The sequence below is a fragment of the Streptomyces viridifaciens genome, from assembly GCF_001888885.2.
Classification (GTDB): Bacteria; Actinomycetota; Actinomycetes; order Streptomycetales; family Streptomycetaceae; genus Kitasatospora; species Kitasatospora aureofaciens.
The window spans coordinates 1,339,914-1,450,750 of the sequence record NZ_CP090841.1; the positions used below are offsets into that span (position 1 = coordinate 1,339,914).

104 protein-coding genes, 1 pseudogene and 1 riboswitch (1 of these 106 only partly in view) are annotated in these 110,837 nt (G+C 73.4%); of the genes and pseudogenes, 56 read left to right on the plus strand and 49 right to left on the minus strand.

The features are described from left to right. The 5 genes from BOQ63_RS13460 to BOQ63_RS13480 all read left to right on the plus strand — a co-directional run. Positions 1 to 374, plus strand: partial view of an ABC transporter permease gene (locus tag BOQ63_RS13460; protein WP_030280299.1) — the 3' portion only. It extends 304 nt beyond the left edge of the window; the window shows 374 of its 678 coding nt (coding positions 305-678); its start codon lies beyond the left edge, outside the window; its stop codon occupies positions 372 to 374. A gap of 51 nt (positions 375 to 425) precedes the next feature. After that, positions 426 to 1,370 carry an ABC transporter substrate-binding protein gene (locus BOQ63_RS13465; protein ID WP_030280297.1) on the plus strand — a complete coding sequence of 315 codons (945 nt, stop codon included), beginning with the start codon at positions 426 to 428 and terminating at the stop codon, positions 1,368 to 1,370. 192 nt (positions 1,371 to 1,562) lie between these two features. Continuing rightward, positions 1,563 to 2,129 (plus strand): hypothetical protein, encoded by a 567-nt coding sequence (locus BOQ63_RS13470; protein ID WP_150475867.1) that lies wholly within the window; start codon positions 1,563 to 1,565, stop codon positions 2,127 to 2,129. Between the two features lie 209 nt (positions 2,130 to 2,338). Continuing rightward, complete coding sequence (locus BOQ63_RS13475; protein WP_072654310.1) at positions 2,339 to 2,893, plus strand: hypothetical protein; 555 nt, start codon at positions 2,339 to 2,341, stop codon at positions 2,891 to 2,893. Positions 2,894 to 3,304: 411 nt separating this feature from the next. Beyond that, positions 3,305 to 5,047 carry a glycosyl hydrolase family 18 protein gene (locus BOQ63_RS13480; protein ID WP_037828536.1) on the plus strand — a complete coding sequence of 581 codons (1,743 nt, stop codon included), beginning with the start codon at positions 3,305 to 3,307 and terminating at the stop codon, positions 5,045 to 5,047. A gap of 116 nt (positions 5,048 to 5,163) precedes the next feature. Here BOQ63_RS13480 and BOQ63_RS13485 read toward each other — a convergent pair whose 3' ends face one another. The 6 genes from BOQ63_RS13485 to BOQ63_RS13510 all read right to left on the minus strand — a co-directional run bounded on the left by BOQ63_RS13485 (position 5,164) and on the right by BOQ63_RS13510 (position 11,188). Next, the gene (locus BOQ63_RS13485; RefSeq protein ID WP_051746657.1) at positions 5,164 to 6,531 is read right to left on the minus strand and encodes a multidrug effflux MFS transporter; all 1,368 of its coding nucleotides are present in this window, start codon (positions 6,529 to 6,531) and stop codon (positions 5,164 to 5,166) included. 222 nt (positions 6,532 to 6,753) lie between these two features. Continuing rightward, positions 6,754 to 7,236, minus strand: a complete 483-nt coding sequence (locus tag BOQ63_RS13490; RefSeq protein WP_046385746.1) for a hypothetical protein — start codon at positions 7,234 to 7,236, stop codon at positions 6,754 to 6,756. A 424-nt stretch (positions 7,237 to 7,660) separates the two neighbouring features. Continuing rightward, positions 7,661 to 8,539, minus strand: a complete 879-nt coding sequence (locus BOQ63_RS13495; RefSeq protein ID WP_037828535.1) for an alkaline phosphatase family protein — start codon at positions 8,537 to 8,539, stop codon at positions 7,661 to 7,663. Positions 8,540 to 8,702: 163 nt separating this feature from the next. Continuing rightward, complete coding sequence (locus BOQ63_RS13500) at positions 8,703 to 9,497, minus strand: ATP-grasp domain-containing protein (RefSeq protein ID WP_223885923.1); 795 nt, start codon at positions 9,495 to 9,497, stop codon at positions 8,703 to 8,705. A 5-nt stretch (positions 9,498 to 9,502) separates the two neighbouring features. After that, positions 9,503 to 9,880, minus strand: coding sequence for a hypothetical protein (locus BOQ63_RS13505; RefSeq protein WP_030280280.1), 378 nt, complete (start codon positions 9,878 to 9,880; stop codon positions 9,503 to 9,505). A 120-nt stretch (positions 9,881 to 10,000) separates the two neighbouring features. Further along, complete coding sequence (locus tag BOQ63_RS13510) at positions 10,001 to 11,188, minus strand: acyl-CoA dehydrogenase family protein (RefSeq protein WP_030280278.1); 1,188 nt, start codon at positions 11,186 to 11,188, stop codon at positions 10,001 to 10,003. Between the two features lie 89 nt (positions 11,189 to 11,277). On the opposite strand from BOQ63_RS13510, the gene BOQ63_RS13515 reads away from it, so the two are divergent. Both BOQ63_RS13515 and BOQ63_RS13520 read left to right on the plus strand, forming a co-directional pair. Then, positions 11,278 to 11,817 carry a GNAT family N-acetyltransferase gene (locus BOQ63_RS13515; RefSeq protein ID WP_030280276.1) on the plus strand — a complete coding sequence of 180 codons (540 nt, stop codon included), beginning with the start codon at positions 11,278 to 11,280 and terminating at the stop codon, positions 11,815 to 11,817. A 73-nt stretch (positions 11,818 to 11,890) separates the two neighbouring features. Further along, positions 11,891 to 12,205, plus strand: coding sequence for a hypothetical protein (locus BOQ63_RS13520; protein WP_051746656.1), 315 nt, complete (start codon positions 11,891 to 11,893; stop codon positions 12,203 to 12,205). A gap of 108 nt (positions 12,206 to 12,313) precedes the next feature. Here the strand turns inward: BOQ63_RS13520 and BOQ63_RS13525 are convergent, their stop codons facing one another. Both BOQ63_RS13525 and BOQ63_RS13530 read right to left on the minus strand, forming a co-directional pair. Then, positions 12,314 to 12,622: an AzlD domain-containing protein gene (locus BOQ63_RS13525; protein WP_435820372.1), complete on the minus strand. Its 309-nt coding sequence runs from the start codon at positions 12,620 to 12,622 to the stop codon at positions 12,314 to 12,316. Continuing rightward, positions 12,622 to 13,383, minus strand: a complete 762-nt coding sequence (locus BOQ63_RS13530; RefSeq protein ID WP_072656243.1) for an AzlC family ABC transporter permease — start codon at positions 13,381 to 13,383, stop codon at positions 12,622 to 12,624. The genes BOQ63_RS13525 and BOQ63_RS13530 overlap by 1 nt, the downstream gene beginning before the upstream one ends. A gap of 173 nt (positions 13,384 to 13,556) precedes the next feature. Here BOQ63_RS13530 and BOQ63_RS13535 point away from each other — a divergent pair, with 173 nt between their 5' ends. Continuing rightward, positions 13,557 to 14,147 carry a helix-turn-helix domain-containing protein gene (locus BOQ63_RS13535; protein ID WP_078656555.1) on the plus strand — a complete coding sequence of 197 codons (591 nt, stop codon included), beginning with the start codon at positions 13,557 to 13,559 and terminating at the stop codon, positions 14,145 to 14,147. A gap of 181 nt (positions 14,148 to 14,328) precedes the next feature. Here the strand turns inward: BOQ63_RS13535 and BOQ63_RS13540 are convergent, their stop codons facing one another. Next, positions 14,329 to 16,242, minus strand: a complete 1,914-nt coding sequence (locus tag BOQ63_RS13540; RefSeq protein WP_150475868.1) for a cholesterol oxidase substrate-binding domain-containing protein — start codon at positions 16,240 to 16,242, stop codon at positions 14,329 to 14,331. 417 nt (positions 16,243 to 16,659) lie between these two features. On the opposite strand from BOQ63_RS13540, the gene BOQ63_RS13545 reads away from it, so the two are divergent. After that, positions 16,660 to 17,394, plus strand: a complete 735-nt coding sequence (locus tag BOQ63_RS13545; RefSeq protein ID WP_030551716.1) for a carbon-nitrogen hydrolase family protein — start codon at positions 16,660 to 16,662, stop codon at positions 17,392 to 17,394. A 142-nt stretch (positions 17,395 to 17,536) separates the two neighbouring features. After that, positions 17,537 to 18,943, plus strand: coding sequence for a class II fumarate hydratase (locus tag BOQ63_RS13550; protein ID WP_030280262.1), 1,407 nt, complete (start codon positions 17,537 to 17,539; stop codon positions 18,941 to 18,943). A 114-nt stretch (positions 18,944 to 19,057) separates the two neighbouring features. Here BOQ63_RS13550 and BOQ63_RS13555 read toward each other — a convergent pair whose 3' ends face one another. Continuing rightward, positions 19,058 to 19,555 (minus strand): SPW repeat protein, encoded by a 498-nt coding sequence (locus BOQ63_RS13555; RefSeq protein ID WP_223885924.1) that lies wholly within the window; start codon positions 19,553 to 19,555, stop codon positions 19,058 to 19,060. 186 nt (positions 19,556 to 19,741) lie between these two features. On the opposite strand from BOQ63_RS13555, the gene BOQ63_RS13560 reads away from it, so the two are divergent. From BOQ63_RS13560 to BOQ63_RS13605, 10 genes are all read left to right on the plus strand, one after another. After that, entirely contained in the window at positions 19,742 to 20,344 is a 603-nt protein-coding gene (locus BOQ63_RS13560) for a PadR family transcriptional regulator (protein WP_046386652.1), read from the plus strand. Positions 20,345 to 20,531: 187 nt separating this feature from the next. Continuing rightward, on the plus strand, positions 20,532 to 22,232 hold the full coding sequence (locus BOQ63_RS13565; protein WP_030280256.1) for an acyl-CoA dehydrogenase family protein: 1,701 nt from the start codon (positions 20,532 to 20,534) through the stop codon (positions 22,230 to 22,232). A 248-nt stretch (positions 22,233 to 22,480) separates the two neighbouring features. After that, positions 22,481 to 23,866 carry a phosphoribosyltransferase gene (locus tag BOQ63_RS13570; protein ID WP_150475870.1) on the plus strand — a complete coding sequence of 462 codons (1,386 nt, stop codon included), beginning with the start codon at positions 22,481 to 22,483 and terminating at the stop codon, positions 23,864 to 23,866. 286 nt (positions 23,867 to 24,152) lie between these two features. Further along, the gene (gene hppD, locus BOQ63_RS13575) at positions 24,153 to 25,367 is read left to right on the plus strand and encodes a 4-hydroxyphenylpyruvate dioxygenase (protein ID WP_030280251.1); all 1,215 of its coding nucleotides are present in this window, start codon (positions 24,153 to 24,155) and stop codon (positions 25,365 to 25,367) included. Positions 25,368 to 25,485: 118 nt separating this feature from the next. Further along, positions 25,486 to 26,688, plus strand: a complete 1,203-nt coding sequence (locus BOQ63_RS13580; RefSeq protein WP_030280248.1) for a homogentisate 1,2-dioxygenase — start codon at positions 25,486 to 25,488, stop codon at positions 26,686 to 26,688. Continuing rightward, a complete protein-coding gene (locus BOQ63_RS13585; RefSeq protein ID WP_223885925.1) occupies positions 26,685 to 27,587 on the plus strand; it encodes a hypothetical protein in 903 nt (300 codons plus the stop codon). Before BOQ63_RS13580 ends, BOQ63_RS13585 begins: the two co-directional genes overlap by 4 nt. Continuing rightward, a complete protein-coding gene (fahA, locus tag BOQ63_RS13590) occupies positions 27,584 to 28,804 on the plus strand; it encodes a fumarylacetoacetase (protein WP_072654314.1) in 1,221 nt (406 codons plus the stop codon). The genes BOQ63_RS13585 and fahA overlap by 4 nt, the downstream gene beginning before the upstream one ends. Before the next feature lie 356 nt (positions 28,805 to 29,160). Then, positions 29,161 to 30,213 (plus strand): enoyl-CoA hydratase/isomerase family protein, encoded by a 1,053-nt coding sequence (locus BOQ63_RS13595; protein WP_030280242.1) that lies wholly within the window; start codon positions 29,161 to 29,163, stop codon positions 30,211 to 30,213. Then, a complete protein-coding gene (locus BOQ63_RS13600) occupies positions 30,185 to 30,409 on the plus strand; it encodes a hypothetical protein (RefSeq protein ID WP_030280240.1) in 225 nt (74 codons plus the stop codon). Before BOQ63_RS13595 ends, BOQ63_RS13600 begins: the two co-directional genes overlap by 29 nt. A 166-nt stretch (positions 30,410 to 30,575) precedes the next feature. Continuing rightward, a complete protein-coding gene (locus BOQ63_RS13605; protein WP_072654315.1) occupies positions 30,576 to 31,361 on the plus strand; it encodes an enoyl-CoA hydratase in 786 nt (261 codons plus the stop codon). Between the two features lie 155 nt (positions 31,362 to 31,516). Here BOQ63_RS13605 and BOQ63_RS13610 read toward each other — a convergent pair whose 3' ends face one another. Further along, positions 31,517 to 33,451 carry an NAD-binding protein gene (locus BOQ63_RS13610; protein WP_072654316.1) on the minus strand — a complete coding sequence of 645 codons (1,935 nt, stop codon included), beginning with the start codon at positions 33,449 to 33,451 and terminating at the stop codon, positions 31,517 to 31,519. A gap of 148 nt (positions 33,452 to 33,599) precedes the next feature. Between BOQ63_RS13610 and BOQ63_RS13615 the strand changes: the two genes are divergently transcribed. Then, positions 33,600 to 34,199 carry an HdeD family acid-resistance protein gene (locus tag BOQ63_RS13615; protein WP_072656246.1) on the plus strand — a complete coding sequence of 200 codons (600 nt, stop codon included), beginning with the start codon at positions 33,600 to 33,602 and terminating at the stop codon, positions 34,197 to 34,199. 51 nt (positions 34,200 to 34,250) lie between these two features. Here BOQ63_RS13615 and BOQ63_RS13620 read toward each other — a convergent pair whose 3' ends face one another. Together BOQ63_RS13620 and BOQ63_RS13625 are read right to left on the minus strand one after the other, a co-directional pair. Beyond that, a complete protein-coding gene (locus tag BOQ63_RS13620) occupies positions 34,251 to 34,889 on the minus strand; it encodes a DUF6461 domain-containing protein (protein ID WP_030280232.1) in 639 nt (212 codons plus the stop codon). A 52-nt stretch (positions 34,890 to 34,941) separates the two neighbouring features. After that, positions 34,942 to 36,396, minus strand: coding sequence for a CoA transferase (locus tag BOQ63_RS13625; RefSeq protein ID WP_150475872.1), 1,455 nt, complete (start codon positions 36,394 to 36,396; stop codon positions 34,942 to 34,944). Positions 36,397 to 36,642: 246 nt separating this feature from the next. On the opposite strand from BOQ63_RS13625, the gene BOQ63_RS13630 reads away from it, so the two are divergent. Next, positions 36,643 to 37,335, plus strand: coding sequence for an N-acyl homoserine lactonase family protein (locus BOQ63_RS13630; RefSeq protein ID WP_072654317.1), 693 nt, complete (start codon positions 36,643 to 36,645; stop codon positions 37,333 to 37,335). 64 nt (positions 37,336 to 37,399) lie between these two features. Here BOQ63_RS13630 and BOQ63_RS13635 read toward each other — a convergent pair whose 3' ends face one another. Beyond that, the gene (locus BOQ63_RS13635) at positions 37,400 to 38,659 is read right to left on the minus strand and encodes a cytochrome P450 (protein WP_030280227.1); all 1,260 of its coding nucleotides are present in this window, start codon (positions 38,657 to 38,659) and stop codon (positions 37,400 to 37,402) included. Positions 38,660 to 38,885: 226 nt separating this feature from the next. On the opposite strand from BOQ63_RS13635, the gene BOQ63_RS13640 reads away from it, so the two are divergent. Next, a complete protein-coding gene (locus tag BOQ63_RS13640; protein ID WP_150475873.1) occupies positions 38,886 to 39,785 on the plus strand; it encodes an oligoendopeptidase F family protein in 900 nt (299 codons plus the stop codon). Positions 39,786 to 40,109: 324 nt separating this feature from the next. On the opposite strand, the gene BOQ63_RS13645 is transcribed toward BOQ63_RS13640, so the two are convergent. Beyond that, on the minus strand, positions 40,110 to 40,376 hold the full coding sequence (locus tag BOQ63_RS13645; RefSeq protein WP_037828532.1) for a zf-HC2 domain-containing protein: 267 nt from the start codon (positions 40,374 to 40,376) through the stop codon (positions 40,110 to 40,112). A 133-nt stretch (positions 40,377 to 40,509) separates the two neighbouring features. Between BOQ63_RS13645 and BOQ63_RS13650 the strand changes: the two genes are divergently transcribed. The 4 genes from BOQ63_RS13650 to BOQ63_RS13665 all read left to right on the plus strand — a co-directional run bounded on the left by BOQ63_RS13650 (position 40,510) and on the right by BOQ63_RS13665 (position 45,206). Beyond that, entirely contained in the window at positions 40,510 to 41,073 is a 564-nt protein-coding gene (locus BOQ63_RS13650; protein ID WP_033349202.1) for a sigma-70 family RNA polymerase sigma factor, read from the plus strand. A 265-nt stretch (positions 41,074 to 41,338) separates the two neighbouring features. Beyond that, positions 41,339 to 42,664, plus strand: coding sequence for an MFS transporter (locus BOQ63_RS13655; RefSeq protein ID WP_223885926.1), 1,326 nt, complete (start codon positions 41,339 to 41,341; stop codon positions 42,662 to 42,664). A 46-nt stretch (positions 42,665 to 42,710) separates the two neighbouring features. Beyond that, the gene (locus BOQ63_RS13660; protein WP_191093558.1) at positions 42,711 to 44,123 is read left to right on the plus strand and encodes a cytochrome P450 family protein; all 1,413 of its coding nucleotides are present in this window, start codon (positions 42,711 to 42,713) and stop codon (positions 44,121 to 44,123) included. A 96-nt stretch (positions 44,124 to 44,219) separates the two neighbouring features. Beyond that, positions 44,220 to 45,206: an L-tyrosine/L-tryptophan isonitrile synthase family protein gene (locus BOQ63_RS13665; protein ID WP_072654320.1), complete on the plus strand. Its 987-nt coding sequence runs from the start codon at positions 44,220 to 44,222 to the stop codon at positions 45,204 to 45,206. Positions 45,207 to 45,293: 87 nt separating this feature from the next. On the opposite strand, the gene BOQ63_RS13670 is transcribed toward BOQ63_RS13665, so the two are convergent. The 3 genes and pseudogenes from BOQ63_RS13670 to BOQ63_RS13680 all read right to left on the minus strand — a co-directional run bounded on the left by BOQ63_RS13670 (position 45,294) and on the right by BOQ63_RS13680 (position 47,659). Next, positions 45,294 to 46,088 (minus strand): ABC transporter ATP-binding protein, encoded by a 795-nt coding sequence (locus BOQ63_RS13670; protein ID WP_072654321.1) that lies wholly within the window; start codon positions 46,086 to 46,088, stop codon positions 45,294 to 45,296. Continuing rightward, positions 46,085 to 46,717 (minus strand): annotated as a pseudogene (locus BOQ63_RS13675) (FecCD family ABC transporter permease); the annotation flags it as partial. The gene BOQ63_RS13670 and the pseudogene BOQ63_RS13675, both read right to left, overlap by 4 nt. 78 nt (positions 46,718 to 46,795) lie before the next feature. After that, complete coding sequence (locus tag BOQ63_RS13680) at positions 46,796 to 47,659, minus strand: ABC transporter substrate-binding protein (protein ID WP_072654322.1); 864 nt, start codon at positions 47,657 to 47,659, stop codon at positions 46,796 to 46,798. Positions 47,660 to 47,930: 271 nt separating this feature from the next. Here BOQ63_RS13680 and BOQ63_RS13685 point away from each other — a divergent pair, with 271 nt between their 5' ends. Then, positions 47,931 to 48,737 carry a helical backbone metal receptor gene (locus BOQ63_RS13685; RefSeq protein WP_167395732.1) on the plus strand — a complete coding sequence of 269 codons (807 nt, stop codon included), beginning with the start codon at positions 47,931 to 47,933 and terminating at the stop codon, positions 48,735 to 48,737. 57 nt (positions 48,738 to 48,794) lie between these two features. After that, positions 48,795 to 49,817, plus strand: coding sequence for a transglycosylase SLT domain-containing protein (locus tag BOQ63_RS13690; protein ID WP_050366470.1), 1,023 nt, complete (start codon positions 48,795 to 48,797; stop codon positions 49,815 to 49,817). Positions 49,818 to 49,912: 95 nt separating this feature from the next. On the opposite strand, the gene BOQ63_RS13695 is transcribed toward BOQ63_RS13690, so the two are convergent. From BOQ63_RS13695 to BOQ63_RS13705, 3 genes are all read right to left on the minus strand, one after another. After that, positions 49,913 to 52,378, minus strand: coding sequence for a hypothetical protein (locus BOQ63_RS13695; protein WP_150475877.1), 2,466 nt, complete (start codon positions 52,376 to 52,378; stop codon positions 49,913 to 49,915). A 206-nt stretch (positions 52,379 to 52,584) separates the two neighbouring features. Continuing rightward, complete coding sequence (locus tag BOQ63_RS13700; RefSeq protein ID WP_078867129.1) at positions 52,585 to 54,198, minus strand: lipase maturation factor family protein; 1,614 nt, start codon at positions 54,196 to 54,198, stop codon at positions 52,585 to 52,587. Positions 54,199 to 54,502: 304 nt separating this feature from the next. Next, a complete protein-coding gene (locus BOQ63_RS13705; RefSeq protein WP_046386579.1) occupies positions 54,503 to 55,579 on the minus strand; it encodes a GAF domain-containing protein in 1,077 nt (358 codons plus the stop codon). 427 nt (positions 55,580 to 56,006) lie between these two features. Between BOQ63_RS13705 and BOQ63_RS13710 the strand changes: the two genes are divergently transcribed. The 5 genes from BOQ63_RS13710 to BOQ63_RS13730 all read left to right on the plus strand — a co-directional run bounded on the left by BOQ63_RS13710 (position 56,007) and on the right by BOQ63_RS13730 (position 61,459). After that, positions 56,007 to 57,389 carry an acyl-CoA dehydrogenase family protein gene (locus BOQ63_RS13710; RefSeq protein ID WP_072654325.1) on the plus strand — a complete coding sequence of 461 codons (1,383 nt, stop codon included), beginning with the start codon at positions 56,007 to 56,009 and terminating at the stop codon, positions 57,387 to 57,389. 425 nt (positions 57,390 to 57,814) lie between these two features. Further along, on the plus strand, positions 57,815 to 59,998 hold the full coding sequence (locus BOQ63_RS13715; RefSeq protein ID WP_150475879.1) for a sensor histidine kinase: 2,184 nt from the start codon (positions 57,815 to 57,817) through the stop codon (positions 59,996 to 59,998). After that, positions 59,998 to 60,432, plus strand: coding sequence for a roadblock/LC7 domain-containing protein (locus BOQ63_RS13720; protein ID WP_030280208.1), 435 nt, complete (start codon positions 59,998 to 60,000; stop codon positions 60,430 to 60,432). Before BOQ63_RS13715 ends, BOQ63_RS13720 begins: the two co-directional genes overlap by 1 nt. Next, the gene (locus tag BOQ63_RS13725; RefSeq protein WP_030280206.1) at positions 60,429 to 60,812 is read left to right on the plus strand and encodes a DUF742 domain-containing protein; all 384 of its coding nucleotides are present in this window, start codon (positions 60,429 to 60,431) and stop codon (positions 60,810 to 60,812) included. The genes BOQ63_RS13720 and BOQ63_RS13725 overlap by 4 nt, the downstream gene beginning before the upstream one ends. A 71-nt stretch (positions 60,813 to 60,883) precedes the next feature. After that, complete coding sequence (locus BOQ63_RS13730) at positions 60,884 to 61,459, plus strand: GTP-binding protein (RefSeq protein ID WP_030280204.1); 576 nt, start codon at positions 60,884 to 60,886, stop codon at positions 61,457 to 61,459. A gap of 70 nt (positions 61,460 to 61,529) precedes the next feature. Here the strand turns inward: BOQ63_RS13730 and BOQ63_RS13735 are convergent, their stop codons facing one another. From BOQ63_RS13735 to BOQ63_RS13760, 6 genes are all read right to left on the minus strand, one after another. Beyond that, positions 61,530 to 62,000, minus strand: coding sequence for a MarR family winged helix-turn-helix transcriptional regulator (locus BOQ63_RS13735; protein ID WP_030551750.1), 471 nt, complete (start codon positions 61,998 to 62,000; stop codon positions 61,530 to 61,532). A 100-nt stretch (positions 62,001 to 62,100) separates the two neighbouring features. Then, on the minus strand, positions 62,101 to 64,074 hold the full coding sequence (locus BOQ63_RS13740; RefSeq protein WP_191093559.1) for a hypothetical protein: 1,974 nt from the start codon (positions 64,072 to 64,074) through the stop codon (positions 62,101 to 62,103). After that, the gene (locus tag BOQ63_RS13745; RefSeq protein ID WP_072654328.1) at positions 64,071 to 67,997 is read right to left on the minus strand and encodes a vWA domain-containing protein; all 3,927 of its coding nucleotides are present in this window, start codon (positions 67,995 to 67,997) and stop codon (positions 64,071 to 64,073) included. Before BOQ63_RS13745 ends, BOQ63_RS13740 begins: the two co-directional genes overlap by 4 nt. 2 nt (positions 67,998 to 67,999) lie before the next feature. Further along, positions 68,000 to 69,199 (minus strand): ATP-binding protein, encoded by a 1,200-nt coding sequence (locus BOQ63_RS13750; protein WP_030551754.1) that lies wholly within the window; start codon positions 69,197 to 69,199, stop codon positions 68,000 to 68,002. Then, positions 69,196 to 74,268, minus strand: a complete 5,073-nt coding sequence (locus BOQ63_RS13755; RefSeq protein ID WP_150475881.1) for a hypothetical protein — start codon at positions 74,266 to 74,268, stop codon at positions 69,196 to 69,198. The genes BOQ63_RS13750 and BOQ63_RS13755 overlap by 4 nt, the downstream gene beginning before the upstream one ends. Then, on the minus strand, positions 74,265 to 75,122 hold the full coding sequence (locus BOQ63_RS13760) for a DUF4132 domain-containing protein (RefSeq protein ID WP_030280191.1): 858 nt from the start codon (positions 75,120 to 75,122) through the stop codon (positions 74,265 to 74,267). The genes BOQ63_RS13755 and BOQ63_RS13760 overlap by 4 nt, the downstream gene beginning before the upstream one ends. 473 nt (positions 75,123 to 75,595) lie before the next feature. Here BOQ63_RS13760 and BOQ63_RS13765 point away from each other — a divergent pair, with 473 nt between their 5' ends. The 3 genes from BOQ63_RS13765 (at position 75,596) to BOQ63_RS13775 (ending at position 77,568) form a co-directional block, all read left to right on the plus strand. Further along, positions 75,596 to 76,378 (plus strand): helix-turn-helix domain-containing protein, encoded by a 783-nt coding sequence (locus BOQ63_RS13765; RefSeq protein ID WP_030280189.1) that lies wholly within the window; start codon positions 75,596 to 75,598, stop codon positions 76,376 to 76,378. Next, positions 76,375 to 76,572 (plus strand): DUF397 domain-containing protein, encoded by a 198-nt coding sequence (locus BOQ63_RS13770; protein WP_030280187.1) that lies wholly within the window; start codon positions 76,375 to 76,377, stop codon positions 76,570 to 76,572. The genes BOQ63_RS13765 and BOQ63_RS13770 overlap by 4 nt, the downstream gene beginning before the upstream one ends. Before the next feature lie 68 nt (positions 76,573 to 76,640). Then, a riboswitch (guanidine-III (ykkC-III) riboswitch) is annotated at positions 76,641 to 76,702 on the plus strand. 11 nt (positions 76,703 to 76,713) lie between these two features. Further along, positions 76,714 to 77,568 (plus strand): MBL fold metallo-hydrolase, encoded by an 855-nt coding sequence (locus BOQ63_RS13775; protein WP_072654330.1) that lies wholly within the window; start codon positions 76,714 to 76,716, stop codon positions 77,566 to 77,568. Between the two features lie 6 nt (positions 77,569 to 77,574). Here BOQ63_RS13775 and BOQ63_RS13780 read toward each other — a convergent pair whose 3' ends face one another. Beyond that, positions 77,575 to 78,126, minus strand: coding sequence for a Uma2 family endonuclease (locus tag BOQ63_RS13780; protein WP_030280183.1), 552 nt, complete (start codon positions 78,124 to 78,126; stop codon positions 77,575 to 77,577). Between the two features lie 101 nt (positions 78,127 to 78,227). Here BOQ63_RS13780 and BOQ63_RS13785 point away from each other — a divergent pair, with 101 nt between their 5' ends. Continuing rightward, entirely contained in the window at positions 78,228 to 78,770 is a 543-nt protein-coding gene (locus BOQ63_RS13785) for a hypothetical protein (protein ID WP_157846544.1), read from the plus strand. Between the two features lie 106 nt (positions 78,771 to 78,876). Here BOQ63_RS13785 and BOQ63_RS13790 read toward each other — a convergent pair whose 3' ends face one another. Beyond that, the gene (locus BOQ63_RS13790) at positions 78,877 to 79,419 is read right to left on the minus strand and encodes a GNAT family N-acetyltransferase (RefSeq protein WP_072654331.1); all 543 of its coding nucleotides are present in this window, start codon (positions 79,417 to 79,419) and stop codon (positions 78,877 to 78,879) included. A 21-nt stretch (positions 79,420 to 79,440) separates the two neighbouring features. Next, entirely contained in the window at positions 79,441 to 80,574 is a 1,134-nt protein-coding gene (locus BOQ63_RS13795; RefSeq protein WP_030280177.1) for a CapA family protein, read from the minus strand. Positions 80,575 to 80,909: 335 nt separating this feature from the next. Here BOQ63_RS13795 and BOQ63_RS13800 point away from each other — a divergent pair, with 335 nt between their 5' ends. From BOQ63_RS13800 to BOQ63_RS13810, 3 genes are all read left to right on the plus strand, one after another. Further along, positions 80,910 to 81,737, plus strand: a complete 828-nt coding sequence (locus BOQ63_RS13800) for a universal stress protein (RefSeq protein WP_063756503.1) — start codon at positions 80,910 to 80,912, stop codon at positions 81,735 to 81,737. A 106-nt stretch (positions 81,738 to 81,843) separates the two neighbouring features. Beyond that, positions 81,844 to 83,091 (plus strand): M48 family metalloprotease, encoded by a 1,248-nt coding sequence (locus tag BOQ63_RS13805; protein ID WP_078867119.1) that lies wholly within the window; start codon positions 81,844 to 81,846, stop codon positions 83,089 to 83,091. Positions 83,092 to 83,198: 107 nt separating this feature from the next. After that, positions 83,199 to 83,621, plus strand: coding sequence for a MarR family winged helix-turn-helix transcriptional regulator (locus BOQ63_RS13810; RefSeq protein ID WP_030280170.1), 423 nt, complete (start codon positions 83,199 to 83,201; stop codon positions 83,619 to 83,621). Positions 83,622 to 84,019: 398 nt separating this feature from the next. On the opposite strand, the gene BOQ63_RS13815 is transcribed toward BOQ63_RS13810, so the two are convergent. The 3 genes from BOQ63_RS13815 to BOQ63_RS13825 all read right to left on the minus strand — a co-directional run bounded on the left by BOQ63_RS13815 (position 84,020) and on the right by BOQ63_RS13825 (position 85,761). Beyond that, positions 84,020 to 84,457: an SMI1/KNR4 family protein gene (locus BOQ63_RS13815; RefSeq protein WP_072654332.1), complete on the minus strand. Its 438-nt coding sequence runs from the start codon at positions 84,455 to 84,457 to the stop codon at positions 84,020 to 84,022. A gap of 88 nt (positions 84,458 to 84,545) precedes the next feature. Then, positions 84,546 to 85,322 (minus strand): GNAT family N-acetyltransferase, encoded by a 777-nt coding sequence (locus tag BOQ63_RS13820; RefSeq protein WP_030280166.1) that lies wholly within the window; start codon positions 85,320 to 85,322, stop codon positions 84,546 to 84,548. 55 nt (positions 85,323 to 85,377) lie between these two features. Beyond that, positions 85,378 to 85,761 (minus strand): MerR family transcriptional regulator, encoded by a 384-nt coding sequence (locus BOQ63_RS13825; RefSeq protein ID WP_030280164.1) that lies wholly within the window; start codon positions 85,759 to 85,761, stop codon positions 85,378 to 85,380. A 79-nt stretch (positions 85,762 to 85,840) separates the two neighbouring features. On the opposite strand from BOQ63_RS13825, the gene BOQ63_RS13830 reads away from it, so the two are divergent. Continuing rightward, a complete protein-coding gene (locus tag BOQ63_RS13830; protein ID WP_223885927.1) occupies positions 85,841 to 86,875 on the plus strand; it encodes an NAD(P)-dependent oxidoreductase in 1,035 nt (344 codons plus the stop codon). On the opposite strand, the gene BOQ63_RS13835 is transcribed toward BOQ63_RS13830, so the two are convergent. Continuing rightward, positions 86,817 to 86,948, minus strand: coding sequence for an SDR family oxidoreductase (locus tag BOQ63_RS13835; RefSeq protein ID WP_318277526.1), 132 nt, complete (start codon positions 86,946 to 86,948; stop codon positions 86,817 to 86,819). The genes BOQ63_RS13830 and BOQ63_RS13835 overlap by 59 nt on opposite strands. A gap of 182 nt (positions 86,949 to 87,130) precedes the next feature. Continuing rightward, positions 87,131 to 88,060, minus strand: coding sequence for an NADP-dependent oxidoreductase (locus tag BOQ63_RS13840; RefSeq protein WP_030280156.1), 930 nt, complete (start codon positions 88,058 to 88,060; stop codon positions 87,131 to 87,133). Positions 88,061 to 88,223: 163 nt separating this feature from the next. Here BOQ63_RS13840 and BOQ63_RS13845 point away from each other — a divergent pair, with 163 nt between their 5' ends. Genes BOQ63_RS13845 through BOQ63_RS13855 form a run of 3 tightly spaced genes read left to right on the plus strand, consistent with a single transcriptional unit; the run spans position 88,224 to position 90,893 of the window. Beyond that, entirely contained in the window at positions 88,224 to 89,555 is a 1,332-nt protein-coding gene (locus BOQ63_RS13845; protein WP_046386036.1) for a helix-turn-helix transcriptional regulator, read from the plus strand. Positions 89,556 to 89,594: 39 nt separating this feature from the next. Next, positions 89,595 to 90,434: an SDR family NAD(P)-dependent oxidoreductase gene (locus tag BOQ63_RS13850; protein WP_072654334.1), complete on the plus strand. Its 840-nt coding sequence runs from the start codon at positions 89,595 to 89,597 to the stop codon at positions 90,432 to 90,434. Between the two features lie 3 nt (positions 90,435 to 90,437). After that, on the plus strand, positions 90,438 to 90,893 hold the full coding sequence (locus tag BOQ63_RS13855; RefSeq protein WP_435796336.1) for a protein-tyrosine phosphatase family protein: 456 nt from the start codon (positions 90,438 to 90,440) through the stop codon (positions 90,891 to 90,893). Here the strand turns inward: BOQ63_RS13855 and BOQ63_RS13860 are convergent. After that, complete coding sequence (locus BOQ63_RS13860; protein ID WP_223885928.1) at positions 90,890 to 91,048, minus strand: NmrA family NAD(P)-binding protein; 159 nt, start codon at positions 91,046 to 91,048, stop codon at positions 90,890 to 90,892. The genes BOQ63_RS13855 and BOQ63_RS13860 overlap by 4 nt on opposite strands. Here BOQ63_RS13860 and BOQ63_RS13865 point away from each other — a divergent pair. Further along, positions 91,023 to 91,190 carry a hypothetical protein gene (locus BOQ63_RS13865; protein ID WP_223885929.1) on the plus strand — a complete coding sequence of 56 codons (168 nt, stop codon included), beginning with the start codon at positions 91,023 to 91,025 and terminating at the stop codon, positions 91,188 to 91,190. The genes BOQ63_RS13860 and BOQ63_RS13865 overlap by 26 nt on opposite strands. Here BOQ63_RS13865 and BOQ63_RS13870 read toward each other — a convergent pair. The 10 genes from BOQ63_RS13870 to BOQ63_RS13915 all read right to left on the minus strand — a co-directional run bounded on the left by BOQ63_RS13870 (position 91,187) and on the right by BOQ63_RS13915 (position 99,803). Beyond that, positions 91,187 to 92,113 carry an urease accessory protein UreD gene (locus BOQ63_RS13870; protein ID WP_072656251.1) on the minus strand — a complete coding sequence of 309 codons (927 nt, stop codon included), beginning with the start codon at positions 92,111 to 92,113 and terminating at the stop codon, positions 91,187 to 91,189. The genes BOQ63_RS13865 and BOQ63_RS13870 overlap by 4 nt on opposite strands. A 62-nt stretch (positions 92,114 to 92,175) precedes the next feature. Further along, positions 92,176 to 92,796, minus strand: a complete 621-nt coding sequence (gene ureG, locus BOQ63_RS13875; protein ID WP_030551775.1) for an urease accessory protein UreG — start codon at positions 92,794 to 92,796, stop codon at positions 92,176 to 92,178. Between the two features lie 26 nt (positions 92,797 to 92,822). Further along, positions 92,823 to 93,527 carry an urease accessory protein UreF gene (locus BOQ63_RS13880; protein WP_030280146.1) on the minus strand — a complete coding sequence of 235 codons (705 nt, stop codon included), beginning with the start codon at positions 93,525 to 93,527 and terminating at the stop codon, positions 92,823 to 92,825. Next, a complete protein-coding gene (ureC, locus tag BOQ63_RS13885; protein WP_030280145.1) occupies positions 93,524 to 95,248 on the minus strand; it encodes an urease subunit alpha in 1,725 nt (574 codons plus the stop codon). Before ureC ends, BOQ63_RS13880 begins: the two co-directional genes overlap by 4 nt. Further along, positions 95,248 to 95,676 (minus strand): urease subunit beta, encoded by a 429-nt coding sequence (locus BOQ63_RS13890; RefSeq protein ID WP_078867118.1) that lies wholly within the window; start codon positions 95,674 to 95,676, stop codon positions 95,248 to 95,250. Before BOQ63_RS13890 ends, ureC begins: the two co-directional genes overlap by 1 nt. 23 nt (positions 95,677 to 95,699) lie before the next feature. Further along, complete coding sequence (locus BOQ63_RS13895; protein ID WP_150475883.1) at positions 95,700 to 96,554, minus strand: sirohydrochlorin chelatase; 855 nt, start codon at positions 96,552 to 96,554, stop codon at positions 95,700 to 95,702. Positions 96,555 to 96,557: 3 nt separating this feature from the next. Next, positions 96,558 to 96,863, minus strand: a complete 306-nt coding sequence (locus BOQ63_RS13900; protein WP_030280142.1) for an urease subunit gamma — start codon at positions 96,861 to 96,863, stop codon at positions 96,558 to 96,560. 106 nt (positions 96,864 to 96,969) lie between these two features. After that, positions 96,970 to 97,371 carry an urea transporter gene (locus BOQ63_RS13905; RefSeq protein ID WP_072654336.1) on the minus strand — a complete coding sequence of 134 codons (402 nt, stop codon included), beginning with the start codon at positions 97,369 to 97,371 and terminating at the stop codon, positions 96,970 to 96,972. Positions 97,372 to 97,916: 545 nt separating this feature from the next. Next, positions 97,917 to 98,732, minus strand: a complete 816-nt coding sequence (locus BOQ63_RS13910; protein ID WP_051746651.1) for a dienelactone hydrolase family protein — start codon at positions 98,730 to 98,732, stop codon at positions 97,917 to 97,919. 312 nt (positions 98,733 to 99,044) lie between these two features. Then, positions 99,045 to 99,803 (minus strand): alpha/beta fold hydrolase, encoded by a 759-nt coding sequence (locus tag BOQ63_RS13915; protein WP_030280139.1) that lies wholly within the window; start codon positions 99,801 to 99,803, stop codon positions 99,045 to 99,047. A gap of 94 nt (positions 99,804 to 99,897) precedes the next feature. Here BOQ63_RS13915 and BOQ63_RS13920 point away from each other — a divergent pair, with 94 nt between their 5' ends. The 3 genes from BOQ63_RS13920 to BOQ63_RS13930 are packed head-to-tail and all read left to right on the plus strand — an operon-like array spanning position 99,898 to position 101,948. Next, a complete protein-coding gene (locus tag BOQ63_RS13920) occupies positions 99,898 to 100,449 on the plus strand; it encodes a GNAT family N-acetyltransferase (RefSeq protein ID WP_072654338.1) in 552 nt (183 codons plus the stop codon). A gap of 45 nt (positions 100,450 to 100,494) precedes the next feature. Further along, entirely contained in the window at positions 100,495 to 101,028 is a 534-nt protein-coding gene (locus BOQ63_RS13925) for a SigE family RNA polymerase sigma factor (RefSeq protein ID WP_030280135.1), read from the plus strand. Continuing rightward, complete coding sequence (locus tag BOQ63_RS13930; RefSeq protein WP_150475885.1) at positions 101,025 to 101,948, plus strand: hypothetical protein; 924 nt, start codon at positions 101,025 to 101,027, stop codon at positions 101,946 to 101,948. The genes BOQ63_RS13925 and BOQ63_RS13930 overlap by 4 nt, the downstream gene beginning before the upstream one ends. Positions 101,949 to 102,228: 280 nt before the next feature. Here BOQ63_RS13930 and BOQ63_RS13935 read toward each other — a convergent pair whose 3' ends face one another. The 3 genes from BOQ63_RS13935 to BOQ63_RS13945 all read right to left on the minus strand — a co-directional run bounded on the left by BOQ63_RS13935 (position 102,229) and on the right by BOQ63_RS13945 (position 105,390). Further along, entirely contained in the window at positions 102,229 to 103,041 is an 813-nt protein-coding gene (locus BOQ63_RS13935) for a DUF4037 domain-containing protein (protein ID WP_043388017.1), read from the minus strand. A gap of 113 nt (positions 103,042 to 103,154) precedes the next feature. Further along, positions 103,155 to 104,360, minus strand: coding sequence for an SEL1-like repeat protein (locus tag BOQ63_RS13940; protein WP_072654340.1), 1,206 nt, complete (start codon positions 104,358 to 104,360; stop codon positions 103,155 to 103,157). 64 nt (positions 104,361 to 104,424) lie between these two features. Next, positions 104,425 to 105,390, minus strand: coding sequence for a LysR family transcriptional regulator (locus tag BOQ63_RS13945; protein WP_030551794.1), 966 nt, complete (start codon positions 105,388 to 105,390; stop codon positions 104,425 to 104,427). Positions 105,391 to 105,490: 100 nt separating this feature from the next. Here BOQ63_RS13945 and BOQ63_RS13950 point away from each other — a divergent pair, with 100 nt between their 5' ends. The 7 genes from BOQ63_RS13950 to BOQ63_RS13980 all read left to right on the plus strand — a co-directional run bounded on the left by BOQ63_RS13950 (position 105,491) and on the right by BOQ63_RS13980 (position 110,823). After that, complete coding sequence (locus BOQ63_RS13950) at positions 105,491 to 106,381, plus strand: NAD-dependent epimerase/dehydratase family protein (protein ID WP_072654341.1); 891 nt, start codon at positions 105,491 to 105,493, stop codon at positions 106,379 to 106,381. Beyond that, positions 106,378 to 107,274, plus strand: coding sequence for an aldo/keto reductase (locus tag BOQ63_RS13955; protein ID WP_072654342.1), 897 nt, complete (start codon positions 106,378 to 106,380; stop codon positions 107,272 to 107,274). Before BOQ63_RS13950 ends, BOQ63_RS13955 begins: the two co-directional genes overlap by 4 nt. Positions 107,275 to 107,471: 197 nt before the next feature. Then, a complete protein-coding gene (locus BOQ63_RS13960) occupies positions 107,472 to 108,026 on the plus strand; it encodes a hypothetical protein (RefSeq protein ID WP_072654343.1) in 555 nt (184 codons plus the stop codon). 150 nt (positions 108,027 to 108,176) lie between these two features. Then, positions 108,177 to 109,127, plus strand: coding sequence for an SDR family NAD(P)-dependent oxidoreductase (locus BOQ63_RS13965; RefSeq protein ID WP_072654344.1), 951 nt, complete (start codon positions 108,177 to 108,179; stop codon positions 109,125 to 109,127). Positions 109,128 to 109,225: 98 nt separating this feature from the next. After that, a complete protein-coding gene (locus BOQ63_RS13970; RefSeq protein ID WP_030280116.1) occupies positions 109,226 to 109,708 on the plus strand; it encodes a hypothetical protein in 483 nt (160 codons plus the stop codon). A 376-nt stretch (positions 109,709 to 110,084) separates the two neighbouring features. Continuing rightward, entirely contained in the window at positions 110,085 to 110,321 is a 237-nt protein-coding gene (locus tag BOQ63_RS13975; protein WP_030280115.1) for a hypothetical protein, read from the plus strand. Position 110,322: 1 nt separating this feature from the next. Continuing rightward, on the plus strand, positions 110,323 to 110,823 hold the full coding sequence (locus tag BOQ63_RS13980) for a hypothetical protein (RefSeq protein WP_072654345.1): 501 nt from the start codon (positions 110,323 to 110,325) through the stop codon (positions 110,821 to 110,823). Positions 110,824 to 110,837: the final 14 nt, after the last annotated feature.

Below are 110,837 nucleotides of genomic sequence, written 5' to 3' on the forward strand. Positions count from 1 at the left end.
CGCCGCTGCTGGTGGCGGCCGTCGAGGGGGTGCGCGGAACCGACCCGGACGTCCGGGACGCGGCGCGCGGGATCGGGCTGACCCATTCCCAGGTGCTCCTCCAGGTCTGCCTGCCCTCCGCCGCGCCGACCCTGCTGGCCGGCTTCCGCACCGCGACCGTCCAGGTGATCGCCACCGCCACGGTGGCCGCCTACGTCGGGCTGGGCGGCCTGGGCCGCTACGTCATCGACGGGCTGGCCACCCGGCAGTACGCGGTGACCGTGGGCGGTGCGCTGCTGGTGGTGCTGCTCGCGGTCGGTGCCCAGCTGTTCTTCGCCCTGCTCGCCCGGTTCGCGCTCCCGCCCGGGGTGCGCGCCCAGCGCCGGGCCCGCTGAGGCCGTTCCTCTCCCATCCGTTCCGGAAGGACAACTGTCACCATGTCGACAATGAACAGAAGCAGGCGCGCCGTACTCCTCGGCACCCTCGCCGCGCTCGCCCTGGGCGCCACCGCCTGCGGCTCCTCCGCGAGCAGCAGCAACCCGCTCGGCGGCGGGTCGAGCGCCGCGGCCTCCGGGGCCGGTTCCACCGCCGGAGGCGGCTCCGGCGGGACGGTGGTCGTCGGCTCGGCGAACTTCCCGGAGAACGTCCTGCTGGGCTCGATCTACTCGCAGGCGCTCAAGGCCAAGGGCGTCAACGTCGAGGAGAAGTTCAACATCGGCAGCCGTGAGGTGATCTACGGGCAGCTGCAGAGCGGCAACCTGACCGTCCTGCCCGAGTACAACGGCTCGCTGCTCGCCTACCTGGACGCCAAGAACACCGCCGTCACCACTCAGGACGTGAACGCGGCGCTGGCCAAGGCGCTGCCCTCCTCGCTGGCGGTCCTCGACTCCTCCCCCGCCGAGGACAAGGACTCGCTCAGCGTCGCCCAGGAGACCGCCGACAAGTACAACCTCAAGAGCATCTCCGACCTGGCCGCCAAGGCGGGCGAGTTCACCATCGGCGGGCCTCCGGAGTTCAAGTCCCGCCGGGAGCAGCAGTTCAAGGACGTCTACGGGCTGACCTTCAAGGAGTGGAAGCCCACCGCCGACACCACCGCGAACGCGCTCAAGGACGGCAGCATCCAGGTGGGCAACGTGTTCACCACCGATCCGAAGATCGTCCAGTACAAGCTCGTCGCGCTGAGCGACCCGAAGAACGTCTTCGGCGCGCAGAACATCACCCCGCTGGTCAACAAGGCGGGCCTGGACGCCACCGCGACGGCGGCACTCAACGCGGTGTCGGCCAAGCTCGACACGGCGGGGCTGACAGGGCTGATGAAGCGCGTCTCGGTCGACAAGGAGGACCCGTCGACGGTGGCCAGGGACTGGCTGAAGGCCAACGGGCTCGCCTGACGGCCGGAGCGCCCACGGCGGACACCGGGCAGCCGGGCAGCGGGCACCGACTCGCCGGCAGCCGGGCGGGCAGCAGACGGCGGTGCGCGGAGAGGAGTCCTCCGCGCACCGCCGTTCGCCGCGTTCGGGGCCGCGTCACGCCCGCCGCAGGGGACCTTCCCTTCCACGCCGCGAACATGACAGTGTGGCGCCATGCGCACTCGTCTCCTCGCCGCCTCCCTCACGGCACTCGCCGCGGTGAGCCTCGCTGCCTGCTCCAGTTCCGGTTCCGGCTCTGCTTCGAGCTCCGCTTCGAACTCGAACAAGGTCACCGCCGCGGCCGGCTCCCCCACCGACGCCGCCGCCACCGCGTCCAGCGGCGCCACACCCGGCTCGACCGCTCCGGCGACCACCGCGCCCGGCACGTCCGCGCCGGCCGACCCCTCGACGCCCGGCACGGACGGGTCGGCCCCGGCCAAGCCCGCCCCGCCCGCCGACGCCGGACTGCCCGCCAAGCCGGACGCCGGCCTGACCGGCAAGGTCGTCGCCGCCCTGAACGCGGTCGACCCGGCGATCGTCGGCGGCAAGCCCGACCAGGTGGTGGAACAGGCTCGCAAGCAGTGCCAGGCGATGTACCAGTTCCCCAAGGACTCGGCGAAACTGGTCCAACTCGCCGAGCAGCACTTCACCTCGCCCGACCACCCCCAGGGCTTCGGTCCGGACACCGCCGCGAAGATCAACGACGCTCTGCGCGCCACCCTCTGCCCACCGCAGCGCTGACGCCCTCCGCCGCATCCCCGAACCGCCCGGTGTCCTGAGCACCGGGCAGCCGTGGCCGCGCCCCGCCCGCCGGGTGCGCGGCCATCGGCGTCCGCGGGCGACGATTCACCGAACTCCCGTACGAGAGGGACGGGAGTCGGGTAACGTCAGCGGAGGTGAGCCGGGAAGACTGGTCGGCAGTGCGCCGAACCCTGCCCCGAGGAGCCACCGTGAGCGTCGACCGGACCGCCCCGACCACCGTCGACGCCGCCCGTCCGTTGCAGCTCGGCCCGCTGGTGCGCACCGACGACCACTGGGTGATCGGCGACCACACCCGCAAGGCCCATCTCGCCCTCCTCCCCGAGGGCATGGAGCACCGCGTCGTCGGCGAGGAACCTGAGCTGGTCGCCTGGAGCCGCTTCCGGGGCATCCACCTCCAGGTCGCCTGCGACCCCGTCTCCGCCACGAGGACCTTCGCCCTCCTCACCCTGCGCCCCAGCAACCCCTGGGCGGGCGCCGAGCTGGGATCCAGACTGCGCGACCCGGAGGAGGACTGGCGCGCGAACTACACCCACCACCGCGCCCTGTACTCCTTCCGCCACATCCTGCTGCTCCGCTTCATGCTCATGCACGTCTCCTGCAAGCACCACCCCGAACTCCTCGGCGACGACACCTGGTTGACCTGGGCCGTCGGCAAGCTCGCACCGCTGCGCTGCTACCAGGAGACCACCGCCCTGCGGATGGTCGAGGAGACGCTCGGCGACCTGCGCCGCCGCCCCGCCTGAGGACCCCCGGCCGACCGCCCGCAGCACACCGCTTCGCCGCGCCCCGGCCTCCGATCACTTCCCTTCGGCGACCGGGGCCGTATGCTGACGAACAGTTAGGACCCTTGACAGACAAGTGGTCTAGTCCAAACATAAGCATGTCGATCCGACCGGGATGCACTGTGGGGGTGTGACCACCGGCGGCTGAGGCACCGCCCTGCCCTGCTCCGCACCACCCCCGCTCCGTACGGCGTGCGCACGCTCGCACCGTCGCCCGCCTCCACGCGAGTCGGTGGGTTCCGCACGCCCCTCTATCCGCACCGAACGTGCTCCGGACCGGGGTCCGAGCGGCCGACCCCACACGGCCGCCGACACCCCGGACCGCCCAGCACCTCCCCAACGTCTCGCCTCACCACGTCTGTTGGAGAATCCATGCGTCTTCGCAGAACCGTCCAGGCCGCGTTGACGGCCTGCGCCACGCTGGTCGCCTCGGCCGGTCTGATCGCCGCCGGGACGGCCTCCGCCCAGGCCGCCACCCCGCTCCCCACCCGGGTCTTCGCACCCTACTTCGAGTCCTGGACCGGCCAGAGCCCCGCCACCCTGGCCGCACAGTCCGGCGCCAAGTACCTCACGATGGCCTTCCTCCAGGCCGCCACCAAGGGCTCCTGCACCCCGTACTGGAACGGCGACACCTCCAAGCCGGTCTCCTCCTCGACCTTCGGCGCCGACATCGCCACCATCCGCGCCAACGGCGGGGACGTGATCCCCTCCTTCGGCGGCTACACCGCGGACAACACCGGCACCGAACTGGCCGACAGCTGCACCGACGTCAGCCAGATCGCGGCCGCCTACGAGAACCTGATCACCACCTACGACATCAGCCGCATCGACCTCGACATCGAGGACAACTCGCTGACCAACACGGCCGGCATCGACCGCCGCAACAAGGCGATCAAGACCGTCCAGGACTGGGCCGCCGCCAGCGGGCGCACCGTCCAGTTCTCCTACACGCTGCCGACCACCACCAGTGGGCTGGCCGACAGCGGCCTCGCGGTGCTGCGCAACGCGGTCAGCAACAACGCGCGGATCGACGTCGTCAACATGATGACCTTCGACTACTACGACAACGCCACCCACGACATGGCGGCCGACACCCAGACCTCGGCGCAGGGCCTGTACAACCAGCTGGCCAGGCTCTACCCGTCGAAGACCCCCGCGCAGCTGTGGGGTTCGATCGGCATCACCGAGATGGTCGGCATCGACGACTTCGGCGCGGCCGAGACCTTCACGGTGGCCAACGCCACCACCGTGTACAACTGGGCGGTTTCGAAGGGCATCAACACGCTGTCCTTCTGGGCGCTCCAGCGTGACAACGGCAACTGTGCGGGCAAGGGCGGGGACGACTCCTGCTCCGGCATCAACCAGAACACCTGGGACTTCACCCACAGCTTCGCGCCGTTCACCAGCGGCTCGACGGTGACCAACGACTTCTCGGTCGCGGTGAACCCGAACTCGGCAACGGTGAAGGCCGGTTCGTCGACCTCGGCCGCCATCGCGACGGCGGTCACGGCGGGCTCGGCGCAGAGCGTCAGCCTCTCGGTCGGCGGCGCTCCGGCCGGGGTCACCGCCACCGTCACCCCGGGCAGCGTCACCGCGGGCAACGGCGCGACCCTGAACATCGCCACCACCTCGGCCGCCGCGGCGGGCACCTACCCGCTGACGGTGACCGCCACCGCACCCTCCGGCACCCACACCGCGACCTACTCGCTGACCGTCACCGGCACCACCCCGTCGACCGGCCTGGTCAACGGCGGCCTGGAGACCGGCAGCCTGGCCCCGTGGACCTGCCAGAGCGGCGGCAACGTGGTGACCACCCCGGTCCACTCCGGCTCGTACGCGCTGCAGGCCGCGGCCTCCGCGAGCCAGACCGGCGAGTGCACCCAGACGGTGACACTGAAGCCCAACACCAGCTACACCCTGAGCGGTTGGGTTCAGGGCAACTACGCCTATCTGGGCGTCGGCGGCGGCGCCACCGCCAGCACCTGGACCAACTCCTCGAACTGGACCCAGCTGTCCGTCCCCTTCACCACCGGCTCCTCCGGCACCGTCACCGTGTACCTGCACGGCTGGTACGGGCAGGGCAGCGTCTACGGGGACGACTTCTCGATCGCCTGAGGACGGTGACGGCCGAGGGCCGACGAATCACAGCTGACAGCTGACAGCTGACAGGTAACAGATGACGGATAACAGCTGACAGATTTCATCATCTGTCAGCTGTTATCCGTTCGTCGTCAGGCGTCCGTCACCCTCACCCCGCCGCCTCCCGCCGTCTCCCGAAGCCGCCCCGGCCGGCACAGAGTCACGTACGCCGTCAGTGCCAGCATCCCGCAGCCAAGGACCACCACCGCCAGCAGCACCGCTGACGGCCGACCGCCGAGGCTGCTCAGCGGCGCCACCACCGCGCCGCACAGGAAGTTGCCCGTCCCCAGCAGCGCCGAGGCCGTCCCGGCCGTCTGCGGCTCGACCAGGCTCAGCGCCTGCGCCGCCGTGTTCGGCAGCACCACCCCGAGACTGCCCATCAGCACGAACAGCGGCGGGCAGAACCCGGCCAGCCCGAAGTCCCACACCGCCGTCAGCAGCACCAGCGCCACCCCGGCCGCAACCGCTGCCCCGAGCCCGGCGAGCATCAGCGACCGTGCCGCGAAGCGCGGTGCCAGCACCCTCCCGTTCAGCTGGGTCATCACCACGATGGACACCGAGTTCAGCCCGAACAGCAGGCTGTAGGTCTGCGGCGAGACCTGGTACACGTGCTGCAACACCGTCGACGACCCGCTGATGTAGCCGAACAGCGCGCCGAAGGCCAGCGAGCTGGTCAACGCCAGCCCGAGGAAAGGCAGGTGCCGCAGCAGCCGCCCGATCGTACGCAGCGCCGCGCCCACCCCGCCACCGTTCCGGGCCCGCGGTGGCAGCGTCTCGCGCAGGGCTCCGAACGCGGCCAGGGTGAGTAGCAGTCCGAGCGCGGTGAGCGCCCCGAAGGTGCCGCGCCAGGAGGTGAACCGCAGCAACTGCGCCCCGATGATCGGGGCGAGGATCGGAGCCAGCCCGGATATCAGCGCGATCGAGGCGAGGAAGCGCAGCATCGCGACGCCCTGGAAGCGGTCCCGGGCGACGGCTCGTCCGATGACCAGTCCCGCCGACCCGGCCGCGCCCTGGACGAACCGGGCGGCGGTCAGCACGGGAAGGTTCGGCGCGACCACGCACACCACGCTGGACAGGGTGTAGACGGCCAGTCCGACGAGCAGCGGCGGTCGGCGTCCGAAGCGGTCGCTGAGCGGTCCGAAGAGCAGTTGGCCGGCGGCGACACCGAACATCGAGAACGTCAGGGTGAGCTGAACGGCGGCCGGTTCGGCGACCAGGTCGTCGGCGATCGCGGGCAGGCCGGGGAGGTAGAGGTCGGTGGTGAGCGGGCCGAGCGCGGCGAGGCCGCCGAGGACGGCGATCGTGGCCCGGCCGGAACCGGCCAGGGGGGCGGCGCCGGCCGAGGCGGCGGTCGAGGAGGTCTCGGCGGCAGCGGTCTGAGCCGAAGCTGTCTGGGGGGAAGCGTTTTGGGGTGAAGCGGTCGACGTGTCGTCGGTAGGGCCGACGGTCGGGCCGGGCATGGGTCTCCTCACGGACGCGGTGACGTGGTGTTCGTTCGTGATCCGTCCTATCGCAGCGCGGTGGGCGCCGACTACGGCGGGGGCACAGCGGGACGGATCCGCCCACCGGCCGATCCACAGCACGCGTACGACGACGGCCCGCCCGCACCTTCCGGTGCCCGGCGGGCCGTTCGTTCCCTGGTCAGGACGGCTGATCCGCGGTCAGCGCCCGAATCAGCACCCTCAGTGCTTGGCGACGTGCTCGGCCCGCAGGGCCGCCTGCAGCGTCGCGCCGTCCTGCCACGCGTAGAGCTGGTTGCCGGTGAGCGTCACATTGTAGTGCCCGCAGGTGCCGACGGCCTTGGCCGCGACGCCCTCCGGGAACCAGCCCGCCTTGAGCGAGACCGGCAGCGGGTGCGGGCCCCGGCCCGACACCCCGGTGCTGCAGCCGGCGGGCAGCCGGCCCTCGGGGAGCGTCGCCCGCAGCAGCCGGTCGTCGCCCGTGGTGGACATCAGGTACTTCACCGAGGAGGCGTTGTCGGGCAGCCAGGCCGGCACCGAGCGGCGCTCGGCCTTGGCCTGCGAGCCGCTGTCGTACGAGGCCTGTTCCTGGTGGCGCCCGTCGTACCACTCGGACACCCGCGGGCCGATTGCCACGGCTGCCACGGCGACGGCCATGCCGGTGCCCGCGACTCCCAGCGCGACCTTGCTCACGATGCCCTTCATGCCTGACTGCCCTCTCCGTGTACGTTGCCGATGCGACCGTTACCGGTGCGTCCGCTACCGGTGCGTCCGCGGGCCTCCCGCGACCCGCCCGGGCGGAGCGCTCCGCCGGCCGGGTGTAACCATCGTGGCCCGGTCCGCCCTGCCGGAGCGTCACCACGAGGTCGCGATCTTGCATCCAACCCACGGGGTACGGTCTCCACCTTCAGGCGTATGTCCGCGGGCCCGGTCCCCGGGGTAGGTGCCGTCACGGCGCCCGCGGCGACACGCCCCGTCCCGAGTCCGCTCCGGGCCCCGATCGAGCCTGACTCAACCGGCGCTCCGCCGCAGCCCGGCCTGCTGCACCCGGAGCAGCGGCGGGACGGGAGGGGTGGTACGGGAGGGTGGTACGGGAGGAACGACACGGAGAGCGGAAACAGAGCGCGTGTCAGACGGCCGCGGGCACCGGACGGGCGACCGGGAAGGGGCGGCCGTCGAGGGTCCAGTGCGGGTCGATCGGGCGCAGCAGCGAGGCGTACACCTGGGCGGCGACGTCGGGGTGGCGGATGTCGCCGGTGGGCGGGCCGGCCGGGATGTCGTGTCCGGCGCAGGCGACCCAGGCGGTCCGCTCCTCGACCGTACGGCCGCCGTGGCCGCCGGCGTCGACGTGGCCGTGGTCGGTGACCACGATGACGGTCCACTGCTCCTCGGCGTGGGTCGCCCGGCCGCGGACGGCGTCGAGCAGGCGGCCGAGGCGCTCGTCGGCGGTGCGCATCGCGGCGCGGTACTCCTCGCCGCAGCCGAGGAAGTGGGCGGTCTCGTCCACGGCGCCGAGGTAGACGAAGGAGGCCTCGGGGTCGGCGGTGCCGAGGACGTGGACGGCCTCCCGGGTGACCTCCTCGTCGACGGTCTCCCAGGCCTCGGGGGTGTCCTCGGCCGGGGCTATGTACGAGAGCCGTCCGGGGGCACGGAAGAGCGGGCCGCCGGACTCGTTGATCATCAGCGGGTCCCAGCCGGCCGCGACGAAGGTGCGGCGGCGGTCGCCGCGGTTGAGGCGGGTGGCGAAGTCGGGGAAGACGTCCAGCCGGTTGCCGCCCAGGTGGTTGCCCCAGACGCCGTGCTTGGCGGGCTCGACGCCGGTCACGATGGTGGCCCAGCAGGGCCCGGACATGGTGGGCGTGGTTTCCGCGACGGTGACCGGCACCAGGAACCCGGCCTCGGCGACCTCCCGGAGGCGCGGCATCGGCACCTGCGCCAGGAAGTCGTGGCGGACTCCGTCGATCCCGACGACGAGCACGCGGGGGCGGGGCCACTGGGCTGCGGACATGGTGGGGCTTCCTTTCGGTCGTGCACACCCGGCCGCGCCCGCCGAGGGCGCTGCCGACCGCGCCATGCTTCACGGCCCGCCGTACCGTTCGGCGTCCGGCCGTCGAACGGCGGGTGTCCGTGAGGTGTCGGGCGGCCGACCGGTCGCGGGCACCCGCCCGTCGTCAGCCGATCGTACGGAGCGTACGGACGAAACGGCGGTCCGGCCCGGCGAGTTGGGCGCTCGGCCCGGCTGCGCGCAGCACGATGTCCAGGACCCGGTCCGGGTCGGCGGCGTAGCAGTGGGCGAACCAGGGCAGGTTGGCCTCGACCACGGCCCAGTGCTCGGCCGGGTCGTACGGGTCGGCGATCGGGCCGACGTCCAGGGCGACGGCGCTGGGCAGGGTGTCCCCGACGGCGTCGAGCAGGCGGCGGGCGAAGGCGGTGGCGGCTGCCGTCAGCGGCGCCGGGTCGAGCCGGCCGAAGCGCGCGTAGCGGCTGCCGGTGAGCACTTCGCCGTCGAGCAGGAACAGCCGGTACTCGGCGGCGAAGGTCACCGGCTCGCTGACCAGGACGGGGGTGTCCGGGCCGATCCGCTCGCCGGTGCGGGGCAGCCGGGAGCCGTCCGGGTAGACCGCGGGCGGGACCGACTTGTCGGCGGGCGGTTTGACGAAGGCCGGGTGGCGCAGCGTCCAGGCCTCGGCGAGGGTGGTGAGTTCGATCCGGCGGCGGGTGAACTCCTCCGGCAGCCGGGCGAGCCAGTCGTCCTCGGGTTCGAGCAGGGCGAGGCCGAGCGGCGCGGCGATCCGGGCGGCGGCGAGCGGCCCGCCGTACCAGTGGACGGGCCGCCCGGTGAGTTCCTCGACCGTGCCCGGGCCGGTCAGCACGGCGGTGGCCAGCCCGCGCCGGGTGGCGGCCGCGGTGAGCAGGCCGGTGGTGCTGGTCGCCTGGGCGGAGGTGAGCAGGACGGGCTCGTGCACCGCGTTCACCGCTCCGGCCGGAACGCGTGGACGACCTCGATGCGGCCCACGATGTGTCGGTTGAACTCGGCCAACTCGTCGGCGGGCACGCAGAGTTCGAGGATCGTCCGGCCACCCGACCGCTGCACGGGGTAGCGGGCGACGAACTCCGTCTCCACTTCGAAACGGGTGACGTAGCCGACGCCGGAGGCGGGCACGTTCCAGTCGCGGGCGATCCGGATCGCGTAGTCCTCGTTGAGGACGGGGTAGAAGATCGGCTGCTCGGGCAGCCGGGGCGGCCAGGCGCGCCAGCCGGCCGCCTCGACCAGGGCCAGCTCCTCCGGGCCGGTGGGGCGCCAGAGGGTGGTGGTCGGGGGCGGCGGCTGGACGGACTGGCTGGTCATGGCAGGGACGGTAGCCGGGCCGCGACGGGCCCGGCCAGCGGATTTCGCCGATCCGGTCCCGGCCGGCTCTCGGCCCGCTCTCGGCTCGGTGTCACCGTGCCGAGGGGGCCGGGCGGGCCGTCAGCGGTAGGCCGCCTCGCCGGTGATGGCCTCGCCGAGGACGAGGGTGTGGATCTCGCTGGTGCCCTCGTAGGTGAGCACCGACTCCAGGTTGTTGGCGTGCCGCAGCACCGGGTACTCGGTGGTGATGCCGTTGGCCCCGAGGACGGTCCGGGCGCTGCGGGCGATCTCCAGCGCGGCGCGGACGTTGTTGAGCTTGCCGAAGCTGATGTGCGGTGCGCGGGCCTCGCCCTGCTCCTTGAGCCGGCCGATCCGCAGCGCCACCAGGTAGGCCTTCTCGACCTCCAGCATCATCTCGACCAGCTTCTGCTGGGTGAGCTGGAAGCCGGCGATCGGGCGGTCGAACTGGATCCGGGTCCTGGCGTAGTCGAGAGCGGCGGTGTAGCAGTCGCGGGCCGCACCGACGGTGCCCCAGAGGATGCCGTAGCGCGCCTCGTTGAGCGAGGAGAGCGGGCCCCGCAGGCCGGTGACGCCGGGCAGTACGGCGTCGGCGGGGAGCACCACCTCGTCGAAGGCCAGCTCGCTGGTGACGGAGGCGCGCAGGGAGAGCTTGCCGTGCACGTCGGTCGCGGTCAGGCCGCGGGTGCCGCGCTCGACCAGGAAGCCGCGCACGCCGTCCTCGGTCTGCGCCCAGACCACGGCGACGTCGGAGATGCTGCCGTTGGTGATCCACATCTTGCTGCCGGACAGCACCCAGTCACCGCCCTTGCCGCCCTTGCGGACCGCCCGGGTGCGCATGTTCGCCGGGTCCGAGCCGAAGTCGGGCTCGGTGAGGCCGAAGCAGCCGATCAGCCGGCCGGCCGCCATGCCGGGCAGCCAACGCTGCTTCTGCTCCTCCGAGCCGAAGGCGTGGATCGAGCGCATCGCGAGCGAGCCCTGGACCGAGACGAAGCTGCGCAGCCCGGAGTCGGCCGCCTCCAGCTCCATGCAGGCCGCCCCGTACGCCACGGCGCCGGCGCCCGCGCAGCCGTAACCGTCGAGGTGCATGCCGAGCACGCCGAGGGCGCCGAGTTCGGGGGCGAGTTCGCGGGCCGGGAAGACGCCGCGCTCGAACCAGTCGCCGATGTGCGGGCGGATCCGCTCCTCGGTGAACCGGCGGACGGTGTCGCGGATCAGCCGCTCCTCGTCGGAGAGGAGGTCGCCGACCGCGAGCAGGTCGGACGGGTCGATCCGGGTCGGCTTCGACATTGAAGCTCCTTGTAGTCTCGGCGGGACACCGGCGAGTATTCCGCAACCCGCCCGGCCTGGGACCGACGGGAGCGAGTGAGGAAGGCGACATGTCCAGCACGGCCTATGTGGTCGAGGAGCTGACCGCCGAGGAGTTGGACGGTTCGGTGGCGGAGTTCGCCGGACTGCTGGCGGATACCGTCAACTGCGGCGCCTCGGTCGGGTTCCTGGCCCCGCTGGAGCCGGAGGAGTCCTCGGCGTGGTGGCGGGCCCTCGTCCCGGAGCTCGCGGCCGGACGGCTGCTGGTGTGGACGGCCCGGGCAGCGGACGACGGGCGGCTCGCCGGGACGGTGCAGCTGCGACCGGCGGCGACGGCGAACGGCCGGCACCGGGGAGAGGTGGCCAAGCTGATGGTGCACCCGGCGGACCGCGGGCACCAGCTGGCCGGGCGGCTGCTGGCGGCACTGGAGGAACGGGCGGTGGCGTCGGGGATCCGGCTGCTGGTGCTGGACACCGAGACGGGCAGCCCGGCCGAGCGGATGTACGAGGCGGCGGGCTGGAGCCGGGTCGGTACGGTGCCGGACTACGCGGCCGACCCGATGGGCACGTTGCGGCCGACCACCATCTTCTTCAAGTCGCTGGTCGGGTAGGGGTATGCGGTGGTGCCACGCGGGAGCGTGGCGCGGTGGCGGAACAACCGGAACGGAAACGGGGAGGCGAAGCATGGCGCGTTGGGCCTTGGTCGTCGAGGAGACGGTGGGCGTCGGCAGGGACCGGACCTGGGGCAGCAAGGTGCTCGGCGAGGTCGAGGGCACCCGCGAGGAGGCCGTCGCGGAGCTGCGGAGGATCGTCCCCACCTACACGCCGGAGCACCCGATGAACAGTCGGCGGCAGACCCTCCTCCGGGACGGGGACACCTACCTGCTGATCTCGCAGGGCAGCATGCGGGACTACCACTGCGTGTTCAAGGTGTGGGAGATGCTGTGGGACAGCAAGCGGCCCGAGGTGCAGGCGGAGCGGCTGACCGAGGACGGGTGACAGGTCACGGCTGACGGGTCACGAGTCACGGACGGGGGGCGGCGCGTGGCGGGCGGCCGTAACGGCTGAAGGGTGCCGGGTGACGGCAGCTGGCCGCCCGCCGTCGTCTCAACCCACTCCGCACAGTCGCAGCACCGCCGTGGCCGCCGCACCGGCGACCACCACCGCCGGGAACGGCGCCCGGCGCCAGGCGAGCACCCCGGCAACGAGTACGCCCGCCGGTCGGGCCCACCCGGCGAAGCCGTGCCCCTGGGCCAGTGCGCCGGTGGCCACCAGAGCGACCAGCAGCACCGCCGCCGCGACGGCCAGCAGGTGCCGCAGCCGGTCCGAGAGTGCGAGCCGGTGGCCCAGCAGCGGTCCGGCCGCGCGGTAGGCGTACGTCCCGGCGGCCAGCAGCAGTACGGCGTACAGCGGCATCATCGGGCCTCCTGCTTCACGGCCGAGACGGCGGCCTCCGGCCCGGCCGGATCCGTCCCGGCCGCCTTCCCCGCCTTCCCTGCGTGCGGCGTCGCCCCCGGCCGTCCGGCGAACAGCAGCCCGACCAGGGCGAACAGCACCGGCAGCCCGGCCGGGACGAACGGGGTGACCGCGACGGCCGCCGCCGCACCCGTCAGCGCCGCCGTACGCGTACCGCGGTCCCCGAGCGAGGGCAGCACCAGCGCGAGCAGCACCGCCGGGAAGGCGGCGTCCAGGCCGAGCACGTCGGTGTCGCCGATCAGCCCGCCCGCGACGCCTCCGAGCAGGACCGCGAGGTTCCAGATCACGAACAGGGCGACCCCGCAGATCCAGAACGCTGCCCGGCGCCGCCGCGGGTCGTGCTGCTGCAGGGCGAAGGCCGCGCTCTCGTCGGTGAGCAGCTGCGCTCCCAACAGCCGCCGCCACCAGGGCCCTTGGAGCACGTCGGAGACGGCGAACCCGAAGGGCAGCAGCCGGGCGTTGAGCACCAGTCCGGTGGCGACGGCCGCGAGCGCACTCCCGCCGGACAGCACCACGCCGACGGCCGCGAACTGCGAGCCGCCCGCGAACACCAGGAGGGACAGCGCCATCGGCACCCACAGCGGCAGGCCGCCGGACACGCTGATCGCGCCGAAGGAGGCGCCGACCAGCGCGTCGGCGACGCACACCAGGGCGATGTCGCGGAGGGTGGCATGTTCCAGTGTTCGAAGCAGCGAACGCATGTCCATCAGAGTGAACCCGCAGGGCAGGGTTCGTCAAGGCGAACGGAACGACCGGTAGGCCGAACGGTGAGCGGCGATCGCGACGACACCCGGATGGCCGGGCGTGGCAGCATGAACGGCACCAGCAGCGGGAAGCCGACCGAGGGAGCCTGGGGAAAGAGTGAGTGGCGAGCATGAGTGACCGGACCGCCAGGCCCGAGGGAGCCAACGGCTCCGGCGCGGAGCTGATCGGCCAGATCGCCGCGTCCATCCGGCGCGAACGCGAACGCAGCGGAGTGTCGATGACCGAGCTGGCCCGACGCGCCGGCATCGCCAAGTCGACGCTCTCGCAGCTGGAGTCGGGCGCGGGCAACCCCAGCGTCGAGACGCTCTGGGCGCTCGGGGTGGCGCTGAACGTGCCGTTCAGTCGACTGGTCGACCCGCCGCGCCCGACCGTCAAGGTGCTGCGGGCCGGGGAGGGCCCGGTGACCCACTCCGAGCAGGCCAACTACGCGGCCACCGTGCTCTCCTCCTGCCCGCCGAACGCCCGGCGCGACATCTACCGGATCGAGGCCCAGCCCGGCGAGACCCGGGCCTCCGACCCGCACATGCCCGGCACCGTCGAGCACGTGATGATCGGCTCGGGTCGGGCCCTGGTCGGTCCGACCGAGGCGCCGGTCGAACTGGGCCCGGGCGACTACATCAGCTACCCCGGCGACGCCCCGCACGTGTTCCGTGCGCTGGCGGCGGACACCCTGGCGGTGATCGTGATGGAGCACATCTGACACTGCGCCGCCGGATGGCGGGCGGCGGGGGCCGGGCGGGGGCCGGGGGCCGGGGCCCGGGGGGGCGAAGCGTTAGACGTCAGGTGACAGATAACAGCGGACAGAAAACAGATGTCAGCGAACAGATGATGAAACCTGTTCGCTGACATCTGTTCGCCGCCCTCCTCCACTCCGGAGCGCGCTACTTCAACAGCCCGTCCAGGAACGGATTCCCGAACACCCGGTGCGGGTCGTAGCGGTCCAGTACGGCGACCGCCTCGTCCCAGCCCGGACCGCCCCCGGCGCGCAGACTGTCGGGAATGACCCGGCCGATAAGGTCCTGGTCGGACCAGGCCGCGTCGGCGGTGTAGGCCCACCCCTTGGACCACTCGACCCGCATACCCGCCCGGGTGCCGTCGAAGGTGCGCAGCAGCCACTGCTCCAGATCCCGGGCGAAGCGCTCCAGCCCGGGCGTGCCGGGGAAGGCCAGGACGTCGAGCCAGACCGCGGTGTCCCACTCCGGCCGGTCCGCCCGCGGTCGCAGCGCGGACAGCAGCGGGGGCCGGGCGCCGGGGACCCCGGAGTAGGAGGGGTCGTCGAGGCCGGTGACCCGGATCTCCACCGCACCGTTCACCGGGAACTCGCCCCGCGCCTGGCACTCGGCGAGCAACTGCCGGTAGTAGGCGGCGAATTCGCTGACCACCCACTGCAGGTCGGCACGCTTGGTCAGGATCGCGTAGCCGTTGGCGGTGACCCGCAGCGTGGTGGGCCGCACGTACTGCAGCAGGGTGCGCGAGGGTCCCCAGAGGTCGGAGCGCAGTCCGCCGGCGAGCAGGTGGGTGATCAGGTCGCCGGAGAGCAGGTCGCGCAGCAGCCCGCCGGAGAGCAGCACGTCGGTGAGGTCACCGGTGAGCGCCACCTTGGCGACGAGGTACTGGAGTTGGCCGAACAGCGGAGCCGATCCCCAGGCGCCGGAGACGATTTGACCGGCCAGCCGGGCGACCGGCTCCGGAACGCTGTCCGAGAACGGGTAGTTGTAGGGCTGGTCGACGGCTCGGGCGGCGAGCGGCTTGGTCGGACTGACGGTCCAGGTCTTGAGCCACGGGTAGTCGGTGTAGGCGAACCAGATCGCCTCGACCCGGCCGTCGCGCTCGACGAAGTCGGCGAGGGTGCGCGGGCCGTCACCGCCGCCCAGCAGTCCCCCGAGCAGCCCGCCACCGCCCGTGGCGGTCCCGGGGCGGGCGAACAGGTCGCTCGCCGGGATGTCCAGTCGGCTGACGCAGCGCAGCGGTCGGTCGGCCCCGGCGCGCAGCACGACCTCGGTGACGAAGGCCCGGCCCAGGTGCACCAGGAAGGCGGCACTGTCGGCCTCGGCGCGGTCGAAGGTGCGCAGCGCGTAGCGGCCGGTGGCCGGGTCGAGGACGACCGCGGTGAGCCGCACCACCTGGTTGCTGACCGAGCCGTAGCCGTGCCCGTCCGGCCGCAGTTCGCCGTGCGCCGGGGCGGCGGTGCCGTGGCCGCCGATGGCGAGCACGCCGCCGACGGTGAGGTCGCCGGGCGCCGGGCAGGCCGTCAGGCCGAGACCGCGGTCGGCCAGGTGGGCGAGCAGCGCCTCCATGCCGGCGCCGGCCTGCGCCCGGACGGTGGTGGGCGAGTCGGCGGTGATCGCGGTGAGGTAGCGGCTGGTGTCGACGATCAGGACGCGGGCGCTGTCCGGGGTCCCGTTGGCGACGGTGAGCGGCGCCCAGGTGTGCCGGTGCAGCCGCCAGCCGTTGGCGTGCGCCCAGTCGGCGAGGGCCGGCACCTCTTCGGGGGTGCGCGGCGCGCAGGTCCACAGCTGGTCGGTGCGGATCTCACCGGACCAGTTCTCGAAGACCCGCTGGTAGAGCTCGGTGCCGGCGGGCAGGCCGGGCGGCACCGGCGTGGCGGCCTCCGCGCTGTCCGGGCCGATGGTGCCGCGCAGCAGCCAGGCCGCGCCGCCGAGCGCCGCGGAGGCGCCGAGCAGTTGTCGCCTGGTCAGCGCCCGTCCGGCCTCGCGGCCGCTCGCCCGGCGGTCCGGCGCGCCGGTCGGGCTGGTCGGGCCGTTCGTACGGCTGTCGTCGCGTTCTGTGGTCATCCGGTCCGCCCCCTGCGTCGGTTCCCCGGGCCGGGCCGGGCCGCGGCGCTCCGGGGCGGTCGGTGTCCACCCGACCCGGTGAGGAGCGTACGAAGTGCCGCACGACCGTTTGAAGCGATCCGGCCGGGATCTCACTCGTTCGGGTGATCATCACTCGAACGACTGAGAGCCGTCCACTCTCTACCTCTCTCCGCTTTCCCGCTGAAGCGCGGCCGGGCCGGATTCGGCGGGGTGCGGCGAGGGCGGCCTCCGCGTAGCGGGCGGTGGCGGCATCGTCGCTGGTCATGCCGCCGTGGTGGCGCCTGGTGGGGCGGTCGGCCAGTGCACCCGGGACCGGGTCACCGACGCTTGCCCGGCTCCTCGGCGGCCACATAGGTTGATCTTGACCACCGCCCCCCACCGACCGGAGGCCCCGCCATGCCCTCGTCCACGCCGCTGACCGTCACGGTCGCCCAGCCCCTCTGCGCCGACCGCGGCCGACCGGACACCCTGGCCGTGAACGTGGAGCGGCACGCCGAGGCCGTCCGGGCGGCGGGGACCCGCCTGGTGGTGTTCCCCGAACTGTCGCTGACCGGCTACGACCTGGCCGCCCCCGCCGTCGACCCGGCCGACCCGCGGCTCGCGCCGCTGGTCGAGGCCTGCGCCGCCACCGGCGCCCTGGCGCTGGTCGGCGCACCGGTCGCGGAGGCCGACGGCAGCGAGTCCATCGCCACCGTCGCGGTCACCGGCGAGGGCGCCGCCGTCGTCTACCGGAAGATGCGCCTGCACGGTGAAGGCGAGCCCGACCGCTTCACCGCGGGCGAGAAGCCCGTCGTGCTGGAGCTGGACGGCCTGCGGCTCGGCCTCGCGGTCTGCGCCGACGTCGCCGACCCGACGCACGCCGAGGAGACCGCCCCGCTCGGCATCGACGCCTACGTCGCCTCCACCCTGTACGGCCCGGGCACCACGCAGGCCGAGCGCCGGGACGGCCACTGCCGGGACCGCGCCACCGCGCACGGGGTCTGGGTCGTGCTGTCCACCTCAGCCGGGCCCACCGGCGTGTTCCCGGACAGCTCGGGCGGCTCGGGGATCTGGGCGCCCGACGGGTCGACGGTCGCCCAGGCCGGTACCGAGCCGGGCGAGCTGGTCCGCGCCGAGCTGCCCCGGCCGTAACCGCGCCGCACCGGGGGTCCGCGCGTCCTCCGGATCGGGGATCGCCGGCCTCGGTGGAAATACCCGGGGCCCGTGCGCGGCTGTCGTGATCGGAAGACCCGTGACCGGGCCGAGCGGGCCCGTACAGGAGGTGCAGCGCACGATGGGTGACGAGCGGGAGAAGCCGCAGGAGTACCGGATCGAGCACGACTCGATGGGTGAGGTACGGGTGCCGGCCGCCGCGAAGTGGCAGGCGCAGACGCAGCGGGCGGTGGAGAACTTCCCGGTGTCCGGTCAGCGGCTGGAGCGCGCGCACATCGCCGCGCTGGCGCGGATCAAGGCTGCCGCGGCGCGGGTGAACGCCCGCCTCGGGGTCCTGGACGAGGAGACGGCCGGGGCGATCGCGGCGGCGGCCGAGGAGGTGGCGGAGGGCCGTTGGGACGACCAGTTCCCGGTGGACGTGTTCCAGACCGGCTCGGGCACCTCGTCCAACATGAACGCCAACGAGGTGATCGCGACCCTGGCCGGCGAGCGGCTGGGGCGGCCGGTCCATCCGAACGACCAGGTGAACGCGAGCCAGTCGTCCAACGACGTGTTCCCGTCCTCGATCCACATCGCCGCCACCGGCGCCGTCACCGACGACCTGATCCCGGCGCTGGAGCACCTGGCGGAGGCGCTGGAGCGCAAGTCCGTCGAGTTCGCGCAGGTGGTCAAGTCGGGCCGCACCCACCTGATGGACGCCACGCCCGTCACCCTCGGTCAGGAGTTCGGCGGCTACGCGGCGCAGGTGCGGCACGGGCGGGAAAGGCTGCTGGCCACGCTCCCGCGGGTCGCCGAACTGCCGCTCGGCGGAACGGCGGTGGGCACCGGCATCAACACCCCGCCCGGCTTCCCGGCGGCGGTCATCGAGGAGGTGGCCCGCACCACCGGACTGCCGCTGACCGAGGCCCGCGACCACTTCGAGGCGCAGGGCGCGCGGGACGCGCTGGTCGAGCTGAGCGGCCAACTGCGTACGGTGGCAGTCGGGTTCACGAAGATCGCGAACGACCTGCGGTGGATGGGCTCCGGCCCGCGCACCGGCCTGGGCGAGATCAACCTGCCGGACCTGCAGCCGGGTTCGTCCATCATGCCGGGCAAGGTGAACCCGGTGCTGCCCGAGGTGGTGCTGATGGTCGCCGCCCAGGTGGTGGGCAACGACGCGACGGTGACCCTGGCCGGCGCGAGCGGCAACTTCGAGCTGAACGTGATGCTCCCGGTGATCGCCCGCAACGTGCTGGAGTCGGTGCGGCTGCTGGCCAACAGTGCCCGGCTGCTGGCGGACCGTACGGTGGACGGGATCACCGCGAACGTCGAGCGGGCCCGCGAGTACGCGGAGTCCTCGCCGTCGGTGGTGACGCCGCTGAACCGGTACATCGGGTACGAGGAGGCGGCGAAGGTCGCCAAGCAGGCGCTGGCCGAGCGGAAGACGATCCGTCAGGTGGTCCTGGAGCGCGGGTACGTCGAGCGGGGCGAGCTCACCGAGGAGCAGTTGGACCGGGCACTGGACGTGCTGCGGATGACGCATCCGTAACCCGGTACCTATCGGGCCCGGTACCTATCGGGACTTCCCTGGACGTGTCGACGCGTGCCGGGGCGCGGCGGGCACACGTGCCCTCCGCGCCCCGGACGCGGGCTACCGGAAAGATCAGCCCTTGACGTGGCCTGCGCGGCCGGTTCGGTCAGCCCGGCCGGCCCGGCCGAGCCGCATCGCTGCCCCGTTCGCCGTGATCGTGGCCATCGAGATCGCCGCGAGGCCGAGCAGGAACATCACCGCACCGACGATGACGCAGGTGACGATGTTCTTGCCGTGCGCGACGGAACCGGACACGACCCAGGGAGAGATGATCGTCCAGACACCGAGCGCGGCGGCGGCCCAAGCCCGCGCGTGGGTGCGCTCGTAGGCCGGCCCGTAGCCGGCCATCAGTGCCGTGTATGCCAGACCGACGATCAGGCAGGTCACGGTCAGGGTGCTGAACGCGGTGAAGCCGACGATCCAAGGCGATGCCGCCAGGAAGAGTCCGGCCAGTACGGCCAGGGCTTCGATGCCCTGGGCGCGGGGGGTCGAGGTGACCCGCTCGTAGTGTTCCCGGAGTTCGACGATGTCCGGGTGGTGCTCCATGCCTGTCGGCAGATGGGTTGCCACCGATACCACCTCCTGTGGTTCCGGACCATGGAATGGGGCGCGTCCCGTACCTATTCTGCCCTTCCCAAAGGTTTTACACCCGATTGTCCGTATTGGCCGATAACCATCCGATCACGCCGGTGACCTGCGTCTCAACACTCCGGGAGAACGTTGCCTATGCAACTCGTTGCATAGGAGGATGCGGGCATGGCACTGGAGCACGCGATCCTCGTCTCGCTGCTGGAGCAGCCCGGCTCCGGGTACGAATTGGCCCGGCGCTTCGACCGCTCCATCGGACGCTTCTGGACTGCCACCCACCAGCAGATCTACCGGGTGCTGCGGCGGATGGAGGCGGACGGCTGGGTCGCCGCAGAGGAGGTCGCCCAGGACGGCCGCCCGGACAAGAAGGTGTACTCGGCGGCCGGGCCCGGGCGGGCCGCGCTGGCCGAATGGCTGCGCGAACCGGTCGAGCCGGAGACCGTGCGGCACGAACTCGCGGTCAAGATCCGGGCCGCCGCCTTCGACGACCCGGCCGCGCTGACGGTGCTGATCGCCGAGGTCGAACGGCACCGCGAGAGTCATTCCGCCCTGCTCGCCCGCTACCTGCACGGCGAGCAGCGGGACTTCCCCGACCTCGGCGCGCTGGACGTCCAGCAGGAGCTGCAGCACGTGGTGCTGCGCGGCGGCATCGAGTTCGAGCGGATGAACCTCGCCTGGCTGGACGACGTGCTCACCACTCTGCGCCGACTCGCGGACGGGCGGGGGCGGGGGACGGGAGACCGCGAACAGACGTCAGGTGACAGAGTTTGAAATCTGTTGGCTGAACGCTGAATTCTGTCATCTGTTCGCTGAACTCCGTCATCCGAAGCCCCGCTCGCCCGAAACCCGTCGGCCGACCCGCTTCGCCGTGCCCTGGCAGCCCTGACGCCTCCGACGCCCGGCGCCCGGCGCCCGGCGCCCCAACACCCTCGACACCCTCGACCCCAGGGAGCCCCTGATGCTCTTCAACCCGCGCACCTACGACCCCGCGCAGTTCGACGAGCCGACCCGCCGACTGCTGCGCGCGACCGTCGACTGGTTCGAGTCCCGCGGCAAGAAGGCGCTCATCGACACCTACATCGACCGCGCCTGGTACGCCGACTTCCTCGAATTCGCCGCCCGGGAAGGACTCTTCGCGGAGTTCCTGACGCCCTCCGCGGCCGACCCGGACAAGCGCTGGGACACCGCGCGGATCGCCGAGCTGAACGAGATCCTCGGCTTCTACGGCCTCGGCTACTGGTACACCTGGCAGGTCACCATCCTGGGCCTCGGCCCGGTCTGGCAGAGCGAGAACGAGGCCGTCCGCGCCCGCGCCGCCAAGCTGCTCGCCGAGGGCCACGTGATGGCCTTCGGCCTGTCCGAGCGCACCCACGGCGCCGACATCTACTCCACCGACATGATCCTCACCCCGGACGGCGAGGGCGGCTTCACCGCGACCGGCTCCAAGTACTACATCGGCAACGGCAACGTGGCCGGCCTGGTCTCGGTCTTCGGCCGCCGCTCGGACGTCGAGGGCCCCGAGGGCTACGTCTTCTTCGCCGCCGACAGCCGCCACGAGGCGTACCACCTGGTCAAGAACGTGGTGAACGCCCAGATGTACGTCAGCGAGTTCCGCCTGGAGGACTACCCGGTCCGGGCCGAGGACGTGCTGCACACCGGCCAGGCCGCCTTCGACGCCGCACTGAACACCGTCAACGTCGGCAAGTTCAACCTCTGCACCGCCTCGGTCGGCATCTGCGAGCACGCGATGTACGAGGCCGTCACGCACGCCCACAACCGGGTGCTGTACGGCCGCAAGGTCACCGACTTCCCGCACGTGCGGCGCGAGTTGACCGACGCGTACGCCCGCCTGGTCGCGATGAAGCTGTTCAGCGCGCGGGCCGTGGACTACTTCCGCACCGCCTCCCCCGAGGACCGCCGCTACCTGCTCTTCAACCCGATGACCAAGATGAAGGTCACCACCGAGGGCGAGAAGGTCATCGACCTGATGTGGGACGTCATCGCGGCCAAGGGCTTCGAGGCGGACACCTACTTCGACAAGGCCGCCAAGGACATCCGCGGCCTGCCGAAGCTGGAGGGCACCGTCCACGTCAACCTGGCGCTGATCCTCAAGTTCATGGGCAACTACCTGTTCGCACCTGCCGACTACGCGCCGGTGCCGACCAGGCTGGACGCCGCCGATGACGCCTTCCTGTTCCGTCAGGGCCCGGCCCGCGGCCTCGGCGCGATCCGCTTCCACGACTGGCGCGCCCCGTACGACCGGCACGCGCAGCTGGCGAACGTCGCCCGCTTCCGCGAACAGGCGGACGGCTTCTGCGAGTTGCTGCTCAAGCACGCGCCGAGCAAGGAGCAGCAGGCGGACCTGGACTTCCTGCTGGAGATCGGCCAGCTGTTCGCGCTGATCGTCTACGGCCAGCTGGTGCTGGAGCAGGCGGAGCTGACCGGCCTGGACGCGGACGTCCTGGACCAGATCTTCGACGCGCTGGTCCGCGACTTCTCCGCCCACGCGACCGAGCTGCACGGCAAGGCCTCCACCACCGAGGAGCAGGCGGCCTGGGCGCTGGCGAACGTGCGCCGCCCGGTGGCCGACGCCGAGCGCGCCGCGAAGGTGTGGGCCCGGGTCGAGGCGCTCTCGGGCTCGTACGAGATGCAGCCGTAGGTCCGGTAGATCCGGCAAGACCCCGGGAGTGCCGGTCGGCGGACCGGCACTCCCGGACCACGTCTCCGTGTCCGCGGCCGTCCCGGCCCTTGACGAGAAGGCCCGGGACCACGTCCGGGAGGCGTCCCGACGTGCGTCCCGACGTGCGTCCGGGCCGTGGCCCGGCAGGCGCCCAGGCACGCCGGCCCGCCGGGCCCGCCGGGACCGACCCGCCCGACCGGCGTACGGTGGAACTCGGAGGCCGTGTCATGCACGTCACCGGAACCCATTTCACCGACCGCACCGAGGCGGGCCACCGGCTGGCCGCCCGCCTCGCCCATCTCGCCGGCCCCGACACCGTGGTGGTCGCCCTGCCCCGCGGCGGGGTGCCGGTGGCCGCCGAGGTGGCGACCGCGCTCGACGCGCCGCTGGACATCTGCGTGATCCGCAAGCTCGGTGTGCCGTACCAGCCCGAGCTGGCCATGGGGGCGATCGGCGAGGACGGCGTCCGGGTGCTGAACGAGCAGGTCCTGCGGCTCGCCGGGGTCAGCGACGAGCAGTTGGCGCGGGTGGAGGGGCGCGAGCGCACCGAGCTGGCGCGCCGGGCCCGCCGCTACCGCGGCGACCGTCCGGCCTCCGACCTGCGCGGGCGCACGGTGGTCGTGGTCGACGACGGCATCGCCACCGGCTCCACCGCCAAGGCGGCCTGCCGGATCGTCCGGGCACGCGGCGCGGCCCGGGTGGTGCTCGCCGTACCGGTGGCTCCCCTGGACTGGACGGACCGGCTCAGCGAGGTCGCCGACGAGCTGGTCTGCGTCGACACGCCGTCGCCGTTCTTCGCGATCGGCGAGTTCTACGCCGACTTCTCGCAGACCGGCGACGAGGAGGTGCTGCGGCTGCTGGCCGAGGCCCGGGGCCGGGTCGGGCACGGGAACGGACGGCAGGAGGAGCCACCGGACGGCGTCGACCGCGAGCTGCTGCTGTCCGTCGCCGGGGTCCGTCTGGCGGGCCGGCTGACGGTGCCGGCCGGGGCACGCGGGATCGTGGTGTTCGCGCACGGCAGCGGCAGCGGTCGGCACAGCCCGCGCAACCGGCACGTCGCCCGGTACCTGAACCGGGCCGGGCTCGGCACGCTGCTGTTCGACCTGCTCACCGAGGCCGAGGAGCCGGACCGGCGCAAGGTGTTCGACGTCGGCCTGCTCGGCTCCCGGCTGACCGCCGTCGCGCGGGAGCTGGAGCGCACCGACGGCGCGCGCGGGCTGCCGCTCGGCCTGTTCGGTGCCAGCACCGGCGCGGCCGCCGCGCTGTACACCGCCGCCGAGCTGGGCCCGGCGGTGCGCGCCGTGGTCTCTCGGGGCGGACGCCCGGACCTCGCCGGGCCGGACGTCCTCGGCCGGGTCGACGCCCCGACGCTGCTCGTGGTCGGCGCCCTGGACACCACCGTGCTCGACCTCAACCGGCAGGCGCGGGCCCGGCTGCGGGGCGCGAACGAGCTCGCGGTAGTGCCGCACGCGAGCCACCTGTTCGAGGAGCCGGGCACCCTCGACCAGGCCGCTGAGCTGGCCGGAGACTGGTTCCTGCGCCACCTCCCGGTCACCGACGGCTCGCCCACCGCCGGCCCGGCCACCGACCGTCGGGACGCCGACGGCCGGTAGCGGCGCTTGCGCCGGTTGCGCCGGTTGCGCAGATTTCGTGCGACGACCGCCCGGAGGCAGCACATTCTGTGCAGCCAAGACCCGGAATTCCTGATCAGCTTGTACACATTGAGCAGTGAAAAAACGACCTGTTGCCCAACCCTCACGACAGGAGCAAGCTCTGCGCAACCGCACCGCCCACCCGTTCGCCGTGCGGCAGCGATCCACGCGATCCGACCGGAAGCCCCAAAGCCCCCGGCAACCCCCGGAAGCCTCAACGCCGAGGCCCTGAGTGGAGGAACGAGCGATGACCACGCAGTCCCACGCCCTTGAGCTGACCCCCGAGGAGCGCGAGGCCGGCCTCGACGCCGACCAGCTGCGCCGCCTGGTCGGTCTCGTCGAGCACGACCAGGCCTCCGACCCGTTCCCGGTCACCGCCCAGGACGCGGTCGTGTTCGTGGTCGGCAACGCCACCCAGACGGCCCAGTTCTACCAGGTCGTGTTCGGCATGGAGCTGGTCGCCTACTCCGGCCCGGAGACCGGCCGCCGCGACCGCAAGTCCTACGTGCTGCGCTCCGGCTCCTGCCGCTTCGTGATCAAGGGCGGCGTCCAGCCGGACAGCCCGCTGCTGGACCACCACCGCCGCCACGGCGACGGCGTGGTCGACCTCGCCCTGGAGGTCCCGGACGTCGACAAGTGCATCGAGCACGCCCGCGCCAGCGGCGCCACCGTCCTGGAGGAGCCGAACGACGTCTCGGACGAGAACGGCACCGTGCGCCGCGCGGCCATCGCCACCTACGGCGAGACCCGCCACACCCTGATCGACCGCTCGCGCTACAACGGCCCGTACCTGCCGGGCTACGTCGCCGCGAAGAGCGGCGTCACCCACCCGGAGGGCTCCCCCAAGCGCCTGTTCCAGGCCCTGGACCACGCCGTGGGCAACGTCGAGCTGGGCCGGATGGACGAGTGGGTCCAGTTCTACAACCGGGTCATGGGCTTCGTGAACATGGCCGAGTTCGTCGGCGACGACATCGCCACCGAGTACTCCGCCCTGATGTCCAAGGTCGTCGCCAGCGGCAACCACCGGGTGAAGTTCCCGCTCAACGAGCCGGCCATCGCCAAGAAGAAGTCCCAGATCGACGAGTACCTGGAGTTCTACACCGGCCCCGGCTGCCAGCACATGGCGCTCGCCACCAATGACATCCTCACCACCGTGGACGTGCTGCGCGCCCGTGGCGTGGAGTTCCTCAACACCCCGGACGCCTACTACGACGACCCGGAGCTGCGCGAGCGCATCGGCAAGGTGCGGGTGCCGATCGAGGAGCTGAAGAAGCGCGGCATCCTGGTCGACCGCGACGAGGACGGCTACCTGCTGCAGATCTTCACCAAGCCGATCGGCGACCGTCCGACCGTCTTCTACGAGTTCATCGAGCGGCACGGGTCGCTGGGCTTCGGCAAGGGCAACTTCAAGGCGCTGTTCGAGTCCATCGAGCGTGAGCAGGACCGTCGCGGCAACCTGTAGCGTCGGAACACCCTGACGGGCGGTCGGCCCACAGTCGGGTCGGCTCACAGTCGGGTCGGCTCACGGACGGTCAGCTCACGGACGGTCGGCTCACGGACGGTCGAGGAGGAGCACGGAGATGGCGTACTACCGGCAGCTGGGCAGCATCCCGCCCAAGCGGCACACCCAGCACCGCACACCCGAAGGCGGGCTGTACTACGAGGAGTTGATGGGCGAAGAGGGCTTCTCCTCCGACTCGTCGCTGCTCTACCACCGGGGCATCCCCTCGGCGGTGGTCAACGCGGCGCCCTGGGAGCTGCCCGACCAGTCCACGGTGCCCAACCATCCCCTGCTCCCCCGCCACCTCAAGCTGCACGAGTTGTTCGCGGACCAGGAGTGGAAGTCCGCGGACGTCGTGGGCAGCCGCCGTCTGGTCCTCGGCAACGGCGACGTGCGGATCTCGTACGTCGCCGCCGGGGCCCCCAGTGAGCTGTACCGCAACGGGCTCGGCGACGAGTGCGTGTACGTGGAGTCCGGCTCGGGCACGGTCGAGACGGTCTTCGGCTCGATCGAGGTCGGTCAGGGCGACTACGTGATCATTCCGCGCGCCACCACCCACCGCTGGGTGCCCGCCGGGGACGAGCCGCTGCGCGCCTACTGCATCGAGGCGAACAGCCACATCACCCCGGTCAAGCGCTACCTGTCCAAGTACGGGCAGCTGCTGGAGCACGCGCCGTACTGCGAGCGCGACCTCCGCGGACCGGTGGGGCCGCTCGTGGTCGACTCTCCCGGGGACGTCGACGTACTGGTCAAGCACCGCGGCCCGAACGGCGTTTCGGGCACCCGCTACACCGTGCCGCACCACCCCTTCGACGTGGTCGGCTGGGACGGCTGCCTCTACCCGTACGCCTTCAACATCCGGGACTTCGAGCCGATCACCGGCCGGATCCACCAGCCGCCGCCGGCCCACCAGGTGTTCGAGGGCAACGGCTTCGTGATCTGCAACTTCGTTCCGCGCAAGGTGGATTACCACCCGCTGTCCATCCCGGTGCCGTACTACCACGCCAACGTGGACAGCGACGAGGTCATGTTCTACTGCGGCGGCGACTACGCGGCCCGCAAGGGCTCGGGCATCGGCCAGGGCTCGATCTCGCTGCACCCGGGCGGGCACACCCACGGGCCGCAGCCGGGCGCGTACGAGCGCAGCATCGGCGTGGACTTCTTCGACGAGCTGGCGGTCATGGTGGACACCTTCCGGCCGCTGGAGCTCGGCGAGGGCGGACGGGCCAGCGAGGACTCCAACTACGCCTGGACGTGGGCGGGTCGGGGGCCCGGGCGATGAGCTCCGGCACTCCCGCAGTCCCCTCCGCGGAGACCTCTGCGGGCACCTCCGCGAGTCACTTCGCCGTCCCGGAGCTGTTCCGCGGGCTCTTCGACGACGCGGCGGTGTTCCCACCCGGGAACCTGCCGGTCGTCGAGGCGGTGCCCGCGCACCGCGCCCACCGCACAGCCTGGTACGCGGACGCGGTCGGCCCCCTCCTCTGCGGGGCGGGCCGGTTGGGCGAGCTGGCCGCGGCGGTGGAGGGCACCAGGCCGCTCAGGGTCGGGCTCGTGCTGCCGGGGGGCAGCCCCGAGCTCGGGCCGGCGCTCACCGCCGCCGCGCCCTTCGAGCTCGCCGGGGTCGAGCTGGCCACCCGGGACACTGCCGAGGCGGTCGCCGAGCTGGACCGGCTGCTGCCCCCGGACGTGCCCGCCGCCGTCGAGCTGCCGCGCGAACTCCTGCGCGGGGACGGGCTGGACGAGACGCTGGACGTCCTCGTCGACAGCGCCTACCGGGCGAAGTTCCGCACCGGCGGGGTCGTCGCGGAGGCGTTCCCGGACGAGGACGAGTTGGCCGCCTTCCTCACCGGCTGCGCCCGGCGCGGCCTGCCGTACAAGTGCACGGCCGGGCTGCACAACGCCGCCCGGCACACCGACCCGGAGACCGGGTTCGAGCACCACGGCTTCCTCAACGTGCTGCTGGCCGCACAGGAGACGGACCGCGCCGCAGCCGCCGAGGTGCTCGCCGAGCGCGACGGCGAGGTGCTGGCCAAGGCCGTCCGCGCGCTGAGCGGGCACCAGGTCACGGTGATCCGCAACTCGTTCACCGCGTTCGGCACCTGCAGCATCACCGAACCCCTGGACGACCTGGCCGCGCTCGGCCTGCTGTCGCCCAGTCCACTTGTCCAGGAGGACCGTTGAGCACCCCCCGCAGCTGGCTCACCAGCGCCCAGGACTCGCCGTTCGGCGTGCACAACCTGCCGTACGGCGTCTTCACCGCGGCCGACCGGCCCGGGCAGCGCCGGATCGGGGTGCGCGTCGGGGACTTCGTACTGGACGCCGGGGCGGCCGCCCGCGCGGCCGGCGCGGCGTCGGCGCTGCTGGCCGCGGACTCGCTCAACCCGCTGATGGCGGCAGGGCGTTCGGTCTGGACGCAGGTACGGAACGACCTCACCACCTGGCTGACGGACGAGTCCTTCCGCGAGGCTATCTCGCCCGCGCTGGTGCCGGTGGGCGAGGTCGAGCTGCACCTGCCGTTCGAGGTCGCGGACTACGTCGACTTCTACGCCTCCGAGCACCACGCCACCAACCTGGGCCGGATCTTCCGCCCGGGCTCGGAGCCGCTCACCCCCAACTGGAAGCACCTGCCGATCGGTTACCACGGCCGGGCGGGCACGGTGTTGGTGTCCGGCACCCCGGTGGTACGGCCGCACGGACAGCGCAAGGCGCCCGCCGACGCCGTGCCGAGCTTCGGGCCGTCGCGTCGGCTGGACATCGAGGCCGAGGTCGGCTTCGTCGTCGGCGTGCCGTCCGAGCTGGGCCGACCGGTCACACTGGACGACTTCCGCGAGCACGTGTTCGGCGTCTGCCTGGTCAACGACTGGTCGGCGCGCGACATCCAGGCCTGGGAGTACGTGCCGCTCGGGCCCTTCCTGGGCAAGTCCTTCGCGACCTCGGTCTCGCCGTGGATCGTGCCGCTGGACGCCCTGCAGCACGCCCGGGTCTCTCCGCCGGAGCGCGACGTCGAGCCGCTCGCGTACCTGGACGACCGCGGCGGCGAGCCGTGGGGCCTGGACCTGGCGATGGAGGTCCGGCTGAACGGGCACCTCGTCTCGCGCCCGCCGTTCGCCGGCATGTACTGGACGGCGCAGCAGCAGCTGACCCACATGACCGTCAACGGCGCCTCGCTGCGCACCGGCGACCTCTTCGCCTCGGGCACGGTCAGCGGGCCCGAGCCGGACACCCGCGGTGCGCTGATCGAGCTGACCTGGAACGGCGAGGAGCCGCTCAAGCTTCCGGACGGGACGACCCGGACCTTCCTGGAGGACGGCGACGAGGTCGTCATCACGGCAACGGCCCCGGGGCCGGACGGCGTGGTGGTCGGGTTCGGCGAGGTCTCGGGCCAGGTGCGGGGCTGAGGGAGCGCCTCATGGCTCGTGGCTCGTGACCGACGGCTGACGGCTGACGGCTGACGGCTGAGCCGACAAGTGACAGCTGACAGATAGCAGCTGACAGATTTCATCATCTGAAATCTGTCAGCTGTTGTCTGCTTTCCCACTCCCGCCGCCTACAGCCCCGCGCCGCCGGTGGCGTCGATGACCCGCCCGGTGGCCCAGAGCGCGTCGTCCGAGGCGAGGAACGCCCACGGACCCCGACCGCGCCGCCCGAGCGCGGGACCGCGATCACACACCGGCCTCGCGATCACCACCACCGGTCCGCCCCGGTACGGTGGACAGCGGAAGGCGAGATCACCGAGGGAGCGGGAGCGGTTCCGATGGGCGCAGAGGTGGCGGAGGTCCGGACGGTCCTGGACGGCGACGGCGGTCTCGGACGGATCGTGCTGAACCGCCCGCGGGCGCTCAACTCGCTCACCCACGGCATGATCACCACCATCCGCGCGGCACTGGACGAATGGATCGCCGACGGCCGGGTGCGCGCCGTCGTCCTGACCGGCGCCGGTGAGCGCGGGCTGTGCGCGGGCGCGGACCTGCGCGCGATGCACGACGAGGTCAGGGCCGGCGGGGCCGGCACCCGCGCCTTCTTCCGCGACGAGTACCGGCTGAACGCCCTGATCGCCCGCTACCCGAAGCCCTTCGTGGCACTGATGGACGGCATCACCATGGGCGGCGGCATCGGGCTGTCCGCCCACAGCGCGGTGCGGATCGTCACCGAGCGCTCCACGATCGCGATGCCCGAGACCCGGATCGGCCTCGTCCCGGACGTCGGCGGCAGCCGCCTGCTCGCCCACGCCCCAGGTGAGTTGGGCACCCACCTCGGCCTCACCTCCGCCTCGATGGGCCCCGGCGATGCCCTGCTGTGCGGCTTCGCGGACCACTTCGTCCCGTCCGAGCGCGTCTCCGAGCTGCTCGACGCCCTCGCCCGCAGCTCCGACCCGGCCGCGACCGTCGCCGCCCACGCCGAGCCCGCGCCGCCCGCCGAACTCGCCGGACAGCGCGACTGGATCGACGCCTGCTACGCGGCCGACACCGTCGAGGAGATCGTCGAGCGGCTGCTCAACTCCGGTGTGCCGGAGGCGAAGGAGTCCGCCGAGCTGGTGCTCGGGAACTCCCCGACCGCCGTCAAGGTCACCTTGGCTGCACTGCGCCGCGCCCGTGCGCTGACCACGCTGGAGGCGGTGCTCGACCAGGAGTACCGGATCTCCTGCGCCGCACTGGACGGCCGCGACCTGATCGAGGGCATCCGCGCGCAGGTGATCGACAAGGACCGCAGCCCGCAGTGGTCGCCGCGTACGCTGAGCGACGTGACGGAGGCCGACGTCGCGCGCTTCCTCGCCCCGCGTGAGGGCGACGAGCTGGGCCTGGCCTGACCGGGCCCCGCAGGACTGGACGTCCCCGGGCACCGACGGCTTCGGCCTCTCGGACAGCCGGGCGGTGACCCGGCGGCACTTCGGCGTGGACGCCGAGTCGGTCACCGTCGCAGCGCTGACCGCCCTGACCCACCGGGGGGAGGTCAAGGCCGGGACCGTACGGCTGGCGGCCGAGCGCCACGGCGTCCGGTTCTGACCTTCCCGCTGCTTCGGCGACCGGCTGGACAGCCGGCTGGTGACCGGCGTCTCGCATACCAAGACTGGCGCGAGGCGGGGCGCGTCGTAGATCGTTGGGTGGTCAGGGCGCGCCCGCGCGGCGCCGAGCAGTGGAATGGCCGAGCAGCGGATTGGAAGTAACGGCGATGACCGAGACCGAGACCTACGAGACGATCCTGGTCGAGCGCAAGGGCCGGGTCGGGCTGATCACGCTCAACCGGCCCAAGGCGCTCAACGCGCTGAACACCCAGCTGATGAACGAGGTCGTGGCCGCCGCCACCGCCTTCGACCGGGACCCGGAGATCGGGTGTCTGGTGATCACCGGTTCGGAGAAGGCCTTCGCGGCCGGCGCCGACATCAAGGAGATGCAGGACAACCGCTTCCCGGACGTCTACCTGGACGACTGGCTGGGCCCGTGGGACCGCATCGGCGCGCTGCGCAAGCCGGTCGTCGCGGCGGTGGCCGGGTTCGCGCTGGGCGGCGGCTGCGAGCTGGCGATGATGTGCGACATCCTGCTTGCCGCGGACACCGCGAAGTTCGGGCAGCCGGAGATCAAGCTCGGTGTGCTTCCGGGCATCGGTGGCTCGCAGCGGCTGACCCGGGCGATCGGCAAGGCGAAGGCGATGGACCTGTGCCTGACCGGCCGGATGATGGGCGCCGAGGAGGCGGAGCGGGCCGGCCTGGTCGCCCGGATCGTCCCGGCCAACCAGCTGCTGGCCGAGGCACTGGCCACCGCCGAGACCGTCGCGGCGATGTCCACCCCGGCGGCGATCATGCTCAAGGAGAGCGTCAACCGCTCCTTCGAGACCACGCTCGCCGAGGGCGTCCGCTTCGAGCGCCGGCTGTTCCACTCGGTGTTCGCCACGGCGGACCAGAAGGAGGGCATGTCGGCCTTTGCCGAGAAGCGGGCGGCGAAGTTCGAGAACCGCTGACGGGCGACGGATGACAGATGGCAGCTGACAGATTTCAGATGATGAAATCTGTCAGCTGCCATCTGTCTTCTGTCATCTGTCTTCTGTCATCTGTTTTCTGTCAGCTGCCATCCGTCGGCCGGCATCCGTTGCCCGTCCGCCGTTCCTCGCCTCCGTCAGACCTCCTCCACCAGCACCGTGTTCAGCCGGGCCAGGCCGCTCCGCGTGGCGGCGACCACGATGCGGTCGCCCGGGGCCAGTCGCCGGGTGCGGTCCGCGAAGCCCCAGTGCAGCTGGTTGCTCCGGGCGAAGCGGGCGGCGATCACCCGTACGCCGCCCGGGTCCTCCAGGTCGTGCCGGTTCAGGCCGATGAGTCCGCTGCCGTCCTCCACCGTCAGCTCGGCGATCAACAGCACGTGCCGGAACACCGACAGCGTCCCGCGCACCTCACTGCCCATCAGGGCGGCGGCGAAGGCGGGCGCGGCCAGGTAGGAGACCGAGCGGGAGGCCGCGTTGTCCAGCGTCCGGTAGAAGTGGCCGGCGAAGTCGTCGTCGAACAGCCGGACCACCACCCGCACGTCGGGGTTGCCGTGGCGGGCCTCCAGCGCCGCCTCCAGGTTGGTGGCGTCGTCCCCGCTGAGCGCGATCACCGCCCGGCTGTGCTTCAGCCGGGCCCGGCGCAGCTGCTCCTCGAACGGCCCGTCGCCCAGCACGACCGGGATGCCGAGCGCCCGGACGGCCGAGATGCCGCGGGCCTGCGGGTCGCGCTCCATGCAGACCACCGGCACCCCCATCTCGTGCAGCTGGGTGGCGACCCGGGTACCGACGTTGCCGAGTCCGACCACGATCACGTGGTCCCGGGTGCCCGCGCTCGGGTTGCGCGGCAGCCCTCGCCGCCCGGAGCCGAGCACCTCGACCGCGATGGCGGTGGCGACCGGCGCGAAGGTGATCCCGCAGATGGTGATCACCACCTGGGCGACCCGTTGCCAGAGCCCGCCCGTCCCGGTCCCGGCGGCGATGTCGGCCTGCTGGTCGGGCTGGGCGGCGCCGGCCAGGTCGAGCAGTGAGATGTAGACGGTCCAGCCGAAGTCCCGGTTGAGGTACCAGAGCACGGCGAAGGCCATCAGCACCGCGGCGAGCGCGATGAGCAGTACCACCCGCAACCGGGCGTTGGTGAGGAAGCGCATGGTGTCGAGCACCCGCCAGCGCAGCCGCCGCGCCCAGCTGATCGGCTCCCGGGGCTCCATCCGCAGCGCCTGCAGCGCCGCGATCCCACCCGGCGGCTCCTCGGGCTCGACCCCGGGGTCGGGCTCGACCGCACGCTCGACCTCAGGCTCGACCTCGGGCTCGACCTCGGGCCCAACCGCAGGCTCGTGCCCGCGCTCGGGCTCGCCCTCGGAATCAGGCCCGGCTTCGGGCTCCGGCTCCGGTGCGCGGCGCAACCCGCCCTGCCGGACCGGTCCGTCGTCGCCGAACTCCCGGGCGAGCCGGACGAACTGGGCCGAGTCGCCTTCCTGTTCCGGCAGCAGGCGGATCTTGCTGAGGTCCTGCCGGTCGATGTGGTCGGCGACCACGCAGATCCGGTCCGAGCTGATGGCGTCGTCGAACGCGATGTGCAGGTAACGGCCGTCGATCTCCACCGAGTTGGGCCGGCCGAGCGCGGCGGCGGCGAAGGCCGGGGCGGCGGTGGCGGAACCGGACAGCGCGGCGCCGTTCCTGAGCAGCCGTTCGATGTTCTCGCCCAGACGCTGGTTGAACATCCGGAAGACGATCCGGATGTCCGGGTTGTGGCCCTGGGCGCTGAGCGCGGCATGGATGTTGTCCTGGTCGCTGCCCTCGACCAGGGCGAGGCCGCGCGCGGTGTCGATGGACACCGCCCGCAGCGCCTCCTCGGTGAGGTTCGGGTACTCGACCACGGCCGCCACGCCCGTGATCTGCTCGATCTGCGGTGCGTGGTCGCGGGTGCGGTCGGTGACCAGGACGACGACCGGAACTTCGTAGTGCTCGACGAGTTCCAGGACCAGCCGGTGGGCCAGTGCGTTGCCCCCGCAGACGATGTAGTGCTGGCTGATCGGCTCGACCGGAGGGGTCCCCCACCCTTCAGAAGTCATACCGACGGATGGTATCGACGACAGGTGGCCGGAGGATGTCGTTCCGGCAGCCGGGATGACTCGAACGGACGTACCCGCCGTGCGGTCCGGCGACGGTGCGAAGAGGCTGGAGTCCGTTCTCCGCCCCCGACCCGAGGAGTACGCCGTCGTGGCCCCTCCGATCATCACCCCCGAAGGAACCCCGGTCCAGGGTCCGCTCGGCCAGCTCGCCAAGGCCGCCTGGCAGGTCCTGCTGGCCGCCGGCGTGGCTTCGCTCGCCCTCGGGATCGTCGTCTTCGTGTGGCCGCGCGAAACCCTGCTGGTGGTGGGCGTACTGTTCGGCCTCTACCTGCTGGTCATCGGCGTCGTGCAGCTGGTCGCCGCATTCGGCACCCACGTCACCATCGCACTACGGGTGCTGGCCTTCATCAGCGGCGCGATCAGCGTGCTGCTCGGGCTGCTCTGCTTCCGCAGCGCGGCGCAGTCGCTGCTGCTGCTCGCCCTCTGGATCGGGATCGGCTGGCTGTTCCGCGGCATCACCCAGCTCGCCGCCGCGATCTCCGACCCGCTGATGCCCGCCCGCGGCTGGCAGGCCTTCGCAGGTGTGGCCAACACCCTCGCGGGCGTGCTGCTGATGGTCTGGCCGGTCGGCTCGATCGCCGCGCTGACCGTGCTGGCCGGGTGCTGGCTGGTGATCCTCGGCTTGGTCGAGATCGCGACCGCCTTCCAGGTGCGCGGACGGGCGAAACAGATCCCGTCCGGAGTCTGAACGCGGCGCCGACGCCGCGGCGGCCGTCACCGACCGGGTCTCCGCCCCCTGCTACGGCCGGGGAGCGTAGCCGAGCCGGAAGGTGGCGGCCTCCAGCCGTTCCGGTCCGAGGCGGACGTCGGTCAGCCGCTCGGCGAGCGCGAACGCCGCCTCGGTGTGCAGCGGGTGGCGCCCGCCGTCCGGCTGGAAGCCGCAGGCCGCCAGCAGTCCGACGATGCCGGGGGCGTCGGCGTCCGAGCCGTGCCGCTGGTCGGCGAAGAGCGGCTCGAACTGCAGCCGGCAGGAGCCGTGCTCCCACCAGTTGAAGTGGTCCACCGCGTTGGCGTTGCGGAAGTGCGAGACCAGCCGGGTGCCCTCGGCGAGCCTCGGTATGACGTCGTGCAGGCTGCCGAGGTAGCCGTACGGCTCGATCGCCAGCGCCCAGCCGTCGAGCTCGGTGACGGCGACGAGGAGCCGGTCCTCGTCCAGGTCGAACAGGGCCTCGGCCTCCTCGTCCTCCCCGTCGTCGAAGGTCTCCCACGCCGCGATCACCGCGTCCAGGCCGGTCACCTCCCGGCCGGCCGGGGCGTCGAAGCGGCGCAGCAGTTCCTCGGCGCCGATCCCCTCGACCTGGGTGAGGCAGTACGCCTCGCCGAGGACGGGGTAGCGCTGTTCGAACCAGGTGTAGTCGGTGGCGTGTGCGGCGGTCATGCCCAGATGCTGCCAGACCGCACCGACAACGCCCGCCGCACACCCCGGCCGCTCACAGCCAGACCGGCGCGTCCGTCCCCCAACACCCGGGCGGTCGAGCCCAGTCGGCGGGCGCACCGTCGTAGCCGATCGGCGGCAGGGCGTACCGCAACCGCCCGTACGCCGAGTCGGTCTCGGTGAGCCAGTGAGACGCGTCGTACGGCCGACTGTCCGGGCCCGACGCGTCCGCCGGCTCGGACCGGATGCCGTGCAGCAGCCAGGAGGCCGTGCCGGCCAGGGAGAAGCGCAGGTGGCGGCCGCCGGGGTGGCGGGTCCGCTGTTCGGTGAGGGCACGCAGGACGGCGGCGGCGAGGAGGTAGCCGGTGCCGTGATCGAGGGCCTGGGCGGGCAGTGCCCCGGGCCGGCCGTCGGGGGACGCCTCGTGCGCGGCGATGCCGACGCCTGCCTGGACCAGGCTGTCGAAGCCGCGGCGCCCGGCTCGCGGACCGGTCCAGCCCCAGGCGCAGAGCTGGGCGAGGATCAGGTCGGGGCGGCGGGCGAACAACGCGTCGGGGGCGAGGCCGTGGGCGTCGAGCGCCCCTGGGCGATAGGCGCTGACGACCACGTCGGCGGTGTCGAGCAGGCCCTCGAAGGCGGCCCGGTCGGCCGGGTCGGCGAGGTCCAGGCGGGTGGAGCGCTTGCCGAAGCCGGTGTCGGTGTGGGCGTCGTCGGCCTCGGGCAGCCGGGGCGAGTCGATCCGCAGCACGTCGGCGCCGAGCAGGGCGAGGGTGCGGGTGGCGACCGGTCCGGAGATCACCCGGCTGAGGTCGAGGACCCGGATCCCGGTGGCGGGCCGGTCCACCGGGGCCGCGGGCAGCGGACGAACGGGCGCGGCACCGACTTCCCGGCACTCCATCAGGGGGTGTACGTCCCCGCTCACCGGCGCGACCGCCACAGCCAGCGCCCCCGCCGCGTACGCACGGTCCTGGACCTGCTCGGCCGGCAGTTTGGCGAGCGCTCCGGCGAGTTGCTCGGGCCCGACGTCGGGGGCGAGGTCGAGGACGGCGAGCAGCCGGTCGCGGTGGTGCGGGTAGTTGGCGTGGGTGCGGACCCAACCGTCGGCGGCGCGCCAGAAGCCGGAGAGGGGAGCGAAGCTGACGGGCTTGCGGCCGTCGACCTCCAGATGCCGCTCGCTGACGAAGGAGGTGGCGACCGCGCCCTCGTCCACCCGGACCACGGGAACCGGCCCGCCGCTGCGGTGCGCGGCGAGTTCGGCGGCGGCCAGCGAGCAGGCGGCGACGGTGGTCCGGGCCAGCTGTCGGACCGGCAGGCCGGAGGGCAGGCCGTCCGGCGGGCCGTGGAAGCCCACCCGGTCCAGCAGCTCGGCCGGTCCGCCGAGGGCGGCCCAGACGTCGGCGGTTGGGCGGTCGGCGGGGCCGGGCGTGGGCCGGGGCGCGGGCTCCGGCCGGGGCGCGGGCTCGGGGGCGACGTCGGGCGCGACCTCGGGCAGTGTCGGACGTTCGGTCATGCCGGGCATTGTGCTCCCCATCCGGTCCGCTCGCCGTGACGCAGGCCACCGCCCGAACCGCTCACGCATCCGGCCGCGCGCCGCCCGACCGCACGCCGCCCGGGCCTGCCCTGATGACCGCAGGCCACGGCAGGCCTGACGGACCGGCAGCCGGATGCCCCACCGACGCCCCCCGACCGACGGGTTAGGGTGCGGAGCAGCGGCCGCCTCGGCCGACGCACGGGAGCTGAGTGACAAGGGGGAAGCATGCACACGATCCGCCGTCTCGACCTGGGCTACTTCGTCCGGCCGGCCTCCGAGGTGGGCGGCCCCGAGCCGCGGGTGGAGCCGGTGCTCGCGTACCTCGTCCGCGGCCCGCAGGGGCTGCTGCTGTTCGACACCGGGATCGGCGCGGGCTCGCCGGAGACCGAGGCGCACTACCGCCCGGTCCGCCGCCCGCTGCCGGAGGCGCTCGCCGCGGCCGGCGTCTCGGTCTCGGACGTCGACCTGGTGGTCAACTGCCACCTGCACTTCGACCACTGCGGCGGCAATCCGCTGTTCGCCGGGACTCCTGTCCTCGTCCAGTCGAACGAGCTGGCCACCGCCCGGCGCGACGACTACACCATCGACGCCCTGGTCGACTTCCCCGGTGCCGTGTACCGCGAGCTGGACGGCGAGACCGAGATCTGGCCGGGCGTCCGGGTGCTGCCCACGCCCGGACACACCGACGGCCACCAGTCGCTGCTGGTCGAGCGGCTGGGCGACTGCACCGTACTGCTGGCCGGGCAGGCGTACGACTTCGCCACCGAGTACGGGCAGGCGCTGCTGGCCCGGCGGGCCGCGCGCGAGGGGGTGGCCGCGCCGCTGCCCGGGTACCGGGCCTGGCTGGACCGGGTGGCGGAGCACGCGCCGCGCCGGGTGCTCTTCGCGCACGACCACGCGGTCTGGGAACCCGCCTGACGGACCGGCCCCCGAGGATGGGCGACGGGCGGCGGGGCGGGGCTCAGGGACGGTACAGAGGTGTTCAGAAGGTGAAGCGCAGCGCGCGGACCCGGTGGTCGAAACTGGACGGGACGAGCACCGGCTCGCCGAGCGACCGTGCCCCGGGCAGCCGCGTGAACAGTTCGCGGAACAGCACCGTCATCTCCTGCCGGGCCAGGTGGGCGCCGAGGCAGTAGTGCGGTCCGCCGCCGCCGTAGCCGAGGTGGGGGTTGGGGGTGCGGGTGATGTCGAAGGCCTCGGGGTCGGGGAAGACCGTCTCGTCCCGGTTCGCCGAGCCGTAGTACAGCGCGACCTTCTCCCCCGCCCGCAGCAGTGGACCGCCCGGGCCGCCGAGCTCGTGGTCGACGGCGACGGTCCGGCGGAACTGCACGATCGGGGTGGCGTGGCGGACGATCTCGTCCACCGCCCCGTCGAGCCGACCGTCCAGGTCGGCGAGCAGCAGCGCGCGCTGCTCGGGGTGGACGGTCAGCAGGTGGAGGCCGTGGGCGAGCGCGTTGCGGGTGGTCTCGACCCCGGCGACCAGCAGCAGACTGAAGAACGCGCCCAGTTCGCGGCCGGTCAGCCGGCGGCCGTCCACGTCGGCGGTGACCAGCGCGGAGATCAGGTCCTCGGCGGGACGGCGGCGGCGCTCGCGGCCGATCTCGGCGACGATGCCCTGCATCCGGGCGAGTGCCGCCAGCCCGCGCCCTGGCACCCGGAGTCGGCCGCGTCGGGTCCGGGCCACCCCGGTGCCCGCCGAGGTGCGGTTGACCAGGCCGAGGATGGTGCGGCGGGACTCTTCGGGGATGCCCATCATGGAGCAGATCACCTGGAACGGGAGCTCGGCGGCGACCGGGCCGACGAAATCCTCGGGCCGGTCGCGTTCGACCTCGTCCACCAGGGCGGTGGCGATCCGGCGGACGTCCTCCTCGATCCGGCCGAGCAGGCGCGGGGTGAAGGCCCTGGAGACGATCCGGCGCAGTTGGGCGTGCCGGGGGTCGTCGAGGTTGACCATCGAGTCGCCGAACAGCAGCCGGACCCAGCGGGGCGGTTCCGGGGTGGTCACGCCGGGGCCGGAGCGGAAGACGGCGGGGGTCCGGCTGGCCTCGACCACGTCGGCGTGCCGGACCAGGGCGTGGAAGCCTCGGCCGGTGGCACGGTCGCCGAAGTAGACCGGGGCGGGCCTGCGGCGCAGCTCGGCGAAGGCCTCGGCGCGGGCGGGGGCCGGCAACCGCCAGAAGCGGGGGTCGGCGAGGTCCGGGGGGCCCACCGTCGGGGTGGGGACCTCCGTCGGAGTGTTCATGGCCGCGCCTCCTGCTTCCGATCGGACCCGTTCCGGCACGTACGTTCCGTGCTGGAGTGTGCACATGTAGTGAGCGGAAGGCGCGTGTGTCAAGCCGGTTCGACGACCGGGTGAAATCGAGCTAAAACCGTTTGATCGGCCGATCCGACGGCCGGGCATGGTCTCACGGGCGGAAACCGGCCATGACCGGAGGGTGCGGCACGGCCGGGGCGCAGCGGGTGCGACGATGAGTGCCATCGTGATGACCGACCGGATCCGCCTGCTGCGCGCCGCGGTCTTCGCCGCGCTGTGCGTGGCGATGGCCGCCACGGCGCACGTCGCCATGGCCGGGGCCGGGGTCTCGCCCCCGGTGCTGCTCGGCGCGTTCGGGGCCGTCCTCGGGCTGACCTGGCTGCTGGCCGGAAAGCGGCGCGGAATCGGTGTGATCAGCGTCTGGATGGTCGCGGCGCAGAGCGCGCTGCACCTGCTGTTCCAACAGGCCGGGGCGGCCGGCCGCGGGGGCTCCGGTCTCGGTCGGCTCGCCACCCCGGACTGGGCCGCCCTGCTGCTCTGCAACCCGGACCGGGCCGGCGGCGGGCTCTCGCCCGTCGAGCTGGCGCGGATGGCGGGCATCGACCCGGACGTCCCACCGCCCGCCGGCAGCCTGCGGCCGATGGCGGGGATGCACCACGGGGCGGCCGGGTCGGTCGACGGGGTGGCCATGGACATGGGCCTGTCGGGGGCGGCTGGAATGCCGGGCATGCCCCCGGGGATGACGCACCAGATGTCCGGCGGGATGTCCGGTCAGATGTCCGGCGGGATGCCCGGTCAGATGTCCAGCGCAATGACTCATGGCATGTCGACCGGGATGGCCCTCGCCCACGTCCTGGCGGCGCTCGCCTGCGCGCTGCTGCTCTGGCGCGGTGACGCCGCGCTGGTCCGGGTCTTCGAGCTGCTCGCCGCGCTCGGGACGGTGGTCGCGGGAGCGCTGCTGCTCCCGCTGCTGACGCTGTTCGCCCGCCCCCTCGGGTACCGGCCGCCCGCCGCCTTCCGGCCCGCCGACCGGCCGGCCCGGCCGCTCCGATCGGTGCTGCTCACGCACGCCGTCGTCCGGCGTGGGCCGCCGGCGCTCGCGCTCGCCTGCTGACGCGCCCGCCGCGCTCCTCCCCCTCCGGCCGGACTCCGGCCGCTTCCGGGACCCTCGCGTCGGGCAGGTCGCCCTGTCGCGCCGCCGTTGCCCTGCGCCGTCACGCCCCGTGCCGTCGCGCGCCGTGCCGCCGCGCAGTCAGGGCTCCGGCCCTCGTCCGCGTCCGCGTCCATCGGCCTCCCTCGCGGGAGGTGCGGTGTGCCGCGCGGCCAGGGGCCACGGACGACTGCGGTGCCGCCGTGCGCGGCGCCGCTCCAGCCCTCCCCTCGGGACCTTCCCATGCCTCACTTCGACGGCGCACCGGTCAGCACCGGCGCCACCGTCCTACCGCTCGGCGGTCTGCTGCCCCTCCGGCGCCCGACCGCTCGCAGCGTCCCCGCCCAGCCGGGCCGACAGCCCGGCCGCCCACGCCTCCGACGGACCGTCCGCAGCGGCCGCCGACACCTGGTCGCGCAGTCGTTCCGCGCGTTCCAGCCAGTCCCGGCAACCGGTGCAGCGCGCCAGGTGCTTGTCCAGCCGGGTGCCGGGCAGGCCGCTCGGTTCGCCGTCGAGCCGGGCGGACAGAGCGGTACGGAACTGCGCGCATCTCATACGGCCATCGTCCCGCACGGCTGCCCGGCCGGGAACGGACGGGTCACGTCCGACACCGGGTCCCGCAGGGCCTGCGGGACCCGCGGGAGCTGTAGGACCCGCCGGATCGGGAGCGGCAAGGTCGGAGGCCGCCGTGGATGACGACCAGCTCACGGCGCTCGCGCTGACCGCCCGCTCGGGCCGGGCCGCCGACGTCGAGGCCTTCGTCCGGGCCACCCAACGGGACGTCTGGCGCTTCGTCGCCCACCTGACCGACGTGCAGTCCGCCGACGACCTCGCCCAGGAGACCTTCCTGCGGGCACTGCGCGGCCTCCCCGCCTTTGCCGGGCGGTCCTCGGCCCGCACCTGGCTACTGTCGATCGCCCGGCGCACGGTGATCGACCGCTACCGAATGGCCGCCGCCCGGCCGCGCTGCGCCGCGCTGCCCGACTGGCAGGAGGCGGCGGAGCGGCAGAGCAGCACCCCGACGGCGGGGTTCGAGGACGGGATCGCCCTCGGGGACCTGCTCGAACGAGTGCCCGCCCAGCGGCGGGAGGCCTTCGTGCTGACCCAGGTGGTCGGGCTGACCTACGCCGAGGCGGCCGAGGTCGCCGGATGCCCGGTCGGCACCGTCCGCTCCCGCGTCGCCCGGGCGCGCGAGGAGTTGATGGCGCGACTGCGGGCAGCCGAGGCTGGGGAGCTCGCGGCGGCCTGCTGAGCGGCGGGCGGCGAACGGATAACAGCTGACAGATGTCAGCGAACAGATGACAGATTTCGAAATCTGTCATCTGTTATCCGTTCGCTGAAAGTTGTTCGTTGCTCGTCCGGAAAATTCCCCCAAATGTTCGGAACCACGCCCCCCCGCCCCCGACTGCTGTACCGGACGCCGCCGCCGAGGCGGTGCTCGGTGCAGCAGCGGGGAACGGAGAAAGTTCGTGCGGACGCAAGGACCTTCGCACCACACCGACCCGACGACAGGTCAGGTGAAGCAGGTCGAACGATGGAGCCTGGTCGTGGCCGCCGGACTGCTCTCGTTCGTCGCGATGCTCGACATGAACGTGGTGAACCTGGCGCTCACCGACATGTCCTCCGGTCTGCACGTCTCCGCCGGGGTCGCCCAGTGGGCCGTCCTCGGCTACCAACTCCCCCTGGTCGCCTTACTGTTGCCCGCAGGGCGGTGGCTGGACCAGGTCGGCACCCGGTCCGCGCTGCTGCTTGCGGTCAGCTGCTTCGCGACCTGCAGCGTGCTTGCCGCCCTTTCCCCGTGGGCGAGTTGGCTGATCGCGGCACGGTTGTTGCAAGGGGCCTTCGGGGCCGTCCTGTTCGTCCTGATGCCGGTACTGGCCGCGACCTCCGTCCGGCCGGAGCTGCGCGGTCGGGCGATGAGCGTGCCTGCAACGCTGGGACCGCTCGGTGCCGTCACCGGCCCGGTGGTCGGCGGCCTACTGCTGGACCACCTCGGCTGGCGGGCGATCTTCCTGGTCAAGCTGCCGGTCTGTCTGGCCGCCGTCCTGATCATGCACCGGAACGCGCCGCGACGCGGTGGGCTCCGCCTGCCCGACCGGAGTTCGCTGGGCGAGGCCGCCCTGATCGGCGCGGCGGTCGCCGCCGTCCTGCTCGGGCTCACTCTGGCGCCGAAGGCCCCGCAGTGGCTACTGCTCGCGCTGCCCGCCGCGCCGCTGGTGCTGCTCTGGCTGCGCCGCCCGGGTGGTCGGCCGGTCGCCGAGGTGCTGCGGGCCGCCGGGACCGCCGGGGTGAACGCCTCGGTGCTCGCGCTCGCCGCAGGCTTCGCGGCCTGTCAGTACCTGCTCGTCCAGTACCTGCGCGGCCCGCACGGCGAGAGCGCCACCGCCACCGCGCTGACCATGCTGGCCTTCCCGCTCGGCATGGTGCTGGCCGGCCGGGTCGGCGGCCGGCTGGCCGACCGCTGGGGCGCCCGGCCGACCGCACTCACCGGTGCCGTCGTCACCACCTGCGGCCTGGCGTTGCTCGTCCCGGTGGACTCCGGCTGGTCCACCCTCGGCGTCGCCGCGCGGCTAGCCCTGGCCGGTGCCGGGATGGGCCTCAACGGCGGCCCCACCCAGGCGCTGGTGATGACCGCTTCTCCGCCCGGGAAGCTCGCCACCGCCGGCTCCGCCGTCCAGCTGTCCCGCAGCCTGGGCTTCGCCCTCGGCCCGGCCCTGGGCACCGCCGCCGCGGTGGCCGGCGACCGACCCGGCGCCGCTACTCACGCAGGCATCGCCGTGGCCGCCCTGGTCGCGGCCACCGCCGTGGTCCTGCTCGCCCGGTACCGCCGCCCGCAGACCTGACAGTCGCCCGAGACCCGCCCGCCCCCGCCCCCTTCGGAGGAACCACATGACCGACACCGTCCGCACCCCGCCCCCAGCCGACGCCACGACCACGGCCACGGCCACGGCCACGGCCGACGCCACGACCACGGCCGGGACCGGGACCGGGACCGAGCCCGCGCCCGGGGCGCCGCGCTGCCCGTACGGCCACGACCGGCTCCCGAACCCCGTCCCGCTGCACGGCCCGGACTACAAGGCCGACCCGTACCCCCTCTACCGCCCGATGCGGGAGGCCGGGCCGGTGCACCGGGTGGAGTTCCCGAGCGGCATCCACGCCTGGCTGGTCACCGGGTACCAGGCCGCCCACGCGACCCTCAACGATCCCCGGCTCGGCAAGAACCACGCCCTGGGCAACGACAACTGGCGCCGACGCGCCTCGATCATGCCGGAGCCCCAGCACTCCCAGCTCCAGGTCCACCTGCTGCACCAGGACCCGCCCAAGCACACCGCCATGCGCCGCCTGGTGCTGGACGCCTTCGCCCCGCGCCGGGTGGAGTCGCTGCGCCCGCGGTTGCAGGAGCTCGCCGACGCCCTGGTGGACGAGCTGCCCGCCACCGGCGGCGCCGACCTGGTGGCGGGCTTCGCGGCCCACTACCCCTTCCGGGTGCTGGCCGAAGTCATCGGTCTGCCCGCCGAGTTGGCCGCCCGCTTCGACCGCGACTGGGGGAAGGTGGTCCAGCCGGTCGGCCCCCGGGACCCGGGGCGGCCGGCGTACGAGGCACGGCTGCGCGGCCTGCAGACGTACATCGCCGAGGTGGTCGCCCGCAAGCGCGAGGACCACCGCGCCCCCGGCTGGGACGAGCGGGAGGACCTGCTCGGCCGGCTCGTCGCCGCCCACGACACGGGCGGGTTGAGCCGCGAGGAACTCGACTCGATCGTCTTCCAGCTGCTGGTCGCCGGGCAGGAGCCGGTCACCAACCAGATCACCACCATGGTGATCACACTCCTGCGCCACCCCGAACAGCTCGCCGAACTGCGCGCGGGCCTCGACGAACCGGGCCGCCTGGCCCGGGCGGTGGAGGAACTGCTGCGCCACGACGCCGCTTTCGAGCTCACCACCTGGCGCTTCTTCGCCGAGGACAGCGACCTGTTCGGCACCACCGTTCCGGCCGGCGACTCGGTCATCGTCTCGCTGTGCGCCGCCAACCGCGACGACGAGCAGTTCCCCGAGGCCGACCGCCTCGACCTCGACCGCACGCCGAACGCCCATCTCGCCTTCGGCCACCGCATCCACTACTGCCCCGGCGCCGCCCTCGCGCGGGCCGAACTCCAGATCGCCGTGGGCACCCTGCTCGCCCGGCTGCCCGGGCTGCGCCCGGCCACCGCGCCCGGTGACGGCCTGGACGAACTCGCCTGGATCCCAGCCGTCCTGGCCCGGGGCGTCAACCGGCTACCGGTGGTCTACGACCGGCGCGACTGAGCCCCGCCACCCAGCCACCCGACTAGCCAGCCAGCCGCCCACGGCTCCGGCCTGCCCGAAGCCCGTACGCCCGCCCATCCGTGGAGGAGATCCATCATGCCGCCCGTCGGCGCCGCCCCCCTCACCCCCGCCGCCTCCTTCGTCACCGGCATCACCAGCACCCCCGAGCAGCGGTCGACGGAGCGGCTCGCCGCCCGCATCCTCGGACTGCTGCTCCCGCACCGCCGCGCCGCCGACCCGGAGTTCGACGCTCGCCCGGAGCACTTCCCCTTCCAGCTGGCCCAGTTGGCGGGCTACATCGACGCGGGCGAGCCCGTCGTCTTCACCCTGCCGGGGTTTCCGTGCAAGTCGCCGAACCCCGCGAAGGTGCTCGGCCACCTGCCCGACGAGGGGGAACGGTTGTCCCTGACCTTCCTCGACGAGCTGTGCGCCCGGATAGGCCGGATCCACCCGCCCGGCGCACGGATCCTGATCTGCTCGGACGGCCACATCTTCGGCGACCTGATCAACGTCGCCGACCCCCACATCGACGCGTACTCGGACGAGTTGACCGCGATGATCGACCGCGAGGGCCTGCGCCACCTCGACACCTTCGACCTGCGGGCGGTGCTCGGCGAGCTGCCGTACGACGAGAAGCGCGCCCGGGTGCACGAGCGGTACGCGCCGAGCGTCGAGGAACTGCGCGAGCAGGTGCTGACCGAGCAGGAGACGCTGCGGCTCTACCGCGGCATCACCCGCTTCCTCACCGAGGACACCACGGGCTTCCCCGGCACCAGGTCCGCCCTGCAGCGGGAGTGCCGACGCCGCGCCTACGGGGTGATCCAACGCAGCCGGTCCTGGGGCGAGTTGATCGGCGAGCAGCATCCGCGGGCGGTGCGGCTGTCCATCCACCCGCAGCCGGTCGGCGCGGCGAAGTTCGGCATCCGACTGCTGGCGGCCGCCGACGCCTGGATGACGCCCTGGCACTCGGCGGTGCTCCACCGCCCGGACGGAAGATGGGAGTTGCTCCGCAACGAGGAGGCCGCCCGGCTCGGCCGACTGGTGGAGCGGGACGGCCGGCCGAGCCACTACGAAAGCCGTTGAGTCGCAGAGCCGCAGAGCTGCGGAGCGGCCGGGCCGCAGAGCCGCCGTACCGCAGAGCCGGTGAGGCCGGGCCGCCCCCGCGCCGGATTACCCGAGCTGCCCGGGGACGCCCGCCGGGGAGCGGTGGTCGAAGGCGATCAACGGGTCGCCGGTGAGTGGGTGTTCGACCACCGCGGCGCGGACGCCGAACACCTCGGCCAGGAGGTCTGCGGTCAGCACCTCGCGCGGCGCCCCGGAGGCCACCAGGGCGCCGCGGTGCAGCACGTGCAGCCGGTCGCAGACCGACGCGGCGGCGTTGAGGTCGTGCAGCGCGACCAGCGTGGTGCGGCGCTGTTCCCGCAGCAGCGCGAGGAGTTCGACCTGGTGCCGGACGTCCAGGTGGTTGGTCGGCTCGTCCAGCACCAGGACGTCCGGCTGCTGGGCGAGTGCCCGGGCGAGCAGCACCCGTTGCCGTTCGCCGCCGGACAGTTGGGCGAAGCGGCGCTCGGCGGCGTCGGCCATGCCGACCCGGAGCAGGGCCTCCGCAGTGATCCGGTGGTCCTCGGGGTCGTCGGCCGCGAAGGCCCGCTTGTACGGGGTGCGGCCCATCGCCACCACCTCGCGCACGCTCAACTCGAAGTCGCCGCCGCGCTCCTGGGGCAGTGCGCCGATGTGCCGGGCGGACTGCGCGGGCCGCAGCGCCCCGAGGTCCTGCCCGGCCAGCAGCACGCGCCCCGCGCTCGGCCGCAAGTGCCGGTAGACGGTGCGCAGCAGGCTGGACTTGCCGCTGCCGTTGGGACCGACCAGCCCGGCGATCTCCCCCTCCTCGGCAACCAGGTGGACCCCGGCCACCACCGTCCGCCCGGCCAGGGCGACGCTCAGGTCCTCGACGGCGATCCTCAACTGCGCTCCAGTCGTCGGTCCAGCAGGTAGAGCAGGGTGGGCGCGCCGAGTACGGCGGTGACCACGCCGATCGGCAGTTCCTGGCCGTCCAGGGCGGTGCGGGCCACGGTGTCGACCACGACCAGGAGCACCGCCCCGGTGAGGGCGGACAGCGGCAGCAGCCGCCGGTGGTCGCCGCCGGCGAGCAGGCGGCAGACGTGCGGCACCATCAGCCCGACGAAGCCGATCGCCCCGGAGACGGCGACCAGCACCCCGGTGAGCACGCTGGTGACGACGAACACCTCGCGGCGCAGCCGGGCGACGTCCACGCCGAGCCCGGCGGCCGTCTCGTCGCCCATCAGCATCGCGCTGAGTCCGCGGGCCCGGGCCTGGAGCAGGGCCAGTCCGAGTGCCACCGCGACGGCGGGCACCGCGAGTTGGGCCCAGACGGCGCCCCCGTGGCTGCCCATCAGCCAGAACAGCACGCCGCGGGTCTGCTGCTCGTCACTGGTCTGGAGGACGAGGTAGCTGGTGATGCCGCCGAGGAACTGGGCGATGCCGATGCCGGCCAGCACCAGGCGCAGCGGCGAGAAGCCGCCGCCGCGCCGGGCCATCAGCCAGACCAGGGAGAACGCGGCGAGCGCGGCGGCCAGCGGCCCGGCTCGCAGGGTGCGGGCCGGGCGGCGGGTCTCCCGGGCGGGATCGGCACGGAGTACCGAAGTCACGCTCTACTGGCCGTTCTTGACGAGGTCGGGGTGGACGGTGGCGGCGATCTGCCGGACCGCGTCGGCGTTGCGCACCCCCGCGATAGTGGTCACCTCGGAGCCGAGCCGCACGAAGCGCCCTTCCTGGACGGCCTTCAGGCCCTGGGTCGCCGGGAAGCTCCGCAGGAACGCCTCGGCGTCGTCGTAGGCCTTACGGGTGGCGTCCTCGCTGCCCCGGTTGCGCACGGACAGCTGGATCCAGTCCGGCTTCTTGGCCACGACGTCCTCCCAGGAGCCGGGCTTGAAGTCGGCGTCGCAGTCGGCGAACACGTTGCGGGCCCCGGCCTGGGTGATGACGGCGTTGGCGACCTGCCGGCCGCAGACCGCGACTGGCTGCTTGGTCCCGGCGTCGAAGTCGAAGGCGAAGTAGCTCGGCCGCTCGTCCTCCGGGACACCGGCGAGCGCGGTGCGGACCTCGCCGATCCGCTTCTCCATCCCGGTGACGAGTTCCTCGGCGCGGGCGGCGGTGCCGGTGACGGCACCGAGGCGGCGGATGTCGTCCTCGATCCCGGCGAGGTCGGTGCGCGGCGCCTTGGCGGCCTTCGGGGTGCCGGCGCAGGCGGTGGAGAGGAGGTAGACGTGCTGGATGCCGGCCGCCGCGAACTCCGCCCCACTGGGCCCGGTGGCGCCACCGCCCATCATCGGCATGGCACCGAAGGTGTCGACGTAGAGGTCGGCGCCGGAACCGAGCAGCTTCTCCTTGGGAACGGCGAGGTCGGTGCGCGGCGCCTTGGCACCCTGCTCGGCGAGCGCGGACGGCAGGGTGCCCTTGCCGGGCGGGAAGCCGGTGCCGATCACCCGGTCACCCGCGCCGAGTTGGAGCAGCATTTCCAGGCTCGCCGCGTTGCTGGTGACGATCCTGGTCGGGGCCTTGGCGATGGTCGTCTCCTTGCCCGCGCAGTCGGCGACCGTGACGGGGTAGCCCGTGGGCCCGCGCTGCGGACCCGGACCAGGTAGTCGGGCCGGGTCCGCGCCCGGTTCCCGGGGATCGCCCGGCGATTTCCGGTCCTTCCCGACCGCCCGTACTCGGCACAGCGGAGCGCCCGTGCGCGGCGCAGCGGAGCGGACATGCGCGGCACAGCCCGCATAGGGTGGCCGGATGGCCGACCCCACCGACCCGCGCGACGATCTCGACCTGCCGGTACCACTCGGTCCGTTCCCGCCGCGCCGGGTGGTCTCGCTGGTGCCCTCGCTGACCGAAGCGGTCGCCGCCACCGCGCCCGGTCTGCTGGTCGGCGCCACCAACTGGTGCAGCCACCCCGCGGACCTGGCCGTGGCCCGGATCGGCGGCACCAAGAGCCCGGACCTGCCGGGCGTCCTCGCGCTCGCCCCGGACCTGGTGATCGCCAACGACGAGGAGAACCGCCGCCCCGACCTCGACGCGCTCCGGGCCGCCGGGGTGCCGGTCTGGGTCACCGACATCCGCACCCTGGAGGACGCCTTCCGCTCGCTCGACCGGCTGCTCACCGTCGCCTGTCGGCTGCCGCGCCCGGCCTGGCTGGACCGGGCGGAGGCGGCTTGGCGCGACGTACGGCCGACGGCGGACGGCCCGCGGACGATCGTGCCGATCTGGCGCCGCCCGTGGATGGTGCTCGGCCGCGACACCTTCGCCGGGGACCTGCTGCACCGCCTCGGCCTGCGACTGGTCCACGCCGACCACCCCGAGCGCTACCCGGCCGTGCCGCTGCCCGAACTGCTGGCGAGCCGACCGGAGCTGGTGGTGCTGCCCGACGAGCCGTACCGCTTCACCGCCGAGGACGGCCCGGAGGCGTTCCCCGGAATCCCGGTCGTGCTGGCCGACGGACGGCACCTGACCTGGTACGGCCCCTCCCTGGTGACCGCTCCGACCGTCCTCCGGCAGGCAATCGACCACCCGTTCACATTCGGCGGGGAGACCACATCGTAGGATGACCGCCACTCGCCGGGCTGATGGGACTCCCGGCGACAAGTGGGGGGACGAACCATGAAGTTGAGCACCACCCGGCGGACAACCGTACTGGTCTCCGCCGTCGCCGTCTCGACCGCCGTACTGGCGGGTTGCGGCACCGAGAGCGCCGACAAGCACCCGAACGCGGCGGCGAGCACGACGCTCACGGCCGCCGGCGCCACACCCGGCGAGACGGCCGGCGCCGGCCCGTCCGCGAGCGCGACCCCGGCGCCCACCGACTCGGCGTCCGCCGGCTCCTCGCACAGCCCGAGCGCCGGGCCGAGCAAGTCGGCGAAGGCCACGCCCGGCGCCCAGAGCGGAAACGCCAAGAGCGGCGGCGGCAACGCGGCCGCCGCACCCACCACCCAGCCGCCGGTCGAGAAGCCCGCCGTTCCCGCGCCGGTCCCCACCGCCAAGCCCGGCGCCGTGGCCCTCCCGCCGCCGCCCGCGCCGCCCGTCCCGCACGTGCCCCCGCTACAGAGCGGCTGCCAGCCCAGCAAGCCCCAGCCCGACGATCCCAAGGCGACCGTGGGCGCCGCCCTCACGGCGGCGGCCGGCCAGCCCCGGGTGCTCAACCTCAGCTCGGGCGGCACCGACAAGCTCCCGTCGCTGCCGGTCAACCTGGTCAAGGCCATCGCCTGGCAGGAGAGCGGCTGGCAGTCCGGCATCCTCGCCTGCGACGGCGGCATCGGCACCATGCAGATCATGCAGAACACCGTGAGCTGGATGAACGGCAAGTACGGCACCAACTCCGACCCCAAAACGCTCAACGGGAACGTCCAGCTCGGCACCCAGCTGCTCGACTGGCTGGTCGCCTACTACGGCGACTCCTCCTTCGGCGGCAAGTACGACCTCTCCCCCGACCCGGCCACCGGCAAGACCCCGCTGCTCGACCTGGTCATCTCGGCGTACAACGCGGGCGCGGGCAACGTGCACTACAACGCCGTCACCGACCCGACCACGAGCGAGGTCGTCGGCAGCCTGGACATCCCGAACCCGAAGTACGTCTCCAACGTGAAGGCGCTGATGGCCGGCCAGCCGTGGAACAAGGCCGGCTGACGCTTCCGTGCGCTGCGGCTTCCACAGCCGCATGACACAGGGCCCGGGACGCGAGTGCGTTCCGGGCCCTGTTCCGTACGGCCGTCGGCCGGGCGTCAGCCGCGCGCGGCGGCGACGGCGGCGCCCAGCGCCTCCTTGATCCGCGGCCCGAGACGGGCGAAGCCCAGCTCCTTCATGGCCGCGCGGAGCAGCTCCTCGTCGCTCCGCTCGGTGCCGTCGGTGTCGATCCAGCGGACGACGGCGAGCAGTTCGTCGCCGGAGTAGGCGGTCACGGGGCGGCCGGGGGTGAAGTCCGGCTTCGCGGGACGGCCGGCGGGCTCCTCGGCCACGGGCGTCTCAGCGACGGGCTGTTCGGCGGCGGGCTCCTCGGCTGCAACGGGGGCCTCGGCGGCGGGCTCGGGCTCCGGCTCGGTGGCGGGGGCCTCGACGACGGCCTTAACCTCGACCTCGACCTCAGCCTCGGCGGTCACTGCCTCGACCGGCTCCGCATCCTCGACGACCGGCTCCTCGACAGCGGTCACGGGCTCCTCCACCGTCACGGCTGGAGCCTCCTCGACGGCTTCCGCGTCGGTCACCGGCTCGGCAGCCTCAGCGGCAGGGGCTTCCACCGCGACCTCGGCCTCGACGGCCTCCGGCTCGACCTCCGCATCGGCCTCAACCTCGGCGCCGGTCACGGCCTCGACCTCGGCCTCGACCTCGACGGCGGGCTCGGGCTCCGGCTCGGTGGCGGGGGCCTCGACGACGGCCTCGGGTTCCGCGGCGGGCTCCGCGGCCTCAACCTCGACCTCGACCTCAACTTCAGCCTCGGCGGTCACTGCCTCGACCGGCTCCGCATCCTCGACGACCGGCTCCTCGACAGCGGCCACGGGCTCCTCCACCGTCACGGCCGGAGCCTCCTCGACGGCTTCCGCGTCGGTCACCGGCTCGGCAGCCTCAGCGGCAGGGGCTTCCACCGCGACCTCGGCCTCGACGGCCTCCGGCTCGACCTCCGCATCAGCCTCAACCTCGGCGCCGGTCACGGCCTCGGCCTCGGCCTCGGCCTCGACGGCGGGCTCCTCGGCCTCAGCCGTTTCGGCCTCAACCGCGACCTCGTCCGCAGCCGCAGCCTCGGCGAGCGCGGCGGTCGCGGCGGCCACCAGGTCGTCGGCGGCCGGGGAAGGTGCCGGGAGGGACACCACCGCAGCCGGGGCCTCCTCCGTCACCGCCTCCTCCACAACCGACTCGGTCCCGGCGGAATCGACGCCCGATGCCGACGCCGCCTCAACGACCTCGGCATCGGCCTCAGCCTCAGCGGTTTCCTCGACCGGAGCCGTATCCGAAACCGGCGTCTCCTCCGTCAGTCCGTCCCACTGCCCGCCCGCCAGCGCCTGACGCGCGGCGGCCTCCGCCTCCGCGTCGGTCAGCTCGGCGTCGGACGCCTCGACATCGGTCTCAGCCTCGGCCTCGGCGTCGTCAGCCGTCTCGGCGACCGGCTCCTCGGTGACGGCCTCGACGGCCTCGACGACCGGCTCCTCCGTCAGCCCGTCCCGCTGCCCGCCCGCCAGCGCCTGACGCGCGGCGGCCTCGGCCTCGACATCGGCGGTCCCGGCGTCCTCGACGACCGGCGCCGCCGCCAGTCCGTCCCGCTGCCCGGCCACCAGCGCCTGGCGCGCCGCGTACGCGGCTTCGGCGGCGCGGCGGTCGGCCTTCGCCGCGGTGAGTTCGGCGAGCAGGTCGGCGAGGCCGGCCTCCTCGAGGGTGGCGCGCAGGCCACGGATCGTCGGCAGGCGGTAGAGGGTGCCCTCGTCGGCGGCCAGGCGCTCGACCAGGTCGGCCAGTTCCGCGAAGGCGAGCCCGTCCAGGTCATGGTCGGGCAGCAGCCGGGCGAGGCCGCGCAGGCCGGTGTTGATCGGCTCGAAGGCCTGGGCGGTGCGGTCGACGAGGTCACCGTCGGCGGGCACGCTCGGGAGGCTGCCGGCAGGGGCGAGGGCGGCCCAGGCGCGGCGCTCGATCTCGGCGGAGGTGAGCGCCTCGTGCAGGTCCTCGCGGCGGACCTTACGGTCGTGGGCGAGGGCGGTGGCCTGCTTGCGCAGCGAGCGAGCGCGCAGCCAGGAGAGCTTGACGCCGTTCTCGCGGCGCCAGGTGCTGTCGGCGGTGGCGGCGGCGAGAGCGACGAGGTCGGCGTCGTACGCGGCGGTGCTGAGGGTGGCGGAGGTGCGGTGCACGCGTTGGAGCATCTCGACCAGCAGCGCGGCCTTGGCGACGGTGTCGGGCTCGTCCAGCTTGGCCTCGGCGGCCAGGGCGGTGACGGCTTCCCAGGTCTGGTGAAGGTCACGGCCGCGCAGTTCGGCGAGGGCGGTGGAGGCGGCGCGGGCGTCCTCGGGGGTGGCGACGGTGTCGACGGCCGCGTACCAGGCGTGGGTGTCGGCGCTGAGCGTGAAGGCCCCGAGGTCGGCGTAGCGGCCGAGGTCTTCGCGGAGGTCGGGCTCCGCGGCGGCGTCCTGGGGGTCCTTGACGTCTGCGGCGTCGGCGACGTCCGCCGGGTCGGCTGCGTCGGCGTTGCGCGAGTGAAGCACTGTCATGTGAGGTCCGGTTCTGGGCGACGACGGCGGGGCTGGCGGCGAGGGGGCGGCGGACCGGTTGCGCGGGGTTGCCCCGGGGGCGGGGCACGGGGGCGCGCGGTCGGGCTGCCGGTTGTGGAGGCCCAGAATACGGGTGCCCGTTCGAGCCTTGCACGCACCCACCGCCGGAAGGGCCGGTGTCGTATGCCATACCGCCCGCCTGGCCGCTACCCGGGAGGTCCGCCCGGGTGGTCCGGCGCTGGTCCGTGCGGGTGGCCGGACGGACCGCCGGGCCGCTCGCCGGGCTGGTCACCAGGGCGCTCCGCCCGCGGTGGGCGCGGGCGCCGCCGCAGCCGGTCCAGCGGGACGTCACGGACGCCGCGAGCCTGGCGGCCGAGCGGCGGACGGAAGCCGGCCCGGCCGAGGGTGGGCAGGTCGACCGGCGCGAGGTACTCGTGGAGCGCCGTGCGGTTCCACCACGCGCCGGTTTCCCGTAGTTCGCGCCATCCGGTGAACCGGTAGAGGTAGAGGGTCGCCCGGACGTGGGTCGGTGGGGCGTCGGGGAAGGGGTTGTGGCGCAGCAGCCGCAGGGTCGCCCGGTCGCCGGTCAGCAGGCGGGCGACGAAGGGCAGGAACCAGGGGCGGGCGTAGGCCGGGGAGATGCCGGCGAACCACATCAGCCAGTCCAGCCGCAGGTGGTAGGGGGCGTACTGGCGCGGGAGGCGGCGCACGTCGCCGGGTTTGCCCTTGAAGCCGTACTCGCGCCAGACGGTGTGCGGGGTGAGGACGGCCTCGTCGGTGCCCTCGACCACGACCTCCTGCCGGAGGCGGTTGACGCTGCCGAAGGCGCCGTAGGTGTTGACGAGGTGCAGCCGGTTGAAGGAGCGGTTCATCACCTGGCCGCGCGAGAGCATGTTCCGCACCGGCCAGTAGCTGAGCACCAGGACGGCGGCGGTCACGGCGGTCACCAGTACCTGGTACCAGACGGGGGCTCCGGGGAAGTCGTGGGCGTGGCGGGGCAGTCCGAGGCGGCCCGGTTCGACGGCGGCGAGGGCGAGGACGACGGTCAGCCAGTTGAGCCAGGCGAAGTTGCCGGACGCGATCAGCCAGAGCTGGGTGGCGACGACGGCGCAGGCCGCGTAGGTCGCGACCGGTTGCGGGAGCAGCAGGCCGATCGGGACGACGAGTTGGACGAAGTGGTTGGCCGCCACCTCGACCCGGTGCAGGGGATCGGGCAGGTGGTGGAAGAACCAGCTGAGCGGTCCGGGCATGGGCTGGGTCTCGTGGTGGTAGCGCAGGCAGGTCAGGTCGCGCCAGCAGCTGTCGCCGCGGAGTTTGATCAGTCCGGCGCCGAACTCGACCCGGAAGACCAGCCAGCGCATCAGCCAGAGCACGGGGGTGGGCGGCGCGGTGTCGGCGTTGCCGAGGAAGACGGCCAGGGAGCCCGCTTCGAGCAGCAGCGACTCCCAGCCGAAGGAGTACCAGGTCTGCCCGACGTTGACGATGGAGAGGTAGAGGAGCCAGAGCGCCGCCCAGAGCAGGATCGAGGCCCAGAGCGGGACGGCGTCGCCGAGCCCGGCCGCGACGGCGGCGGACAGCGCGGCGCCGCTCCAGGCGACGGCGGCGAAGAAGCGGTCGCTGTAGTGGAGGTGGAAGAGCCCGGGCGACCGACGGAAGGGGACCCGGGCGGTGAAGCGGGGCACCGGCAGCATGCCGTCGGTGCCGATGAGCGCCCGGAACTGCGCGGCGGCGGCGACGAATCCGATCAGGTAGAGGCCGGCGAGCAGGCGTTGGACGAGCAGTCGGCTCAGCCAGTAGTCGGGGGCGGCGAACCAGTCCATCCAGTCCATGCGGCCCATGCCTACCACCGGCGGCCCGCCGCGGGGTCCGGCAGGGGCGGGGGCGGCGGACGGTTCACCCGCTCGGCCGGAGCAGCAGGCGCCCGGAGCAGCGGGGCGCCCGAAGCAGCGGGCAGCCGGAGCAGCGGGTGAACTGCCGTGAGCCGCTGGCCCCGAACGGCAGCGTGGCGGGGAGCCTCTCCTCGGGGGTGAGAGGCGCCCCGCCACGGTGGTGGACGGTACGGATGGTGCGGAGGGCTGGTGCGGCCGCGGGCCGCGCTGCCGCGCACGGGCGACGGTCGGCCGCTCAGCTCGGCAGGACGAGTCCGGACCCACCGGCGGCACCCGGTCGAGCGGTCGGCGTGACGGCGCCGTTCTGCTGGAGCCGGTCGACCAGCAGTGCGGCCAGCGTGCCGAGTTCCTCCTCGGTGCGGGACTGGGCGGTGACGTCCATGCCGACGGTGAGGACGCCGTTGACCTGGCCGGTGCGCGCCACCCGCAGCGGGGTGCAGGTGAAGCTGAAGATCTGCTGGATGCGCTGTACCTCGGGGCGGCCGGACTGGATCCGGACGTCGTTGAGGACGGTGGCGCGACCGGTGTGGTACGCCTCCGAGACGGCCTGCTGGAGGCCGGCCGCGCCGAGCTGCGGGTAGGCCGTGCCGATCGATCCGTACGCCACCGGGGGGCCGAAGGTGTCGGCGTGCTGGGCGTTCGCGTAGCGGATCTCCTGGCCGGGGCCGTCGGTCAGCATGATGGGGAACGGGGAGCCGTCGAAGGCCGCGAACATCTCCTGCTGCTGGGCGAGCAGGTTGTCGCGCAGCCGGATCTCGGACAGCAGCGCCTCGGCGAGGTGCTGGATGTCGCGCAGGCGCTCGCGCCCCCACTGCCGGGGTTCCCGGTCGAGGACGCAGACGGTGCCGATGACGGTGTTGGTGTCGTCGACGAGCGGGGCTCCGAGGTAGGCCCGGACGCCCAGTTCGTCCACGACGGGGTTCCCGGCGAACCGGGGATAGGCGAGGATGTCGTCCAGTGCGAGGGGCGAGCGCTGGGCGACCACGTGCGGGCAGAAGCCGTGGCTCATCGGCATCTGCCGGGTGGGAAGGTCGAAGGCGATGCCCCGATCCGCCCACGACGCGCCTTCTTCGGCCGCGACTTCGGCGGTGTTTGGCGGGATGTAGAGCCCCCGGAACATCTGGCGCTCGTCGTTGATGAAGTTGACCATCGCGATGGGAGCGCGGGTGATGCTGGCTGCCAGGTGGGCGAAGCGGTCGAAGGCCTCGTCCGCGGAGGGTTCGTTGAGACCCAGGCTGCGCAGCCTGCGGGTCCGCTCGGACTCCCCGGCAGCACCCGGGAACTGGCCTTGAGTGCTCATCACATCAGTCATGGCGCACATGTAATCAGACATCCGGGCGTCGCGGTGCTACCGGGACCGATCGTCTTCCTTGCTGATGAACAGTCAAAGCGGCATGTGAGCGACCCCGTGGTGGGCGCAGAAGCGGGGCAAGGTCAATCCCCACCCGACACGCCCGCAAAACCAGTCGCCGGCGTGACGGGCCGAATTCCGCCAATCCAAGATCGACTATGTGTGGAGCCCATGTACACATATGACAATGAGCCCTGCCGAAGACACGGACGGTAGTTTCCCTGCCCCACGGGAGACCCGATCCAAGGTCCGCATGCACCGATGGCTTCGACGCGATCGGCACCGCCACACCTCCACACCCCCACCCTCATCTCGCAGGGGGCGCGGCCGGAGCGGCATCTACGGCGTGAACGGAGGCACGACACCCACCGGAACGAGAGGACCCAGCATGGCGATGGACTACTTCACCGACGAGCGACACGAGAGCCTCCGAGCGGAGGTCCGTGAGTTCGCGGAGAAGGAGGTACGTCCTCAGGTGGCCAGAATGGAGGCCGGCCGGGAGATCGAGTTCGAGCTCTCGCGGGAGATCGCCCGCCGGGGCTGGATCGGTGTCACGATCCCGCGCGAGTTCGGCGGTCTGGGCCTGGGACACCTCGCCAAGACGATCATCGTGGAGGAGCTGGCCCGCGTCAGCGGCGCGATGGGCGCGATGGCGCAGGCCTCACAGCTCGGTGTCGCCAAGGTCATCCACTTCGGCTCCGACGCCCAACGGCGCGCCTGGCTGCCGAAGTTCGCGTCCGGCGAGTGCTTGCCGACGATCGCGGTCACCGAGCCGGAGTCCGGCGGCCACGTGCTCGGCATGGCCGGCACCGCCCGCCGCGAGGGCGACGAGTACGTGCTCAACGGCCGCAAGGTGTTCGTCGGCAACTCGCACATCGGCGACGTCCACGGGGTGGTCTTCCGCACCGACCGGGGCAGCAAGGGCCTGTCCGCCTTCCTCGTCGAGAGCGACCGGCCCGGCTTCCGCACCGGCGCGGTCGGCACCCAGGGCGGCCTCCACGGCTTCAGCTTCGGCGAGCTCGTCTTCGAGGACTGCCGGATCCCGGTCGGCAACCGGCTCGCCGAGGAGGGCCAGGGCCTCGACGTCGCGTACTCCTCCTCCACCCTGTACGGCCGGCTCAACCTCGGCGCCGTCGCGCTCGGCATCCACGTCGCCGTGGTGGAGGACACCGTGCGCTACGCGGAGGAGCGGGTGCTCTACGGCAAGCCGATCGGCCAGCTGAACAGCATCGCGCTCAAGCTCGGCGAGATGCAGTCCCGGCTGATGACCGCCAAGTTGGCCGCGTACCACGCCTCGCACCTGCTCGACCGCGGCAAGGCCTGCGACGCCGAGCTGATGAACGCCAAGCTCATCAACACCGAGTACGCGATGGACTCGGCGCGCCAGGCGATGGAGATCTTCGCCGCGCGCGGCACCCAGGAGGAGCACAACATCATCCGCTACCTGCGGGACGCCACCCACATCTACGCCCCGGCCGGCACCTCGGACGTGCAGAAGCTGCGGCTCGGACAGGTGGCGGCGGGCACGTACGGCAAGCAGTGGTCGGACGAGCTGTCCGACCTGACGAGCTGGGCGTGGACCGAGCTGAACCAGCTGGAGTCCGGGGCCGCCGCGGCGTCCACGGTCTCCACGGGCTTCGCGGGCTCCGTGGCTCCTGCGGCCTCCGCGGGGTCTGCGGCGTCCGCGGCCTCCGCGGCCTCCGCGGCCTCCGCGGTGGACGGCCGGTACCGGCGGTACGGCCGGGTCGTGCCGCTCTCCGCGGCGAGCTGATCCGGCGGAGGAACCACCGCCCGGGCGGTGGCGAACCTTCGGCACAGCGACGGTCCGACCTGGATGGTTTGACCTGTTCCTGACGGCTCCCGGAGAGGCCTGCCCGGCCTCCCCGGGAGCCGTTCGCGCTTCACGGCACCTGTACTGAGCTGCGGCGTTCCGTTGGCGAACACTCCGGTCGGAACCGGTCGGCGGTGCCATCACCCGTTCACATATCGTCAGTTGATGTTGCGATGAGGCCACCTGGGACTGATAGGTTTCCTGCCGTCGGCGGCCGTGCTGCACCCCGCGCGGACGGTGACACCGCGTCACCCCGTCCGGCGACCCCGGCCTCGGCGCCCTGAAACCCGGTCCGGTCCGCTCGGGCCGATCCGCCGTTCGGCCCGAGTCCCGGCCTGCAACTCGGCCCTGCAACAAGGAATCAGATGCCAGGCATATCGGCCCCCCGCACGGGCCACCGCGCCGGCCGGTCCGGCTCCCTCCGCAGCTCGCTCCTCGCCCTCGTTCTGGTCCCCAGCCTGGGCCTCGCCGCCGCCTGGGGCTACGCCGCCTACCTGCTGCGCGACGCCGGGAACCGCACCGCGCTGGTGGCCGGCACCGCCGTCGTCGCCGTGGTGCTGCTGGTCAGCCTGATCCGCGGCGTCCGGGCCGCCCGGGCCCTGTCCGCCCGGCTGGCTGTACTGCGCACCGACACCCTCGCGCTCGCCCAGCAGGAGATCCCCGACGTCGTCGGGCGGCTGCGCGCCGGGGAGCCGGTGCCCACCCCGCCCACCTGGACGCCCTCGCGACGGGTCGGCGACGAGGTCCAGCAGACCTCCGACGGCCTGGCCGCCGTCCGGCAGGCCGCCGTCGCCGCCATCGTCCACCAGGCCCAGGGCCGCGAGGGGACCAAGAAGGTCTTCCTCAACATCGCCCGCCGCACCCAGATCCTGATCCACCGCCAGATCAGCATGCTCGACGCGCTGGAGCGCGAGCACGAGGAACCCGAGCTGCTGCGCGAACTGTTCGCGGTCGACCACCTGGCCACCCGGATGCGGCGCAACGCCGAGAACCTGGTCATCCTCGGCGGCGCGCTGCCCGCCCGGCGCTGGCGCAACGCCGTGCCCATGGTCAACGTGCTGCGCAGCGCCGTCTCCGAAACCGAGAACTACGCCCGGGTCGTCGTCCAGGGCGTGCCGCGCGCCTCCCTCAGCGGGCAGGCCGTCGCCGACGTGATCCACCTGGTCGCCGAGCTGATCGAGAACGGCACCACCTTCTCCCCGCCGTACACCCAGGTGCAGGTCTCCGCCCAGGAGGTCCCCAAGGGCCTGGCCGTCGAGGTGGAGGACCGCGGCCTCGGCATGACCGAGGAGGAGTACGAGCGGCTCAACGAGTACCTGGCCAACCCGCCCGAGCTGGACGTCTCCGCGCTCGGCGACGACCTGCGGCTCGGCCTGTTCGTCGTCGCGCGGCTGGCCGCCCGGCACGACATCCAGGTCACCCTTCGGCCCTCGCCGTACGGCGGCACCCGGGCCGTGGTCCTGGTGCCCTCGGTGCTGCTGGAGCAGGCCGAACACCCGGCCGCGGTACCCGGACTGCCGTCCGGCGCCCGGGTCACCCGCACCCCGGTGTCGGAACCACGGCCGTCGGACGGTGACTTGGGCGAGGTCGACGAGGAACTGTCGGGCGCGCTGTCGGGAGTGCTCAGCGGGCTGCTCGGCGGTGGATCGGCCGGACCGGCTGCGGGCGCTGATGCGGCTGCGGCTGGTGCTGCGGCTGCGGCTGCGGCTGCCGATGGCGGGACGACCGCGGACGTCGCCCCCGGTTCCGTCGCCTCCGGGGAGGAGGACGGCGGGGTGACCATCGGCGAGCTGCTCGGGCGACAGGACGGTGGGACCGGTGGGGCCGCTCCCGAGAACGCCGGACTGCCGGTCGGCGCCGAGATCCCCGGCCTTCCCGGCGCCGTGGTGGTCCCCCGGCCCGCGCTGCCGCGTCCCTACGACCTGCCGACCGATCCGTCGGCGGAGCCCGTGGCGGGACTCGCACCGGGGCTCGTAGCCGGACCGGTGCCCGGTGCCGCCGGTGACGTCGGCGTCCACGGCGGCGTGCCGGGGCCGCTCGCGGACTCGGCCGCCGGGTTCGACGGGGTTCCCGCCGACCGGTCGACGCCCACCCACGAACGCCCGCAGGAGGACCACGTGGAGCACGGCCCGGACGGCGAACTGCGCACCCCGCGGGTCCTGCCGCAGCGGGTCCGCAACGCCAGCCTCGCCGAGCAGCTCCGCGAGGCCAACGCCCCCGGCGGCATGATCCCGTCGCCATCGGATCCGGCCGCTCCGCCTTCGCCGTACGGAGCCGCAGCGCCGTACGGAGCCCCGGCGCCGCACGGGACTCCGGCGCCGCACGGGGCCCACGCCGCCCCGAGCGGCCCGCGGTTCGGCGAGGCCGACGCCCCCTCGCCGGCGCGCTCCCGCGCCACCATGGCCGCCATCCAGCGCGGCACCCGGAGCGCCCGCGCGGCCGGTTCCGAACCGGACGCGCCCGCCATCGCCCCCCAGCCGGCCGCAGCCTCCGCCCCCGAGGAAGCCGCGGAAGCCTCCGCCGTTCAGGAAGCCAAGGAACAGCAGTGATGACGCAGCAGCAGACCGAAACCCAGCGCGACCTCAACTGGCTGCTGGACCAGCTGGTGGCGCGGGTACCCGAGACCCGCCACGCCATCGTCCTCTCCGAGGACGGCCTGCTGGTCGGCATGTCCCAGGGCCTCGACCGTGCCGACGCCGAACACCTGTCCGCCGTCGCCTCCGGCCTGCAGAGCCTGGCCCGCGGCGCCGGGCACCGCTTCAACGGCGGGCGGGTCCGGCAGACCGTCGTCGAGATGGACCAGCTGTTCCTGTTCGTCACCACCGCCGGACAGGGGGCCCGCCTCGCCGTGCTCACCAGCGAGCAGGTGGACGCCGGGCTGATGGCCTACGAGATCAACATGCTGGTCAAGCAGGTCGGCCAGTACCTCACCGCGGCGCCGCGCAGCGACGCGGGCCAGGTCGGCGCGGGTGGCGGTGCGTGACCACCGCCGACGCCGACGAGGGCTGGTTCTACGACAAGGACGCCGGCCACCTGGTCCGCCCCTACGCGATCACCAACGGGCGCACCGGCCCGGTCCGTGACGGCTTCGCGCTCATCACCCTGGTGGTCACCGCCGACCCGCGCGCCGACACCAGCCGGTTGACCCCCGAACCGGCCGCGATCCTCGACATGTGCCGCGAACGCCCGCTGGCCGTCGCCGAGATCGCGGCCAGCATGGACCTGCCGGTGAGCGTGGTCAAGGTGCTTCTGGACGATCTGGCGGAGGCCCGGCTGATCCTCACCCGGGCCCCGGTCCAGCTCGCCGAGGCGCCGGACATCTCGCTGATCCAGGCGGTGATCGAGGGTGTCCGCCGGCTCTGACGGACGGCGACGGCCCGGCCCCGCTCCTCCCCGCCTCGTAAAACTCCCAGTTCCCTTCCAGGAGACCCGAAGTGACGACCCAGAGCCTGGTGCCGGGCGCGGTCAAGATCCTCGTCGCCGGCGGCTTCGGCGTCGGCAAGACCACCATGGTCGGCTCGGTCAGTGAGATCGAACCGCTGCAGACCGAGGAGCGGATGACCCGCGCCAGCATCGGGGTCGACAGCCTCGAAGGCGTCCAGGACAAGTCCACCACCACCGTGGCGATGGACTTCGGCCGGATCACCGTCCGTGAGGACCTGGTGCTCTACCTCTTCGGCACGCCCGGGCAGTTCCGGTTCTGGTTCATGTGGGACGACCTCGCCCTCGGCGCCCTCGGCGCGATCGTCCTCGCGGACACCCGGCGGCTCGAATCCAGCTTCGCCGCCGTCGACTTCTTCGAGCAGCGCGGAATCCCGTTCGCCATCGGGGTCAACTGCTTCCACGGCCGCCGGGAGGCCACCCCGGAGGACGTCCGCCGCGCCCTCGACCTCGGGCCGGAGGTGCCGGTGGTGCTGTGCGACGTCCGGGAGCGGGCGTCCAGCAAGGAACTGCTGCTCGCCCTGCTCGACCGGGTGCACCGGGACGCCCTGGCCGCCGGGCGGCGGTGAGGGCCACCGCCTCCCGGCATCGGCGAGGGCACAGCACCCCGGTACCGGACCGCCAATTCGGTTAATCCGGTTAATCCGGTACCGGGGGCTGTGCCTTCGCCGGGGCGAGCTCGGCGAGCGCGTCCACCAGCGGGGCCAGCTCGGGGAGTTCGGCAGCCTGCGTCAGGGTCGCTTCCAGGGTCGCGTCGTGCACCGGGCGGGCGGCCTCCAGCAGGGCACGGCCCGCCGGCGTCAGCTCGGTGTAGATGCCCCGCCGGTCGTCCGCGCAGAGATAGCGCCCCAGCAGGCCGCGGTCCTCCAGGCGGCTGACCAGCCGGGTGGTCGCACTGCTGCTCAGCGCCGCGGCGCGGGCCAGCTGCTGCATCCGCATGTGCCAGCCGTCCTGCCGGGAGAGTGCCTCCAGCACCGTGTACTCGACCACCGAGAGCTTGTGCTCCGCCTGGAGCGCCTTCTCCAACGCGGCGTCGATCAGCCCGTGCAGTGCGGCGAGCGTCCGCCAGCCACTGGACCGGACCTCGGCCGCGTCGTCGCGGATGGACATGGCTCGCCTTCCCTTCGTGTTGCTCCGTGCGCCTCTGGTATCTCCTCTCCCACAAGTATGCCAGTTTGCGCCGATTATCAGTCTCTGCAAATACTTCGGCTCATACCCGGGCCGGCTGACGGGTGCGGTCGGTGGCTGTTCCGTCGGCTGCCCAGGCGGCGGAGCAGAGCGCGGTGGCCAGCGCCTCCGTGTAGACGGCGGCGGCGAGCCAGGCCGTGGCGAAGGCGTCGTGGTCATCCGGGACGACCCGGCCGAACACATCCCGCCGATGGTCCGCCGCGGCCGCCCGCAGGCCGTCCAGGAGCTGGACGGCGGTGGACAGTCCGGCGACGCGCAGCAGGCTCCGGTCGGCCGCCGCCGTGGCCGCGCTCGGGGCGAGGGCGGAGCGCCCGGTGGTCACCGCCTGCGCCACCCGGCGGGCGAGTACGTGCACGGGTGGACCGTCCGGAGGTGTGGTGGGGAGCTCGGGTAGGGGCCCGACTGGGTGGTCGGCCCGGGGAGCGGGGGCCTGGAGGTCGGCGGCCTGGAGGCGCTCCAGGCCGAGGTTGGCCCGGCCCGCCCGGTCGGCGGCGAGGGCGAGGCGGACGGGCCCGGGCTGGTCGGAGCCGTCCGGGGGCGTCCCGATCGCGAGCAGGCGCAGTTGCGGGCGGTCGGCCCGCTCCAGGCGGCCGATCAGCCGGAGCCGCAGGCCGTGCGCGGTGGCGAGCAGGGCGAGGTTGGCCCGGAAGGCCAGGTCCGGGTGCTCGTGCCCCGGGAGCAGCGCGATCACCAGGTCGCTCCCCGCGACGCGGGCGAGCAGTTGGGCGGCTCCGCCGGGCGCGGTCGGGGCCGCGCCCAGCAGGGTGACGTCCAGGAAGAGCAGGTCACTCCCGGCCGGGCGGCTCTCGTACGGCAGCTCCTGCGCCGCCAGGGCCCGCGCCACCTGCGCACCGGGCGGCTCGGACCACAGCCCGGCCACCGGCTCCGCCGTCCAGTCGGCCCCGGCCGCGCGGACCGCCCGGACCGAGGCCCCGGCACCCAGCCGTCCGCCGGCCGACCTCGTCGCGCCCTGGACCGCCAGTCCGGCACGGCTGAACTCGCGGTGGCTGAGCGCGGCATCGCCCAGCCGCACCGTACGGTTGCCCGCGCCGACGGCCAGCGGGGCGGCGGTCGCGGCGTCACCGTGCGGGGTCACCTCGGCGACGGTGCTGAGTCGGCCTCCGGCGTCCACCGCCCAGCTGACCGCGCCGGCGTGGGTCGCGGTCAGCACCGGCTCGGCGAACAGCCCGTACAGCCGCAGGCCGCCCTCCTCGGCATAGGCCTGGCGGGCGCTGCCTCGCAGCTCGCCGAGCGGGGTGGGCTCGGGGGCGCCGGAGGCGCCGAAGGCATCGACGGGCGCGCTCAGGGCCACGGTGAGGCCGAGCAACTCGCGCAGGCCCGACACCAGGTCCACCAGCCGGTGGTCGGGCGCGCCGGAACGCGCCGCGCGCACCCTGGTGACCACCGTGACCGCCGCCGCGGCCGGACGATACAGCCCCGCCACGCGCGCCCGGTGCGCGGCACGCAGCAGCTCGGCCTGGGAGACGGCGCCCGCGCCGCTCACCCCGGCGGCCAGCAGGGCACAGGCGGCCCGGTGGAGGTGCCGGGCGGCGGCGAGTTCGGACGGGGTGAGGGCAGCGGGTTCGGGTCGGAGCACGGGTTCCGGCGCTGACGGGGTTTCGGGGCCCTCGGCTCGAGGGGCATCGACTCGAGGGGCATCGGCATCGGAGGATTCGGCGCCGCCCTCGATCGCCTCCGCCAGCGGGCAGAGGGTGACGGCGGCGGCGCGGTGGACGCAGGCTGGAGCCAGCAGGCAGCCACAGCGGACGGAGGCCGGGGCGGCGATCACCCCGCCCGGGGCGTGCAGGACGAGCAGGGCCTCCTCGTCCACCTCCACCCGCCACTCGTCACCCTCCCGGCTCAGCGGCCGCTGGGCCAGCTTCGCCGCCGCGCCGTCCAGCCGCTTCTGCAGCCGGGCGCTCAGCCCGGACACCACCTCGGCGACCACCTCGGGCCGGACGCCCGGCCAGCCGTTCTCCTGCGTCGTCGCGTTCATCGGACCTTCTCCCCCACCCAGCGGGCCAGTTCCAGCGGGCTCAGTGCCGCCACGGGCATACCGGCCGCGACCAGCTGGCCCGCGACCGACTTCGAGTACCGGGCCGTCCCGGTGTCGTCCAATGCCGCGCAGCCGAGCAGGTGCACGCCGGAATCCACCAGTGCCCGGGTCTGGGCTAGCAGCCCGCTGACCGGGCCGCCCTCCTCGAAGTCGCTGACCACCGCGATCAACGTCCTCGACGGCACCGTCACCAGCTCGCGCGCGTAGCGCAACCCGGTCGCGATGCTGGTACCGCCGCCGACCCGCACCTCCAGCAGCAGGCTCAGCGGATCCGCCACCTGCTCCGTCAGGTCCAGGACTCCGGTGGAGAAGGCGACGAAGTGGGTAGTGAGCGACGGCACCCCGGCCAGGATCGCGGCGGTGAGCGCCGCCCAGACCGTGGAGGCCTCCATCGAGCCCGACACGTCCACCACCAGGATCAGCCGCCAGTCGTTGGCCTGCCGAGCCCTGGTCCGGAACACCGGACGCTCCGGCACGATCAGGGTGCCGACGCCGTCCGGTGCCGGACGGGCGGTGGCGAGGTTGGCCCGGATGGTCCGCTGGAGGTCCAGCCCGCCGCCCGGACGCCGCGACGGGCGCGGCACGCTGATGCCGGTCAGCGCGGGGCGCAGCCTGGTCGCCAGTTCGCGGCTCAACTCGTCCACCAGCCGCCGCACCAGCGGGCGCAGCCGCGCCACCCGGGCCTCGGGCAGGCCGCCCGCATGGTCCAGCACCGTCCGCAACAGGTCGACCGACGGGCGGACGGCGGACGGGTCGATCGCCTCCAGGACATCCGTCCGGCCATGGGTGACGGCGGCCGCCAGCACCTCCTCCCGCAGACCCGGGCCGAACAGCGCCTCCAGTTCCTCGGCCCACTCGCGCACTCCGGGGAAGGGCGCCTCGCGTCCGCCCCGGTCGCCCAGGCCCGGACCGGAGCCCTCACCGCGTCCACTGCCGTACAACTCGTCGAGCGCAGTGGCGAGTCGGGCGCTGCGACCGGACAGGCCGCCGCTGCCGGGACGGCCCAGCAGCAGGCGCCAGCGCTCGGCGGGAGTGAGGGTGTGCGGTCCGGTGCCCGGGGGCTGGGCGGTGGGTGTGGGTGTGGGTGCTGGTTGAGGGGTGGGGGCCGGGTCCGGGGTTGCCTGCGGTGCCAGGCCGCGACGGGCCAGAACCGCGCGCGCGGCCAGGTCCGCGCGCACCCAACTCGCCACCACGGCAGGATCGGCAGCCTCGGGCAGGGCGGCGAGACGGGTGCCGAGCCGCTCCTCGACCAGGGCCAGCAGCCGGTCGCGGGCCGCCGGGCTCAGCGTGTCGAAACCGCCGCGCAGCGCGGGCAGCCGGTCCAGGAAGGCGGAGTCGGACATTGACGTCACCCGCTCCAGCACGGGTTCGAGCGCCTCGGGCGCGCTGTCGAACAGCCCCTCGGCCGCGGTCAACAACCCGACCAGCGCCCGTCCGAGCAGCTGCCGCGCCCGTACGTCGGTCGCCCCGTCCACCCAGGACGCGGCCCGGCCGCCGAACACCCCGGCCGGCTCCTGCCCGAGCAGCACCCGCACCGCTCCGGCCGCACCCCGCACCAACGGACTCCCCCGCTCCGCGAGTTCGCCCAGCACGTACCCCAGCCGCACCCCGCCCAGCCGATCGGCCCGCCGCGCCAGCTCCACCAGCGCCCGCGCATCCGCCGGATCGTCCGACCCACCCAACCCCTCCACCTGCCGCACCGCAGCGGCGGTCAGCAGCTCCACGGCAGCAGGGAGGGCGGTGGCAGGGCGGTACGGCTCGGGAGCGATTGGGCAGACGATGGCCGCGGGCTCCCTGACAACCGTGCCGGTACGAGGCGTTCGACCTCCCTCACACGACACGACCTGCGAATCGGTGGAAGGCCGCGCCCCGGTGGCGGGCGGTAGCGCGGTGACCAGTCCGGCATCGCCAGGACTGCCCGAACCGATCGCTCCGGCGGACAGCAGACCTGCGGCAGACCCGGCATCACCCCGGCCACCCGGGACGACCACACCGACGGGCGGTAGCGCGTCGGCAGGCTCGGGATCGCCCGGCCCGACGTCACCTTGAACGCTCGGGACGGCTGCCCCGGTGGGTGGTGGGGGCGGGGTGTCCGGGGTGAGGCCGGGGAAGTGGCCTGCGGTGAGGCGGTCGAGAAGGGTGAGGGCGTCGAGGAGGTCGGGGAGGGTTGCGGTGGTGGGGAGGGTGGCGGTGAGTTGGGTGAGGCGGGTGGTGGTGAGGGCGGGGAGGGCGCAGGAGGCGGCGGCGGTGAGGCCGTCGATGATCTCGCGGGGCGTGGGGTCGTCGCTGAGGCGGGTGCGGAGGCTGCCCTCGGCGGCTTGGGCCGGGGTGACGCCGCGGGTGCCGGCGACGGTGAGCAGGGCGGCGACGGTGGGGGTCCAGTGCAGGCGCCAGCGGGTGCCGAGGGTTTCGGTGCCGCCCGGGCCGGTGGTGGCGACCGGCTCGGCGTAGGGGACGCCGCAGGCCGTGAGCCGGTGGAGGAGGATCTCGCGGCGGCGGTCGAGGGGGCTGCGCAGCGGGTCGAGGCGCAGTTCGCGCGGGCCCGGCTCGGTGGGGCCGGGGAGGCCGAGCTCGGCGAGGAGGTTTTCGACGGCGGGGGCGAGTCCGCTGCGCGGGGCGGCGGGGGTGGGGCGCCCGGTGCGGGTGCCGACCAGGACCTGTTCGAGCGCACGGGCGACGGCCCGCCCCCGGCCGAGGGGTTCGCCCTGGGCGAGGACGGTCTGGACGGCTTCGACGAGTTCGCCGCGGCCGGGGGCGGCGTGGCCGCGCAACCGGGCGAGGTCACCGGCGAGGCGGACGATCTCCCGGGCGTCGGCCGGACCGGAGGGGTGGTCCTGGGTGCGCAGCGCGGCGCAGATCCGGACGGCGGTGGCGGTGAGCGCCTCGGTGAGGCGCTCCGGGTCTCCGCCGGCGTCCAGGACGGTGTGCTGCCACTCCGGGTCGCGGATGCCCGCCGGGTAGCCGGAGCGGGCGTCGAGCAGCGGGTAGGTGTACGGGATCAGCGAGAGGACGTGCCCGGGGTCGTCCGGGCCGGGCGGTTCCTCCGGAGAGATCGGGCCGTCCAGCAGGGCGGCGGCGTGGAAGGAGCCGACGACCACGGCGATCCGGCGCCCGCCGGCCGAGGCGGCCCGGATGCGGGCCCGCATCCAGGCCTCGCGGCGCAGGTCGTACGGGTCGACGCCGGGGCCGGTCTCGGCGTCGTGGCGCAGGGCCCAGCCGACCAGGAGGGCAGCGCGCCGGACGGCCTCCGGGGTGGAGCCGGGGGCGGCGGTCTCGACCAGCCGGTCCCAGAGGTCCTCGTCGCAGTCGCGGCCGGTGAGGCGGTGGCGCAGGGCGTCCGCCACACCGGGGGCCGCCGGGCCTTCCACCGTGCCTTCCGCCGGGCCATGATCGCGGGCACCGTCGCCGGCGGCGCCCCCTGGGGCGGTACGGTGGGCGAGCGGCAGGTCGCAGGCGATGGCCTCGACGCCGTTGCGCCGCGCCCAACGCAGGGCGACGAGCTCCGGGGAGAAATCGGCGAACGGGTAGAAGGCGAGCCGACCGGAGTCGTCCGGACCGGCCGGGGCGGCGGCCAGGGCGACCGGGGCCTCGGTGGCCTCGTCGGCGAGCCGGTCGAGCCAGGGCTGGAACTCGGCGGGCAGTTCGACCAGGACCACCTCGGGACGGGCGGCGTCGAGCAGCGCGGGAAGGACCGCGCTGAGGGACGGCGCGTGGTGGCGCACGCCGATCAGGTAGGGCCCGGGACGGTCGGTGCCGGAGCCGGCCAGCCGGTCGGTCTCGACGCGGACGTCGAGGTCGGTGGCAGGTTGTCCGCCGGCCCCGAGGCGGCCGTCCGGGGTGGGCTTCACCGCGCTGCTCGTCATCGTCAGGCCTCCAGCGCCGAGCGGAGGTCCCACAGGGTGCGCCAGGTCGCGGCGCCCTGTTCGGCGCGGCGGCGGACCGGGCCGTCCCAGTAGCCGAGCAGCCGGGCCGCGTCCGCCGGGTCGTCCTTGCGGACGACGCCGAGGAGTTGGCCAGGCAGGCGGCCGAGGAGGTCACCGCCGTCGGGCAGGTAGGCGGCGGTGACGCCGAGTGCGGTGGCCACGGAGACGGCCTCGGCGGTGCTCATCACGGTGGACGGGCGCTCGACGTCCCAGCCCTCGGTGGAGCGGCCGGTGCGCAGGTCTCGGAAGGCGGTGACCAGCGCTTCCAGGACCGCGTCGTCGACGGCGTAGCCGGCGCCGGCCCGGGCGACGGCGGTGGTGGACTGGCGGCGGACCAGTTCGACCTCGGCGGCGAGGCTGCCGATCGGGCCGACCGTCTCGAAGTTGAACCGCCGCTTGAGGGCGGCGGACATCTCGCTGACGCCCTTGTCCCGCAGGTTGGCGGTGGCGATCAGGGTGAAGCCCGCGGCGGCGTGCAGCTGCCCGTCCGGGGTGCCGGCCAACTCGGGTACGGCGATGCGCCGTTCGGAGAGCAGGGAGACCAGGGCGTCCTGCACCTCGGGCAGGCAGCGGGTCACCTCCTCGACCCGGGCGACGGCCCCGGTGGTCATCGCGGTGAGCACCGGGGAGGGGACGAGGGCTTCGCGGCTGGGGCCCTTGGCGAGCAGCAGGGCGTAGTTCCAGCCGTACTTGAGCTGGTCCTCGGTGGTGCCGGCGGTGCCCTGGACGGTGAGCGCGCTGGTGCCGCAGACGGCGGCGGCGAGCAGTTCGGAGAGCATCGACTTGGCGGTGCCGGGCTCGCCGACGAGCAGCAGGCCGCGCTCCCCGGCGAGGGTGACGACGCAGCGCTCGACCAGGGCGCGCTCGCCGACGAACTTGGGCTCGATCACCAGGCTGCGGCGCCCCGCCTTGAGCTTCTCACCGCCGCTGCCCATGACGAAGGTGACGACGGCGCGCGGGGTGAGGCGCCAGCCGGGCGGGCGCGGGCCGCTGTCGTGGGCGGCCAGGAACTCCAGTTCGGCGGCGTGCTTCTCCTCGGGCGGGACGATCTGCCGCTCCGCGGTCGCGGTGTTCGCGGCGGTCGTGGTCCTCGCGGCGGTCACGGTGTTCGCGGCGGTCGTGGGGGTCTCGGTGGCGGTCATCGGCGGGCCTTCCTGCGCTTGCCGGTCTGGAGCTCTTCGTAGCCGGGGGCGTCGCCGTCGACGGTGCGCTGCCACGCGAGGGCGAACAGCTCGGGGACGGGCAGGTGCGGCAGCACCGGCTGGTGGGTGGGCAGTTCGTACAGGGCGGCCTTCCAGGTCTCCACCGGCAGGGCGGGCGACTTGGCCTCCTGCCAGCCGCCGGGCAGGAAGAGACTGCGGCCGGCCCGGGCCCGCTTGGCCTCCAGCACCAGTCCCGCGGCGGCGAGTTCGGCGCGGGCGCGCTTGAGCCGGGCGGGCTTCCAGCCCGTCCAGCGGGCGGTGTTGCGGTCGGTCGGGTCGGGCAGTGCGAGCAGTTGGAGGTGGAGCGCGGCCGCGTCCTCGCCGATGCCGTGGGTGCGGGCCACTTCGGCGACCAGCTGGGGGGCGGACAGCTGGGGGTTCTGCAGCCAGGCCGCCCCGTCGCCGGTGGCCGTCACCGCGGCGGCGGAGGCGGCCAGGCGCTCCGGTTCGCCGCGCAGGACGGACTGGATCGCGGCCCGCTCGGTGCCGAACCAGTAGCTGTCGGAGAGCCCGTCGAGCAGTTCGAGCAGGGGGTCGTCCGGACCGGTGAGGGCGGCCGGGCGCAGCCAGACCCGCTCGAACTCGGCGTGGTACGGGGTGAGGACCAGCGCCGGGCCGCAGCGGACCAGGCCGTCCGGGTCGGCCCCGCCCTCGGCGGGCAGGCCGAAGTGGGGGCGGAGCACGGCGGCCAGCGAGGCGCCCTTGGCGGTCCGGACGAGGTCGAGGTCGAGCAGCAGCTCCGGATCGGCCAGCCGCTCGCGCAGCGCGGTGGCGGCCCGGGGCATCAGCGGTCGCAGCGGGCTGTCGGCGGGCAGGTGGTAGGCCAGCCAGCGCAGGGCGCGGATGGTGGTCCCCAGCACGCCGGAGGCGGGGACGGCGGATGAGTCCTCGGGCGCCAGTTGGGGGGTGCCGTGGCCGTCGCCGGTGAGCCGGAAGGTGGTGCTGCCGGTCAGCCAGGGGGTGTGGCCGGGGTTGAGCACCGCCTCGATGGTGGTGATGGGGACGCCCTGGACGGTGGCCTGGGCCTCTTCGGGAAGGGTGACGAGCCGTCCGAAGTGGCGGATCCAGGCCTCGGCGCCGGCGTCGAGGTCGGGGCCGTCGGTCCACAGCCGCTTCGGGTCGTCGGTGGGCAGCAGGGCGGCCCAGACGTCGGCGATGCCGTCGTGGTCGTGTCCGCGCAGCCAGTTCTGGGCGGCCCTGACCTCGGCGGGCTTGAGGTCGTACTCGGCGGGCACCTGGGCGTTGCCCCAGTGCAGGAGGCCGGGCGGCGGGCTGAGCAGCAGGGTGGCGCGGGTGGTTCCGATGCCGGTGAGTCCGGCGAAGGCGGCAGCGCGGGCCGCGTCCCATGGGACGGCCTTGCGCAGGGCGGCGATCCGACAGAACTTGGCGGTCCAGGCGGCGCCGACCCGCTCCTCGGTGCCGCGCTCCTCGACGGTGGTGAAGTGGGCGACGGGGCCGAACTCGCCGCTCGGGTCGTGGTCGACGGCGAGCCAGTGCACCGTGCCGTCGGTGTACTGGCGGCGGTGGCCCAGGATGATCACGGTGCGGTCGCCGCGGCGCAGCACCTCGCCCTGGCGGTGGGTGGCCGGCCGGCTCGTGTTGGTGCGGTCGGCCGGTTCGGCGAGGACGATCTCGCGCAGGGTGGCGCCGCGGTCGGCGAGCGGGCCCTTGGTGAGCTCGCCGAGCAGCAGCACCAGCGAGGAGCGGTGGGCCGGGTCGGTGAGCGGCGCGGCGACGGCGTGGGCCAGGACGTCCAGCCGGCCGAGCAGGTGCAGCCAGCCGTGGTTCGCGTCCCCGCCGTGCACGGTGACGGTCGCCGGGGTGCTCCAGCCTTCGCCGCCGGCGGCGGGCGGATCGGCGAGGACGGTGCTGACGGCGCGCAGGTTGTTGAGCGTCCAGCAGCGGTCGGAGCTGCCCCAGCCGCCGCCGAAGCCGCCGATTCCGGGCAGCACGGCGCCGACGGCGTCGCGCAGTTCGTGGTCGTGGCCGTGTGGGGGCCGCCACTCGGCGGCCTCGGCCTTGGTGGGCCGTTCGGCGTCGGGCTGCGGGAGGAAGCGGGCGGTCCGGTCGAGCAGGTCGGCGGCGGCGCGGGCGAGCCCGGCGACGCCGGCCAGCAGCAGCGGGTGGGTGATGCCGGGCAGGGCGGCGCCGACCGCCTCGACCGGCAGGCTGTTGCGGGCCTCGCCGCGCTGGGCGAGCGGGCGCCGGACCCCCTGCACGGTCAGCCAGCGCTGTTCGTCCGCCGGGACGGGTTCGCTGTCGGTGGGCCAGGCGAGGTCGATCAGTCGGGCGGCCTGGTCGGTAGTCAGGGCACGCAGCACCCGGGAGCCGGCCTCGTCGCGGGGCCGCAGGGAGTGCCAGTGGTCGTACGGCGGGACCAGTGCGGTGCCGGCGGCGGCGAGTTCACCCGCGCGGCAGGAGCGCAGCCCGGCGGTGCGGTCGGCGCGTTCGGCGAGGTCGGGCAGGCCGAGTTCGAGGAACTCGCCGGTGCGGCTGACCACCGGGCCCTGCGCGCCGGGCAGGGCGAGTCGGCCGACCGGAAGGACGTGGGTGTCGTTGCGGTCGTTCAGCGGCAGCACGATGCGCTGCCCGTCGGCGGTGAAGGTGGTGACGGCGCGTCCGGCGTCGCGCCGGACCCAGCTGCCGAGCACGGTGCCGTCGGTGCCGAGCGGGGTGCCCGCCAGGCCGGGCTGCATCGGCAGCAGACCGGTGCTGCCGAGGACGAGCGGGCCGGCCTCGGCGGTGGCGGCGATCACGGGCGGTTCGGCGGTGCGGCCCAGGGTGCCGGTGGCCGGGTCGAGTTCACGCAGCACGGGGCCGCCGTCCGGCGCGTGGCGCAGCGTCCAGTAGCCGGTGCCGTCGCCGAGAACGGGGTGCTCCTCGGGCAGCCGGGTGTCGCCGGGGTGCAGCGGGCGCGTGCCGGTGGTGCGGCCGCCGCCGGGCAGCGGGAGGGAGGCGACCTCCGGGTGGCGGTCGCCGTAGTGGTAGCCGGCGATGGTCCGGCCCTCCAGCTCGAAAGTCCGGTCCGGCCGGTTGGACCAGTACGCCTGCTGCTTCCCCGCCTCGGACCAGACGACGAGGAGTTCGCCGTCGACGAACCGCAGCCGGGGCCGGTTGCGGACGCCCGGCAGCGGGGACACCCGCAGGGTGTGCTCCAGCAGGATGCCCTGCGGGCCGACCACGAGGGCCTGGTCGCGGCGGGCGAGGATCAGGTACGGCCAGGCGTCCTCGATGATCAGGTCGTTCAGGCCGCGGGTGCGGTGGCCGGGGGCGGTCGCCGGGAGGGCGTCGGGGGCGGGCGGGTCGGCGAGCCTGCCGAGCGCCTCCTCCAGGGCGGGCCAGCCGAGTTCGTCCAGGATGCCGGCGCGGAGGGCGCGGGTGAGCAGCCCGGTGACGTCGAGCGCGGCGATCCGCTCGGCGGCGGCCGGGGCGACCGTGCGGATGGCGGTGCGGAACTGCGTCAGCGAGCGGACCAGGTCGTCGGCGCCGGCCAGGCCGCGGACGGCGGCGAGTTCGTCGGCGCGCTCCTCGGCCCACTCCGTGAACAGCTCCTCCAGCAGCGGCAGGACGGCCGCCCCGCGCTGGACGGCCGGGTCCCAGGCGGACGGGGCGGAGCGGCGCAGCAGCGGCCGGAAGCGCTCGTCGGCGGCGACGGCCGCGAAGGCGTCCGCGCCCTGGCCGCTCTGGCCGACCCACTCGCGCAGGTCGAAGCCCATCAGGTCGGCCGGCGGGTCGGCGACCGGCACGCCCGCGGCCAGCAGCAGGTTCAGCAGGTCGAGTCGGGTGTGGCTGGCGCGGATGCCGGTGAACAGGTCGACCGGGACGGCGTCGGCGCGCAGCCGTTCGGCCATCCGCCCGGCCAGGGCGAGGGTGGCCGGGCAGCTGGGGCGGCTGCGCCAGCCGCGGCCGAGGTGGTGGCACCAGCGCTGGAGCCAGGCGGCGGCGGGTTCGGCGCCCTCGGGGCGGGCGCCGGTGAGCAGTTCCTCCGCGCCGGTCTCGGCGAGGACGGCCAGCCAGGCGGTGTCGTACGCGGTGGAGTCGGTGCCGGAGGCGGCCGGGTCGGGCAGCAGCTCCAGCAGGCGGGTGCGGACCGCGGCCTCGCGCCGGCCCAGGTCGATCAGTGCGCCGTGCCAGGACTTCCAGAACGCCGCGGGCGCCCGGTTGACCGCCGGAGAGTCCAGCAGCTCGGCGAGCAGCGCCCGTTCGTGCTCGGGGCGGTCAAGCCCGGCGGCCCGGATCAGCGCGCGGGCGTCCTCGGCGACGCCGGCGTAGGGGGCCATGCCGGCCGCGGAGCGCTCGGTGCACAGCTGGCGGAAGCGCTGCCAGGCGGTCAGCGGGTCGAGCCGCTGGGCGAGCTCCTTGACGTACTGGCGCAGGGACTTGACGGTGAGCGCGCCAGCCAGGGCGAACTCCAGGAAAACGGCGCGCAGCCGCTCCTCGTCGACGGCCAGGTTGTGGGTGCGCTCGGCCTCACGGGCCCTGCCGAACCAGGCGGCGGCGTACGTCCGGTTGTCGTGGGCGAGGAAGATCCGACCGACCTCCTCGCAGAAGGCGGGCAGGAAGTGCGGCACGGCGCGGCCGAGCCGGGTGGCGAGCGCGTCGAAGCCGTCCTTGGCGGCGCCGGGCTTGGAGCGGGCCTGGCGGGCCAGCCGCTCCAGGTCCTTGACCAGGGCGAGCGCGTGGTGCCCGTTGGCGGGGTCGTGGACCAGCGCCCAGGCCGGAAAGCCGAGGGCCTCCTGGCGGACCTGGCCGACCTCGGCGGGCTCGCCCTCGGGGGTGAGGCCGAGGAACTCCAGGGCGAGGTCCTCGGCGCGGCCGAGGGCACCGGGCACCAGCCGGACGATCCGGCGGCCGTCCAGGGCGGGGTGGGCGTAGCCGCGGGCGGTCAGCACGTCGGCGGCGCTGTCGGGGCGGCCGGCGCCGGGCAGCGTGCCGGGTGGGAGGACGGCTCCGGCGTCGAGCAGTGCCTCGGGCGTGGTGGCGCCCTGGTTCGGGACGGTGATGGTCATGCGGCTTCCTCCCCTTCGATCGTGCGGCCCGCGTACAGGGCGGCGGCCGTCCTCATGCCCTCGGACCAGGCGACCGGCCCGACCTCGGCGAGCGGCAGGGCGCGGCCGTCGGGGCCGGCCCAGCTGAGCGCACCCGTCTCGCAGGCGTCGTACTCGTAGTAGTCGCCGACCCACACCCGGGCCTCGACGGTGCGGCCGCCCTCGGTGATCGGCTGGACCGCGGAGCCGCCGCGGACCCGGCAGCCGAGCCGGGTGCAGCGCCCGACCAGCTCGCGCAGTTCGCGGTAGCGGCCGCCGGCGTAGGTGGTGACCTCGGTGCCGGCCGACGGCTCGTCGGGCCGGTGCCAGACCTCGCGGTAGAGCTGCTGGACCCGCTGGGAGACGCCGAGCTCGACGGCGAACTCGCGCAGGTCGTCGAGGTCCGGGAGCAGCACCGGGTGGGGTATCAGGACCTCGCCGTCGGTGAGGCGGACGGTGTCGCCGTCGAGGTCGACCAGGCCGAGGCCGCGCTCGGCGTCCGCGTCGCGCAGGAAGCCGGCGACGGCGCCGTCCGGACCGGTGACCACGACATCGCGCAGGACGGCCCGCCAGGCCTCGTCCGGCCAGACGGCGGCGAGCACGGCGGCGGGCACCGGCAGCGAGCGCACCATCCAGCGCTCGACGTCCTCCTGGCAGCGCCGCTCGTGCGCGGCCAGCCACTCGGCGAGCTGCTTGAGCTGGGTCACCACCGGGTCGTCACCGAGCTTCGACGGCACGGACTTGAGCGCGCGCCCCGCAGCGTTGCGGCACACCACCCTGCCCTCCTCGTCGAGCGCGACGCGGTACCCTCCCGCGTCCGTCTCCACCCATGCCACGGCCGTACTCCTCCCACCGGGGAACGTCGTTCTGATCACCGGCCGGCCAGCGGAACGCCTGCTGACCAGCGATGCGAGGAACGTAGCGAGGGGTACTGACAACGCGACGGGCGGGGGAGGCTCTCGGTGGGCAGGGGCTTTGAAACCACTCGAACGAGTGAGCGATCAAGCTGGGGATGGCTCGGTCCGCCGCCTCGTACGGTGAGGCGGCCGCCCGCACCGCGCGGGGCTACGACGTCGAGTACCGCGAGCTCAACGGCGGCCACGACTGCGCCTGCTGACGCGGCGGGCTCGCCGACGGGCCGGCCCACCTGCTGGGCTGACCGACCCCGCGAGGAGCCGATTCACCCACATGGACGGTTTCGATCGATTCGCACACCCCCCAGCCGCCGGACGCCTAACGTCGGGAGCCCACACCGGATGACGTTGGGGGGTCAGCGATGAACGCGTCCTCGTCCGCCACGCCGCCACCGATGTCGTGGCAGTACTGCGGCAACCAGATCAAGTTGTGGCGGGCGCGCGCCGGCGTCAGCCGCGAGGACCTGGCGGCAGAGGCCGGGTACAGCTACGAGAGCCTGCGATCGATGGAGGCGGGACGGCGGAAGCCCTCACCGCACCTGTTGCAGGTGGCGGACGAAATGTGTGACGCGAAGGGGATTCTGGTAGCGGGAGTGCAGTTCCTCAAGCCGGAGAAGTACCCTCACTTCGCCGAGGACTACATGCGCTACGAGGCTGAGGCCGTGGTCATCCACTGGTACGAGACCTTGCTCATCCCTGGGCTTCTCCAGACCGAAGAAACGGCGAGAACGCTACTCCACGCAAACTGGCCTCCGCTCGATGACGACACCATCGAGGAACGCGTCACAGCGCGTCTCGAACGTCAGGAAGTGCTGAAGACACAGACCAAGTCCTTCAACTTCCTCATCGGCGAAGCAGCGCTACGAAACCCGCTCGCTTCGGAGGTCGTCCACAAGTGTCAACTGCTTCACCTCCTGGCTGTGGGCTCAGCACGCCACATCGTCATCCAGGTCGTACCTGGCTCGGGCGCACACACAGGACTGAACGGCCCGTTCATCCTGCTCGACAGTGATGAGCATCAGCGACTTGCCTATGAGGAAGGACAGGCCATGGGGCTACTCCATTCCGACCCGGGAAAGGTCAGCCTCCTGAGCCAACGCCATGCGATGATCCTCCAGCGGGCCCTCAGTCCCGAGGCCTCGGCGGAGTTCATCGGAAAGCTGGCGGAGGATCTATGAACAGCGAACTGGCTTGGTTCAAGTCCAGCCACAGCGGCACCGAAGGTGGCGCCTGCGTCGAGATCGCCCTCGCCCCGGACACCGTCCACGTCCGCGACTCCAAGGACAAGACCGGGCCACAGCTCTGCTTCACCCCTGAGGCGTGGACCGACTTCGTCCAGTTCGCCCGAGAGGTTTCTCCTCTGGATCGCTGAATCCACCGGTAGAGCCGTGGGGTTCCGATACGAGCCTCTACGCCACTCGTGCTAGCGTCCCCGTGGCAGCGCACCGGCGCCGGCCCCGGACGAGATGTGCGCCGTACCCGGCCCGCCAAGACGACGCACCAGGGAGACGTCATGGCTGCCGGTACACCGATCGCCCGTCCGCTGGGCGTGCCGTGGATCCACGGCTCGCCGTCCGCGAAGCACAACACGGACCCGGACATCCAGGTCCACGCGTACGACGAGCACACCGTCATCCTCCGGCAGAACAAGGCGGTCAACTATGAGGCGCCGTTCCTGTTCCTGCTCTTCGGGGCCGAGCGGGCCGTCCTGATCGACACCGGGGCGACGGCGGAGGCCGAGTACTTCCCGTTGCGTGCGACCGTCGACAACCTGATGGCGAACTGGCTCGCCCGCAACCCCCGGGACGACTACCGACTGCTGGTGCTGCACACCCACCCGCACGGCGACCACATCGCGGGCGACGGGCAGTTCGCCGACCGGCCCGCCACCACCCTGATCGGTGCCGAACTGCCACTCGCCTGGCCGTACTTCGGCTTCGACCGGGACGCCGGGACCATCGCCCGGGTCGACCTCGGCGGCGGGCGGGTACTGGAGTGCCTGGCCACCCCGGGACACCACGAGGCGGCGGTCACCTACTACGACCCGTGGACCGGCTTCCTCCTCACCGGCGACACCGTCTACCCCGGCCGGCTCTACATCAACGACTGGCCCGCCTTCAGCCGCACCGTCGAACGGCTGATCGCGTTCGCCGACAGCCGCCCGGTGACGCACGTCCTCGGCTGCCACATCGAGATGACCCGCACCCCGGGCGTCGACTACCCGATCCGCACCACCTACCAGCCCGACGAGCCCCCGCTCCAGCTCACCGTCGACCATCTGCACCGCATCCGCGCGGCCGTCGCCGAACTGGGCGACCGGCCGCGCCGGTACCCGCTGGACGACCTCATCCTCTGGCCGAGCGACTGAGGCGGCTCAGTCCCGGTAGGGGACGAGGCGCGACAGGTCCAGATCGAAGTCGAACGGTTCGGGGATGTGGATCGTCTCGCCGAACTCCCGGTCGGTCCGGGTGTGGTAGCGGTCGTGGTTCGGCTCCGAGAACAGGGTGACCGACTTCTGCCGTGGGTCGATGATCAGGTAGAGCGGAAAGCCCATGCGGGGGTAGTCGCGGACCTTTCCCGACCAGTCGTTGTCGGGGTTGGACGGCGACACGACCTCGACTGCGATCAACGCAAGCTCGGCAGGGATGTTGTGTCCTGCCAGGTCGATCACGTCCTCGGGCAGGTAGGTGAGGTCCGGATTGCGAACGGCGCCGACCCCAGGCGACGAGAGGTCGCTATTTCCACTCGTGAAGTAGCCGACCGGGCAGTGCACGTCGAACTGGCGCTGCACGATCGAAAGGTTCAACTGGTGGATCGAGGAGGGCGACGCCTGCATGACGATGACATCGCCGGACAGCTCGACCTTGAAGCCGTCCGGGAGGCTGCGCCGGGCCTCTTCGAGAAGGCGGTAGTGCTCAGGATTCATGCGATCTCCTCCAGTGCTCCTGCCACAAGTACGAGAGTAACGGCCGATCAGCAGCCCATCCCGCTGGACCGAACGGACATTCGGCTGGGATGGTGACCGCCATGAACAGAGATCAACTTGGCCGACTCATCGGCTCGGGCTTCGGGCTCGTCTTCATCGAGGCCAATGCGGGCGCGCTGCCCACGGCGGTCGCCGTCCTGCTGCGGGTGGTCGGGGTGGCGGCGTTCCTCGCCCTGGTGCTGCTCGGGCGGCGCCGTCCGCAGGTGGCCGAGTCCGGGAGCGAGCCCGGGGGTGCGAGCTTCGGGAGTCGGTACTGGCTGGTGGTGATGGCCGAGGTGGTGGCGATCGTCGCCGGGTTGGCGGTGATCAACAAGGTGCTGCACACCCCGGAGGCGACCGCGGGGTGGATCGCCCTGGTGGTCGGGGTGCACTTCTTCGGGATCGCGGTGGCCTGGCGGCGGCCCGCGATGCACGCCCTCGGCGCCGGGCTGGCGGCCTGCGGGGCGCTCGGGCTGGTGCTGGCGTTCTGCGGGGCCGCCGCGGCCGTGGTCGCACTGGTGGCCGGGATCGCGCCCGGTGCGATGCTGCTCGGGTCGGTGTGGTGGTCCGGCCGGGCGGTGGTGGCGCCCGGCCGGGCGGGGTGAGCCTCAGTCGGTGGCGGTGCGGGCCGGCAGGCGCGGGGTGAGGAGGGCGCCGGCGGGCTCACCCGGACGGCGAAGTGTGGGCGCCGGCGACTCTCGACTGGGCGGGTCAAAGTGACGTTCCAGTGGCGACGACACCGGCCGTGTAGATCCAGTCGAAGCCGTCGTACCCCGGCCCGTCCAGGTGCTCGGCCCGCTGCAGGCCGGCCCGCAGGGCGACGCGCTGGGAGGGCAGGTTCTCGGGGCGGATGCGGGCGATCAGCGGCAGTTCGGGGACGTGGGCGGCGGACCAGGAGACGACGGCGGTGGCGGCCTCACCGGCGAAGCCACGGCCCCAGGCGGCGGGGGCGAAGCGGTAGAAGAGGTTGAGAACCGGTCGGCCGGCCAGTTCCATCGGCTTGACGCCGCAGAACCCGAGCACGGGCACGGCACCGCGCGAACGGACCGTCCAGTAGCCGAAGCCCCGGGCCTGCCAGAGGGCGTCCCAACGGCCGTACCGGTCCTCGGCCTCGGACCGCGTGTCGAGGGCGTCCGAGGGGTTGTGGCGGCAGGCGGCAGGGTCCCGGTGGACGGCGAGGAGGGCGTCGATGTCGCCCTCGGTCGGGCGGCTCAGGGAGAGCCGACGAGTGGTCAGTTCCTCGTGTTCACTCACCCGTTGACTGTAACGGCGGCCTCAGTGCGCCGCCGGGGGCGGGGTGAGACCGGCGCAGCCGCGCAGGCCGTCGCGGCGCTTGAGGGCGGCCTCGGCGGCGGCGCCGGTGACCGGCTCCGGGATGCCCTTGTCGTCGATGGTGGCCGGGGCGAAGGCCTCCCCGGTGACCTTGCCGTCGGCGGCGAGGGTGAGGGTGGTGACGCCGGTCTCGTTGGAGAAGGCGTAGTTGGACGTGCCGTACCAGAGGAAGTTGCCGAAGCCGTAGCCGACGTAGGTGTTGCCGAGCATGCCCGAGCCGACCATGGTGTGGGCGTGGGTGCCGACCACCGCGGAGGCTCCGACGGCGGCGAGCTTCTTGGCGATGGCGGTCTGCGCGGCCGTCGGACAGGCCTTGCCCTCCTCGCCCCAGTGCAGGTAGACGAGCACCACCGGGGCCTGCTGCTTGGCCGCCTGCACCGCCGAGACCAGCGCGGGGACGTCCAGCGCCGAGGCTATGCCGGGCTTGTTGGCACCGGCCCGCCACTTCTGGTTGGTGATGTCCTCGACCTGGCTGGCGGCGACCACCGCGACCTTCACCCCGCGCACGGTCGTCACGTACGGGGCGTACGCCTCCTTGGCGTTGTGCCCGACCCCGAGCACCGGGATGGGCGAGGAGTCCTTGGCGGCCAGGGTGTCGACGAGGCCGTCGGCGCCGAAGTCGACGGCGTGGTTGTTGGCCATCGAGACGACGTCGACGCCGGAGTCCTTGAGGACGGACAGCGCCTTGGGCGTGGTGCGGAAGGTGTACGTCTTCGGCTCCGGCGCGCCGCGCCCGGTGATCGCGGTCTCCAGGTTGAGCACGGACAGGTCGGCGTCCGCGAGGGTACGGGAGAGCGGGCCCAGCGCCGTCTCGGGCGACTGGACGGTGAGCCGGGGCTGGGTGCGGCCCTCGAAGTGGACGTCCCCGGCGAAGGCGACGGTGATGGTGCCGTCCGGGCGGGGCGCGCCGCCCTTGGTGGGGGCCGGGGCGGCGGTACCGGAGGGTGCGGCGGAGGAGGCGGGCGCCGCGGCGGGCGGGGCGGACTTCGCCGGGGCGGGCGCGGGGTCGTCCGGCCCGCAGGCGGCGACGGCGGTCAGCCCGACGAACACGGCGACGGCGGCCGCGGCACGGCGCATGAGTGGTTCCCCCCGGAGGTCGATGCAAGAGCGGTCAGCCTACGCCACCGAATCGCCACCACTTGAGCCCGCACCCGCAACATTCCGGACACAAAGCCGAACAAGGAGGCGGGCACGGAGGCAGGGACGAAGCCGGACAGAGTGCGGGAGACGAACCCGGGGACGAAGCCGGACCCGAAGCCGGACGCGAACATCGCGCGCCACCGGGCCCGCCCGTCCCAATCCCCTCCCCCACCCGGCCACCGCGTCCCTGGCGCCGTGGCCGGGCGGCGCGGCAGCGTGGAGAGGAGGTGGCAGCGTGTGCGGTCACGCCTGGACGCCGGAGGAGGCACGTGATGGCCAGCAACCAACCCACCCCCGGCCTGGAACGCCGGATCGTGGTCGGGATCGACGGATCGGAGCCGTCGAAGGCGGCGCTGCGCTGGGCGGTCGGCCAGGCGGTCCTCACCGGGGCCGTCGTGCACGCCGTGGCCGCCTGGGAGTACCCGTCGCTGTACGGCTGGTTCGCGCCGATGGTGGACGAGGGCTTCGAGCAGGCCGCCCGCCGCACGCTGACCGCCGAGGTCGACGACGTCATCGGGCCGGAGCACCCGGTGGCCGTCCGGGAGAGCCTGGTCCTCGGCCACGCCGCCCAGGTGTTGCTGGAGGCGGCCGAGGACGCGGACCTGTTGGTCCTGGGCAGCCGGGGCCGGGGCACCTTCGCCCGGACGCTGCTCGGCTCGGTGTCCACCCGCTGCGCGGTGCACGGGGCCTGCCCGGTGGTGATCGTCCGCACCGACGGTACGGCCTCCGCCCCTCCGCCCCCGGCCACCGCAACCACAGGCACCACCTCGACCGCAGGCACCACCGCGACCACAGGCGCGGCCGTGACCACAACCACGGGCGCGAGCACGACCGGGGAGCAGGCTCCACAGGCCGTCCGCACCAAGGACTGGCAGCTCAGCCTGCACGTGGTCGAGGACCGGGACACCACCCGGGTGCACGCCGTGCTGGACGCCGACGGCAAGGTCCTGCACAGCGACGCGCTGTCCCGCCGCAACCCCCGCGACACCCCGGCCCCTGCGGTCGGCGACGACTTCGCGGTGGGCCGCGCCCTGGTCGACCTCGGCCACCAGCTGCTGCGCGCCGGCGTCCACAGCGCCACCGACCCGGCGGAGGAATGAGCAGGAGGAGTGCGCACGGACCGTGCGCGGTAGGACATGCTGAACCGCGACGCCTCCCCCGCTCCCCGCCCGGAGCCCACCACCCCTCGCCGGAGTCCACCCGCCGATGAACACGCCCGACACCGACGCCGCCCCCGACTTCACCCCCGCCGACTTCACCCCCGCCGAGCGTGCCCGCGGCCGCGCGCTGCGCCGCTCCCAGCTGCCGTGGGCGCTCGGCGGCCGCCTGGCGGGCCTGGCCCTGCCCCTGGCGCTCGGCTTCACCCCGGCCGGCGCCGCGCTGGTGACGGCGACCGGCCGCTGGTTCGGCGGCTCCCGGACGGCCGAGGTGCTGGCCGGTGGCGCGGCGCTGGTGCTGTTGGGGCAGGCGCTGCAGTTGCCCTTCGGCGCCGGGGCGCGCGCGGTGCGGGCCCGGTACGGGCTGGTGACCCAGGGCTGGACCGGCTGGGCGATGGACGCCGTGCGGTCGCTCGCGCTGACCCTGCTGCTCGTCCTGCCGCTGGTGCTGGGCCTGTTCGCCCTCACCGCCTGGTCGCCGCGGCACTGGTGGTTCCCGGCGGCCGGAGCGGCGGCGCTGCTGACGGCCGCACTGTCCTTCCTCCACCCGCTGCTGATCGAGCCGGTGTTCAACCGCTTCTCGCCGATGCCCGAGGGTGAGCTGCGCACCGCCCTGCTGGCGCTGGCCGAGCGGGACGCCGTGCGGGTCCGGGACGTCCTGGTGGCGGACGCCTCCCGGCGGACCACCGCGCTGAACGCCTACGTCTCCGGGTTCGGGGCGACCCGCCGGATCGTCGCGTACGACACCCTCCTGTCGGCGGCCGAGCCGCGCGAGGTGGAGCTGGTGGTGGCGCACGAGCTGGGGCACGTCAAGCACCGGGACGTGCCGGTCGGCACGGCGCTCGGGGCGGTGGGTGCCGCCGTGGCGGTGGCGGCGCTGGGCCTGCTGGCCGACTGGCACCCGCTGCTGTCGGCCTCCGGGGCGGACGACGCGGCCGATCCCCGGGCGCTGCCGCTGCTGGCCGCGCTGGCGGCGCTGATCGGCGCCCTGTCGGGCCCGGTGCAGTGCGCGGTGAGCCGCCGGATCGAGGCCAGGGCGGACCGGCACGCGCTCGAACTGACCGGGGACCCCGAGCAGTTCATGGCGATGCAGCGCAGACTGGCCGTGGTGAACGTCTCGGATGTCGACCCGCCGCGGGTGCTTGAGCTACTGTTCGCCACTCATCCGAGTGCGACCCGCCGGATCGCGGCGGCCCGCGCCTGGCGGGCCGAACGGGAACGGTCGGCGGGCACGTCGCCCTCGGCCGGTGGGGCAGCGGCGGGGCCGCGCGCCACTCCGGGCAAATCCGTTGTATAGTGCAACAAATTTGCGGGCGACAGCCCGCAACAGACGGCGCGACAAGCCGTCAAGGCAACAACGCAACACAGCAAGAAGCCGACAAGCCCCAAGGAGGTAGGAACGCCGTGCCCGGCCGCCAGTCGTCCATCGACACCATCCAGCGCGAGCTGACCGCCTTCGCCCGCCGTGCCCGGCACAAGGCCTCCCAGCTGCACCCCGACCTCTCCCTGGTCACCTACAGCATCCTCGACCTGATCACCGAGCGCGGCGGCTGCCGGGCCGCCGACGTGGCCGCGCACTTCATGCTCGACAAGTCGACCGTCAGCCGCCAGGTCACCGCCCTGGAGCGGCTCGGCCTGCTGCGCCGCGAGGCCGACCCGGACGACCAGCGGGGCCAGATCCTGCGCGCCACCGAGGCCGGGCTCAGCCTGCTGCGGGACGCCAACGAGCAGCGCCGGACGGCCTTCACCACCCGCTTCACCGACTGGTCCGACGAGGACGTCGCCCGCTTCGCCGCCTACCTCGCCCGCTACGGCGAGGAGGGCTGACCAGGGGACCGGCCCGGGACCGTTCGGGGTGCGTCCCACCGCCCGCGCGGTGTACAGAGGAGGGGTGCCCCTCCGGCAGCGTCCCGATGAGCCGCGTCCGCACGTTCGCCCGCCCTCCTGGCGGCCCGATCCCCGCGTGATGACGGCGCTGCCGCTCGCGCTGATCGTCCTGATCACCGGGCCAGGGGAGCGGCCTTCTGCGGGCGCGGCCTTCTGCGGGCGCGGTCTTCCTACGGGAGCCGCTCGACCACGACCATCGCCGCGCCGTCGTCCAGCCGGTGGCCGACGTGGGTGAGCAGGTCGCGGCGCGGGTGGTTCAGCAGGACGGCGGGGCGCTCGGTCCGCCAGGCGGTGACCCGGTCGGTGAGCGGGTAGAAGGCTCCCGCGAGCCGGGCGGCCTACCGCTGGTACCAGTCGTCCCCGCCGGTGCGCAGCGAACGGCCGAGGTAGTCCCGCAGATCGTTGGCCACCCACCGGCGGCTGTCGCTCTCGTGCTCCCACACGAAGACGTCCGGCCGTTCGGGCTTCTGCACGAAGGCGAACAGGTCACCGCCGCCGTTGTCCCCGAAGAACAGGAAAGGGTCCAACGGCATGTACAGCCGGGCGAAGGACTCGTCGGACCGGAAGAGCAGGTTCTGCTCGACGATCTGCTCCACGGTCCAGACGGTGTCCACCGAGCTGCGCCCGATCACCCCGTCGCTTTCGAGCAGCACCTGCCCGAGGTCGGTGGGCAGCCTCCGCCCCAGCCGCTCCTCGGCTTCGGCGATCGCGGACGCCGCCGCCGGCGCCCGGAAGCCCGCCTCGGGAAAGATCTCCTGAACCGCTCGTCTCCACACGGCCGAGAGCCTAGTGGCAGCCGCGCCCGCGCCCCGGGTCCGTCTGCCGCCCCGGAGGAGGAGGCCGGGCCCCTGGATGCCGCCTCCCTCAGGGCCGGTACACGTACGGTGTGGTGGTGCTCAGCCGCGCGAAGCCGAGCCGTTCGAGGATGGGGCGGCTCTGGTCGCTCGCGTCGACCTGCAGGTACTCGTAGCCGAGCTCGGCGGCGAGCCGGGCGCGGTGGGCGACCAGGGCGCGGTAGATGCCCCGGCCGCGCCAGGCGGGGACGGTGCCGCCGCCCCACAGGCCGGCGAACCCGGTGCCCGGCGTCAGCTCCATCCGGGCGGCGCTGACCGGCTGGTCGCCGGCCATCGCGACGACCAGGCTGATCGTGTCCGAGCTGTGCCGCAGGTGGTCGAGGATCCGCTCGCGCAGGCCGGGCATGTGCCTCTCGAAGGCCTGCTCGTGGGCCGCGACCACGAGGTCCACCCCGGCCGGGTCGGCCACCGACTCCAGCCGGACGCCCTCCGGCAGCACCGGATCGGTGTGCAGGTCCTCGATCCGGGCGATCATCAGCGCCTCGTCCGGCTCGGCGGTGAACCCGGCCGCGAGCAGCCGCCGGCCGAGGTCGGCGGGGCGGTCATGGGCGTAGGTCTTCCACTCGAACTCCAGCCCCAGCTCGGTGAAGTGGCTCACCTGGGCGGCGATAGCGGCGTCCGCTCCGGCCTCGTCCAGAGCGGACCAGACGATGCCGTTCCAGGCGCGCTCCCCGCCCACCTGGCGCACCACGGCGCCGTCGCGCTCGACGCGGACGCCGGGGCCGTCCGGCTGCGCGTCGCGCCGGATCCGCTGGTCGAACAGGGCGAGTACGTGATCACGATCCATCCGGCCACCTCAGCACGTCCTGGAGGTGCACGCCAGCGGTTTTCCGCCCCTCGGCTCACGCCCTGGGCGTGCGGATCACCTCGCTCGGCGCCTCCGCGCCCATGATGGCGTCCAGGATCGCCCGGGCGGCGGCGAGCTCGTCCATCTGACGGGTGATCCGGGCCCGCTCCCGGGCCAGGCCGTCCAGCAGTTCCGGGCAGGTCGGGCCGGCCTGCCGCTGCCCGGGCAGCGGCAGGCCCGGGAGGATCTCGGCGATCGCGGCGCTGTTGAGACCGGCCGCGAGCAGGGTGCGGATGCCGTGGACGGCGTCCACGTCCCGGTCGCCGTACTCGCGGTAGCCGCTGGGGCGGCGCTCGGGGGTGAGCAGGCCCTGCTCCTCGTAGTAGCGCAGGGCGCGCGGGGTGACCCCGGTCCGCCGGGCGAGCTCTCCGATCCGCATCGCGGCACCTCCGATCGACCGGCCGACGGGCTCGGTTGGCTTGACTCTGCCGTCGGCGTGAAGGTCTAGCGTAACCGCCGTGCCGAACCAATCCTCTTTCCCAACCCCCTTCTCCGATAACGCCGTTGCCGTCCTCGGCCTGGGTCCGATGGGCCGGGCGCTGGCCGGGGCGCTGCTGGCCGCCGGCCACGACGTCACCGTCTGGAACCGCACACCGGGCCGGGACGGCGCGCTGCTCGCGCAGGGCGCCCGGCCCGCCGAGAGCGCCGCCGAGGCCGTGGCGACCGCGACCACGACCGCGACCGCGGCTTCGGCTGCGAGTTCCGCCGCAGCGGCCGGTTCCCCGCTCGTCCTGCTCTGCGTCCGCGACCAGTCGGCCGCCCGGGCAGTGCTGGACGCCGCCGGAGCGGCGCTGCGCGGCCGGACCGTCGTCAACGCCACCTCGATCACCCCCGAGGACGCCCGGGCCAACGCCGCCGACGCCCGGGCCCGGGGCTTCCGCCTCCTCGAGGCCGCGATCCTCACCCCCACCCCGACCATCGGCCGCCCGCAGGGCACCGTCCTGCTCAGCGGCGACCCCGAGGCCTTCACCGCCCACGAGCCGACGCTCCGCGCTCTGGGCACCGTGCGTCACGTCGGCACGGACCCCGGACGGGCGGCGGCCTTCGACGCGGCCCTGCTGGACCTCTTCTGGACCACCGTGCACGGCCTGGTCCACGCCCTCGCCCTGGCCCGCGCCGAGGGCATCAGCGGCACCGAACTCACCCCGTACGCCCAGGGGTTGCCCCAACTCCTGCCGCCACTGATCGAGGACTTCGCCCGGCGTGCTGACGAACGCCGCCACCCGGGCGACCACAGCAGCCTGGCCTCCGCCGAGGCCGGACTGTCGCACGTGGCCCACACCGCCCGGGCCCGCGGCCTGGACACCACCGTCCTGGACGCCGCCCTCGCCGTCACCCGCCGTGCGGTCGAGGCCGGACACGGCTCGGACGGCGTGTCGGGCCTGGTCGAGCTGTTCGCCCGGCAGGCCACGGCCTCCAGCACCGGTCCCGCCACTACCGGTCCCGCCGCTGCGCCGAGTAACCGCCGTCGACCGGCAGGACGACCCCGGTGACGAAGGAGGCGTCGCCGGAGGCCGGGAGGAGGACGGCGGCGGCGACCTCGGCCGGATCGCCGAGACGGCTCACCGGGTGCAGCTTCTCGATCGCCTCCAGGTACTCGGGCCCTGCCGGGCTCCTCCCGCAGCCGGGCGATCCGTTCGGTGCCGGTCGTGCCGGGGGCGACGGCGGTGATCCGGATGCCGCGACCCGCCCGTTCGACGGCGAGGTGCGTGGTCAGCCCGTACGACCAGCGGCCACCAGCGCCGGGGTCAGACGGTCAGCACGATCTTCCCCTGCAGGTGCCCCTGCTCGCTGATCCGGTGCGCCTCGGCCGCCTGCGCCAGCGGGAGCACCCGGTGCAGCGGCAGCCGCAGGTCGCCCGCCCCGTGCAGGGCGAGCGCGGCCGCGAAGGCACGCCGGTGGTACGCCTCGGCCTTGTCGGTGCTGCCGTCGAAGCGGACGCCGTACTGCGCGGCGTTCGCGAAGTCCGCGATCGTCAGCACCCGCTCCGCGCTGCCCGTCAGCTCGATCGACAGCGGCAGCACGTCCCCCTTCCCGACCGCGTCCAGCGCCCGGTCCACCCCGTCCGGGGCGGCCGCCCGCACTCGCTCGGCCAGGCCCTCGCCGTACGTCACCGGGATCGCGCCGAGTTCGCGCAGGTAGGCGTGGTTGGCCTCGCTCGCGGTGCCGACCACGGTGATGCCGCGCGCGCGGGCGAACTGCAGCAGCACGGTGCCGACCCCGCCGGCCGCACCGTGCACCAGCAGGGTCTCCCCCGGCCGTACGCCGAGGATGTCCAGCACCCGCTCGCTGGTCTCGGCCGCCACCGGGATCGCGGCGGCCTCCTCCCAGCTCAGCGTGGCGGGCTTGTGCGCCAGCATGTCCGCGTCGAGCAGCGCGTGCTCGGCGTAACCGCCCCCCATCAGGCCGCCGAACACCTCGTCGCCGGGCGCGAAGCCCGTCACCTCCGCGCCGACGGCCTCCACCACGCCGGACACCTCGTAGCCGGGGACGGCGGGGAAGACGGCCGGGAAGAGCGCGTGCAGCTCGCCGCTGCGCTGCTTGCGGTCGATCGGGTTGACGCCCACCGCGCGGACCGCGACCCGGACCTGGCCGGGGCCGGGAGCCGGCAGCTCGATGTCGATGGTGCGCAGCACGTCCGCGCCGCCGTACCGGGGAAAGGCGATCGCCTTGGTCATGGCAGGATTCCTTGGGGTTTCCGGGAGTTGTCCCGGGAGGTGGTTGCTTCCGACGCCTTCCATACTGCGGCGCCGCGGCCGGGCGTTCCGCCGTTCTTTCGGGCGGTTCGACCTGGCCGAACGGACGGGCCGCCGTCGGGCGCCGGGGGTTAGGGTCGACACCATGGACGAGAACTGGCAGCAGCACTGGGGCCGCCCCGAGGACGCGTTGGCGCGGGCCCTCGAGGTGCTGCGCGCCCCCCGACCGGACTGCCTGCGCACGCTCAGCGAAATGATCTCCACCCTCGTCCCGTACGAGGTGATCGCGCAGCTCAACGGCATCTGCACGGTCTCCCCCACGCACGCCCACGGCCGGCCCGAGCTGGCCGAGCAGATCACCGGCCTGGACCTGTCCCGGCTGGCCGAGCGCACCGCCGGGGCGACCGCGACCGGCCCCTGGCAGGGTGAGGCCGAACTCGCCGGAGGCCTCCGGCCGGTGGTGGTGACCGTGGCGACCGGCCCGGGCAGCGGCGGCAGCGCCGTCCTGGTCCTGGTCCGGGCGAACGCCGACCCGGTGGACCCGCGCGCGCTCACCCTGCTCCAGCGGTTCTGGGAGCTGGCGGTCGCCCACTCCGACCACCGCGTCACCGACGCCTCACCCACCAGCGCGGCGGTCTCCCGCGCCGCCGCCAACGCCCGTGCCCGGGCGATCGCCGAGTTCACCGGCACCCACAGCGCGGCACTCACCGCGGTCCTGGCGCCGCTGCGCTCGGCCGACCTGGACGACGCCTCCGCCCGCCGCGCCGCCACCGAACTCGCCGTCACCGCCCTGCTCGACCTGCGCCACGCGGCCGACCTCGACCGCGCCCTCAGCGAGGAACCCGCCGACGCCGCCTTCGCCCGGCTCGGCCGCGAACTGCGCCCGTTGCTGCGGCACACCCGGGTCCGGCTCGACCTCGCGCCCCCGGCGGACGCCTCCCGGCCCGTCCCCGCGGACACCGCCCACACCGCGCGGGACGCCGTCCGGGTCGCCGTGATGCTGATGCTGGAACAGGAGAAGCCCACCCGGCTGCACCTGAGTTGGCAGTTCACGGCGGACTCCCAGCTGCGCGCGGTGGTGCGCGACGACGGCCTCGGCCTGCTCGCCGCCGACGCCCTCACCGTCCACCGCACCGCCGAACGGATCGCCGCCCTCGGCGGCCGCTACGACGTCGAGTCGGTCCCCGGCTGGGGGACCACCGTGACCGTCGACCTGCCCCTCGGCCTGCGCTCGCCCACCGTCACCACCGACCCCCTCGACGGACTCCAGCCGCGGGAACTGGAGGTGCTCGACCAGCTCGCGCAGGGCCGCCGCAACCGGGACATCGCCGCGGCGCTGCACATCAGCGAGTCCACGGTGAAGTTCCATGTCGCCAACATCCTGGCCAAGTTGGGCGTCAGCTCGCGCGGCGAGGCGGCCGCCCTGGCCCACCGGGCCGGGATGCCCGGCCCCACGCGCCTGCACGTGGCATCCTGAACCGGTTCCGCCCCCGCACCTTCGGCCACAGGAGTCCCGATGACCCCGCCCACCACGCCGCGGACCGTCCTCGTCACCGGAGCCACCGACGGCCTCGGCCGCGCCCTCGCCCACCGTCTCGCCGGCGAGGGCGACACCGTACTGCTGCACGGGCGCGACCAGGGCCGGCTCGACCGCACGGCCCAGGAGATCGCCGAGGCCCAGGGCACCGAACGCCCCGTCACCCTGCGCGCCGACCTGGCCGACCTCGCCCAGGTCCGTGCCCTCGCCGCCGAGGTCCGCGCCGCCACCGCCCGGCTCGACGTGCTGGTCAACAACGCCGGGGTCGGCAGCGGCGAACCAGACGGCCGCACCCGCCGCACCAGCACCGACGGCCACGAACTGCGCTTCGCCGTCAACCACTTGGCCGGGTTCCTGCTCAGCCTCGAACTGCTGCCCCTGTTGCGCGCCTCCGCCCCCGCCCGGATCGTCAACGTCGCCTCGGCCGGACAGGAGGCGGTCGACTTCGACGACCTCATGCTGGAACACGGCTACAACGGAACCAGCGCGTACTGCCGCAGCAAGCTCGCCCAGATCGCCTGCGGCTTCGAACTCGCCGCGCGGGTGCCGGCCGCCGAGGTGACCGTCAACAGCCTCCACCCGTCGACGTACATGCCGACCAAGATGGTGCTGCAGGAGATCGGCCACAGCGTCGACAGCCTCGAAGGCGGCGTCACCGCCACCCACCGGCTGGTCACCGACCCGGCCCTCGCCGGCGTCACCGGCCGCTACTACGACCGGACGCGCGAGGCCCGGGCCGACCGCCAGGCCTACGACCTGCGGGCCCGGGCAGAGCTGTGGGAACGCAGCCTGAAGCTGGTCGGCCACGCCGGCATCTGAGAGGTGACGGTGACAACGACCGACCGACCGCTCCCCACCACCTGGGACCCCGCCGCCCCCGGCGTCCTGCGGCTGCCCTCCGGACGCCTGCTGCGCGGCCGGGGCGTCCGCAACCCGCTCCCGCCCGGGCCCTCCCCCGACTTCGGCGTCTACCTGCTGGGCCGGCAGCCGCGCCCGCTGCCCTGGGACAGCCGGTGGGTGCGCTGGCCCGACTTCCGACTGCCCGCCGACCGCGCGGACGCGGCCGACGCGTTCCGCCAGGCCTGGGAACGTTGCGCCACCGAACGCGTCGAACTCGCCTGCGCGGGCGGCCGCGGCCGCACCGGTACGGCGCTCGCCTGCATCGCGGTGCTGGACGGCGTACCGCCGAAGGAGGCGGTCGCGTACGTCCGGGAACACTACAGCCGGCACGCGGTGGAGACGCCCTGGCAGCGGAAGTTCGTCGAGCGACAGGCCTAGGGTCCGTCCTCGGACTCCGCGTACAGGGCGGCCGTGGAGCGGTCGGCGTTGGTGGCGGAGGTGAAGACCACGTGCCCCACGCCGGTGGCGGCCGCCGCGTCGAGCAGGGCGGTGCCCTGGCGGACCTCGGTGGCGAGGTCCGTTCCGAACGGCACCGCCCTGGGCGCCGGTGGCACCTGTGACGGCCTCTTCGCCGAGGACAGCGAGGACGAACTCGCTCTCCTGCTACGGCACATGAACCGCACGGTCGAGCTCAGCCACCGGCAGATCGCCCGACTGGCGGAGAAGGGCCTCTAGGTCTTCCGCAGGTCGGGCGCCGGCGCCCCGATCAGCAGCCGCCGCACCGCCTCCCAGGCCGCCCGCAGTGCGGCCGCGCAGGCCCTGGTGTCGGAGTCGAGCAGCCGCAGCCAGGCGCCGCTGTCCTGCGGCAGCACGCTGACCCCGTACAGCAGCCCGCGCTCCGCCAGGGCCTCGTGCAGCACGTCGGCGATCCGGGCCGCCGGGGCGAGCGGGCTGAGCACGTACAGGCTGGACATCACGTCGTGCCCGCCGAGCACGGCCGGGCCGGCCACGCTGCCGTCGGCGGGCTCCAGCCGTACCGTGTCGAGGGCTACCAACTCTCCGCCCGGGCGGCGCACTTCGAGGTCCGAGGCGAACACCCGGTAGGCGTTGCGCTCGCCCCTGGCCAGCCGGCCGGCCAGGACGGTCTCGCCGGCCAGCACCGTCGCCCCGGCGTCCGCGGTCAGGACGGTGCGCTGGTAGAAGCGCGAGTCGACGAAGGGGATCACCGGCTCGGGCAGGTACTCGACGTAGGCGCCCGGCCCGGCCTCCAGGTTGACCAGCTGGGTCGCGTAGTCGTGCTCCATCCGGTAGACCTTCGTGGCCGCCTGGGTGGTCAGGTGGACGGCCGTGTCGGCGCCGCAGCGGATGTCGGTGCGCAGCCGGTCGGCCTGGAGGATGCCGCCGCCGGTGGACATCAGCAGGGTGACGGCGAGGTCGGGGCGGGCCGGGTCGAAGTAGAGCGGGCGCATGATCTGCAGCGGCGACTTCTGGTAGTGGCCGGTGAGTTCGGTGCGCCCGCCGATCCGCTCGAAGGCCAGCTCCAGCAGCCCGACCTTGCCGGGGCGCCCGACCGCGAGGGTGTCGGGTGTCCCGGCGTACCGGCGGACCTGGTGCGGGACGCGGGCCGGCTCGTAGTGCCGGGGGTCGAGCCGGGGCACTTCCCGCTCGCCCGCGACGGCCTCCGCCTCGGCAGCCGCCCGCTCGGCGACCGGTGGAGCCGTCACGCCGGGACCTTCCGGAAGGTCTCCAGGAAGGTGGCGATGTCCTCCAGCCCCTCCCCCGTCAGGCAGTTGGTGAGCACCACCGGCCCGCCCTCGCGCACCCGCCGGGCGTCGGACTCCATGATGCCGAGGTCGGCCCGGACGTACTGGGCGATGTCGATCTTGTTGATCACCAGCAGCTCCGACTCGGTGATGCCCGGGCCGCGCTTGCGGGGCATCTTCTCGCCCTCGGCGGTGTCGAGGACGAACAGGAAGAGGTCGACCAGCACCGGGCTGAAGGTCAGGGTGAGGTTGTCACCACCAGACTCGAACAGCAGGGTGTCGACGTCCGGGAAGCGCTCCAGCATCTCGGCCCCGGCGGCGAGGTTCATCGTCGGGTCGTCCCGCACGGCGGTGTGCGGGCAGGCGCCGGTCTCCACGCCGACCACCCGCTCGGGGTCGAGCACCCCGGCAAGGGTGCGGCGGACGTGCTGGGCGTCCTCCTGGGTGTAGATGTCGTTGGTGATGACCGCCGGGCGGTGGCCGCGCGCGATCAGCACCGGCACCAGCGCCTCGATCAGCGCCGTCTTGCCCGAGCCGACCGGTCCGCCGATGCCCACCCTGAGCACGTTGTCGGTCATGCGATTCCCTTCGATCGTAGGTGTGTTCAACTCGCGAACAGCCGGGCCTCGGCCCGCTCGTGCCGCCCGGACATCGCGTCCGCGATCGGTACGCAGCCCCCGAGGTCGGCCGACTCCCGTACCAGTGCGGCCGCCACCACCTCCCGGATCACCGGGGCGGCGGCCCGCAGGACGACCTGCGCCCTGCGGTGGTCGGTCAGCCGCAGCCGCAGCGCGGCGCCGACGAAGCTGGTGCAGAAGGCGAACAGGTCGCTGGCGACGGCCTGTTCGACCGGTACGGCGGCCGAGGCGTACGCGACCCCGGCGGCCACCGCCTGGCAGCCGGGGGCGCGCTTGTCGGCGACCAGTTCCGCGTACCGCTCCAGCGGCTCACCGCCCACCGACTCCCGGGCGATGTCCAGGAGTTGGCGGCCGGTCCGGGTGGCGGCGAGCCTCAGCTCGCGGTTGAGCTTGGTGGCGTGCAGCCGCTGGTCGATCTCGACCAGCAGCTCCCAGTCGCCCTCCGACGCGGCCCGGTGGGCCAGCGCCAGCGCCGTCGCGTCGGACGGTCCGACGCTGTGCCGCAGCAGGTCGGCGAGCAGCTCGGGCACGGTGTCGGGAGTGACGGCCTTCGCCTGGGCGTAGCCCTCCAGGCCGTGCGAGAGGGTGTAGAAGCCGCTGGGGAAGGCGGAGTCGGTCAGCTGAAGGCTGACCAGCAGGGCGTCCAGCCCGTCTCCCGTGGGGCTGCTCATGCCAGGTAGAACAGGTGGTTGAGCGGCAGTTCGCGGGCCGGCTCGATGGTGGCGGGTTCGCCGTCCAGGGTGACCTTGTACGTCTCCGGGTCGACCGCGATCTTCGGCAGGGCGTCGTTGCGCAGCATGTGCTGCTTGCCGACCGAGCGGCAGTGCCGTACCGGCAACACCCGGCTTTCCAGTCCCAGTTGGGCGGGAACGCCGAGGTCGACGGCGGCCCGGGACATGAAGCTGATCCGGGTGGCCTGCCTGGCCCGGCCGAGCGCGCCGTACATCGGGCGGTAGTAGACCGGCTGCGGGGTGGGCAGCGAGGCGTTCGGGTCGCCCATCAGGGCCCAGTTGATGATGCCGCCCTTGATGACCATCTTGGGCTTGGCGCCGAAGGAGTTGATCGGCCAGAGCACGATGTCGGCCAGCTTGCCGGGCTCCAGCGAGCCGATGTGCTCGGCGGTGCCGGAGGCGATCGCCGGGTTGATGGTGAGCTTGGCGAGGTAGCGCAGCACCCGGAAGTTGTCGTTGCGCTCGCTGTCGCCGGCCAGCTTGCCGCGCTGCTCCTTGCAGTGGTGGGCGGTCTGGAAGGCACGGGTGAAGGACTCCCCGATCCGGCCCATGGCCTGGGAGTCGGAGGAGAAGATCGAGATGACGCCCTCGTCGTGCAGCACGGTCTCGGCGGCGATGGTCTCGGCGCGCACCCGGGAGTCGGCGAAGGAGACGTCCTCGGGGATGTCGTGGCTGAGGTGGTGGCAGACCATCACCATGTCCAGCAGTTCGTCCACCGAGTTGACGGTGTAGGGCAGGGTCGGGTTGGTGGAGGACGGCAGCACGTTGGGCTCGCCGGCGATCCGCATGATGTCGGGGGCATGGCCGCCGCCCGCACCCTCGGTGTGGAAGGTGTGGATGGTGCGGCCGTCGATCGCGGACAGGGTGTCCTCGAAGAAGCCGGACTCGTTGAGGGTGTCGGTGTGGATGGCCACCTGCACGTCGTACTCGTCGGCGACGCCGAGCGCGCTGTCGATCGCGGCCGGGGTGCTGCCCCAGTCCTCGTGCACCTTGAGGCCGCACACGCCCGCCTCGACCTGCTCGCGCAGCGCGCCCGGCAGCGAGCCGTTGCCCTTGCCGAGCAGGCCGACGTTGACCGGCAGGTCCTCCACGGCCTGGTACATCCGGCCGATGTTCCACGGCCCGGGCGTACAGGTGGTGCCGTTCGTGCCGTCGGACGGGCCGGTGCCGCCGCCGATCAGGGTGGTGATGCCGTTGCTCAGCGCCTCCTGCGCCTGCTGCGGGGCGATGAAGTGGATGTGGGTGTCGATGCCGCCGGCGGTGGCGATCAGGTGCTCGCCGGAGATCACCTCGGTGCCGGGGCCGATCACCAGCTTCGGGTGCACCCCGCTCTGGGTGTGCGGGTTGCCGGCCTTGCCGACGGCGGTGATGAAGCCGTCCTTGACGCCGATGTCGCCCTTGACGACGCCGAGCACCGGGTCCATCACGACGACGTTGGTGATGACCAGGTCGAGCGCGCCCTGGACGGCGGTGGCGGCCGGGTCCTGGGCCATGCCGTCGCGGATGCCCTTGCCGCCGCCGTAGACGGCCTCGTCGCCGTAGTGGCCCTGGTTGAAGTCCTGCTCGACCTCGACCACGAGGTTGGTGTCCGCGAGGTGGAAGCGGTCGCCGACGGTGGGGCCGAAGAGGTCGGTGTACTGCTTGCGGGACAGGATGGCCATCAGCGGTCGCCTTCGTTCCGGAAGCCCGCGCGGGGCTCGTCGTCCTTGTGGTCGAGGTTGGTGCCCTTGAAACCGCGGGCGATCGCCCGGTCGATGGCGCGGGCGCGGGTGTCCCGCGCCGTGGTGCCGCCGTCCACGAGGTTGCTGAAGCCCACCAGGCGGCGGTGCCCGCCGAACTCGGCGAGCGTGACGTCCTTGGTGTCGCCGGGCTCGAAGCGGACGGCGGTGCCGGCCGGGATGTCGAGGTGCTTGCCGAAGGCGGCGTTGCGGTCGAAGTCGAGGGCCCGGTTGGCCTCGAAGAAGTGGTAGTGGGAACCGACCTGGATCGCCCGGTCGCCCGTGTTGCTGACCGTGATCGTGGCCTTGGCTCGGCCGGCGTTGATCTCCACCGGGTCGTCGCCGTACAGGTATGCGGCGCCACCAGACATGGCTGGCCTTCCTCTCTGCCGGTTCAGTGGGGGGTGTGTGCGGGGGTGTGGGGGTGACTGTGACTGTGTTTGTGACCGTGACCGTGGCCGTCGCTGTGGTGGCCCCCGCCCGGGCCGTGGCTGTGGGCGTAGCCGTGGCCGTGCTCGGCGTCGAGGCCGGCCAGGATGCCGTCCTCGCCGTGGCCGAGCAGGTGCAGCGCCGCCGCCGTGCGGGCCGCGACCACGCCGGCGATCGCGGACGGCCGCAGCAGCGGGCCGCCGTCCCGTACGTCGCTGTCCCGCAGGTCGGCCGGCAGGGCCGGGCCGAAGGAGGCCGTGACGGCCGTGACCCGGTCGGCGCCGAGCAGTCGGCAGCGTTCGGCGCCCTCGGCCGAGCCGGGGTCGCCGCCCGCGAAGGCCACCTCGACCAACCGGTGCCGCCCGTACTGGCGGACCAGCCGGGCGATCCGGAACAGTTCGGCGTCCTCGAACGGCCCGGCCGCCGGGGCGGTGACGAGTACGGCGTCCCCGCCGCCGGCCGAGGCCGCGGCGGCGCGCAGCCAGCCGATCAGGTGCTCGGCCGCGCCGAAGGGCGCGGTGAGCGCGAGCCGTCCGCGGCCCTCGTCGTCGGCGAGCCAGCGCAGGGCGCGGGCGGTGTCGGCGACCAGCTTCGGGTCCCGTCCGAGGGTCATCGGTACGACGCACACCGGTCCGTCGCCGGCCGCCAGGGCCGAGCGGACGGCTTCGGCGAGCGGTCGGCCCGCGGCTGCCGCGGCGTGGACGACCGGCCCGCGCCCGGCGGGCGCGCCGCTCGGGGTGACCAGGCCCACCAGGTCGCGGCCGCCGTCACTCTCGTGCCCGCCGGCCAGGACGACCACCGCAGGCTGGGGGGCGGTCATCGCTCAGGCACCGACCGGGTCGTGGCAGGAGACCAGCTTGGTGCCGTCCAGGAACGCGGCCTCGACCTGGAGCAGCGGCAGCATCTCGCGCACGCCGGGCATGACGTCCGCGTTGCTGACGACCTGCTTGCCGATCTCCATGCACTCGGCGACGGTGCGGCCGTCCCGGGCGCCCTCCATGATGGCCTCGCTGATCAGCGCGCAGGCCTCGCTGTAGTTGAGCCTGACGCCGCGGTCGCGGCGTTTGCGGGCCAGATCGGCCACGACGTAGATGTAGAGCTTGTCCATCTCACGCGGGGAGAGATTCACGGGAACCACTCCTCCTTTCCGAGAAACCGACGGAATGCAAGTCCGATGAAAAGCAGATCAGTTGGGCCACCGTGGGGCGGAATACCGGGTTCGGCCGCCTGCGGGATCAGACCCGGCGCAGCCGGGGAATCACCGGTACCGCGGCCAGGAACAGCATGGTGGTCAGCACGAACGGCCACGTGAAGGCGTGGCCGCCGAACGGCGCGGTGATCGCGCCGAGCGCCGGGGTCAGCACGGTCGCGGCGGCCGTGGCGGCCGTGGCGGCCGTGGCGACCAGGCAGAACGGCGCGGTCAGCGCGGGCAGCCCGCGCCCTTCCAGTAGGGCTCCGAGTGCCGCGGTCACCACCACGGCGACGACGGCGCCGAGCACCGCGACCGCGACCGTCGCCGGGTGGCCCGGGCCGAGGAGCACCGCGCACCCGAGCGCGACCAGGCACCCGTTGTACCCGGTCAGCCCGGCCTCGACGGCGTCCCGCCGCAGCCCGAAACCGTACGCGGTGGACCGCATGAAATCGACCTGGGCGCCATCGCGCAGGACTTCGACGACTAACTCGACGGATATCGGACGGGCGGCGGCGGAAGCCCTTTTCGGGACCCCTCCCCCACCCTTTTGTTGACCCATACGGCCCATACGTCGCACCAATTCCCCGGTACGGCCGAGGGGGCTCGGGAGACTGCCCGGGAGCCCGTTCGGCGATTCGTGGGGAACCGTACTCCTGCGGATTCGGAAACGGGATGGACACCTGGCGTTACGTCAAATCGACCGACAGTCACGACGTGGGCGCTGAGCTGCAACATTCTGTTGAAGCCGCGGCGCGGCGAAGTGGCTGAAGAGGGCAATTCTTTGCGAAGTTTTACTCGCGGCAGACAAGCGCCGGAATATGGCTATGCCAAGTAATCCGCGACAAATTCTGGCTATCCCGGCAATCCGGACACGCGGAGCCGTGGGAAAGCCGCGGGAATGCTGTGGGGCGCGGGGCCGATGTGGCGGAAATGTGAGTTCTTCGGGGTGCGATCGCACCGGAATGCGTGGACGGGGCTCCACGCGGCCGGTCAGGCCGCCCCGGGCCCTGCGTGGGGGGTCGCTCCGGGGCCCGCAGGGGAGGTCGCTCCGGCCTCGGTCCCGGCAGCCGTCCGACCGAGGTGCCCGAGCAGGAAGCGCTCCGAGGCGGCGAGCTCGAACTCGGGCACCGCCCGGTGGCCCCCGGGATTGGCGTGCAGCGTCTTCTGCCGCGAGCCCAGCGCGCCGTACAGTGCCAACGCGGCCTCACGCGACGAGAGTTCGTCGTCCCACTGCAGGACGAACTCCACCGGAACGGTCACCCGCCCGGCCGGCTCCAGCAGCGAGGCATGGCCCGCCAGCCCGAACACGGCGGCCCGGATTCGCGGTTCGGCCGCCGCGAGCGGGATGCCGATCACCGTCCCGAGCGACAACCCCCAGTACCCGACGGGCCCGGGGCCCCTGCCCGGCCCCTCGAGGGCGTCCAGAGTGTCCAGCACCGCCCGCCACTCGGGCACGGCCCGCTCCGCGAGCGCCGCCGTGTGCCGCGCCACCCACGCACTGATCGGCCGCCCGGCCGCCAGCAACTCCCCGATCTCGGTGGCGAACCGCTCGTCCTGCGCGGTGCGCTCCCGCTCGCCGTGCCCGGGCGCGTCGAGAGCCACCGCCGCCCACCCGTACCGCGCCACGCACGCCCGGGCCCGGTCCCGCGACCCCAGCTTGTGCTGCCCGCCACCGTGCCCGAGCAGCACCAACGGCCGCCCGCCGAGGGCCGATCCGGCCGGGTGCCAGAGCACGCCGGGCACGCCGTCATGGACGAAGCGGCGTTCCGAGACGCCGTCCGCACTGGTCTCCGAAGTGAAGTGCACCCATCCATCATGGCGCCCGACACACGTTCGAGTCCGGCCTTTGTCCCGCCTGGCCGAAGTCGCCGGGGCCCCGATTGGTACCCGACCCTCCCCGACCGTGCAGTCCTCCAGGGCCCGCTGACGGCGAACTCCCGGACGGTCGACCAGACTTCGGCGGGCTCCTCCTCCTGGGCCAAGTGCCCTGCACCGGCGACGACGGCCGTCGTCGGGTCGCGCACCCCGGCGGCGCGGAAGCCCCGGGCGTAGGCGTCGATGTCGCCGTACTCGCGGTCTGCGATGACCGGCTCGACGCGCCGGCTCCGTTGGCGCCTCTCAGCCCCGCGCTGACGGGTCCCGGAGGAAGTCCGTGAGGAGGGTGGTCACCTCGGCGGGCCGTTCCAGGTTGGGCAGGTGGCCGGCCCAGGGGAGTTCGAGGTGGCGGGCGTTGGGGAGGATGGTGGGGAGTCCGGCGGCGATGTGGCGGAAGTCCGGGAGGTCGTGGGCGCCCGAGACGGCGAGGGTGGGGGCGGTGATCCGGGTGAGGTCGACGTCTTCCTTCTCCGGGCCGCCGGTCGCCTCCAGCTGGACGTCGAAGTTGTGGCGCTGCATCCGCCGGACGTGGTCGCGGGTCGGTTCGTCGGCCTCCGGGCCGAGCCAGGTGCGGACGTTGAGTTCGACGGCGGCCTCGATGTCGCCCGCCTCCAGCAGTTCGTCCTCCTGGGCGCCGAAGGCGCGCAGGGTTTCGGAGGGTTCGTGGCCCGGGCGGCCTGCGCAGAGCAGGGCGAGTGCGGTGACCGCGTGGGGGCGCAGGGCGGCCGCGGTGAGGGCGATGCGGCCGCCGTACGAGGCGCCGACCAGGGCGGTGGTTCCGATGCCCAGGTGGTCGAGGAGGGCGAGCACGTCAGCCGCGGCGCCGTAGGGGCCGGTGGGCAGCGGGGTGTCGCCGAAGCCGCGGAAGTCGCAGCGGACGACGCGGTGGCCGGCGTCGAGGAGGGCCTGCCACTGAGGGTCCCACATCCGCCGGTCGCACACCGAGGAGTGCAGCAGGACAACAGCCGGACCGGTTCCTGAATCATCATGAGAAAGGATCACCCGGTGGATGGTAGCCAGCCAGGCCGGTCGCCCGCGAGGCAGTTCGGGCGCAATCCGATGGCGTGACCGGCGGCGGCGCGCCGAGAATGTCCGGATGCGCGAACTGGAGCTGTCCGACGGAGTGGTCACGCTGTCCCCGCTGCGCCCGGAGGACGCGGCGGCCCACCTGGCCGGGGAGGACGAGGCGCTGGTGCGGTGGCTGAGCGGCGGCCCGAGCACTCCGGAGGGCGTCGCGGCGTACTTCCGGCAGTGCCGCGAGCAGTGGGAGGCGGACGGTCCGCTGCGCGCGTTCGGGATCAGGGCGGACGAGGAGGGCGGAAACGGCGTACTGGCGGGGACGATCGACCTGCGGTTCGGGCACGCCGACCTCGCCCCCGGCCAGGTGAACGTCGCCTACGGCCTCTATCCCCCGTGGCGCGGCCGGGGCCTGGCAACCCGGGCCGTCCTGCTGGCCTCGGGGTACGGGGCGCGGGTAGGTGCGCGGGAGGCGGTGATCCGGGTGGAGCCGGAGAACGCCGCTTCGGCCGCGGTGGCCCGTCGGGCCGGGTTCCGGCCTGCCGGGCGGGCGCGGGACGGGCACGGGACGCTGCACGACTGGTACCTCCGTGGCCTGGACCTCTTCCGACCGGAGGCCGCCGGGGAGTAAGCGCTTCCGGCCCCGTCCGGGCTCTGGGTGGGTGAGGGGGTACTCATGGGAGAAGCGAAGAGCGCTCGGGACGAGGAGTTCCAGACGTTCGTCGTCGCGTCCTGGCCCCGGCTGCTACGGACGGCGTTCCTGCTGGCCGGGGAACAGTACGCGGCGGAGGACCTGGTGCAGTCGGCGGCGGAGAAGGCCTGCGCGGCCTGGTCGAAGGTGCGCCGGGCGGACGATCCGTACGCCTACGTGCGACGGATCCTGGTGAACCAGCACGCCCGCCGCTGGCGCCGTCGGCCGCCGGAGCTGCTGGTCGACGCGGTGCCGGACACGGCGGGGTCGGAGGACGGCTTCGCCCGGTCCGACCAGCGCGGGGCGCTGCTGGCCGCGCTCGCCACCCTGCCGCCGCGCCAGCGGGAGGCGGTGGTGCTGCGGTACTGGGAGGACCTGAGCGACAGCCAGACGGCCACGGCGATGGGCTGTTCGGTGGGCGCGGTGCGCAGCCACGCGGCGAAGGGCATCGGGCGGTTGCGACAGGTGTCCGCTCTGGGGGAGCTGAAGGACAGGACCGAGATCGGAGGGGCGGTATGAGCACGAACGCGAACGGGGACGCCGACCTGTGGGTCGGGCTGGGCCTGGCCGAGGCGGCGTCGACCGCGAGGATCGGCCCGGCGCCGGTGGCGGACATCCTGGCGGGCGGTCGGCGGATCCGGCGCCGCCGCCGGACGGTGGTCGGCGCGCTGGCGCTGGCCTCGGTGGTGGTGCTGGCGGGCGGGGCGGTCTCCGAGCTGCGCCCCGGGCCGGCCGTCTCCCGCCCGCTGGTCCCGGCCGGTCCCGGTCACGGCTCCGGCACCGGCGGCCCGCCGACGGCCGCGGCTGCCCCGGTGAGCCCGACTCCCACGACCGCCGCCCCGCCCGCACGGGACCCGTTCACCCCGGTGCGGGTGGTGGTCGGCGAGGGCACCACGCCCGAGGGCAAGCAGTGGAAGCTGTGGCGGGCCGTGTGGCCGACGGCCCCGAGGGAGCGGGCGTACGAGCAGGCGCTGGCGCTGTGGCAGGAGCGCAGCCCGTACGACTCGGCGGTCAGCAAGCCGACGAAGGAGTTCGTCGACCGGTACTACGATCCCGACTCCGACGTCGTCAACACCTACTTCACGGTGGACGGGGTGCGCCTGAGCCACGACGCCGCGGGCACCAGCCCGGCGCCGGGCAAGCTGGGCCCGCGCGACGGCACGTACATCGGCGGCGGCCTGCTGGGCGCCCGGGGCAAGGGTGACACGGTGGCCCCGGGTGAGATCGTCGGGCTGAGCCTGGGTCCCGACATCGCCCGGGTGAAGGTGACCTGGACGGACGGCACGGTCACCGAGCCGCCGCTCGTCACGGTGGCCGACTCGCCGCTGCGCGAGGCGGTGGTGGCCCGGCCGGAGGGCAGGACGGCCAGGCTCTGGGAGTACTTCGACCGGAACGGCAACAAGGTCCCGGACTCCGGGGCGCAGTTCCTGACGGGCTGACCACACCTGTCGCCCGACGCGTCGACCGCACCCGTGGTCTGACGCCTGGCCACTTGGTCCGGGTGTTCCGTGGAGGCGCGCGGCGGGGGCTGCGGGAGTGGGAAGTCGGTAGCGCCGACTTCCCACTCCCGCCGCTCCTCAGCCAGAACTCACATGTCGTCATTCCTCCCGTCTTCGCCGGGCCCCGCCCTGGAGTTGACGATCGTGTGGCATGACCGGGGCCTTGCGGCAAGGGCCCCCGTGCGCTACAGCGTGAGACCGGCGGGGAAAGCGCGTGTTGTCATCCGCGTAGGACGGCCATCACCTCACCGACCAGCACCCGCGCCCGGTCCACCGTCGCTGCCAGTGCGCCCGGCGTCTCCCCGGTGGCGCCCAGCAGTTGACGCGCACGATCACCGAAATCGGCTGGCACATCCGGAAGTTGCCCGGCGATCGCCAGCGCTCCCTTCTCGTTGAGGCACCAGCGCCGCTCGCGCGCGTACAGCGCCTGCACCAGTACGCCCACCGCCCGGGAGAGGCAGAGCGAGACGTACAGGGTGTCGCCCCGGGCCGCCCCCTTCGCCGCGACGCCGACCAGGAACTCCGCCTCCCACGCCCCACCCGTCAGGGCGTCGCGCAGCGGCTCCGGATACCGGGCGGTCTGTGCCTGGAGCGCCGCCAACTCGCCCGCGGGGTCGGCGAGTACGCGGCCGAGCGCGACCTCGCCGGGGTAGCAGGGCGACCAGAACCCCAGCGGGTGACCGGCCTGCACGCCGACCTCGTAGCGGCCGGCCCGGCAGTCCGCCCACACCCGCTCGACCCGGTCGAGGTCGCGCAGGATCCAGTCGACGGCAACCCCGTCGATGCGCAGCCACGCACCGCCGTTCACCCACGGCCCCCAGCCGCCAGGGCCGGCCACCTCCACCTCCGGCCCGGCGAGCGCCCGCAGCGCGGCGAGGTCAGGCTCGCCGCGGTAGTAGAGGCCGAGGTCCCAGTCCGACTCCGGCCGGTGCTCCCCGCGTGCCCGGCTTCCGCCGAGCATCACGCCGACCATGCCCGGTACGTCCGCGAGTCGGGCCGCCATGGCCTCGATGTGTTCGTCGATCGCCTGCATGACGGGAAGTCTGGCGGCTGGGCGGGCGCCGGGCCAGCGGATTCCGGGCGCGGCGGGTCGGGGCCGTTGAGCAGGAAGTCGGCCGGGCCGACCTGCTGATTTTCCGGCCGCCGTCAGCGCCGTGCGCCCGAGCGCCGCAGCCACTCCTGCCCCTCCGGGTCCTTGGGGTCGATCGCCAACAGCAGCTCGCCCAGGGAGCGCTGCGCCGCCGGGTCGCCCGCCCGGGCGCCGATCAGCAGCAGGTCGGCGGCCCGCTGCGGCTCTCCGGCGTCCAGCCGCTCCTGGGCCTGGGCGTGCAGACCGGCCGTGGCCCGTGAGAGCAGGCTCCACATCTCCTCGGTCGACCGGTCACCGCCCGTACGCGCCGCCCGCTGCTGGAGGACCGCCAGCAGGTTGTACTGCGCCTGCCAGTCGCCCGCCTCCGCCGCCGGGCGCAGCACCGCCTCCGCGCCGTCCAGGTCGCCCGCGGCGCTGAGGGCAGCGCCGAGCACCGGCGTGAGCAGTTCCTCCCCCTCTGCGACGGCCCGGCGCAGCAGCGAGACCGCGGCCGCCGGTTCGCCCTCGGTGTACAGCCAGATCCCGGCGAGCTTGGCACCCCCGGGGCGCCCGTTGCGGCCGGCCTGTTCCAGCAGTTCCACGGCGCGCGGAGTGTCGCTGCGGTCGTGCACCCGCAGGGCCAACTCCCAGGCGGCGTCGGCGATCCCGCCGTTCGCGGCGAGCTCCAGCAGGTACTCGGCCTGCTCGACCTCGCCGAGGTCCAGCAGCACCGCCGCCGCTCGGTGCGCGGCCTCGGCGTCGCCCTGCTCGGCCTTGGCGACGTCCCGGGCGACCTCCTCGCGGGCGGCCCGGACCTGCGCCATGTCGATGCCGAGGTGGTCGATCGCCTTCTGGTGACCCGCTTCGGCGGCGCGCAGCATCCAGCGGGCGCCCTCCTCGCTGTTCTCGTCCTGGCTCAGCAGGATGGCACCGAGGTTGAAGGTGGCCGAGAGGTGTCCGCCACGGGCGGCGAGGCGCAGGTAGTCGAGGCCCGTCGTGATCTGCCCGTTCTTGAGCAGCCGGTCGGCGAGCCAGGCGGCCGAGTCCACGTCGCCGGCGACGGCGGCCTGCTGGTGCCACCGCATGGCCTCCTCCACCTTGCCCTGGTACTCCAGCATCCGGCCGAGATCGGCCATCGCCTCGACGTCCCCTGCTTCGGCCCGGCCCCGCAGGTCCTTGACCATCCGCTTGATCTCCTGCGGCGAGGCCTCGATGTGCAGGCGCGTCCCGCCGCCGATGTCGAGCCCGGCGGGCTGCTTCTTCTTCCGCCCGAATATGCCCATGTGCCACTCCTGTTGACGTACCACGTACCCGAAGTACCTACCATCGGCCCTGCGGGTGGATCCATCAACAGGCGGTCGGGCCAGAGCCGTCCGAGCCCGGCGCGGCCTTCGCCTCCTCTTCCGCTCCCCCGGCCAGCCGGGACGCCAGTTCCTCCGCCAGCCGGGCGACCCGTCCGCGGCGGCGCCGGGCGAGGGCCAGCCCGAGGTAGCGGCGGGGGCTGGGTTCGGCCAGCGGGAGGGCGACCAGTTCCGGATGCCGGGCCAGGCCGATCTCGGGGATCAGGGCGATGCCGATCCCGGCGCGGACCAGGGACTGGGCGAACTCGTAGTCCGTCGCCGTGCACGAGATCCGCAGCTCGACGCCGGCCAGGTCGGCGTACCGGGCGAGCTGGTCGGCGGACTTGCGGCATCCCAGGATCCAGCGTTGGTCGGCGAGTTCGGCCAGGTGCGGCGCCTCGGGCCGGGACCGGTAGCGGGCGGCGGCGGGGTGGTGGCGCGGCAGCACGACGCGCAGCGGGTCCTCTCCGAGCCGCGTCCAGTCCAGCCCGGAGCGGTCGCCGGGGCGGGCGGGCGGCGGGCCTTCGAGGTGGTAGGCGAGGGCGAGGTCGGCGCGGCCCTCGCGGACGGCGGGCAGGCTCTCCTCCGGTTCCGCCTCCAGGATGGTCAGTTCGACCTCCGGGTGTTCGGCGGCGAACCGGGCGAGCGCTGCGGGCAGCAGTCGGCGCCCGCCGCTGGCGAAGGTGGCGACGGTCAGGGTGGTCCGCTCGGCCGTCAGGCGGGCGATGCGCTGCTGGGTGTCGGTGAGTTCGGCGGCGATGGCGTCAGCGGCCTCGACCAGCAGCCGGCCGGTGTCGGTGAGCGTGACGCCGCGGGTCGAGCGCTCGACCACGGGCGCGCCGAGGCCTCGTTCCAGCGCGGCGACCTGCTGGGAGACGGCAGAGGGGGTGCAGTGCAGCGCCAGGGCCGCCTGGTTGAAGCTGCCCCGGCGGGAGACCTCCCGCAGCACCGCGAGTCGCTGGACGTCGATCAACAGTTCTCCTAATGATGATGCCTCGATCTCAACACTACTGCTGACGACGGGACCAGGGCAGGCTGACCCCACCGGCAGGCGATGGGAAGGGATCGAGGGCGTGGACGTGTGTGTGATCGGCGGGAGCCGCTACTTCGGCAGACGGGTGGTCGAGGAGCTCCGCGACTCGGGTGCGGCGGTGACCGTCCTCAACCGCGGCTCCACCCCCGCCCCGTACGGTGTGACCCACCTGCGGGCCGACCGCGACGACGAGGCCTCGCTGCGCGCCGCGCTCGCCGACCGGCGCTTCGACGCCGTCGTCGACCAGGTCTGCTACACGCCCGTCCAGGCGGCCGTCGCCGCCCGGGTGTTCGCCGGCCGTACCCCGCGCTACGTGCTCACCTCCACCGTCGAGGTGTACGCCCACCTCGGCCGGCCCGGCGGCCCACCTCTCGCGGAACCGGAGCTCGACCTCTCGGCCGAGCCGGTGGACCTGCAACTTCTCTGGGACGACGTTCAGTTCGTCGCCGACCACTACGCCGAGGGCAAGCGCCAGGCGGAGGCACTGCTCACCCGGCAGGCAGCCTTCGACCTCGCCACCGTCCGTACGGCGCACGTCCTCGGCGGCGCCGACTTCACCGGACGGCTGGCCCACTACGTGGACCGGATCGGACGCGGCATCCCGGTGGCCGTCCACGCCGCACCGCAGCGCGCTTCCTTCGTCCACGAGGCGGAGATCGCCCGCTTCCTGGCCTGGGCCGCCAAGGCCGACTTCACCGGACCGGTCAACGCGGCCTCGCAAGGGCCGATGGACGTACGGGAGTTGTGCGCGGCAGTGGGCCGGGCCACCGGCGCCGAGCCGCGGCTGACCACGGGAGGGGGCGAGGCGCCCTCGCCGTTCTCCTTCGACCGCTGCTACGCCATGGACACCGGACGGGCGGCCCGCCTGGGCTACCGCTTCTCCGCCGTCACCGACTGGCTTCCCCAGGCCGTCAAGGAGGCCAGCGCATGACCGCCACCTCGACAACTGCCCTCACCCGCGTCATCGGTGGCAGCACCGTCAGCGCGATCGGCCTCGGCGCGATGCCGCTGTCCGTCGAGGGCCGCCCCGACGAGGCGCAGGCGATCGCCACCGTCCACGCCGCCCTGGACGCGGGCGTGACGTTGATCGACACGGCCGACTCCTACCACTGGCACGCGGACGAAGTCGGCCACAACGAGCACCTGATCGCCCGCGCCCTGGCGGCTTACGGGCACGACGCGGACGGCGTCCTGGTGGCGACCAAGGGCGGCCGGGGCCGCCCCGGCGACGGCAGCTGGACGGTCGACGGCGACCCGCGCCACCTGCGCCGGGCGGCCCGGGCCTCGGCCGTCCGACTCGGCGTCGAGGCGATCGACCTCTACCAGTTGCACAAGCCGGACCCGGCCGTCCCGTTCGCCGAATCCGTCGGCGCACTGCGCGAGCTGGCCGAGGCGGGCACCGTCCGGATGGTCGGCCTCTCCAATGTGGACTGCGAGCAGATCCGCACCGCACGGGAGATCCTCGGCCAGTACCTGGTGTCCGTGCAGAACCGTTTCTCCCCTGCGCACACGGCCACCCGCGACACCCTCGACCTGTGCACCGACCTCGGCCTCACCTTCCTGCCCTGGAGCCCGCTCGGCGGCATCTCGCTCAGCGCCGTCGACGACCCCGGCAGCGGCGCACCCAGGACGGACACCCCGTTCCACGCCCTGGCCCGTGCCCGAGGCGTCAGCCCGCAGCAGGTCTGCCTCGCCTGGCACCTGGCGCAGTCCCCGGCCGTCCTGCCGATCCCCGGCGCGCGCCGGCCCGCCTCCATCCGCGACTCGGCAGCGGCGGCCGGGCTGACGCTGTCGGCGGAGGAACTGGCGGGCCTGCGGGTGTAGTTCCTGCACCCGCAGTAACTACACCGGCAGTAACTACATCTGCCGTAACTACACCTGTCGTAACTACACCTGCAGTCACGGCACCCTGCGGTTACTGCACCTGTCGTGACTACAGGCGCAGTAACCGCAGCCGCCGTGAAGACAGCTGCCAGAAAACCAGATGTGGGCCGACAGTCCTCGCGGTAGTACTGACGCCCATGTCGCACAACCTCGTCTTTCCCGTGCTCCGCACCCCCGACCTCCACGCGGTGTTCGCCGTGGCCGACCGACTCCTCGCAGTGGGAGAGGTGGCCTCCTCCGGCGGCACCGAGATCCGGGCCAGGGTGCCGAGCCGGGCCCGTCTCAGGCAGTTGCTGACGGCGGTTCCCGAGGCGAAGGTCCACGAGCAGATCAGGAAGGATGCGGAAACCCCGGGCGACGCACCCCTGCCGTACGCGGACATCTACACCGTCGATCTGGAACTCCCCAGTCGGCACCACGCGCGGAGCGCCGTGAGCTCGGCGCTCCGCGTCCACGACCGGCTGCAGGTCCACTGGAACGACCTGTGGTGGCCGGGAGCCCCCGAGCTCGGACTGTCCTGGACCCGCAGACACGCCCGCCTCCAGGTCAACACCCACCACGAGGCCGACGACCTGGACCACCCGTGGATGCCCGAGCACGTCCTCTACCTCCACACCTACGTGGAGGAACACGCGGCCTGGCTCGCCGCGCAGGCGGGCGCGGAGATCATCGGCGAACCGTACTGGTTCTGAGCGCGCCCCGGCCGTGCCGGTGGGATGCCGGGCCGCTGACAGGACTGGCAGTGATCTGTGAGCGACGTGCAGGCGGCAGGCCGAAATCATGGGTTCCGCGCAGCCCATAGGCAGTCGCTGCCGCCTGACCAGCAAGGGAGTCCCGCCACCATGTCCTCCGCACCCCCCACCTCGCCCTGGAACGTCCGACGGCTGCCGCGTGCCGACGGCAGCGTCGTCCTGGTCACCGGCGGCAACGCCGGGATCGGGTACTTCGTCGCGGAGCAGTCGGCTGCCACCGGGGCGACCGTCGTGCTCGGCAGCCGAAACCCCGCGAAGGCCGAGAACGCCATGGCCTCGATCCGGGCCCGCGTGCCCGGCGCACAGGTGCGCGCCGTACGGCTGGACGTCGCCGACCTCGAGTCGCTGCGAACGGTGGCGGACGCATTGGGGGTCGAACGCCTCGACGCGGTCGTCCACAACGCGGGTGTCGCGCTCGACGACCCGCCGCGCCAGGAGACCGGGGACGGTCACGAGCTGATGTTCGGCACGAACCACCTCGGGCACTTCGCGCTGACCCACTGGCTGATGCCGCTGCTGTCCGCCGCCCCGGCGGCCCGTGTCATCACCATGGGCAGCTTCGCCGCGAAGTCCGAGCGCCTGGACCTGGACGACCTGCAGTCCCGCAGGGACTACCGGCCCAAGCGCACCTACGGGCGCTCCAAGCTCGCGCAGATGCACTTCGGCCTCGAATTCGACCGCCGCCTCCGCGCGGCCGGCAGCACGGTGGCGAGCGTGGTGGTCCACCCCGGCGGCGCGCTGGACTCCCTCACCCCCTCCCGGCCGGGGGTCCACACGAAGACCGCCGCCGCGCGCCTGGGCGCCGCGCCCGCCGCCCTGCTCCTCCAGGGCAAGCACGCCGGCGCCTGGCCCGCCGTCCGGGCGGTGCTCGACCCGGCCGTACGCGGCGGCCAGCTGTGGGGCCCGCGCGCCTTCGGCCTGCGCGGTGAGCCCCACCGCGAACCGGTGTGGGCCAACCTCGCCGACACCACCGTCGCGGCCCGCCTGTGGGACGCCAGCCGCGACCTGACCGGCGTCGACCCGGCCGCCCACCTCGGGTAGTCCACCCGGCGGCGCCTGTCTACAAGTGCAATTACCACGCCCGGGGCGACAAGTGCGAAGCACCCGCGAACATCCGGGGAGACTGGGCCGACGAGTACGTGATAGCCGAGTTCCTGCGCCTGGTCGGCGGAATCCAAACCAGGACAACCGTGGTGGTGCCCGGCTACGACCCCGAGCCGGAGTTGAACGCGACCGTGGCCGAGTTCACCGCGCACCTGAAAATCCAAGGTCAGCAGAAGTCCAAGCACGCCGCGCAGGAGTGGAAGAGGCGACACGATGCGCTGGACAGTCGCATAGTCGAGCTGGAGTCCCGCGAGAAGACCGAGCCGCAACGCATCACCACGGCCACCGGGCGCACCTTCGCCGACGACTGGCAAACGGCCGACACGGCGAAGCGGCGCGGCATGCTCGTTGATGCCGGAGTCCGGCTGAATGTCCGCCGGGGCACCCGTGGCGGGTGGCGCACGCTCGACACACGGCGGGTGGACTTCACCATGAACGGCGAACTCGACCCCGCCGCCGAAGAACTGTCTGCATGGGAAACCGCCACGGTCCCCAAGATGCTGCCCGCAGCCGCGTAAAGGCCCCATAGAGCCCCGTACAGCCCTGGTCGGCCCCCCGTTGGTCGGCCGGGGCTCTCTCGTGCCCGCAGACGGCCGCCTGTGGTCTCGGGGGTTCGCTGGCCCGGATCGGCCGACAGCGGCAAGAGGGGTGATGAGTGGTGGTTCTTACCTATTTTTTTGAACACATAGAAAAAACTAAGAAAAAACAGAAACAGGACCACTCTCGCCACCTCGCCACCGGGAGCCGGAAACCTCCGCCCTTCACTAGATCAGGGGAAGGGTCGGGAGGCCAGGAACCCTCCGCCCTCCACTACATCCGAGAGGAGAGCGGGCAAGGGGCGCCCCCTACGTATACCGGGCCCCGCCGTGGGCACTGACGAACGGAGAGAACACTATGAGCGACACCCTGCACCGGTTCGGCTATCTGGACGGTCCCCGGGACAAGGATGCGGCCCGCGCTGCCGAGTGGCAGCGAGACGAGCGCATGGAGAAGCTGGCCGCTCTTCGGGACTCGAACCCCGAGATGTTCGAACGCATGGGCACCACGACCCGCCTGATTCTCGGCTATTACGAGAACGCGAAGACGATTGCAGCCCAGTACGGGCGCGACACCACGAAGGGCGGTAACTGATATGAGCGCCGAGATCGAGAAGGCTACCGAGCGGGTCGCCAAGCTGCGCGCACAGATCGATAAGGTATCCGGCCCGCTGGCTGCTGCCGAGGCGCAGTTGCGCGCCGCCGAGGACACCGAGAAGGCCCGCCGCGCAGAACGAGAGATCGAGTACAGCCGACAGTTCGCCGGGACTTGGATGGGTCGGGCCGAGGAAGCCGCGAACTCGGGTGACGACGCCCGACAGCGGTTCTTTGACGCCCTGTCGGCGGAGCCCTGGTTCGCTGCATATGTTGAGTACCGGGCCGCCCGGCACAAGCGCGGACACGTCATGACCGAAGCGCAGCGCGCGCAGCGGACCATCGGTGAAGTCGTGACCGTACCCGAGCAGCGGCATTACGCGGCGCAGATCCTTGATGAAATCGTAGAACGCCTCGAAAAGGAGTCGGCACAGCTCGCTGACGAATTCAATCAGGGCCTTGTGGCCCAGCGTGAGGCATACGTGGCCGCGCAGGGCGACTGAGCAGCCCCGACCCG

What these genes read in the sequence shown, in the direction of transcription:
- BOQ63_RS13465 (WP_030280297.1), top strand. Translation starts at nt 426, where the DNA reads ATGAACAGAAGCAGGCGCGCCGTACTCCTCGGCACCCTCGCCGCGCTC.
- BOQ63_RS13470 (WP_150475867.1), top strand. Translation starts at nt 1,563, where the DNA reads ATGCGCACTCGTCTCCTCGCCGCCTCCCTCACGGCACTCGCCGCGGTG.
- BOQ63_RS13480 (WP_037828536.1), top strand. Translation starts at nt 3,305, where the DNA reads ATGCGTCTTCGCAGAACCGTCCAGGCCGCGTTGACGGCCTGCGCCACG.
- BOQ63_RS13485 (WP_051746657.1), bottom strand. Translation starts at nt 6,531, where the DNA reads ATGCCCGGCCCGACCGTCGGCCCTACCGACGACACGTCGACCGCTTCA.
- BOQ63_RS13490 (WP_046385746.1), bottom strand. Translation starts at nt 7,236, where the DNA reads ATGAAGGGCATCGTGAGCAAGGTCGCGCTGGGAGTCGCGGGCACCGGC.
- BOQ63_RS13495 (WP_037828535.1), bottom strand. Translation starts at nt 8,539, where the DNA reads ATGTCCGCAGCCCAGTGGCCCCGCCCCCGCGTGCTCGTCGTCGGGATC.
- BOQ63_RS13505 (WP_030280280.1), bottom strand. Translation starts at nt 9,880, where the DNA reads ATGACCAGCCAGTCCGTCCAGCCGCCGCCCCCGACCACCACCCTCTGG.
- BOQ63_RS13510 (WP_030280278.1), bottom strand. Translation starts at nt 11,188, where the DNA reads ATGTCGAAGCCGACCCGGATCGACCCGTCCGACCTGCTCGCGGTCGGC.
- BOQ63_RS13515 (WP_030280276.1), top strand. Translation starts at nt 11,278, where the DNA reads ATGTCCAGCACGGCCTATGTGGTCGAGGAGCTGACCGCCGAGGAGTTG.
- BOQ63_RS13520 (WP_051746656.1), top strand. Translation starts at nt 11,891, where the DNA reads ATGGCGCGTTGGGCCTTGGTCGTCGAGGAGACGGTGGGCGTCGGCAGG.
- BOQ63_RS13525 (WP_435820372.1), bottom strand. Translation starts at nt 12,622, where the DNA reads ATGCCGCTGTACGCCGTACTGCTGCTGGCCGCCGGGACGTACGCCTAC.
- BOQ63_RS13530 (WP_072656243.1), bottom strand. Translation starts at nt 13,383, where the DNA reads ATGCGTTCGCTGCTTCGAACACTGGAACATGCCACCCTCCGCGACATC.
- BOQ63_RS13535 (WP_078656555.1), top strand. Translation starts at nt 13,557, where the DNA reads ATGAGTGACCGGACCGCCAGGCCCGAGGGAGCCAACGGCTCCGGCGCG.
- BOQ63_RS13540 (WP_150475868.1), bottom strand. Translation starts at nt 16,242, where the DNA reads ATGACCACAGAACGCGACGACAGCCGTACGAACGGCCCGACCAGCCCG.
- BOQ63_RS13545 (WP_030551716.1), top strand. Translation starts at nt 16,660, where the DNA reads ATGCCCTCGTCCACGCCGCTGACCGTCACGGTCGCCCAGCCCCTCTGC.
- BOQ63_RS13550 (WP_030280262.1), top strand. Translation starts at nt 17,537, where the DNA reads ATGGGTGACGAGCGGGAGAAGCCGCAGGAGTACCGGATCGAGCACGAC.
- BOQ63_RS13560 (WP_046386652.1), top strand. Translation starts at nt 19,742, where the DNA reads ATGGCACTGGAGCACGCGATCCTCGTCTCGCTGCTGGAGCAGCCCGGC.
- BOQ63_RS13565 (WP_030280256.1), top strand. Translation starts at nt 20,532, where the DNA reads ATGCTCTTCAACCCGCGCACCTACGACCCCGCGCAGTTCGACGAGCCG.
- BOQ63_RS13570 (WP_150475870.1), top strand. Translation starts at nt 22,481, where the DNA reads ATGCACGTCACCGGAACCCATTTCACCGACCGCACCGAGGCGGGCCAC.
- hppD (WP_030280251.1), top strand. Translation starts at nt 24,153, where the DNA reads ATGACCACGCAGTCCCACGCCCTTGAGCTGACCCCCGAGGAGCGCGAG.
- BOQ63_RS13580 (WP_030280248.1), top strand. Translation starts at nt 25,486, where the DNA reads ATGGCGTACTACCGGCAGCTGGGCAGCATCCCGCCCAAGCGGCACACC.
- BOQ63_RS13585 (WP_223885925.1), top strand. Translation starts at nt 26,685, where the DNA reads ATGAGCTCCGGCACTCCCGCAGTCCCCTCCGCGGAGACCTCTGCGGGC.
- BOQ63_RS13595 (WP_030280242.1), top strand. Translation starts at nt 29,161, where the DNA reads ATGGGCGCAGAGGTGGCGGAGGTCCGGACGGTCCTGGACGGCGACGGC.
- BOQ63_RS13605 (WP_072654315.1), top strand. Translation starts at nt 30,576, where the DNA reads ATGACCGAGACCGAGACCTACGAGACGATCCTGGTCGAGCGCAAGGGC.
- BOQ63_RS13610 (WP_072654316.1), bottom strand. Translation starts at nt 33,451, where the DNA reads ATGACTTCTGAAGGGTGGGGGACCCCTCCGGTCGAGCCGATCAGCCAG.
- BOQ63_RS13620 (WP_030280232.1), bottom strand. Translation starts at nt 34,889, where the DNA reads ATGACCGCCGCACACGCCACCGACTACACCTGGTTCGAACAGCGCTAC.
- BOQ63_RS13625 (WP_150475872.1), bottom strand. Translation starts at nt 36,396, where the DNA reads ATGACCGAACGTCCGACACTGCCCGAGGTCGCGCCCGACGTCGCCCCC.
- BOQ63_RS13630 (WP_072654317.1), top strand. Translation starts at nt 36,643, where the DNA reads ATGCACACGATCCGCCGTCTCGACCTGGGCTACTTCGTCCGGCCGGCC.
- BOQ63_RS13635 (WP_030280227.1), bottom strand. Translation starts at nt 38,659, where the DNA reads ATGAACACTCCGACGGAGGTCCCCACCCCGACGGTGGGCCCCCCGGAC.
- BOQ63_RS13640 (WP_150475873.1), top strand. Translation starts at nt 38,886, where the DNA reads ATGAGTGCCATCGTGATGACCGACCGGATCCGCCTGCTGCGCGCCGCG.
- BOQ63_RS13645 (WP_037828532.1), bottom strand. Translation starts at nt 40,376, where the DNA reads ATGAGATGCGCGCAGTTCCGTACCGCTCTGTCCGCCCGGCTCGACGGC.
- BOQ63_RS13660 (WP_191093558.1), top strand. Translation starts at nt 42,711, where the DNA reads ATGACCGACACCGTCCGCACCCCGCCCCCAGCCGACGCCACGACCACG.
- BOQ63_RS13665 (WP_072654320.1), top strand. Translation starts at nt 44,220, where the DNA reads ATGCCGCCCGTCGGCGCCGCCCCCCTCACCCCCGCCGCCTCCTTCGTC.
- BOQ63_RS13680 (WP_072654322.1), bottom strand. Translation starts at nt 47,659, where the DNA reads ATGCTGCTCCAACTCGGCGCGGGTGACCGGGTGATCGGCACCGGCTTC.
- BOQ63_RS13685 (WP_167395732.1), top strand. Translation starts at nt 47,931, where the DNA reads ATGGCCGACCCCACCGACCCGCGCGACGATCTCGACCTGCCGGTACCA.
- BOQ63_RS13690 (WP_050366470.1), top strand. Translation starts at nt 48,795, where the DNA reads ATGAAGTTGAGCACCACCCGGCGGACAACCGTACTGGTCTCCGCCGTC.
- BOQ63_RS13695 (WP_150475877.1), bottom strand. Translation starts at nt 52,378, where the DNA reads ATGACAGTGCTTCACTCGCGCAACGCCGACGCAGCCGACCCGGCGGAC.
- BOQ63_RS13700 (WP_078867129.1), bottom strand. Translation starts at nt 54,198, where the DNA reads ATGGACTGGTTCGCCGCCCCCGACTACTGGCTGAGCCGACTGCTCGTC.
- BOQ63_RS13705 (WP_046386579.1), bottom strand. Translation starts at nt 55,579, where the DNA reads ATGACTGATGTGATGAGCACTCAAGGCCAGTTCCCGGGTGCTGCCGGG.
- BOQ63_RS13710 (WP_072654325.1), top strand. Translation starts at nt 56,007, where the DNA reads ATGGCGATGGACTACTTCACCGACGAGCGACACGAGAGCCTCCGAGCG.
- BOQ63_RS13715 (WP_150475879.1), top strand. Translation starts at nt 57,815, where the DNA reads ATGCCAGGCATATCGGCCCCCCGCACGGGCCACCGCGCCGGCCGGTCC.
- BOQ63_RS13720 (WP_030280208.1), top strand. Translation starts at nt 59,998, where the DNA reads ATGACGCAGCAGCAGACCGAAACCCAGCGCGACCTCAACTGGCTGCTG.
- BOQ63_RS13735 (WP_030551750.1), bottom strand. Translation starts at nt 62,000, where the DNA reads ATGTCCATCCGCGACGACGCGGCCGAGGTCCGGTCCAGTGGCTGGCGG.
- BOQ63_RS13740 (WP_191093559.1), bottom strand. Translation starts at nt 64,074, where the DNA reads ATGAACGCGACGACGCAGGAGAACGGCTGGCCGGGCGTCCGGCCCGAG.
- BOQ63_RS13745 (WP_072654328.1), bottom strand. Translation starts at nt 67,997, where the DNA reads ATGACGAGCAGCGCGGTGAAGCCCACCCCGGACGGCCGCCTCGGGGCC.
- BOQ63_RS13750 (WP_030551754.1), bottom strand. Translation starts at nt 69,199, where the DNA reads ATGACCGCCACCGAGACCCCCACGACCGCCGCGAACACCGTGACCGCC.
- BOQ63_RS13755 (WP_150475881.1), bottom strand. Translation starts at nt 74,268, where the DNA reads ATGACCATCACCGTCCCGAACCAGGGCGCCACCACGCCCGAGGCACTG.
- BOQ63_RS13765 (WP_030280189.1), top strand. Translation starts at nt 75,596, where the DNA reads ATGTCGTGGCAGTACTGCGGCAACCAGATCAAGTTGTGGCGGGCGCGC.
- BOQ63_RS13770 (WP_030280187.1), top strand. Translation starts at nt 76,375, where the DNA reads ATGAACAGCGAACTGGCTTGGTTCAAGTCCAGCCACAGCGGCACCGAA.
- BOQ63_RS13775 (WP_072654330.1), top strand. Translation starts at nt 76,714, where the DNA reads ATGGCTGCCGGTACACCGATCGCCCGTCCGCTGGGCGTGCCGTGGATC.
- BOQ63_RS13780 (WP_030280183.1), bottom strand. Translation starts at nt 78,126, where the DNA reads ATGAATCCTGAGCACTACCGCCTTCTCGAAGAGGCCCGGCGCAGCCTC.
- BOQ63_RS13785 (WP_157846544.1), top strand. Translation starts at nt 78,228, where the DNA reads ATGAACAGAGATCAACTTGGCCGACTCATCGGCTCGGGCTTCGGGCTC.
- BOQ63_RS13795 (WP_030280177.1), bottom strand. Translation starts at nt 80,574, where the DNA reads ATGCGCCGTGCCGCGGCCGCCGTCGCCGTGTTCGTCGGGCTGACCGCC.
- BOQ63_RS13800 (WP_063756503.1), top strand. Translation starts at nt 80,910, where the DNA reads ATGGCCAGCAACCAACCCACCCCCGGCCTGGAACGCCGGATCGTGGTC.
- BOQ63_RS13805 (WP_078867119.1), top strand. Translation starts at nt 81,844, where the DNA reads ATGAACACGCCCGACACCGACGCCGCCCCCGACTTCACCCCCGCCGAC.
- BOQ63_RS13820 (WP_030280166.1), bottom strand. Translation starts at nt 85,322, where the DNA reads ATGGATCGTGATCACGTACTCGCCCTGTTCGACCAGCGGATCCGGCGC.
- BOQ63_RS13825 (WP_030280164.1), bottom strand. Translation starts at nt 85,761, where the DNA reads ATGCGGATCGGAGAGCTCGCCCGGCGGACCGGGGTCACCCCGCGCGCC.
- BOQ63_RS13840 (WP_030280156.1), bottom strand. Translation starts at nt 88,060, where the DNA reads ATGACCAAGGCGATCGCCTTTCCCCGGTACGGCGGCGCGGACGTGCTG.
- BOQ63_RS13845 (WP_046386036.1), top strand. Translation starts at nt 88,224, where the DNA reads ATGGACGAGAACTGGCAGCAGCACTGGGGCCGCCCCGAGGACGCGTTG.
- BOQ63_RS13850 (WP_072654334.1), top strand. Translation starts at nt 89,595, where the DNA reads ATGACCCCGCCCACCACGCCGCGGACCGTCCTCGTCACCGGAGCCACC.
- ureG (WP_030551775.1), bottom strand. Translation starts at nt 92,796, where the DNA reads ATGACCGACAACGTGCTCAGGGTGGGCATCGGCGGACCGGTCGGCTCG.
- BOQ63_RS13880 (WP_030280146.1), bottom strand. Translation starts at nt 93,527, where the DNA reads ATGAGCAGCCCCACGGGAGACGGGCTGGACGCCCTGCTGGTCAGCCTT.
- ureC (WP_030280145.1), bottom strand. Translation starts at nt 95,248, where the DNA reads ATGGCCATCCTGTCCCGCAAGCAGTACACCGACCTCTTCGGCCCCACC.
- BOQ63_RS13890 (WP_078867118.1), bottom strand. Translation starts at nt 95,676, where the DNA reads ATGTCTGGTGGCGCCGCATACCTGTACGGCGACGACCCGGTGGAGATC.
- BOQ63_RS13895 (WP_150475883.1), bottom strand. Translation starts at nt 96,554, where the DNA reads ATGACCGCCCCCCAGCCTGCGGTGGTCGTCCTGGCCGGCGGGCACGAG.
- BOQ63_RS13905 (WP_072654336.1), bottom strand. Translation starts at nt 97,371, where the DNA reads ATGCGGTCCACCGCGTACGGTTTCGGGCTGCGGCGGGACGCCGTCGAG.
- BOQ63_RS13920 (WP_072654338.1), top strand. Translation starts at nt 99,898, where the DNA reads ATGCGCGAACTGGAGCTGTCCGACGGAGTGGTCACGCTGTCCCCGCTG.
- BOQ63_RS13925 (WP_030280135.1), top strand. Translation starts at nt 100,495, where the DNA reads ATGGGAGAAGCGAAGAGCGCTCGGGACGAGGAGTTCCAGACGTTCGTC.
- BOQ63_RS13930 (WP_150475885.1), top strand. Translation starts at nt 101,025, where the DNA reads ATGAGCACGAACGCGAACGGGGACGCCGACCTGTGGGTCGGGCTGGGC.
- BOQ63_RS13935 (WP_043388017.1), bottom strand. Translation starts at nt 103,041, where the DNA reads ATGCAGGCGATCGACGAACACATCGAGGCCATGGCGGCCCGACTCGCG.
- BOQ63_RS13940 (WP_072654340.1), bottom strand. Translation starts at nt 104,360, where the DNA reads ATGGGCATATTCGGGCGGAAGAAGAAGCAGCCCGCCGGGCTCGACATC.
- BOQ63_RS13955 (WP_072654342.1), top strand. Translation starts at nt 106,378, where the DNA reads ATGACCGCCACCTCGACAACTGCCCTCACCCGCGTCATCGGTGGCAGC.
- BOQ63_RS13960 (WP_072654343.1), top strand. Translation starts at nt 107,472, where the DNA reads ATGTCGCACAACCTCGTCTTTCCCGTGCTCCGCACCCCCGACCTCCAC.
- BOQ63_RS13965 (WP_072654344.1), top strand. Translation starts at nt 108,177, where the DNA reads ATGTCCTCCGCACCCCCCACCTCGCCCTGGAACGTCCGACGGCTGCCG.
- BOQ63_RS13975 (WP_030280115.1), top strand. Translation starts at nt 110,085, where the DNA reads ATGAGCGACACCCTGCACCGGTTCGGCTATCTGGACGGTCCCCGGGAC.
- BOQ63_RS13980 (WP_072654345.1), top strand. Translation starts at nt 110,323, where the DNA reads ATGAGCGCCGAGATCGAGAAGGCTACCGAGCGGGTCGCCAAGCTGCGC.